The 111829-nt window shown below is 67.9% G+C and carries 120 protein-coding genes and 2 tRNA genes (1 of these 122 cut by a window edge); 77 read left to right on the plus strand and 45 right to left on the minus strand.

Features of this window, described 5'->3' with window-relative positions:
- The first annotated feature begins 254 nt into the window (after window positions 1-254).
- The 5 genes from HPC46_RS12965 (at window position 255) to HPC46_RS12985 (ending at window position 3068) form a co-directional block, all read left to right on the plus strand.
- On the plus strand, window positions 255-719 hold the full coding sequence (locus HPC46_RS12965; RefSeq protein ID WP_179470393.1) for a GatB/YqeY domain-containing protein: 465 nt from the start codon (window positions 255-257) through the stop codon (window positions 717-719).
- 43 nt (window positions 720-762) lie between these two features.
- On the plus strand, window positions 763-1749 hold the full coding sequence (locus HPC46_RS12970) for an LLM class F420-dependent oxidoreductase (RefSeq protein WP_179470395.1): 987 nt from the start codon (window positions 763-765) through the stop codon (window positions 1747-1749).
- Between the two features lie 59 nt (window positions 1750-1808).
- Window positions 1809-1982, plus strand: coding sequence for a hypothetical protein (locus HPC46_RS12975; protein WP_179470391.1), 174 nt, complete (start codon window positions 1809-1811; stop codon window positions 1980-1982).
- Between the two features lie 169 nt (window positions 1983-2151).
- On the plus strand, window positions 2152-2847 hold the full coding sequence (locus tag HPC46_RS12980) for a HemK2/MTQ2 family protein methyltransferase (RefSeq protein ID WP_179470397.1): 696 nt from the start codon (window positions 2152-2154) through the stop codon (window positions 2845-2847).
- A complete protein-coding gene (locus tag HPC46_RS12985; RefSeq protein ID WP_005138585.1) occupies window positions 2844-3068 on the plus strand; it encodes a CDGSH iron-sulfur domain-containing protein in 225 nt (74 codons plus the stop codon). The genes HPC46_RS12980 and HPC46_RS12985 overlap by 4 nt, the downstream gene beginning before the upstream one ends.
- On the opposite strand, the gene HPC46_RS12990 is transcribed toward HPC46_RS12985, so the two are convergent.
- A complete protein-coding gene (locus HPC46_RS12990) occupies window positions 3048-4007 on the minus strand; it encodes an iron-containing redox enzyme family protein (RefSeq protein ID WP_179470399.1) in 960 nt (319 codons plus the stop codon). The genes HPC46_RS12985 and HPC46_RS12990 overlap by 21 nt on opposite strands.
- 108 nt (window positions 4008-4115) lie before the next feature.
- Window positions 4116-4481 (minus strand): hypothetical protein, encoded by a 366-nt coding sequence (locus HPC46_RS12995; protein WP_179470401.1) that lies wholly within the window; start codon window positions 4479-4481, stop codon window positions 4116-4118.
- Window positions 4482-4561: 80 nt separating this feature from the next.
- Between HPC46_RS12995 and HPC46_RS13000 the strand changes: the two genes are divergently transcribed.
- From HPC46_RS13000 to HPC46_RS13015, 4 genes are all read left to right on the plus strand, one after another.
- On the plus strand, window positions 4562-6232 hold the full coding sequence (locus HPC46_RS13000) for an FAD-binding dehydrogenase (RefSeq protein WP_179470403.1): 1671 nt from the start codon (window positions 4562-4564) through the stop codon (window positions 6230-6232).
- 10 nt (window positions 6233-6242) lie between these two features.
- Window positions 6243-7754 (plus strand): multicopper oxidase family protein, encoded by a 1512-nt coding sequence (locus HPC46_RS13005; RefSeq protein ID WP_179470404.1) that lies wholly within the window; start codon window positions 6243-6245, stop codon window positions 7752-7754.
- 103 nt (window positions 7755-7857) lie between these two features.
- Window positions 7858-8439, plus strand: a complete 582-nt coding sequence (locus HPC46_RS13010; protein WP_005138597.1) for a hypothetical protein — start codon at window positions 7858-7860, stop codon at window positions 8437-8439.
- Between the two features lie 102 nt (window positions 8440-8541).
- Window positions 8542-8754: a three-helix bundle dimerization domain-containing protein gene (locus HPC46_RS13015; protein WP_233716410.1), complete on the plus strand. Its 213-nt coding sequence runs from the start codon at window positions 8542-8544 to the stop codon at window positions 8752-8754.
- Here the strand turns inward: HPC46_RS13015 and HPC46_RS13020 are convergent.
- Window positions 8745-9347, minus strand: a complete 603-nt coding sequence (locus HPC46_RS13020; RefSeq protein WP_179470408.1) for a TetR/AcrR family transcriptional regulator — start codon at window positions 9345-9347, stop codon at window positions 8745-8747. The genes HPC46_RS13015 and HPC46_RS13020 overlap by 10 nt on opposite strands.
- Window positions 9348-9425: 78 nt before the next feature.
- Between HPC46_RS13020 and HPC46_RS13025 the strand changes: the two genes are divergently transcribed.
- Window positions 9426-10730, plus strand: a complete 1305-nt coding sequence (locus tag HPC46_RS13025) for an alpha/beta hydrolase fold domain-containing protein (protein ID WP_179470410.1) — start codon at window positions 9426-9428, stop codon at window positions 10728-10730.
- Between the two features lie 65 nt (window positions 10731-10795).
- Here HPC46_RS13025 and HPC46_RS13030 read toward each other — a convergent pair.
- The 4 genes from HPC46_RS13030 to ponA2 form a co-directional block, all read right to left on the minus strand.
- Window positions 10796-10869, minus strand: a tRNA-Pro gene (locus tag HPC46_RS13030).
- Between the two features lie 242 nt (window positions 10870-11111).
- Window positions 11112-12233: an L-cysteine desulfhydrase Cds1 gene (gene cds1 / locus HPC46_RS13035; RefSeq protein ID WP_179470412.1), complete on the minus strand. Its 1122-nt coding sequence runs from the start codon at window positions 12231-12233 to the stop codon at window positions 11112-11114.
- Window positions 12234-12258: 25 nt separating this feature from the next.
- Window positions 12259-13215 carry a metallophosphoesterase gene (locus HPC46_RS13040; protein ID WP_179470414.1) on the minus strand — a complete coding sequence of 319 codons (957 nt, stop codon included), beginning with the start codon at window positions 13213-13215 and terminating at the stop codon, window positions 12259-12261.
- Between the two features lie 65 nt (window positions 13216-13280).
- Window positions 13281-15731, minus strand: coding sequence for a transglycosylase/D,D-transpeptidase PonA2 (ponA2, locus tag HPC46_RS13045; RefSeq protein ID WP_179470416.1), 2451 nt, complete (start codon window positions 15729-15731; stop codon window positions 13281-13283).
- Window positions 15732-16023: 292 nt separating this feature from the next.
- On the opposite strand from ponA2, the gene HPC46_RS13050 reads away from it, so the two are divergent.
- Window positions 16024-16377 carry a WhiB family transcriptional regulator gene (locus HPC46_RS13050; RefSeq protein WP_325096654.1) on the plus strand — a complete coding sequence of 118 codons (354 nt, stop codon included), beginning with the start codon at window positions 16024-16026 and terminating at the stop codon, window positions 16375-16377.
- A gap of 38 nt (window positions 16378-16415) precedes the next feature.
- Here the strand turns inward: HPC46_RS13050 and HPC46_RS13055 are convergent, their stop codons facing one another.
- Both HPC46_RS13055 and HPC46_RS13060 read right to left on the minus strand, forming a co-directional pair.
- A complete protein-coding gene (locus tag HPC46_RS13055) occupies window positions 16416-17549 on the minus strand; it encodes an ATPase BagB (RefSeq protein WP_179470420.1) in 1134 nt (377 codons plus the stop codon).
- Window positions 17549-18568 (minus strand): ATPase BagA, encoded by a 1020-nt coding sequence (locus tag HPC46_RS13060; protein WP_179470652.1) that lies wholly within the window; start codon window positions 18566-18568, stop codon window positions 17549-17551. The genes HPC46_RS13055 and HPC46_RS13060 overlap by 1 nt, the downstream gene beginning before the upstream one ends.
- 62 nt (window positions 18569-18630) lie before the next feature.
- Here HPC46_RS13060 and HPC46_RS13065 point away from each other — a divergent pair, with 62 nt between their 5' ends.
- Genes HPC46_RS13065 through HPC46_RS13075 form a run of 3 tightly spaced genes read left to right on the plus strand, consistent with a single transcriptional unit; the run spans window position 18631 to window position 20011 of the window.
- Window positions 18631-18792 (plus strand): Sp36 family protein, encoded by a 162-nt coding sequence (locus HPC46_RS13065; RefSeq protein ID WP_005138621.1) that lies wholly within the window; start codon window positions 18631-18633, stop codon window positions 18790-18792.
- Complete coding sequence (locus tag HPC46_RS13070; protein WP_179470422.1) at window positions 18789-19244, plus strand: RidA family protein; 456 nt, start codon at window positions 18789-18791, stop codon at window positions 19242-19244. Before HPC46_RS13065 ends, HPC46_RS13070 begins: the two co-directional genes overlap by 4 nt.
- Window positions 19241-20011 (plus strand): MBL fold metallo-hydrolase, encoded by a 771-nt coding sequence (locus tag HPC46_RS13075; protein WP_179470424.1) that lies wholly within the window; start codon window positions 19241-19243, stop codon window positions 20009-20011. The genes HPC46_RS13070 and HPC46_RS13075 overlap by 4 nt, the downstream gene beginning before the upstream one ends.
- 58 nt (window positions 20012-20069) lie before the next feature.
- Here HPC46_RS13075 and crp read toward each other — a convergent pair whose 3' ends face one another.
- Together crp and HPC46_RS13085 are read right to left on the minus strand one after the other, a co-directional pair.
- Window positions 20070-20744 carry a cAMP-activated global transcriptional regulator CRP gene (gene crp, locus HPC46_RS13080; protein WP_005138643.1) on the minus strand — a complete coding sequence of 225 codons (675 nt, stop codon included), beginning with the start codon at window positions 20742-20744 and terminating at the stop codon, window positions 20070-20072.
- Between the two features lie 100 nt (window positions 20745-20844).
- Window positions 20845-21144: a hypothetical protein gene (locus HPC46_RS13085; RefSeq protein WP_179470426.1), complete on the minus strand. Its 300-nt coding sequence runs from the start codon at window positions 21142-21144 to the stop codon at window positions 20845-20847.
- 94 nt (window positions 21145-21238) lie between these two features.
- Here HPC46_RS13085 and nth point away from each other — a divergent pair, with 94 nt between their 5' ends.
- Genes nth through marP form a run of 4 tightly spaced genes read left to right on the plus strand, consistent with a single transcriptional unit; the run spans window position 21239 to window position 24698 of the window.
- On the plus strand, window positions 21239-22051 hold the full coding sequence (nth, locus tag HPC46_RS13090) for an endonuclease III (protein ID WP_179470428.1): 813 nt from the start codon (window positions 21239-21241) through the stop codon (window positions 22049-22051).
- An 18-nt stretch (window positions 22052-22069) separates the two neighbouring features.
- The gene (locus HPC46_RS13095) at window positions 22070-22711 is read left to right on the plus strand and encodes a TlpA family protein disulfide reductase (protein ID WP_179470429.1); all 642 of its coding nucleotides are present in this window, start codon (window positions 22070-22072) and stop codon (window positions 22709-22711) included.
- A 23-nt stretch (window positions 22712-22734) separates the two neighbouring features.
- On the plus strand, window positions 22735-23514 hold the full coding sequence (locus HPC46_RS13100) for an NUDIX hydrolase (RefSeq protein ID WP_179470431.1): 780 nt from the start codon (window positions 22735-22737) through the stop codon (window positions 23512-23514).
- Window positions 23511-24698 (plus strand): acid resistance serine protease MarP, encoded by a 1188-nt coding sequence (gene marP / locus HPC46_RS13105; RefSeq protein WP_179470433.1) that lies wholly within the window; start codon window positions 23511-23513, stop codon window positions 24696-24698. The genes HPC46_RS13100 and marP overlap by 4 nt, the downstream gene beginning before the upstream one ends.
- Here the strand turns inward: marP and HPC46_RS13110 are convergent.
- Window positions 24691-25647: an alpha/beta fold hydrolase gene (locus tag HPC46_RS13110; protein WP_179470435.1), complete on the minus strand. Its 957-nt coding sequence runs from the start codon at window positions 25645-25647 to the stop codon at window positions 24691-24693. The two genes, marP and HPC46_RS13110, sit on opposite strands and share 8 nt — an antisense overlap.
- Entirely contained in the window at window positions 25647-26159 is a 513-nt protein-coding gene (locus HPC46_RS13115) for a phage holin family protein (protein WP_179470437.1), read from the minus strand. The genes HPC46_RS13110 and HPC46_RS13115 overlap by 1 nt, the downstream gene beginning before the upstream one ends.
- Before the next feature lie 188 nt (window positions 26160-26347).
- Between HPC46_RS13115 and HPC46_RS13120 the strand changes: the two genes are divergently transcribed.
- A complete protein-coding gene (locus tag HPC46_RS13120) occupies window positions 26348-27022 on the plus strand; it encodes a S1 family peptidase (RefSeq protein WP_456320162.1) in 675 nt (224 codons plus the stop codon).
- Window positions 27023-27029: 7 nt separating this feature from the next.
- On the opposite strand, the gene acs is transcribed toward HPC46_RS13120, so the two are convergent.
- On the minus strand, window positions 27030-28991 hold the full coding sequence (gene acs / locus HPC46_RS13125; protein WP_179470441.1) for an acetate--CoA ligase: 1962 nt from the start codon (window positions 28989-28991) through the stop codon (window positions 27030-27032).
- Window positions 28992-29104: 113 nt separating this feature from the next.
- Here acs and HPC46_RS13130 point away from each other — a divergent pair, with 113 nt between their 5' ends.
- The 8 genes from HPC46_RS13130 (at window position 29105) to HPC46_RS13165 (ending at window position 34568) form a co-directional block, all read left to right on the plus strand.
- A complete protein-coding gene (locus tag HPC46_RS13130) occupies window positions 29105-29851 on the plus strand; it encodes a Fic family protein (protein ID WP_179470442.1) in 747 nt (248 codons plus the stop codon).
- Between the two features lie 295 nt (window positions 29852-30146).
- Window positions 30147-31190, plus strand: a complete 1044-nt coding sequence (ssd, locus tag HPC46_RS13135; RefSeq protein ID WP_179470444.1) for a septum site-determining protein Ssd — start codon at window positions 30147-30149, stop codon at window positions 31188-31190.
- The gene (locus HPC46_RS13140) at window positions 31187-32350 is read left to right on the plus strand and encodes a TadA family conjugal transfer-associated ATPase (RefSeq protein WP_179470446.1); all 1164 of its coding nucleotides are present in this window, start codon (window positions 31187-31189) and stop codon (window positions 32348-32350) included. The genes ssd and HPC46_RS13140 overlap by 4 nt, the downstream gene beginning before the upstream one ends.
- Window positions 32347-33123 carry a type II secretion system F family protein gene (locus HPC46_RS13145; protein ID WP_179470448.1) on the plus strand — a complete coding sequence of 259 codons (777 nt, stop codon included), beginning with the start codon at window positions 32347-32349 and terminating at the stop codon, window positions 33121-33123. Before HPC46_RS13140 ends, HPC46_RS13145 begins: the two co-directional genes overlap by 4 nt.
- Window positions 33120-33692: a type II secretion system F family protein gene (locus HPC46_RS13150; RefSeq protein WP_179470450.1), complete on the plus strand. Its 573-nt coding sequence runs from the start codon at window positions 33120-33122 to the stop codon at window positions 33690-33692. The genes HPC46_RS13145 and HPC46_RS13150 overlap by 4 nt, the downstream gene beginning before the upstream one ends.
- 39 nt (window positions 33693-33731) lie before the next feature.
- Entirely contained in the window at window positions 33732-33911 is a 180-nt protein-coding gene (locus tag HPC46_RS13155; RefSeq protein ID WP_233716411.1) for a DUF4244 domain-containing protein, read from the plus strand.
- Window positions 33908-34237, plus strand: coding sequence for a TadE family type IV pilus minor pilin (locus HPC46_RS13160; RefSeq protein ID WP_179470653.1), 330 nt, complete (start codon window positions 33908-33910; stop codon window positions 34235-34237). Before HPC46_RS13155 ends, HPC46_RS13160 begins: the two co-directional genes overlap by 4 nt.
- 19 nt (window positions 34238-34256) lie before the next feature.
- Window positions 34257-34568, plus strand: a complete 312-nt coding sequence (locus HPC46_RS13165; RefSeq protein ID WP_179470454.1) for an Rv3654c family TadE-like protein — start codon at window positions 34257-34259, stop codon at window positions 34566-34568.
- Here the strand turns inward: HPC46_RS13165 and HPC46_RS13170 are convergent.
- Together HPC46_RS13170 and HPC46_RS13175 are read right to left on the minus strand one after the other, a co-directional pair.
- Window positions 34565-35572, minus strand: a complete 1008-nt coding sequence (locus HPC46_RS13170) for a PAS domain-containing protein (protein WP_179470456.1) — start codon at window positions 35570-35572, stop codon at window positions 34565-34567. The two genes, HPC46_RS13165 and HPC46_RS13170, sit on opposite strands and share 4 nt — an antisense overlap.
- 233 nt (window positions 35573-35805) lie before the next feature.
- On the minus strand, window positions 35806-38133 hold the full coding sequence (locus HPC46_RS13175; protein ID WP_179470458.1) for a DNA 3'-5' helicase SftH: 2328 nt from the start codon (window positions 38131-38133) through the stop codon (window positions 35806-35808).
- 291 nt (window positions 38134-38424) lie between these two features.
- Here HPC46_RS13175 and HPC46_RS13180 point away from each other — a divergent pair, with 291 nt between their 5' ends.
- The 3 genes from HPC46_RS13180 (at window position 38425) to topA (ending at window position 42247) form a co-directional block, all read left to right on the plus strand.
- A complete protein-coding gene (locus HPC46_RS13180) occupies window positions 38425-38628 on the plus strand; it encodes a cold-shock protein (RefSeq protein WP_005138711.1) in 204 nt (67 codons plus the stop codon).
- 144 nt (window positions 38629-38772) lie between these two features.
- A complete protein-coding gene (locus HPC46_RS13185; protein ID WP_179470460.1) occupies window positions 38773-39351 on the plus strand; it encodes a hypothetical protein in 579 nt (192 codons plus the stop codon).
- A gap of 112 nt (window positions 39352-39463) precedes the next feature.
- The gene (gene topA, locus HPC46_RS13190; protein WP_179470462.1) at window positions 39464-42247 is read left to right on the plus strand and encodes a type I DNA topoisomerase; all 2784 of its coding nucleotides are present in this window, start codon (window positions 39464-39466) and stop codon (window positions 42245-42247) included.
- Between the two features lie 4 nt (window positions 42248-42251).
- On the opposite strand, the gene HPC46_RS13195 is transcribed toward topA, so the two are convergent.
- Window positions 42252-43850, minus strand: coding sequence for an adenylate/guanylate cyclase domain-containing protein (locus HPC46_RS13195; RefSeq protein WP_179470464.1), 1599 nt, complete (start codon window positions 43848-43850; stop codon window positions 42252-42254).
- Between the two features lie 93 nt (window positions 43851-43943).
- On the opposite strand from HPC46_RS13195, the gene HPC46_RS13200 reads away from it, so the two are divergent.
- Together HPC46_RS13200 and HPC46_RS13205 are read left to right on the plus strand one after the other, a co-directional pair.
- Window positions 43944-45158 carry a DNA polymerase III subunit delta' gene (locus HPC46_RS13200; protein ID WP_179470466.1) on the plus strand — a complete coding sequence of 405 codons (1215 nt, stop codon included), beginning with the start codon at window positions 43944-43946 and terminating at the stop codon, window positions 45156-45158.
- Window positions 45159-45186: 28 nt separating this feature from the next.
- Window positions 45187-45259, plus strand: a tRNA-Thr gene (locus HPC46_RS13205).
- 3 nt (window positions 45260-45262) lie between these two features.
- Here the strand turns inward: HPC46_RS13205 and HPC46_RS13210 are convergent.
- Complete coding sequence (locus HPC46_RS13210) at window positions 45263-45628, minus strand: carboxymuconolactone decarboxylase family protein (RefSeq protein WP_179470468.1); 366 nt, start codon at window positions 45626-45628, stop codon at window positions 45263-45265.
- A 76-nt stretch (window positions 45629-45704) separates the two neighbouring features.
- Window positions 45705-47501 (minus strand): hypothetical protein, encoded by a 1797-nt coding sequence (locus tag HPC46_RS13215; RefSeq protein WP_218894103.1) that lies wholly within the window; start codon window positions 47499-47501, stop codon window positions 45705-45707.
- Window positions 47502-47539: 38 nt separating this feature from the next.
- On the opposite strand from HPC46_RS13215, the gene HPC46_RS13220 reads away from it, so the two are divergent.
- Window positions 47540-48472 carry an NAD-dependent epimerase/dehydratase family protein gene (locus HPC46_RS13220; RefSeq protein ID WP_179470470.1) on the plus strand — a complete coding sequence of 311 codons (933 nt, stop codon included), beginning with the start codon at window positions 47540-47542 and terminating at the stop codon, window positions 48470-48472.
- Here HPC46_RS13220 and HPC46_RS13225 read toward each other — a convergent pair.
- From HPC46_RS13225 to HPC46_RS13245, 5 genes are read right to left on the minus strand one after another with little or no spacing between them, the layout of a single operon-like run.
- Complete coding sequence (locus HPC46_RS13225; protein ID WP_005138726.1) at window positions 48469-48807, minus strand: DUF2304 domain-containing protein; 339 nt, start codon at window positions 48805-48807, stop codon at window positions 48469-48471. The genes HPC46_RS13220 and HPC46_RS13225 overlap by 4 nt on opposite strands.
- Window positions 48804-49523, minus strand: a complete 720-nt coding sequence (locus HPC46_RS13230) for a polyprenyl-phospho-N-acetylgalactosaminyl synthase PpgS (protein ID WP_179470472.1) — start codon at window positions 49521-49523, stop codon at window positions 48804-48806. Before HPC46_RS13230 ends, HPC46_RS13225 begins: the two co-directional genes overlap by 4 nt.
- Before the next feature lie 7 nt (window positions 49524-49530).
- The gene (locus tag HPC46_RS13235) at window positions 49531-50817 is read right to left on the minus strand and encodes a polysaccharide biosynthesis protein (RefSeq protein WP_407665499.1); all 1287 of its coding nucleotides are present in this window, start codon (window positions 50815-50817) and stop codon (window positions 49531-49533) included.
- The gene (locus HPC46_RS13240; RefSeq protein ID WP_179470474.1) at window positions 50814-52151 is read right to left on the minus strand and encodes a M1 family metallopeptidase; all 1338 of its coding nucleotides are present in this window, start codon (window positions 52149-52151) and stop codon (window positions 50814-50816) included. Before HPC46_RS13240 ends, HPC46_RS13235 begins: the two co-directional genes overlap by 4 nt.
- Window positions 52148-56047 (minus strand): Pls/PosA family non-ribosomal peptide synthetase, encoded by a 3900-nt coding sequence (locus tag HPC46_RS13245; protein WP_179470659.1) that lies wholly within the window; start codon window positions 56045-56047, stop codon window positions 52148-52150. The genes HPC46_RS13240 and HPC46_RS13245 overlap by 4 nt, the downstream gene beginning before the upstream one ends.
- An 8-nt stretch (window positions 56048-56055) precedes the next feature.
- Here HPC46_RS13245 and HPC46_RS13250 point away from each other — a divergent pair, with 8 nt between their 5' ends.
- The 6 genes from HPC46_RS13250 (at window position 56056) to HPC46_RS13275 (ending at window position 60186) form a co-directional block, all read left to right on the plus strand.
- Window positions 56056-56193 carry a hypothetical protein gene (locus tag HPC46_RS13250; protein WP_179470476.1) on the plus strand — a complete coding sequence of 46 codons (138 nt, stop codon included), beginning with the start codon at window positions 56056-56058 and terminating at the stop codon, window positions 56191-56193.
- 71 nt (window positions 56194-56264) lie between these two features.
- Complete coding sequence (locus HPC46_RS13255; RefSeq protein ID WP_179470478.1) at window positions 56265-56663, plus strand: hypothetical protein; 399 nt, start codon at window positions 56265-56267, stop codon at window positions 56661-56663.
- A gap of 51 nt (window positions 56664-56714) precedes the next feature.
- Entirely contained in the window at window positions 56715-57086 is a 372-nt protein-coding gene (locus HPC46_RS13260; protein ID WP_179470480.1) for a SpoIIAA family protein, read from the plus strand.
- A gap of 48 nt (window positions 57087-57134) precedes the next feature.
- Window positions 57135-57857, plus strand: coding sequence for a GntR family transcriptional regulator (locus HPC46_RS13265; RefSeq protein WP_179470482.1), 723 nt, complete (start codon window positions 57135-57137; stop codon window positions 57855-57857).
- A 53-nt stretch (window positions 57858-57910) separates the two neighbouring features.
- On the plus strand, window positions 57911-59461 hold the full coding sequence (locus HPC46_RS13270; RefSeq protein ID WP_179470484.1) for an NCS1 family nucleobase:cation symporter-1: 1551 nt from the start codon (window positions 57911-57913) through the stop codon (window positions 59459-59461).
- The gene (locus tag HPC46_RS13275; protein WP_325096655.1) at window positions 59458-60186 is read left to right on the plus strand and encodes an aspartate/glutamate racemase family protein; all 729 of its coding nucleotides are present in this window, start codon (window positions 59458-59460) and stop codon (window positions 60184-60186) included. The genes HPC46_RS13270 and HPC46_RS13275 overlap by 4 nt, the downstream gene beginning before the upstream one ends.
- Here HPC46_RS13275 and puuE read toward each other — a convergent pair.
- From puuE to HPC46_RS13290, 3 genes are read right to left on the minus strand one after another with little or no spacing between them, the layout of a single operon-like run.
- Window positions 60156-61073: an allantoinase PuuE gene (gene puuE / locus HPC46_RS13280; protein ID WP_179470487.1), complete on the minus strand. Its 918-nt coding sequence runs from the start codon at window positions 61071-61073 to the stop codon at window positions 60156-60158. The two genes, HPC46_RS13275 and puuE, sit on opposite strands and share 31 nt — an antisense overlap.
- A gap of 6 nt (window positions 61074-61079) precedes the next feature.
- A complete protein-coding gene (gene alc, locus HPC46_RS13285) occupies window positions 61080-62117 on the minus strand; it encodes an allantoicase (RefSeq protein ID WP_179470489.1) in 1038 nt (345 codons plus the stop codon).
- A gap of 43 nt (window positions 62118-62160) precedes the next feature.
- Window positions 62161-62769: a TetR/AcrR family transcriptional regulator gene (locus HPC46_RS13290; protein ID WP_179470491.1), complete on the minus strand. Its 609-nt coding sequence runs from the start codon at window positions 62767-62769 to the stop codon at window positions 62161-62163.
- 78 nt (window positions 62770-62847) lie between these two features.
- On the opposite strand from HPC46_RS13290, the gene HPC46_RS13295 reads away from it, so the two are divergent.
- Complete coding sequence (locus HPC46_RS13295; protein WP_179470492.1) at window positions 62848-63696, plus strand: alpha/beta fold hydrolase; 849 nt, start codon at window positions 62848-62850, stop codon at window positions 63694-63696.
- Here the strand turns inward: HPC46_RS13295 and HPC46_RS13300 are convergent.
- The 3 genes from HPC46_RS13300 to HPC46_RS13310 form a co-directional block, all read right to left on the minus strand.
- On the minus strand, window positions 63693-64655 hold the full coding sequence (locus HPC46_RS13300; RefSeq protein WP_179470494.1) for an alpha/beta hydrolase: 963 nt from the start codon (window positions 64653-64655) through the stop codon (window positions 63693-63695). The genes HPC46_RS13295 and HPC46_RS13300 overlap by 4 nt on opposite strands.
- 43 nt (window positions 64656-64698) lie before the next feature.
- The gene (locus HPC46_RS13305) at window positions 64699-65235 is read right to left on the minus strand and encodes a 2-oxo-4-hydroxy-4-carboxy-5-ureidoimidazoline decarboxylase (RefSeq protein WP_179470496.1); all 537 of its coding nucleotides are present in this window, start codon (window positions 65233-65235) and stop codon (window positions 64699-64701) included.
- Window positions 65236-65318: 83 nt separating this feature from the next.
- Window positions 65319-65807, minus strand: a complete 489-nt coding sequence (locus HPC46_RS13310; protein ID WP_179470498.1) for an inorganic diphosphatase — start codon at window positions 65805-65807, stop codon at window positions 65319-65321.
- 171 nt (window positions 65808-65978) lie between these two features.
- On the opposite strand from HPC46_RS13310, the gene dacB reads away from it, so the two are divergent.
- The 6 genes from dacB (at window position 65979) to HPC46_RS13340 (ending at window position 70963) form a co-directional block, all read left to right on the plus strand.
- Window positions 65979-67361, plus strand: coding sequence for a D-alanyl-D-alanine carboxypeptidase/D-alanyl-D-alanine endopeptidase (gene dacB / locus HPC46_RS13315; protein ID WP_179470661.1), 1383 nt, complete (start codon window positions 65979-65981; stop codon window positions 67359-67361).
- Window positions 67358-68407, plus strand: coding sequence for an Rv3626c family coenzyme F420 biosynthesis-associated protein (locus tag HPC46_RS13320; RefSeq protein ID WP_179470500.1), 1050 nt, complete (start codon window positions 67358-67360; stop codon window positions 68405-68407). The genes dacB and HPC46_RS13320 overlap by 4 nt, the downstream gene beginning before the upstream one ends.
- Window positions 68386-69342, plus strand: coding sequence for a tRNA lysidine(34) synthetase TilS (tilS, locus tag HPC46_RS13325; RefSeq protein ID WP_179470502.1), 957 nt, complete (start codon window positions 68386-68388; stop codon window positions 69340-69342). The genes HPC46_RS13320 and tilS overlap by 22 nt, the downstream gene beginning before the upstream one ends.
- A 32-nt stretch (window positions 69343-69374) precedes the next feature.
- Window positions 69375-69950 carry a hypoxanthine phosphoribosyltransferase gene (hpt, locus tag HPC46_RS13330; protein ID WP_179470504.1) on the plus strand — a complete coding sequence of 192 codons (576 nt, stop codon included), beginning with the start codon at window positions 69375-69377 and terminating at the stop codon, window positions 69948-69950.
- Between the two features lie 91 nt (window positions 69951-70041).
- On the plus strand, window positions 70042-70497 hold the full coding sequence (locus tag HPC46_RS13335; protein ID WP_179470506.1) for a helix-turn-helix domain-containing protein: 456 nt from the start codon (window positions 70042-70044) through the stop codon (window positions 70495-70497).
- Window positions 70498-70507: 10 nt separating this feature from the next.
- Entirely contained in the window at window positions 70508-70963 is a 456-nt protein-coding gene (locus HPC46_RS13340; protein WP_179470508.1) for a VOC family protein, read from the plus strand.
- Here the strand turns inward: HPC46_RS13340 and HPC46_RS13345 are convergent.
- The gene (locus HPC46_RS13345; protein WP_179470510.1) at window positions 70956-71678 is read right to left on the minus strand and encodes an SIMPL domain-containing protein; all 723 of its coding nucleotides are present in this window, start codon (window positions 71676-71678) and stop codon (window positions 70956-70958) included. The two genes, HPC46_RS13340 and HPC46_RS13345, sit on opposite strands and share 8 nt — an antisense overlap.
- 36 nt (window positions 71679-71714) lie before the next feature.
- On the opposite strand from HPC46_RS13345, the gene HPC46_RS13350 reads away from it, so the two are divergent.
- The 3 genes from HPC46_RS13350 (at window position 71715) to HPC46_RS13360 (ending at window position 73766) form a co-directional block, all read left to right on the plus strand.
- Entirely contained in the window at window positions 71715-72485 is a 771-nt protein-coding gene (locus HPC46_RS13350) for an MBL fold metallo-hydrolase (RefSeq protein ID WP_179470512.1), read from the plus strand.
- Between the two features lie 81 nt (window positions 72486-72566).
- Complete coding sequence (locus tag HPC46_RS13355; RefSeq protein WP_179470514.1) at window positions 72567-73169, plus strand: TetR/AcrR family transcriptional regulator; 603 nt, start codon at window positions 72567-72569, stop codon at window positions 73167-73169.
- A 90-nt stretch (window positions 73170-73259) separates the two neighbouring features.
- Complete coding sequence (locus HPC46_RS13360; RefSeq protein WP_179470516.1) at window positions 73260-73766, plus strand: Clp protease N-terminal domain-containing protein; 507 nt, start codon at window positions 73260-73262, stop codon at window positions 73764-73766.
- 26 nt (window positions 73767-73792) lie between these two features.
- On the opposite strand, the gene HPC46_RS13365 is transcribed toward HPC46_RS13360, so the two are convergent.
- Complete coding sequence (locus HPC46_RS13365) at window positions 73793-74716, minus strand: alpha/beta fold hydrolase (protein ID WP_218894105.1); 924 nt, start codon at window positions 74714-74716, stop codon at window positions 73793-73795.
- A gap of 154 nt (window positions 74717-74870) precedes the next feature.
- On the opposite strand from HPC46_RS13365, the gene ftsH reads away from it, so the two are divergent.
- The 11 genes from ftsH to HPC46_RS13420 all read left to right on the plus strand — a co-directional run bounded on the left by ftsH (window position 74871) and on the right by HPC46_RS13420 (window position 84583).
- Window positions 74871-77183 carry an ATP-dependent zinc metalloprotease FtsH gene (gene ftsH / locus HPC46_RS13370; protein WP_179470520.1) on the plus strand — a complete coding sequence of 771 codons (2313 nt, stop codon included), beginning with the start codon at window positions 74871-74873 and terminating at the stop codon, window positions 77181-77183.
- 17 nt (window positions 77184-77200) lie between these two features.
- Window positions 77201-77803, plus strand: a complete 603-nt coding sequence (gene folE, locus HPC46_RS13375; protein ID WP_179470522.1) for a GTP cyclohydrolase I FolE — start codon at window positions 77201-77203, stop codon at window positions 77801-77803.
- Window positions 77800-78627: a dihydropteroate synthase gene (gene folP, locus HPC46_RS13380; RefSeq protein WP_179470524.1), complete on the plus strand. Its 828-nt coding sequence runs from the start codon at window positions 77800-77802 to the stop codon at window positions 78625-78627. Before folE ends, folP begins: the two co-directional genes overlap by 4 nt.
- Window positions 78620-79021: a dihydroneopterin aldolase gene (gene folB, locus HPC46_RS13385; RefSeq protein WP_179470526.1), complete on the plus strand. Its 402-nt coding sequence runs from the start codon at window positions 78620-78622 to the stop codon at window positions 79019-79021. Before folP ends, folB begins: the two co-directional genes overlap by 8 nt.
- Window positions 79018-79539 carry a 2-amino-4-hydroxy-6-hydroxymethyldihydropteridine diphosphokinase gene (gene folK / locus HPC46_RS13390; RefSeq protein ID WP_179470528.1) on the plus strand — a complete coding sequence of 174 codons (522 nt, stop codon included), beginning with the start codon at window positions 79018-79020 and terminating at the stop codon, window positions 79537-79539. Before folB ends, folK begins: the two co-directional genes overlap by 4 nt.
- The gene (locus HPC46_RS13395) at window positions 79539-80015 is read left to right on the plus strand and encodes a DUF3180 domain-containing protein (protein WP_179470530.1); all 477 of its coding nucleotides are present in this window, start codon (window positions 79539-79541) and stop codon (window positions 80013-80015) included. Before folK ends, HPC46_RS13395 begins: the two co-directional genes overlap by 1 nt.
- 66 nt (window positions 80016-80081) lie before the next feature.
- Window positions 80082-81377, plus strand: coding sequence for a DUF6779 domain-containing protein (locus HPC46_RS13400; protein ID WP_179470532.1), 1296 nt, complete (start codon window positions 80082-80084; stop codon window positions 81375-81377).
- A 111-nt stretch (window positions 81378-81488) separates the two neighbouring features.
- Window positions 81489-82424 (plus strand): Rossmann-like and DUF2520 domain-containing protein, encoded by a 936-nt coding sequence (locus HPC46_RS13405; RefSeq protein WP_179470534.1) that lies wholly within the window; start codon window positions 81489-81491, stop codon window positions 82422-82424.
- Window positions 82421-83347: a pantoate--beta-alanine ligase gene (panC, locus tag HPC46_RS13410; RefSeq protein ID WP_179470536.1), complete on the plus strand. Its 927-nt coding sequence runs from the start codon at window positions 82421-82423 to the stop codon at window positions 83345-83347. Before HPC46_RS13405 ends, panC begins: the two co-directional genes overlap by 4 nt.
- Window positions 83347-83763, plus strand: coding sequence for an aspartate 1-decarboxylase (panD, locus tag HPC46_RS13415; protein ID WP_179470538.1), 417 nt, complete (start codon window positions 83347-83349; stop codon window positions 83761-83763). Before panC ends, panD begins: the two co-directional genes overlap by 1 nt.
- Window positions 83764-83767: 4 nt before the next feature.
- Window positions 83768-84583 carry a type III pantothenate kinase gene (locus tag HPC46_RS13420; protein ID WP_179470540.1) on the plus strand — a complete coding sequence of 272 codons (816 nt, stop codon included), beginning with the start codon at window positions 83768-83770 and terminating at the stop codon, window positions 84581-84583.
- On the opposite strand, the gene HPC46_RS13425 is transcribed toward HPC46_RS13420, so the two are convergent.
- A complete protein-coding gene (locus tag HPC46_RS13425; protein WP_179470542.1) occupies window positions 84580-85860 on the minus strand; it encodes an alanine racemase in 1281 nt (426 codons plus the stop codon). The genes HPC46_RS13420 and HPC46_RS13425 overlap by 4 nt on opposite strands.
- A 23-nt stretch (window positions 85861-85883) precedes the next feature.
- Here HPC46_RS13425 and lysS point away from each other — a divergent pair, with 23 nt between their 5' ends.
- The 7 genes from lysS to HPC46_RS13460 all read left to right on the plus strand — a co-directional run bounded on the left by lysS (window position 85884) and on the right by HPC46_RS13460 (window position 92815).
- On the plus strand, window positions 85884-87404 hold the full coding sequence (gene lysS, locus HPC46_RS13430; protein WP_179470544.1) for a lysine--tRNA ligase: 1521 nt from the start codon (window positions 85884-85886) through the stop codon (window positions 87402-87404).
- A 117-nt stretch (window positions 87405-87521) separates the two neighbouring features.
- On the plus strand, window positions 87522-87863 hold the full coding sequence (gene lsr2, locus HPC46_RS13435) for a histone-like nucleoid-structuring protein Lsr2 (RefSeq protein WP_005138822.1): 342 nt from the start codon (window positions 87522-87524) through the stop codon (window positions 87861-87863).
- 234 nt (window positions 87864-88097) lie between these two features.
- The gene (gene clpC1 / locus HPC46_RS13440; RefSeq protein WP_179470546.1) at window positions 88098-90635 is read left to right on the plus strand and encodes an ATP-dependent protease ATP-binding subunit ClpC; all 2538 of its coding nucleotides are present in this window, start codon (window positions 88098-88100) and stop codon (window positions 90633-90635) included.
- A gap of 79 nt (window positions 90636-90714) precedes the next feature.
- Window positions 90715-91083: a YbjQ family protein gene (locus HPC46_RS13445; protein ID WP_179470548.1), complete on the plus strand. Its 369-nt coding sequence runs from the start codon at window positions 90715-90717 to the stop codon at window positions 91081-91083.
- A 145-nt stretch (window positions 91084-91228) separates the two neighbouring features.
- Window positions 91229-91441, plus strand: a complete 213-nt coding sequence (locus HPC46_RS13450; protein ID WP_179470550.1) for a CbtB domain-containing protein — start codon at window positions 91229-91231, stop codon at window positions 91439-91441.
- A 13-nt stretch (window positions 91442-91454) separates the two neighbouring features.
- A complete protein-coding gene (locus tag HPC46_RS13455; RefSeq protein WP_179470551.1) occupies window positions 91455-92261 on the plus strand; it encodes a CbtA family protein in 807 nt (268 codons plus the stop codon).
- Window positions 92258-92815, plus strand: a complete 558-nt coding sequence (locus tag HPC46_RS13460) for a histidine phosphatase family protein (protein WP_179470553.1) — start codon at window positions 92258-92260, stop codon at window positions 92813-92815. The genes HPC46_RS13455 and HPC46_RS13460 overlap by 4 nt, the downstream gene beginning before the upstream one ends.
- On the opposite strand, the gene HPC46_RS13465 is transcribed toward HPC46_RS13460, so the two are convergent.
- Together HPC46_RS13465 and mhuD are read right to left on the minus strand one after the other, a co-directional pair.
- Window positions 92795-94177: a serine hydrolase gene (locus HPC46_RS13465; RefSeq protein WP_179470555.1), complete on the minus strand. Its 1383-nt coding sequence runs from the start codon at window positions 94175-94177 to the stop codon at window positions 92795-92797. The genes HPC46_RS13460 and HPC46_RS13465 overlap by 21 nt on opposite strands.
- A complete protein-coding gene (mhuD, locus tag HPC46_RS13470) occupies window positions 94140-94457 on the minus strand; it encodes a mycobilin-forming heme oxygenase MhuD (protein WP_108052429.1) in 318 nt (105 codons plus the stop codon). Before mhuD ends, HPC46_RS13465 begins: the two co-directional genes overlap by 38 nt.
- Here mhuD and HPC46_RS13475 point away from each other — a divergent pair.
- Window positions 94456-95283, plus strand: coding sequence for an alpha/beta fold hydrolase (locus tag HPC46_RS13475; protein ID WP_179470557.1), 828 nt, complete (start codon window positions 94456-94458; stop codon window positions 95281-95283). The genes mhuD and HPC46_RS13475 overlap by 2 nt on opposite strands.
- Here HPC46_RS13475 and HPC46_RS13480 read toward each other — a convergent pair.
- The gene (locus HPC46_RS13480) at window positions 95257-95454 is read right to left on the minus strand and encodes a hypothetical protein (protein WP_005138849.1); all 198 of its coding nucleotides are present in this window, start codon (window positions 95452-95454) and stop codon (window positions 95257-95259) included. The genes HPC46_RS13475 and HPC46_RS13480 overlap by 27 nt on opposite strands.
- Window positions 95455-95525: 71 nt before the next feature.
- On the opposite strand from HPC46_RS13480, the gene HPC46_RS13485 reads away from it, so the two are divergent.
- Window positions 95526-96485, plus strand: coding sequence for a helix-turn-helix domain-containing protein (locus HPC46_RS13485; RefSeq protein ID WP_179470559.1), 960 nt, complete (start codon window positions 95526-95528; stop codon window positions 96483-96485).
- Here HPC46_RS13485 and HPC46_RS13490 read toward each other — a convergent pair.
- Window positions 96442-97383, minus strand: a complete 942-nt coding sequence (locus tag HPC46_RS13490; RefSeq protein ID WP_179470561.1) for an iron-sulfur binding domain-containing protein — start codon at window positions 97381-97383, stop codon at window positions 96442-96444. The two genes, HPC46_RS13485 and HPC46_RS13490, sit on opposite strands and share 44 nt — an antisense overlap.
- A 37-nt stretch (window positions 97384-97420) precedes the next feature.
- Here HPC46_RS13490 and HPC46_RS13495 point away from each other — a divergent pair, with 37 nt between their 5' ends.
- Window positions 97421-98038 carry a carbonic anhydrase gene (locus HPC46_RS13495; protein ID WP_179470563.1) on the plus strand — a complete coding sequence of 206 codons (618 nt, stop codon included), beginning with the start codon at window positions 97421-97423 and terminating at the stop codon, window positions 98036-98038.
- An 80-nt stretch (window positions 98039-98118) separates the two neighbouring features.
- Entirely contained in the window at window positions 98119-98907 is a 789-nt protein-coding gene (locus tag HPC46_RS13500) for a hypothetical protein (protein WP_063823517.1), read from the plus strand.
- 29 nt (window positions 98908-98936) lie between these two features.
- Here HPC46_RS13500 and disA read toward each other — a convergent pair whose 3' ends face one another.
- Genes disA through HPC46_RS13515 form a run of 3 tightly spaced genes read right to left on the minus strand, consistent with a single transcriptional unit; the run spans window position 98937 to window position 102103 of the window.
- Entirely contained in the window at window positions 98937-100052 is a 1116-nt protein-coding gene (gene disA / locus HPC46_RS13505; protein ID WP_179470565.1) for a DNA integrity scanning diadenylate cyclase DisA, read from the minus strand.
- Window positions 100043-101488, minus strand: a complete 1446-nt coding sequence (gene radA / locus HPC46_RS13510; RefSeq protein WP_179470567.1) for a DNA repair protein RadA — start codon at window positions 101486-101488, stop codon at window positions 100043-100045. Before radA ends, disA begins: the two co-directional genes overlap by 10 nt.
- A 60-nt stretch (window positions 101489-101548) precedes the next feature.
- Window positions 101549-102103: a copper chaperone PCu(A)C domain-containing protein gene (locus tag HPC46_RS13515; RefSeq protein WP_179470569.1), complete on the minus strand. Its 555-nt coding sequence runs from the start codon at window positions 102101-102103 to the stop codon at window positions 101549-101551.
- Window positions 102104-102397: 294 nt separating this feature from the next.
- Between HPC46_RS13515 and carD the strand changes: the two genes are divergently transcribed.
- The 6 genes from carD (at window position 102398) to HPC46_RS13545 (ending at window position 108004) form a co-directional block, all read left to right on the plus strand.
- A complete protein-coding gene (gene carD / locus HPC46_RS13520; RefSeq protein WP_005138865.1) occupies window positions 102398-102886 on the plus strand; it encodes an RNA polymerase-binding transcription factor CarD in 489 nt (162 codons plus the stop codon).
- A complete protein-coding gene (ispD, locus tag HPC46_RS13525) occupies window positions 102883-103566 on the plus strand; it encodes a 2-C-methyl-D-erythritol 4-phosphate cytidylyltransferase (protein ID WP_218894129.1) in 684 nt (227 codons plus the stop codon). Before carD ends, ispD begins: the two co-directional genes overlap by 4 nt.
- Window positions 103563-104063, plus strand: coding sequence for a 2-C-methyl-D-erythritol 2,4-cyclodiphosphate synthase (gene ispF / locus HPC46_RS13530; RefSeq protein ID WP_179470573.1), 501 nt, complete (start codon window positions 103563-103565; stop codon window positions 104061-104063). Before ispD ends, ispF begins: the two co-directional genes overlap by 4 nt.
- Before the next feature lie 19 nt (window positions 104064-104082).
- Window positions 104083-105489, plus strand: a complete 1407-nt coding sequence (gene cysS, locus HPC46_RS13535) for a cysteine--tRNA ligase (RefSeq protein ID WP_179470575.1) — start codon at window positions 104083-104085, stop codon at window positions 105487-105489.
- A complete protein-coding gene (gene rlmB / locus HPC46_RS13540) occupies window positions 105490-106434 on the plus strand; it encodes a 23S rRNA (guanosine(2251)-2'-O)-methyltransferase RlmB (RefSeq protein WP_179470577.1) in 945 nt (314 codons plus the stop codon).
- Window positions 106435-106573: 139 nt separating this feature from the next.
- Window positions 106574-108004, plus strand: a complete 1431-nt coding sequence (locus tag HPC46_RS13545) for a hypothetical protein (protein WP_179470579.1) — start codon at window positions 106574-106576, stop codon at window positions 108002-108004.
- Window positions 108005-108020: 16 nt separating this feature from the next.
- On the opposite strand, the gene HPC46_RS13550 is transcribed toward HPC46_RS13545, so the two are convergent.
- The 5 genes in view from HPC46_RS13550 to HPC46_RS13570 are tightly spaced (at most 10 nt apart) and all read right to left on the minus strand, a layout consistent with a single transcriptional unit that may run on beyond the window.
- Window positions 108021-109253 (minus strand): SLC13 family permease, encoded by a 1233-nt coding sequence (locus HPC46_RS13550; protein WP_407665500.1) that lies wholly within the window; start codon window positions 109251-109253, stop codon window positions 108021-108023.
- Window positions 109254-109260: 7 nt separating this feature from the next.
- On the minus strand, window positions 109261-110181 hold the full coding sequence (locus tag HPC46_RS13555; protein WP_179470581.1) for an MBL fold metallo-hydrolase: 921 nt from the start codon (window positions 110179-110181) through the stop codon (window positions 109261-109263).
- On the minus strand, window positions 110181-110939 hold the full coding sequence (locus tag HPC46_RS13560) for a LamB/YcsF family protein (RefSeq protein WP_179470582.1): 759 nt from the start codon (window positions 110937-110939) through the stop codon (window positions 110181-110183). The genes HPC46_RS13555 and HPC46_RS13560 overlap by 1 nt, the downstream gene beginning before the upstream one ends.
- Window positions 110940-110949: 10 nt before the next feature.
- Entirely contained in the window at window positions 110950-111816 is an 867-nt protein-coding gene (locus tag HPC46_RS13565) for a metal ABC transporter permease (RefSeq protein ID WP_179470584.1), read from the minus strand.
- Window positions 111809-111829 carry the final stretch of a metal ABC transporter ATP-binding protein gene (locus HPC46_RS13570; protein ID WP_179470586.1) on the minus strand. Its footprint extends 792 nt past the window's final position, so only the last 21 of its 813 coding nucleotides appear in the window; its start codon lies off the right edge, out of view; it ends in the stop codon at window positions 111809-111811. Before HPC46_RS13570 ends, HPC46_RS13565 begins: the two co-directional genes overlap by 8 nt.

Below are 111829 nucleotides of genomic sequence, written 5' to 3' on the forward strand. Positions count from 1 at the left end.
CCCGGATACCCACCGCCCGGGTATCCCGGCGGGGGATATCCGGGCGGCGGATAACCGGCGGCGGGTCCGGGCGGTGGGTATCCCGGTGGCGTGAACTGCGGTTGACCAGGCCATCCGGGCGGCGGTCCGGGTGGTCCGGAAGGAGGTACCGTCACCGGACAACGCCCCCGACGTCGTTGCTCATGAGCCCATCCTGTCGAGAGGCGCATCATTTCTCAACGTTGTGTCCATCTCGGGCGCGTAGCGTTTGGGCCATGGCGGAGCTCAAGGAGCGGCTGAGGTCGGACCTCACCGATGCGATGAAGACCCAGGACAAACTGCGCACGGCCACGCTGCGGCTGCTGCTCGCGGCGATCCAGACCGAAGAGGTCTCGGGCAAGCAGGCGCGAGACCTCTCCGACGAGGAGGTGCTCAAGGTGCTCGCCAGGGAATCCAAGAAGCGCAGCGAGTCCGCTGAGATCTACACCCAGAACGGCCGCGGCGAGCTGGCCGCCGAGGAACACGCCGAAGCCCGGATCATCGATGAGTACCTGCCGACTCCGCTGACCGACGCCGAGGTGGCCGACGTGGCAGACACCGCGATCGCGCAGGTGGCCGAGGAACTCGGCGAACGCCCGTCGACGAAGAACATGGGATTGGTGATGAAGGCGGCCACCGCGATCGCCGCGGGTAAGGCCGACGGATCCCGGCTGTCGGCGGCGGTCAAGGCGCGCCTCTAGTGGTAGCCCGTTTCGCTCGGTGACGCGCGGGTACCCGTGGCGCATGACGCGCTTCGGATACACCCTGATGACCGAGCAGAGCGGCCCGAAAGACCTTGTGCAGTACGCAGTTTCAGCTGAACGTGCCGGCTTCGACTTCGAGGTGAGCAGTGACCACTTCTCGCCTTGGCTGACCACCCAGGGGCACGCGCCCAACGCCTGGACGCTGCTGGGAGCGGTGGCCCACGCCACCGACCGGGTCGCGCTGTACACCTACGTGACCTGCCCGACGATGCGCTATCACCCGGCGGTCGTCGCGCAGCAGGCCGCTACCCTGCAGATCCTGGCCGACGGCCGATTCGCCCTGGGCCTTGGCTCCGGAGAAAACCTCAACGAACACATCGTCGGCAAGGGCTGGCCGACCGTCCAGCGCCGCCACGACATGCTCAGCGAGGCGATCGTCATCATCCGTCAACTTCTCAGTGGCGAACTCGTCGACCACAAGGGTGACTACTTCCAGATTGATTCGGCACGAATCTGGGACATCCCCGAAGAACCCGTGACCATCGGCGTGGCGGTCTCCGGCGAACGGTCACTGCACGCCTTCGCCAAGCTGGGCGACCACATGATCGCCGTCGAACCCGACGACAAACTGGTCACCGGCTGGCACGCAGCCCGCCAGGCCACCGGGCTGCCCGGCGGCGGCCGGGTGATCGGGCAGATCCCGATCTGCTGGGATCCCGACCGTGGCGCCGCGGTCGAACGAGCCCACGCCGAATTCCGGTGGTTCGGTGGCGGGTGGGACGTCAACGCGGATCTGCCGACCCCGGCGGGCTTCGCCGGTGCCACCCGATTCGTCAGCCCGGACGCGGTCGCGCAGAGTATTCCGTGCGGACCGGACCTGGACGGGATCGTGGAGGCGGTGCGTCCCTATTGGGAGGCCGGTTTCACCGACATCGCGCTGGTGCAGATCGGTGACGAGAGGCAGGACGAGTTCCTGGCGAAGGCCGCCGAACCGCTCTTGGAGAAACTTCGCGCAGCGGCGAACTGATGCCGTGATGCGGCCCACTGTGCGATTGAAAGCGCCGTCGCGGGGTATTCGCCTCGGCCATGACCGAACGGACCTCGGACGACGACGACCACGCCGACTACACCGACGACCATAAGGAAGTACGCAGGATCGACCGGCCCGGCCCGAAAGACATGGGCGGTAAGGGTGGTCAGGCCACCCGCGAAGTCGCACCGGACGTGGCCGAGCCGCCCGATCACGAGCCGCCGGATTAGGTCTGGGCATCGCGTCCTTGACGGCTGCGGCGGTAGCCCTGCGACGGCGGGATTCGTAGCCACAACTCAGGCCAACGCGCCTATCGGGTTTAACGCTGCGGTAAATGGGCATTAGTTGCCGCAGCGCCTTGACAACAACAGTGCGCGCTCGACTGTCGAAAGGCCAACGTTGACCATTCTGTCCCCCGATGTCCGGGACTCAGTGCATGTGACCCCAGGTGTCTATGTGCCACAACATGATTCACAGCTGCTGATCGAGGCGATGACCCGCAGCGGCGCGGTCACCGGACGCCACGTACTGGATCTGTGCACAGGGAGCGGCGCCGTGGCGGTTGCCGCCGCACAACTCGGTGCGCGCACCGTCACGGCATTCGACATCTGCCCGGACGCGGTGGCTTGCGCAACGTCCAACGCTACGGAAGCCGGCGTCTGCGTGGACGCCCGCGTGGGAATGTGGGTCGATGCGTTCCTGGCCGGCCCGTTCGACGTGGTCGTCTCGAATCCGCCTTATGTGCCAACGGGTCCCGATGCCGATCTGGAGTGCATCCCCGCCGGAGTAGGCCCTGCGACGGCATGGAATGCCGGTCTGGATGGCCGTGAGGTTCTGAACCCGATCTGCGACTGCGCACCCGAACTCCTCACCGCAGGCGGCACGATGCTGATCGTCCAGTCCGAGTTCGCCGACACCGAGCAGTCGCTTCGTCGGCTCCGACGAGGTGGTTTGCGTGCCGAAGTGGTTCTCAGCCAGCTCATTCCGTTTGGTCCGGTCCTCGCCGCGCGGGCGAAGTGGATGGAGAGCATTGGTATGCTGCCCATCGGCAGGCGGGTGGAGGAGATCGTGGTGATTCGCGCGGAGAAGCGGTGAGCGAGGACGAACCCCGGTTGGTCCGGATCGTTTCCGGCGGTCCGATGATGGTGCAGGGTCCGGTGCGGATCGAAATGCCTGACGGCACCGTCGTCGAGTCCGACCGGTTCATGGTCGCCATCTGTATGTGCCGGCGCAGCAAGACTTTCCCGTTGTGTGACACCAGCCATCGGCGACGGCGGCGGTCCGACGACGAGCCGTCAGCTCAGCGGCCGGCGTAACGAGCTACGCCCGTTGGTCCAGTTCTTCATCAACTGATAGGCCAACCGGCTTTCCACCAGTTCGTGTGCGCGGATGCCGAACACCACATCGCGGTCCAGCGCCGGCTCGCGGCCCACCAGGTCACCGACGACGTCGGTGCGCACCACCTGTTCGTGCACCGCGTCGGCTTCGACGTGCTCGCGGTAGAACCGGGTGCAGGTGTCAGGGGCGCCCAGGCGCTCCAGGGCGTCGACCAGACGGCGTGATCCCGGTGGTGAGGTGATCTCGGTGGAGGCGAAGTGGCCGATCGCCGCACCCCGGTGCTCGCGGTGCAGGCCGAACAGGGACATCAGATTCACCACGGCCAACGACTCGGCGGGGACGGCGTCGATGTATCCGAGGTAGGAGGCATCCAGGCCGGCGGCGACCATCAGGTCGGCGAAGAGCTGCTGGTGCACGTGATCGCCTCTGCCACCGCCGAACTCGTCGAATTCAACCGCAACGAAGGCGGCCTTGGAATGTCCGGTCAGCCGGGGGATGGCCCAGGCGTGGGGGTCACCCTCCTTGAGGTGGTACAGCGAGCGGTGCACGAAGTACTCCTGCATCTGCTCCCAGGTGCCGATGTCACGCAGGTGGTAGGACGGCCCCGACCCGTCGACCGGTTCCATGGCCAGCCGTTCCATCTCGGCGTCGGCGGTGTCCTCGGCGCTGATCGGGCCGACATCGCGTTGGACTGTGGACAGGAACGCGTTCTCGAGATGCGATCGCAGATACAGCAGCCCCGGGTTCCATTCCCAGCCCGGATCGACACCGGCAAACCCGCGGTAGTGCAATTCGTAGCAGACGTAGAGCGCGAGCTGTAGGTCGATGCCATAGGGGTCGGAATCGCGAACGGGCGCCTCGACCCGAAGCAGGTAATTGCGCGGCGCGCGCTCGGTCAGGAGTTCGAGTACTGCCATCGACAGCGGCCCTCGAGCTTCCGGGAGGCGGGGTTCGAGGGCTAGGGGGGCGAGCGTCACCTAAGGCTTATCCCCGGCAGGAGGGGGAGCTAAACCCCGTGCGTCACTTTAGTTGCGGGCGCAAGCGGCGATGAGCGCCTCGGGGTCGGTGACGCTGACCAGTAGCGTGCGCAGCGTTGTCGAAACACCAACGATCTTGGCTTGCACCGGCGGGTCGATGGTCAACTCGACGACTCCCCTCGAGGAACCGTTAACCAGCCAGCGCCCCCGGAATCCGTGCACGCCCCAGCCGAGGAAGGGGCCCTTGGCCGGCTTGGCCTCGGTGATGGATGCCAGCGGAATGTCGGCCGAGAAGCCCCAGCCCATCGAGACATGCAGAGTGCCGTTGTCGACGGTGACGTCGCTTCGGCTCGGGCCGAGGCCCAGCGGTGTGGCCAGCGGTTTGTACCAGCTGTCGAAACGGATGTCCGTCATGGTCGCGACGATAGTGCCCCGACCAGCGGCGCGATAGGGAAAAGTACGGTGGGCCTGTCTCGACACCCGAAGGGCTCAGCATGGACGCAGATGTCATCGTGGTCGGCGCCGGCCTGGCCGGTCTGGTCGCCACCTCAGAGTTGGCCAGTCGCGGTAAGAAGGTCGTCCTGATCGACCAGGAGAACGAGGCGAACCTCGGCGGGCAGGCGTTCTGGTCCTTCGGCGGCCTGTTCCTGGTCGACAGCCCCGAACAGCGTCGCCTGGGTGTCAAGGACAGTCTGGAGCTGGCGTGGAGCGATTGGTCGGGTAGCGCCCAGTTCGACCGGATCGACGACGAGGACAGTTGGGCGGTCCGGTGGGCCCGGGCCTATGTCGAGTTCGCCGCCGGGGAGAAACGCTCCTGGCTGCTGGGGCACGGCATCAGGTTTCTGCCCACCGTCGGCTGGGCCGAGCGCGGGGACCTGCGCGCGGACGGACACGGCAATTCGGTGCCCCGCTTCCATGTCGCCTGGGGCACCGGTACCGGGGTGGTCGAGCCGTTCGTCGCCGCGGTGCAAGACGCCGCGCGACGTGGGCTGGTGACCTTCCGGCACCGGCACCGGGTCGACGAACTCGTCGTCACCGACGGCGCCGTCACCGGGGTGCGAGGTGCGGTGTTGGCACCCGACGACTCCCCCCGTGGCGCGCCGTCGAATCGGGATATCCTGGGGGACTTCGAATTCCGTGCTCAGGCCGTCATCGTCACCACCGGGGGTATCGGCGGTGACCACGACATCGTGCGGCGGTACTGGCCGCAGCGGATGGGCACCCCGCCGGTTTCGATGATCACCGGCGTGCCGGCCTACGTCGACGGCCGGATGCTCGACATCGCGGCCGACGCCGGAGTGCGCCTGGTCAACCGGGACCGGATGTGGCACTACACCGAAGGTGTGCAGAACTGGGCGCCGATCTGGCCGTCGCACGCGATCCGAATCCTGCCGGGCCCGTCCTCGATGTGGTTCGACGCGCTGGGCCGTCGGCTGCCCGAGCCGTACCTGCCTGGCTACGACACGCTGGGTACGCTGCGCTACCTGCGCACCACACCCGACATCGCGGGCTACGACCACAGCTGGTTCATCCTCACCCAGAAGATCATCGAGCGGGAGTTCGCCCTGTCGGGCTCCGAGCAGAACCCGGACATCACCGGCAAGGACCGCGCCGGGTTCCTCAAAGAGCGGTTGTTGAGCAAGGGGGCGCCCGCACCGGTGGAGGCCTTCAAACGCCACGGCGCGGACTTCGTCGTCGCGGACGGGCTCGACGATCTGGTGGCGAAGATGAATGCGCTGACCGAGGAACCACTGCTCGACGCCGGGCGGATCCGCGAGCAGATCAAGGCCCGGGATTTGCAAATGGCCAATCCCTACGCCAAAGATGCTCAGGTGCAAGGGATCCGCAACTCGCGGCGGTATATCGGTGACCGGATCGGGCGCACCGCCGCACCGCACCGCATCCTCGATCCGGCGGCCGGGCCGCTGATCGGGGTGAAGCTGCACATCCTGACCCGAAAGACCCTCGGCGGCATCCAGACCGATCTGTCGTCGCGCGCGATTGGTCTCGACGGCAATCCGATCGACGGTCTGTACGCCGCGGGCGAGGTCGCCGGATTCGGCGGCGGCGGCGTGCACGGCTACAACGCGCTGGAGGGAACGTTCCTCGGTGGCTGCCTGTTCTCGGGTCGCGCCGCCGGCAGGGCGGCCGTAACGGCATTATGACGAGGCAGCAATGAATGAATCTGGCTCCGAGCGTTGGCAATTGAGCCGACGGGCATTCCTGGCGTCGGGCATTGCGGCCGGCGCCGGTGCGGCGTTGGCGGCGTGCGGACACAGTGGCGCCCCGGCGGAGGCACCGCTGCAGACGCAACCCACCGCGGTGCCATCGGGTCTGACCGCCGCGATCGACGCCGCGGAGGCGGCGCGTCCGCACAGCGGCAAGACCGTCACCGTCACGCTCAACCCGGGACCGGTCACCGTCGACCTGGGCGGGCGGGTGGTCGACACCAGGGGCTATGCCGACACCATTCCGGGCCCGCTGATTCGGGCCAACGTCGGCGACGAGATCGTCGCCACCGTGACCAATAAGCTCAGCGGTCCGACCTCGGTGCACTGGCACGGAATCGCGTTGCGCAACAACATGGACGGGGTCGAACCCGCCACGCCCAACATTGCGCCCGGCGGTACGTTCACCTACCGGTTCTCGGTTCCGAACGCCGGCACGTACTGGGCGCATCCACATACCGGAGTCAACGCCGACACCGGACTGTACCTGCCGTTGATCATCAACGACCCGAACGCGCCCGCCGACTACGACGCCGAATGGATTGTGGTGCTGGACGATTGGACCGACGGTGTGGGACCCTCGCCCGAGCAGATCTACGCGGACCTGCGTAAGGGCGGTATGTCCGGGATGAGCATGGGCGGGCCGTCCAGCAGGCTGCTCGGCGGCGACGCCGGCGACGTCATGTATCCCTACTATCTGGTCAACGGCAGAATCCCGGAAGCGCCAACCACTTTCACTGCCAAGCCGGGGCAGCGAGTCAGATTGCGGATCATCAACGCCGGCGCGGATACCGCTTTCCGTATCGCGCTGGCGGGGCATCGGATGACCGTCACTCACACCGACGGGTTCCCGGTAGAGCCGGTCGAGGTGGACGCACTGCTGATGGGGATGGGGGAGCGCTACGACGCTGTCATCACCGCGGGTGACGGTGTGTTCCCGCTCGTCGCGCTCGCCGAGGGTAAGAACGCGCTGGCGCGCGCCGTGCTGAATACCGGTGCGGGGTCGGCGCCCGACGCCGGGTTCCGGCCACCGGAGCTCAACGGGCGCATCGGCACCGTCGATATGTTCACCGCAGCCCCGGGCGCTCAGCTGGCGTTCAGCAAGGCTGACGCCGAACTCACGGCCGACCTCAGCGGCAACATGACGGCTTACCAATGGGGCGTCAACGGGCCGTACCCGAACAACAAGCCGTTCGCGATCACGCAGGGCCAGCAGGCCACGATGACGTTCGCGAACAAGACCAGCATGTGGCACCCGATGCACCTGCACGGACACACCTTCGCGGTGATGACCGCCAACGGCGGGATGGGTGCGCGCAAGGACACCGTGATCGTGCTGCCCAACCAGTCCGTCCGGGTCGCCATCCTGGCCGACAACCCCGGGTATTGGCCGCTGCACTGCCACAACACCTACCACGCAGAAGCCGGGATGATGACGACGTTCGACTACCTGAACTGAGCCTTTGGCGGTTGCTGGGCCGATTTGACTTCAGCGTCAATACGGAGGGATGTCTATCTGGGCTGCGGCCCGATACTATGGCTCCATCAGGAAGGGGGCCGAAGTGAGCCTTCGACGCACATCGCTACGAGCGGTGGCTGTCACGTCGTTGTCGTTGGCGGCGGTGTTTGCGGCGGCCGGCACGGCGTCCGCCGCACCGCAGCCGGCCGACCAGGGGTCGGATCTGCAGACCTACCTCGACAGCTTGACGAGCACGTACAACAACACCATCGGCCGTTCGGTGGACGAGGCCCGTCAGACGGCCCAGGACCAGGCGGCGCAGAATGTCGGGCTGGCGATCGGTGTGCCGATCGCCAATGGTGCGATCGGCGGTACGACCGCCGTGGCCGGCAGTGTGGGCTCCGCGCTGGTGTTCGGGGCGTTTCAGAACGGCTGGAATCCGTTCGGGGGTTTGACCGCGGCTTCGGTTCCGGCGGCTGCCGCGTTGCCGGCGGCCCCGGCGCTGCCGCCGCCACCCGCGCTCGGTCCGCTGCCGCCGCCTCCCGCGATCGGCCCGCCGCCGCTGCCCCCGCCACCGGCTCTGCCGCCGCCGCCGTGGATTCCGTTCCTGCCGGGCTCACCGCCACTGCCGGGACCCCCGCCGCTGCCGCCGCCGCCGGCATTGCCGCCGCCGCCAGGCTTCTGACGCGGAACTGATTCACCCTCGGGCCACGCCGGTCCGGGGGTGAGTTTTTCTTAGAGCCGCCAGGGTTGACGGCCGGTGAACGTGGTGCGAAATTGAATGCCCATGACTAGGGCGCTGGACGAAACCACGCAGCTGGGGGAAGTCATCGAACGACTCGCCCTGAGCTATCCCACGTTGTCGTCGTCGACCATCGCCGAAGTGGTCGAAGAGCTGCATGCCCGGTTCAATGGCGCGCGCATTCGCGAGTACGTTCCGCTCTTCGTCGAGCGACGGGCGCAAACGGCGCTGGACGAACTCGACGTATCTTACGAATAGGGTTGCAGCGCAAGCATTCTTCGAATGAGCCGGTCTATTTCGTCGGGGTCGCTGATGCTGAAATCGCCGACCGCGTAGCGACCCAGCACTCCGCTGATGAATGTCTGAGTGATGGCGCTCAAGTCGTCGACGACGGACGGCGGGAGGTCATCTCCGTCCGGCAGCAGGCGCAGCATCATCTCGCGGAACAGTTCGGCGAAGCCGTCGTTCGCGCGGCGGACGAGGTCGCGGATCGCGGGTTCCCGGGTGGCGAGCATATTGAGCTCGTACCGTGCCTTGGCGCGGGTCAGGTGCGGCTCCGCGGCGGCGGCGGCCACCACGTCGGCCAGTCGGGGCATCTCCTCGTCCTCGCCGGCGGCCGCGCTCCTGGCCCTCTCCAGGCCGATGAGGTCGAGTTCGACCACGCGCTGTGTCGTCGCGACGAGCAGGGCCGACCGCGTCCGGAAGTACGCCGACGTTGTCCCGTCCGAAACGCCGGCGGCCCGGTCGACCTTGATGTGGCTCAGCCCTTTGGTGCCCTGTTCTGCCAGCACAGTGATCGCCGCGTCGCAGAGATCGCGGCGCCGCTGGTCTCCGTCGGGCTTACGTCGCATCGGTAGCAAATGTAGCCGAGGCTTCTATAAAAATAGAAAACACCTCGACGGGTTTACTGCCGGTGCTACGTTCGCGCCATGGCTGCATCAGCGTTGGTCGGACGGATCGGGGGGCTTGCCGCCGCCCTCGGGGTGGGTGCGGGCATCGCGATCGCCGCGCAGGGCGTCGCGTCGGCGGACGCCGGATCGTCGCCCTCAGGCGCAGCTTCGTCGTCATCGGCCAAGCCGGCAGCGTCAACCGCGCGACACAAGGTCCGCACTGTGCAAACGGTGGCGGCGAGCTCGAAGGCGGCACCCAACCGAATTCCGAAGGCGCCCAACGCTGTCGCTGTAGCGCTTTCGGTAGCGGGCGTAACCCGCCGCGGCGACGAGACAGCCTCTGGCAGTACAGCCGCGCCGCCGGCAGCCGCAACGTCAGCGAGGGTGCCGGCCAAGGCGGAGGCGGTGTCGGCAGAAGCGGCGCCGCCGGTCGACGAGAGCCTGTATTCCGGGCCGCCGCCGACGATGGTGCAGCGGGCGGTGGTGGGCGTCCTGCGGGCGATCAACTGGGTGACAACGACATTCCATCTGCCATTCAGCCTCAGCGGCAGCAGCGCGCAGATCCCGTTCTTCACCGACGGTGTGCCGGACTCCTTCCTGCTCTCCGGAATCAAGGCGGAGAAGACCGAATACGAAGGCATGGCGGTGTGGACACTGACGCCGCGCAATGCGAGCGGTCAGTACGTCGTGGGAATCCACGGCGGCTCGTTCATCGGCCAGATCAGCATCTTCCATTGGCTCACCTACACCGATATGGCGCGGGACACCGGCGCGACCGTCGTGGTTCCGCTCTATACCCTTGCGCCGGTTGGCAATGCGGCCACGGACATACCGGTGATGGCCGACTTCATCAGCGCACAGGTCGCGGCGCACGGCTCCGACAACGTGAGCGTGGTCGGCGATTCGGCCGGCGGCAACATCGCGCTGGCCGCGTTGCAGGAGATCGTCAAGCGCAACGGCACCCAGCCGCACCGTCTTCTTCTGCTGGCGCCGGCCCTCGACCTCAGTGACACCTTCGAGAACCCGGTGGACGACCCGCTGCTGGGTAATGGCCGTAGCGGCGACAACAACGACCTGCTCACCTGGGCGGGCGATCTCGACCCCGCCGATCCGCTCGTGAGCCCGATCTACGGCTCTCTGGACGGGCTGCCGCCGACGACCGTGTACACCAGCTCGCGGGATCTGCTCACGCAGCAGGCGCTGCGCCTGCGCGACAAGGCGATCGCCGAGGACGCCGACTTCACCTTCGTGCTGCGGGAAGGTCAGTTCCACGACTGGACGATCTTCGCGCTGCCGGACTCCTACCGGGAGCGACCCGGCATCTACAGCGCGCTCGGACTGTAGGCGGCGCGCAAGTAAAAAGGCCTCAACCGAATTTCTCGATCAAGGCCCTACTGCGAAAACACGAGTCGGGGTGGCGGGATTCGAACCCACGACCTCTTCGTCCCGAACGAAGCGCGCTACCAAGCTGCGCCACACCCCGCGTGAAGCCACGACAGCGTATCGCACGGGACCGGTGAGAAGCCAAACGGCTAGTCACCCCCGCTGGCCAAGTTCGTGGCGCGTCGCGGGATGGATCTGGGTTGTCGGTGGCGTTATGGAGACTGTCGGCGCGAACAGTTACGCCGAGCAGCGAAAGGTGGAGCGGATGATGACCGCTTTGGGGGCCGTTGTGTACGGGGGATTCTTCCTACTAGCTGCGTTGTGGCTGGTCGTGACCGGCGATTACGACGCCGTCGACGAGCCGGACCAGGCCCAGCCGCAGGAGCGTTCGAACTCGGCCAAGGCGCCGGCGTACACGCTCGGATCGAGGTCGTGAGCCGCTAGCCAGTCGGCGTGGTAGTAGGTGTCGGCATAGCGATCCCCGCTATCGGCGATCAGGGTGACCACCGAGCCACCCACCCCGGCAGCGACCATCTCGGCCAGCAAGCCGAACGCGCCCCAGACGTTGGTCCCCGTCGACGGGCCGACCCGTCGACCCAACACCCGCGAGACGTGATGGGCCGCCGCGATCGATGCGGCGTCGGGCACACTGACCATCCGGTCGACGATCTCGGGCTGAAACGATGGCTCCACCCGCGGCCGGCCGATGCCCTCGATCCGGGACGACGACCCGGTGACGATGTCACGCCGGCGTTGCGCATAAGAAGGAAAGAACGCCGAGTTCTCCGGGTCGACCACGCAGAGCTTCGTCTCATGGCGCCGATACCGGATGTAGCGTCCGATCGTGGCGCTGGTGCCGCCGGTGCCGGCCCCGACCACAATCCACGCCGGGATCGGATGGCGTTCTGCGCTCATCTGCTCATAGATCGACTCGGCGATGTTGTTGTTGCCTCGCCAGTCGGTGGCCCGTTCGGCGTTGGTGAACTGGTCCAGGTAGTGGCCGCCGGTCTCGTCGGCGATCCGCTGCGCCTCGGTGTAGACATCACCGGGCCGCTCGACGAAGTGACACCGCCCGCCCTGCGCCTCGATCAGCTTGACCTTCGACGCACTCGTTGAGGTCGTCATCACCGCGACGAACGGCAGACCCAGCAGCGCGGCGAAATACGCCTCGGACACCGCCGTCGACCCGGAGGACGCCTCGACCACCGTCGTGTGCTCGTCGATCCAGCCGTTGCACAGCCCATAGAGGAACAGCGACCGCGCGAGCCGATGCTTGAGGCTGCCGGTGATGTGCGTCGACTCGTCTTTGAGGTACAGCGCGATGTCCGCCTCCATGCACCACGCGGTCGGCAGCGGATAGCGCAGCAGATGGGTGTCGGCACTGCGTCGGCTGTCGGCCTCGATCAGCCGGATGGCGTTGTCGACCCAGCCGCGTGGCCGGGTATGAGCGGCAACGGTGGTCATCGCCGGTCGGTACAGCAGGCGGGGCTCACCGCACCGAGGCGGTAGGGCTGGAGCGCACCACGTTTCGCGTCTCGTCGTGCCCGCCGGTCGGCGCGCCGACCAGGGTCAGCAGGGTCGCCTCGGGACGGCAGCAGAACCGGAACGGCGAGAACGGACTGGTGCCGATGCCCGCCGACACGTGCAGCGCGGTCTGCGCGCCCCAGCGCGAGGCGCCTTTGGCGCGGGAGCGGTCCAGATCGCAGTTGGTGACGAGCGCGCCGTAGAACGGCAGGCACAGCTGCCCGCCGTGGGTGTGCCCGGCCATGATCAGCTGATAGCCGTCGGAGGCGAAGCGGTCCAGCACCCGGGTGTAGGGCGCGTGGGTGACGCCGAGGGACAGGTTGGCCGTCGGGTTCGGCGGGCCGGCGATGGTGTCGTAGCGGTCCCGGCCCAGATGGGGGTCGTCGACGCCGGCGGCCGCGATGGTCAGCCCGGCGACCTCGAAGTCACGCCGGTTGTGGGTCAGGTCCAGCCAGCCGCGCTCGGTGAATGCCGCACGCAGGTCCTGCCACGGCAGCGGCTTGCCATGGATTCGGCTGTCCCTGTCGTAGAGATACTTCGCGGGGTTCTTCAGCTTCGGGGCGAAGTAGTCGTTGCTGCCGAACACGAAGACGCCGGGCACCGACAACAGGTCACCGACCGCCTGCACGACCGCGGGCACGGCCTTGGGATGCGACAGGTTGTCGCCGGTGTTGACCACCAGGTCGGGCTCCCAGCGCGCCAGCTCGCGCAGCCAGGCCTGCTTGTGCCGCTGCGTCGGGCGCATGTGGATATCGCTGAGGTGCAGCACCCGCAACGGCGTGGAGCCCGGTGAGAGCACCGGCATGGTCACTTCGCGTACAACGAACGCGTTGCGCTCGATCACCGTGGCGTAGCCGACCGCAAGCGCGGCCGAGCCGGCGGCGACGAGCGCGGACGACTTCACTGCGGACTGCACAGCCATACCGGCAAGAGTACTGCCACCCGTCGCGGTTCATCGGGTCGAGCGGCTGTCTGTAACTATGCGGATTACGGGGGCGGCGGCGGAGCCAGCAGCGGGACGGTGATGGGCGGCAGTCCCGGGATCTCGACAACCGTCTGTCCGAATGGGGCGCCGTCCAGACCCGGTATCGGCAGTCCTCCCGGCGGAGGCGGGGGTGGGGCCGGTGGGATGCCGTTGCTGACCTGGATCGTGACGATCGAGCCGGGCACGGTTTGTCCGCTGGGCGACGTGCCGACCACCTCGCCCGCCGGCGCCACACTGTTGACCGGGGTGGCCTGGTCGGCAACCTGGAATCCGGCGTCCTTCAGGCGGTCCCGCGCGGAGCCCTGGGGCAGGCCCGAGACACTGGGAACCCGCGAGCCGGGGGCGCCGTCGACGTAGCGCGGATCGGTGGGCGGCAGGCCGATGTCGCCGAAGTTCTGGGCGATTGGCTTCATCGCTGTGAACCAGGTCTTGGCGGGTTCGTTGCCGCCGTAGAGGTTGCCGTCACCGCACTGCCGCAGCGGCCACGAGCACAGGTCCGACGGGGTGGGCGAATCGTCGTAGATATAGGCCGCGGCCGCGTAGTGATTGGTGTAGCCGAGGAACGCCGAGGACCGATGCGCCTCGGTGGTGCCGGTCTTGCCCGACATCGGCAGGTTCCAGCCCACCGATCCGGCTGAGCCGGCCGCGGTGCCGCTGGTGTCGTCCTTGCTCAAGGCGTTGGACAAGGTGTTGGCCAGCCCCTCGGGCACCACCTGTTCGCAGGTCTCGGTGGTGACGGACACCTCGTTGCCGTTGCGGTCGTAGAGCTTGTCGATCGGGCTGGGTGGACACCACGCGCCACCGGAGGCCAGGGTGGCGGCCACATTGGACAGCTCGAGGGCGTTCACCTCGATCGGGCCCAGCGTGAAGGACCCGAGGTTCTGGCGCTTGATGAAGTCGGCCAGGCTTTCGTTGGTGTTGGGGTCATAGGGCCGCGCGGTGCCCGGCTCGGCATAGGAGCGCAGACCCAGCTTGACCGCCATGTCGACCGTGCGCTGCACGCCCACTTGGGAGATGAGCTTGGCGAAGGCGGTATTGGGCGATTGTGCCAACGCATCGGTGACACTCATCGAGCCGCGATAGTTGCCCGCGTTCTGCACGCACCAGGTGTTACTCGGGCAGCCCCTGGCCCCGCCGCTGCCGAGGCCCTTGGCCTCGAAACGCACCGGGGAGTCCAGATTGGCGTTGATGCCCAACCCCATGTCGAGGGCGGCGGCCGTGGTGAAGATTTTGAAGACCGATCCCGCCCCGTCGCCGGCGAGCGAAAACGGTTGTGGCTGCATGGTTTCCCCGAGCGCCGAGTCCAACCCATAGGTCCGGTTGCTGACCATCGCGACCACCGGGTGGGCCGTCTTGCCGGGCAGCACGACGCTCATCACGCTGGCGACGCCCTGGATGTCGGGGGCGGCGATCGAGTCGACGGCCGACTTGACCGAATTCTGGACGTCGGGGTCCAGCGTGGTCTTGATCAGGTAGCCGCCGCGGGCGAGCTGGTCCTTGCTGATGCCCGCCCTGGCCAGATATTCCTGCACGTAGTCGCAGAAGAACGCTCGGTCCCCGGCCGCAATGCAGCCGCGGGGCAGCTCGTTGGGCTGCGGCAGGATGCCCAGCGGTTGCTGCTTGGCGGCCTTGAGCTCGTCGACCTTCTGAGCCCAGTCGGGGGCATTCGTGTCCCAGTTGTCGATCAAGGTGTCGAGCACGAGATTGCGGCGGGCCAGCGCACCGTCGGGATTGGTGTAGGGATTCAGTGTGCTGGTCGACTGCACCAACCCGGCCAGCAGCGCGGCCTGCTGCCAGTTCAGCTGGGAGGCGTCGACACCGAAGTAGGTCTGCGCGGCGTCCTGGATGCCGAAGGAGCCGTTGCCGAAGCTGACCAGATTGAGGTAGCGGGTCAGGATCTCGGGCTTGGTGAACGTCTTGTCCAGGGTGAGTGCCATCCGGATCTCGCGCAGCTTGCGCGCCGGCGTGGTTTCCACCGCGGCGCGCTTTTCAGCGTCGGTTTGCGCAATCACCAGCAGCTGGTAGTTCTTCACGTACTGCTGCTCGATGGTCGATCCGCCGCGGGTGTCCAGGTCGCCCGACGCGTAGCCGGCCAGGCCGGTCAGTGTGCCCTTCCAGTCGACACCCGCATGCTCGGCAAACCGCTTGTCCTCGATCGAAACGATTGCCAGCTTCATCGTGTCGGCGATTTTGTCGCTGGGAACCTCGAAGCGACGCTGTGAGTAGAGCCATGCGATCGGGTTGCCTTTGACGTCCACCATGGTCGTCACCGCGGGTACTTCGCCCTCGACCAGTTGGGCCGAGCCGTTGGCCACCACATCGGATGCGCGGTTGGACACCAATCCCACGCCGCCGACCACCGGAAACAGCAACGCCGCCAATAGCACGCTGGCCAACAGGCAGCACCAGGCCAGCTTGATGAGTGTTGCGCCGGCCGGAGGGCGTTCCGACATGAGTAACAGAGTAACTAGGGCTCGCGAGGTCTCGCCGAGCGTCCCCTGCGGGGCAGATCATATCGAAAGGTATTTACGTCGGAGTCAGAAAAAGCCAGTTCATGATCGGTCTGGACGGTCGTCCCAAAAAACCTGTGATCCAACTGTTGCGCAAAAGATACCTGACCACCTAACTTAAACAGACAGTGCGATTCAGGTAACACTCTGAGCCGCAATGTGGCGTAGATCGCATACGCGGCCTACACCTGAAGATTGTCAGCCGCGTAAGCGGCCGGACGAAGGGGATCCGTCGGTGTCAGGTATTCGGACTGCTGCCCGCAAGCCAAGCGCAGCGCTATTGAACGGTTCCGTCCAGGGTGTGGACGGGGAAGCTCGGATCGCGTGGGTATCGAGGGCCTTGTGTCGATCAACTGACCCTGACGAGCTCTTTGTCCGGGGCGCCGCGCAGCGCAAGGCCGCCGTGATCTGCCGCCACTGTCCCGTGATGGCCGAGTGTGGTGCGGACGCGCTGGACAATCGTGTCGAGTTCGGTGTGTGGGGCGGCATGACCGAGCGTCAGCGCCGCGCATTGCTGAAGCAGCACCCCGAGGTGGTGTCTTGGTCGGAGTTCTTCGCCGCGCAGCGCAAGCACCGCAGCGTCAGCTAACTTTCGCCATGAGTCCCGGCCGATCGGCCGGGACTCTTTTATGTGGTCTCCCCGGTGATCTGATCGGCGATCGCCTGTAAGGCGTCGAGGTCGGACACATCGAATGGCAGCGAGGGCACCCCGACCACCGGAACGTGGGGGTTGGCGCCGGTGAATCGCGACAGCAGCCGGATTTCCCGTTTGGCCGTCTGCGCCCGGTCTGCGTGGATCTGAAGTACCGCCACCGCGAGCTGATCCCCGTTGTCGGTGGCGCCAGCCTGCAGCGCCGCGACGCCGTCGATCGCACGCTCCGCGGTCAGCGAGCACAGCGTGGGGTGCGTTCGGTTCAGGATCAGCCCGGCCAGGGGCATGCCCTCCTCGGAGAGCCGATCGACGAAGAACGACGCCTCCCGAAGCGCGTCGGGCTCGGCCGCCGACACCACCACGAACTGGGTGCCGCGCCGCTTGAGCAATTCGTAGGTGCGGTCGGCCTTCTCCCGGAAACCGCCGAACGTCGAATCCAGTGACTGCACGAACGCCGAGGCGTCCGACAACATCTGCGAGCCCAGGATCGTCGACATCGCTTTCATCGCCAGGCCGACAACACCGGTCACCAGGCGGCCGAAGCCCCGACCCGGGGCCAGCAGCAGTCGCCACAATCGGCCGTCCATGAAGCTGCCCAACCGCTTGGGGGCGTCGAGGAAGTCAAGCGCATTGCGCGACGGCGGGGTGTCCACCACCACCAGGTCCCAGCGATCCTGCCCGAGCAGCTGCCCGAGCTTCTCCATGGCCATGTATTCCTGCGTGCCGGCCAGCGACGTGGCGACCGTCTGGTAGAACTGGTTGTCCAGAATCGCTTGTGCGCGTTCGGTTCCGGAATATTCGACCACCATCTCGTCGAACGTGCGACGCATGTCGAGCATCATCGCGTGCAGCTCGCCGGTCACCTCGGGAGCCAGCGGCACCCGCTGCGGCGTGTTGCCCAGTTCCTTGATGCCCAACGCCTGCGCCAGCCGCTTGGCCGGATCGATGGTCAGCACCACGACGGCACGGCCGTACTCGGCGGCCCGCAGCGCCATCGCCGCGGCGGTGGTGGTCTTGCCGACTCCGCCTGCGCCGCAACACACGACGACCCGGTTGGACTTGTCTTCCAGGATCGACTTCATGTCGAGGGCTGGAGGTGTGCCGCTCATCACCTAACTCCTTGCTGCGCAAGCGTTTCGGCCAATTCGTACAAACTTCCCAGATCGACACCGTCGGGAATCGTCGGCAGTTCCAGCCGCGGTACCTTCAACCGGTCGAGCTGTTCCGCGCTCTCGGCGCGGGCCCGGATGCGGCTGGCGTGTTCGATCGTCTCGGTGAGCAGACCGGCGAAGTCGTTGTCCACCAGCGTGATTCCCGCCCGCTCGAGTCCGGCGCGCACCGCGTCGGCGTCGATATCGCCCTCGGCGGCCTTGGCCAGGTCGGCGGCGGGCAGGAACGGCGGGATGTTGCGGTTGACGATCACACTGCCGATCGGCAGACCCAACTCCTGCAGTTCCTCGATCGCCTCGATGGTCTCCTGGATGGGCAGCGCCTCCAGCAGGGTGACCAGATGGATCGCGGTCTGGTCGGAATGCAGCAGCTTGACCACCCCGTCGGCCTGCGAGTGCACCGGCCCGCCCTTGGCAAGGTCCGAGACGGCCTTGGTGACGTCGAGGAACCGGGCGATACGCCCGGTCGGGGGAGAATCGACGACAATGGCGTCGTAGGCCGGTTTTTTACCGTCCTGGCGCACCACCGACTCCTTGATCTTGCCGGTGAGCAGGACGTCGCGCAGACCCGGTGCGATCGTCGTCGCGAACTCGATCGCGCCGATCCGGCGCATCGCCCGGCCGGCCAACCCGAGGTTGTAGAACATGTCGAGGTATTCCATGAACGCCGCCTCGATGTCCACGGCCAGCGCGTTCACGTGTCCGCCGCCCTCGGCGGTGGCGATCTTCAGCTCCTCGTAGGGCAGCGGCGGTACGTCGAACAACTGCGCAATGCCTTGCCGCCCTTCCACTTCCACGAGAAGAACCCTGCGCCCCCCGGCGGCCAAGGTCAGTGCCAACGCGGCGGCAACAGTGGTCTTGCCGGTACCGCCCTTGCCTGTGACAAAGTGCAAGCGGGCCTTCGTCAGGCGCGAAGGCCAGGCTAGAGAGCTGCCATCGCTCGATGTGGTCGCCATCAGAGCATGCTAGCCACACCCCTGTGGCCCACTGTGCTGTTGGTACCGAGCGATAAGCTTCGGCCATGAGCCAACCGACGACATGGGAATACGCCACGGTGCCGCTGCTGACCCACGCGACCAAGCAAATCCTCGACCAGTGGGGAGCCGACGGCTGGGAACTCGTCGCGGTGCTGCCCGGTCCGACCGGCGAACAGCACGTCGCCTACCTGAAGCGGCCCAAGTGAGTCATTCAGGGCGGCTCGCCGAGTTGGGTCTGACGCTGCCGACGGTGGTGAAGCCGCTGGCCGCTTACGTTCCGGCGGTCCGCACCGGCAATCTCGTCTATACCTCCGGTCAGCTGCCGATCGAGTCCGGCAGCCTGCTCCACACCGGCAAGGTCGACACCGAGGTGACCCCGGAACAAGCCAAAGAGGCCGCGCGGCTGTGTGCGTTGAACGCCCTGGCCGCCGTCGACGCTCTGGTCGGCCTCGACTCCGTGACCAGGGTGGTCAAGGTCGTCGGGTTCGTCGCGTCCGCACCCGGTTTCAGTGGTCAGCCCGGCGTCATCAACGGAGCCTCGGAGTTCCTCGGCGAAGTGTTCGGCGAGGCCGGGGCACACGCGCGGTCGGCCGTCGGCGTTTCGGAATTGCCGCTGAACGCTCCGGTGGAAGTCGAGCTCATCGTCGAGGTGCAGTGACCCATCCGGCGTACGGAGTGCTGCGGCCGGTGACCGAATCGGCCTCCGTATTGCTGTGCAACAACCCGAACATCATGACGCTGGACGGCACCAACACCTGGGTGCTGCGCGGACCCGGCAGCGACGAGATGGTCATCGTCGACCCTGGTCCCGACGATGACGAGCACATCGGCCGGCTGGCCGAGCTCGGCACCATCCCGCTCGTGCTGATCAGCCACAAGCACGACGACCACACCGGCGGTATCGACAAGATCGTGGAGTTGACCGGTGCGGTGGTCCGTTCGGTGGGCAGCGGATTCCTGCGCGGCCTGGGCGGCCCGCTCACCGACGGCGAGATCATCGACGCGGCCGGGCTGCTGATCACCGTGATGGCCACCCCCGGCCACACCGCGGACTCGTTGTCGTTCCTGGTGGATGATGCGGTGCTGACCGCCGATACCGTTCTCGGCCGCGGCACCACCGTGATCGACGACGAAGACGGCAGCCTGACCGAATACCTGGAGTCACTGCGCCGGCTACAGGGCCTGGGGCGCCGGACGGTGCTGCCCGGACACGGCCCTGAGCTCGATGACCTGGAGGCCGTCACCGCCATGTACCTGGCGCACCGCGAGGAACGGCTCGACCAGGTGCGCCAAGCCCTACGGGCGCTCGGCGACGATGCCACCGCACGACAGGTCGTCGAACACGTCTATACCGACGTCGACGAGAAACTGTGGGATGCCGCCGAGAAATCGGTGCGCGCCCAATTGGACTACCTGCGGGCTTAGCGGGCGCTACATCGATACTCGCTCGGTTGCGCCCGGGCTCCGCAAGCTCCGCTCGCGCTTACCTCGCTCGCCGCGCCAGCCGCTCGGAGTCGCTGATCAGCACGCTCTTGCCCTCCAGGCGGATCCATCCGCGGTGGGCGAAGTCGGCCAACGCTTTGTTCACCGTCTCGCGCGATGCCCCGACCAGCTGGGCGATCTCCTCCTGGGTGAGGTCATGCGTCACCCGCAGCGCGCCGCCCTCCTGGGTGCCGAACCGCTGAGCCAGCTGCAGCAGCTGCTTGGCGACACGGCCCGGAACGTCGGTGAAGATCAGGTCGGCGAGGTTGTTGTTGGTGCGACGGAGCCGACGTGCCAACACCCGGAGCAACTGCTCGGCGATCTCAGGACGATCGGCGATCCACGCCCGCAGCGCGTCGCGGTCCATCGAGACGGCGCGCACCTCGGTGATGGTGGTGGCGCTGGAGGTCCGCGGTCCCGGGTCGAAGATCGACAGCTCGCCGAACATGTCCGACGGGCCCATGATCGTCAGCAGATTTTCCCGCCCGTCGGGGGAACGGCGGCCGATCTTCACCTTGCCGGAGATGATGATGTACAGCCGATCGCCGGGCTCGCCTTCGGCGAAGACAGTATGTCCCCGCGGGAAGTCCACCGGCTGCAGCTGTTTGGTCAGCGCGGAGACCGCGCTGGGTTCAACTCCCTGGAAGATTCCGGCCCTCGCCAGGATCTCGTCCACGTCGCCCCTCTTAAACTCTTCGATGATGTGAAATGCGCAGGCCAGCTGTATTGCTGGGCAGTGTCAGTCTAGTGGTAGCTGGGCTTGCAACGAGCCAACGCTACACACGATTGGCGTACTGGGTTCGGTGAAACTGCGGATTCGGCCGTGCATGGGCGTATGACCGCGTGGGCAAACCGGGCTCGTCATCACTGCGGCGGGCAGGCACCTCTGCCCGTCGATCCCGGATTTCGGCGCTGGGCGGTGCCGGCGCCGGTGCCGCCTTGGCCGCCCGCTCCAGATATTCGGTGACGTCGTCCGCGGGTGTGCGCTCGGTGTGCAACGCCTCTTCGAGACGCTGTAACCCGAACGTCGAGAGCATCAACAGCCCGGGGACACACACCGCGAGCAACCAGGTCACGGGGGTTAGTAAACACGCGCAAGGTCTCAGCGGGATTACGAATTGTCACCGGTCAGTCCGCAGCTTGACGGACCGGAGTCAGTACCCTTGCAACGTGACCACGGACAGCCCCCCGACCAGGCGCAAAACCGCCCGCGGCGCCGTCAAGGCACCGGCGGAGAGTAAGGCGGAGGCAACGAAGTGGGATTCGGAGACCCACGTAGGTCTCGTCCGGCGCGCCCGTCGGATGAACCGGACGCTGGCCACCGCATTTCCGCATGTGTACTGCGAGCTCGATTTCACCAATCCGCTGGAGCTGGCTGTCGCCACCATCCTGTCCGCGCAGTGCACGGACGTCCGTGTCAACCAGACCACCCCCGCGCTGTTCGCCAAGTACCGCACCGCGCGGGACTACGCGCAGGCCGACCGGACCGAGCTCGAGGAGATGGTCCGCCCGACCGGCTTCTACCGGAACAAGACCAACTCGCTGATCGGCCTCGGCCAGGCCCTCGAGGAGCGCTTCGACGGCGAGGTGCCTCATACGCTCGACGAGCTCGTGACGCTGCCGGGCATCGGCCGCAAGACCGCCAACGTCATCCTCGGCAATGCCTTCGACATCCCCGGCATCACCGTGGACACCCACTTCGGCCGGCTCGTGCGCCGCTGGCGCTGGACCGCTGAAGAAGACCCGGTCAAGGTCGAGCACATCGTCGGTGGCCTCATCGAACGCAGCCAGTGGACGCTGCTGAGCCACCGCGTCATATTCCATGGCCGGCGGGTGTGCCACGCCCGCAAGCCGGCCTGCGGGGTGTGCGTGCTGGCCAAGGACTGCCCGTCGTTCGGGCTGGGGCCCACCGATCCGCTGGTTGCCGCACCGTTGGTGAAGGGGCCGGAGACCGAGCATCTGCTTGCGCTGGCCGGGCTCTGACTTCCGGCTCGGTATTGGATGACGACGTCGACCCGCTGGACGCTGCTGGTGCTTGCCGTGATCGCGGCCCTGATCACGGGGCTGGTCCTCGCCCTCGATGAGACCCCGCCGGGAACCGAGGGTGCACCGGGCGCGCAGGCCGCCCGAGCACACCGCGACGCCGACACGCCCGAGGCGCTTGCCGGGCCGCGGCAGCGTGCCGACCTGCCACGGTGCCCGGCAGCGGCCGACAATCCCGGCCCCGAGAAACTGCGCGGCATCGTCGTCGAATGCGCCGCCGACGGAGCGAATGTGGATGTCGCCCGTGCTCTGGCCGGCCGCCCGGTGGTGCTCAACCTGTGGGCCTACTGGTGCGGGCCGTGCGCCGAGGAACTGCCCGCGATGGCGGACTACCAGCGCCGAGTAGGCCCGGACGTCTCGGTGGTGACCGTGCACCAGGACGAGAACGAGACCGCGGCGTTGCTGCGCCTGGCCGAGCTGGGGGTGCGGCTGCCCACTCTGCAGGACGGTCAGCGCCGGATCGCCGCGGCCCTGGGGGTGCCCAATGTGATGCCCGCGACGGTGGTACTGCGCGCAGACGGTAGCGTTGCCGAAATCCTGCCGCAAGCGTTCACCAGTGCCGACGAGATCGCCGCCGCGGTGAAGAATGCATTGCAGTGACAACAGATGAGAGAGAAGCGCCGGTGACCTCGTGGGGTTCCTCCCGCTCGTCGGGACCGGTTGCGCTCACCCCGGAATTCCGGCCCCCGTGGCTGGCGCCGCTGGTCGACAACGTCGACCGCGTGCCGCAGGCATATCGCCGCAAGGTGCCGCCCGAGTTTCTGGCCGCGGTCACCAAAGCCCGGGCCGCCGGCACCGGTGGGCGCGACGCCGCGGTCCTGGTGCTGTTTTCCGGACCGGGTTCGGATCTCTCGAGCGGGCAGCTGCCCGACGATGCCGATCTGCTGCTGACCGTGCGCGCCGGCACGTTGCGCCATCATGCGGGGCAAGCCGCATTCCCCGGAGGGGCCGCCGACGCGGCAGATCCCGACCCGGTCGCCACGGCGCTGCGAGAAGCACAGGAAGAGACCGGAATCGACCCGGGTCGGCTGTACCCGTTGGCCTTGTTGGAGCGAATGTTCATTCCCCCCTCGGGTTTTCACGTCGTACCGGTACTGGCCTATTCACCGGATCCGGGGCCGGTGGCCGTCGTCGATCAGGCCGAGACCGCGATCGTCGCGCGGGTTCCGGTGCGTGCCTTCGTCAATCCTGTGAACCGGCTGATGGTGTATCGCACGGGAACGGGTCCGGGCTTCGCCGGTCCGGCATTTCTGCTCAACCAGATGTTGGTGTGGGGATTCACCGGCCACGTAATCTCTGCGATGCTCGACGTCGCCGGCTGGTCGCAACCGTGGAACACCGACGACGTCCGGGAGTTGGACGAGGCGATGGCTCTCGTGGGTAGCAGTGAGGAGCCCCTGTGACGAGTTCACAATGGCTGGACATCGCCGTGCTGGCTGTGGCGTTCGTCGCGGCCATCTCGGGTTGGCGGTCCGGCGCGTTGGGCTCACTGATGTCATTCGTGGGTGTGGTCCTCGGCGCGATCGCCGGGGTGATGCTGGCTCCGCATATTGTCAGCCACATCAGTTCGCCGCGCGGCAAGCTGTTTGCTGCACTCTTCTTGATCTTGGCTCTGGTCGTGATCGGCGAGGTGGCCGGGGTGGTGCTGGGCCGCGCGGTGCGCGGCGCCATCCGCAATCGCGCGGTACGCTCCGTCGACTCGGTGATCGGCGTTGCTCTGCAGCTCGTGGTGGTCATGGTCGCGGCGTGGCTGCTGGCCAGCCCGTTGACGTCCTCCGACCAGCCGAACCTGGCCGCGGCGACGCGCGGCTCGAAAGTGCTTGCCGAGGTGGACAAGTACGCGCCCGAGTGGCTCAAGACCGTGCCCAAGCGGATGTCGGCGCTGTTGCGCACCTCTGGGCTGCCCGACGTCCTGCAGCCGTTCGGCCGCACTCCGATCCAAGCCGTCGACGCCCCGGATGCGTCGCTGGCCGACAGCCTGGTCGTGGCCAACGCCAAGCCCAGCGTGGTCAAGATCCGCGGTGTCGCACCGGGCTGCCAAAAGGTATTGGAGGGCACCGGTTTCGTGATCGCCCCGAATCGGGTGATGTCCAATGCGCACGTGGTCGCCGGTTCCGACAGCGTCACCGTGGAAGCCGAGGGGCAGACCTACGACGCGACCGTCGTCTCCTATGACCCCAACGAGGACATCTCGATTCTGGATGTGCCCAACCTCCCGCAGCGCCCACTGGTATTCGCCGACCAACCGGCGAAGTCAGGAACCGACGCGGTCGTGCTGGGCTATCCCGGGGGCGGCGAGTTCGCGGCCACCCCCGCGCGGGTGCGGGAGACCATCGAGCTCAACGGACCGGACATCTATCGCACCACCACGGTCAACCGTGAGGTGTACACCATCAGAGGCACTGTGCGTCAAGGAAATTCCGGTGGACCGATGATAAACCGGGCTGGCCAGGTGCTCGGCGTGGTGTTCGGTGCGGCAGTGGACGACAACGACACCGGGTTCGTGATGACCGCCAACGAGGTGTCGCGTCAGCTGGCCAAGATCGGCAACACCGCGAAAGTGCCCACCGGGGCCTGCGTCACCTGATCGGGCCGTACACCTGACCCAAGAACCGCCGCAGGTGTTCGTTGACCTCGTCGGGAGCTTCCTCGTGGGCGAAGTGTCCGACCCCGGCAACCGAGACGAACCGTCCGCGTGGTGCGTAGTGCTGGGTGCGGTCCACCGGGTCGGCGAGCACGTACGGATCGGCGTCGCCGCGTAGGTGCAGGAGCGGAACGTCGAGCTGGCGGTCCATCGATTTCATGAATCGCCAACCCTCGCTGCGTAATTGGCTGCGCACCGCCCAACGTTGGTATTCCAGCGCGGAGTGCGCCGCCGACGGAATCTGGATGGCCCGTCGCATATGCGAGATCGTTTCTGAAAAGTCCTCGGAAGCAAGCCATTTACCCGATGCGCGGCTGCGTACCAGGTGCTCGAGCGCCTCGGCGTTGTGCCGGGTGAGTGCCCGCTCGGGAAAGGCCGGAATCTGGTAACGCAGCAGCGCGGGGAGTAGCGCCTTGCCCTGGTCGCGCCTGGTCAACGCCGACGCCCGCAGCGCGGCCGGGTGCGGTGAGCTCACCAGCGCGATGGCCCGCACCATCCGTGAGTGCAATACCGAGGTCGCCCAGCAGACCAGTCCGCCGTCGGCGTGGCCCACCAGAGTCGCCGAGCCATGGCCGAGCGCACGGATCAGCCCGGCGGTGTCGCCGGCCAGCGTCCAGCCGTCGTAGCCGCGTGGTGGTTTGTCGCTGCCGCCGTACCCGCGCAGGTCGACCGCCACCACTCGGACTCCGGACAGGCCGCGCAGCTGATGGCGCCAGGACCACCAGAACGAGCCGAAGCCGTGCAGCAGGATCACCAGTGGTCGCGACGCGCCCGCCGTGGATTCCGAGTCGCCCAGGCCCTCCACGCAGTGGAACCGAATTCCGTTGGCGTGGACATCGAAATGACGCCACGGCCCCGCGATGCGGGTGACCGACGGATCCGGTTGGGCCATCACCAGCCCGATGGGTCTTTGGGCGGCGTGGTGTTGGCGGAGATGGCCTTGTCCGCCGCCTTGTCGTGGCCGGGGGTGAGCGCTTCCCGCAGTTCGCCCACGGACTCGATGGTCTGCTGCGGGCCGCGGATCCGGCGCACCTTGAGATAACCCAGCAGGGCGAACACCGCCGTCGTGGCCACCATGAGGAGGAACACGATCAGGAAGGCCACCCAGCGCCACAGCCACGTGTCGAGCAGCTCGGCGAGGAAGAAGAACAGGAAGAACGTCGAGTAGAACAGCACGACCAGCGCGAGGATGAAGAAGACGCTGCCGGTGAGGCCCTTCTTCACGTCGCGGGTGATCTCGGCCTTGGCCAGCTCGACCTCGGCGCGCACCAGGGTGGACACCTGCGCGGTCGCGTCCTTCACCAAGTCACCGATGGAGGGATTGGCGGGTACCGCGTTCGGGTCCACCAGCGGGATCGAGGTGACGGTGGTGGGTACCCCGTTCGTGCGATCGCCATTGCTCACGGCTGTCCTCCAACTTTCTGTCGTCGCGGTTCATGTTGCCATGCCGGGCTCGGGGCCGGATACCCACTGAGCTGTTACGCAAGTTACGGGTGTGACCACGCTAGACTCGCGCTGTCGGGGCGAACTGTCGATGGAGGTTGCTGGTGACGACCGCACAGCGGGTTCGGCTGAGAGCGGGGGCTGTTGCGCTGGCTCTCGGCGCCCTGATCCTGGCCCAGTCGCCGGCCGTCATGGCCGACGGGAAGGTGCCGATCGGCGGCGGAGCGGGCATCGTCGTCAACGGCGACACCTACTGCACGCTGACCTCCATCGGTACGGACAACACCGGCGCGCTGATCGGCTTCACCTCCGCGCACTGCGGTGGCCCGGGCGCCCAGGTCGGTTCCGAAGACCGTCCCGACGACGGTGTCATCGGCACGATGGTCGCCGGTAACGACAATCTCGACTACGCGGTGATCCGGTTCGACCCCGCCAAGGTGCAACCGGTCTCGAACTACAAGGGATTCGTCATCGACGGCATCGGCCCCGACCCGGTGTTCGGCGAGATCGCCTGCAAACTGGGCCGCACCACCGGCTACTCGTGCGGCGTCACCTGGGGCCCCGGGCAGGACCCGGGCACCATCGTCAATCAGGTGTGCGGCCAGCCGGGTGATTCCGGTGCGCCGGTGACGGTGAACAACAAGCTGGTCGGCATGATTCACGGCGCGTTCAGCGAGGACCTGCCGACCTGCGTCGTCAAGTTCATCCCGCTGCACACCCCTGCTGTGACGATGTCGATCAATGCGATCCTCGGCGACGTCGCCGGCAAGAACCGCCCCGGCACCGGTTTCGTCCCGACCCAGGACGTCGTCGGTCCGTCCTAGCTCGGCGCTAGTTGGCCTTACTGGCCCGGATCGCCTCGAACACCGTCGGATCCACCAGCGTCGAGGTGTCGCCGAGCTCGCGTCCCTCCGCGACATCCCGCAACAGCCTGCGCATGATCTTGCCGCTGCGCGTCTTGGGAAGCTCTGGTACGACGTGGATTTCGCGCGGCTTGGCGATCGGGGAGATCTCACGGGCCACCTCGGCGCGCAGCTCATCGACCATGTCCTCGCTGGACATCTCGGCGTGATGGGCCTTCAGAATGACGAAGGCGCAGATCGCCTGTCCGGTGGTGTCGTCGGAGGCGCCGACGACGGCGGCCTCGGCGACACCGGCGTGCCCGACGAGTGCAGACTCCACCTCGGCGGTCGAAATCCGGTGTCCGGAAATGTTCATCACGTCGTCGATGCGGCCGAGCACCCAGATCTCGCCGTCGCTGCCGTATCGCGCGCCGTCACCGGCGAAGTACCACCCCTGTTCGGCGAACCGAGCCCAATACGTCTCCCGGAACCGTTCCGGGTCGCCCCAGATGCCACGCAGCATCGACGGCCACGGCTTGTCCAGCACGAGATAACCGGTGACGTGCTCGCCGTATTCGGCGCTGGGCGCCAACTCATTTCCGTCGTCGTCGACGATCTTGGCCGAGATGCCCGGCAGTGCGCGCATCGCTGAACCCGGCTTGCAGTCCGTCACGCCAGGCAGCGGGGAGATCATGATCGCACCGGTCTCGGTCTGCCACCAGGTGTCCACGATCGGCGTCTTGTCGGCGCCGAACACCAGCCGGTACCAACGCCATGCCTCGGGGTTGATCGGCTCGCCGACCGAGCCGAGCAGCCGCAGGCTGGACAGATCATGGGCGAACGCGATCTCGCGGCCCCACTTCATGAATGTCCGGATCAGCGTCGGGGCAGTGTAATAGATTGTCACACCGTACTTTTCGATGACCTGGAAGTGGCGGTGCTCGTCGGGGGAGGCGGGTGTGCCCTCATAGACCACCTGGGTCGCACCGTTGGACAGCGGCCCGTAGACGATGTAGGTGTGACCGGTGACCCAGCCGATATCAGCTGTGCACCAGTAGATGTCCTTCTCCGGCTTGATGTCGAAGACGTTGTAGTGGGTGTAGGACGCCTGGGTGAGATAGCCGCCGGAGGTGTGGATGATGCCCTTGGGCTTGCCCGTCGTTCCAGATGTGTACAGCAGGAACAGCGGTTGTTCGGCGTCGAACGCCTCGGGCGTGTGCTCGGTGGACGCCGCGTCCACCGTTTCGTGCCACCACACGTCGCGGCCCTCGGTCCAGCTCACGTCGATACCGGTGCGGCGCACCACCAGAACGTGCTGCACGCACTCCTGTTCCTTGACCGCCTCATCGACAGCGTCCTTCAACGACACCGCGTTTCCGCGCCGGTACTGGCCGTCGGTGGTGATCACCATCTTGGCCTCGGCGTCCTCGACGCGGGCCCGAAGTGCGGCCGCCGAGAAGCCGGCGAAGACCACGCTGTGCATCACTCCCAGGCGGGCGCAGGCCAGCATCGCCACAATCGCCTCGGGAACCATCGGCATGTAGATGGCCACCCGGTCACCCGCGGTCAAACCGAGATCGGTCAACGCATTGGCGGCCTTGCACACCTCGTCTTTGAGCTGGGCGTAGGTGAGCACCCGCGAATCGCCGACCGGCTCACCCTCCCAGTGGATTGCGACCCGGTCGCCGTTGCCCGCCTCGACATGGCGGTCGACGCAGTTGTAGGCGACGTTGAGCTTGCCGCCGACAAACCACTTCGCAAAGGGGGCCTGCGACCAGTCGAGCACCTCGGTGAACGGTGTCTCCCACGACAGTCGGTTGGCCTGCTTGGCCCAGAAAGCCAACCGGTCGGCCTCCGCCTCGTCGTACAGCGCGGCGGTGGCGTTGGCAGCGGCGGCGAACTCCGCCGACGGTGCATAGGATGACGGAACTTCGGTGTGCGCCTCGGTCATGTCTGTGAGCGTAGTCACCGAACGTTGCATCGGCGTTGGCACGTCACATTCGTCGGCGGGCGGTTCCTATCGCGCGCCGAACGGCCTCCGCAGGCCCGGTAGCGTGACCCGACGTGAGTGATCTCCTGGCCCCGCTCCTCGACCTGCCCGGGGTAGCCGACGCCGCCGAAACGGCGCGGGATGCGTTGGCCAAGGCCCATCGGCATCGCACCAATCTGCGGAACTGGCCCGTCACCGCGGCCGAGTCGGCCATCCGTGGCGCGAGGTCGTCGTCGGCCATTGACGGCGGCGCGGTGCAACTGGACGGCTCCGGCGTCGAGCCGAACGATCCGGTGCTGGCGGGCGCGCTGCGAGTCGGGCAGGCGCTGGAAGGTGGGACCACCAACCTCGTCGGGGTGTGGCAGCGGGCGCCCCTGCAAGCCTTGGCTCGACTGCACGCGCTGGCGGCCGCCGACCTGATGGACCAGGACATGCTGGGCCGGCCGAGACAGGATCCGGAGGTGGCCGCGCGACTGGATCTGGTCACCCGGCTGGTCACCGGCGCCAGCTCCGCCCCCGCCCCGGTGCTGGCGGCCGTCGCTCATGGTGAGCTGCTGACCCTGGCGCCGTTCGGCGCCGGCGACGGCGTCGTCGCCCGCGCGGTGTCGCGCCTCGTCACGATGGCAACCGGTCTGGACCCGCACGGGCTCGGCGTCCCGGAGGTGTTCTGGATGCGCAGGGCGCAGGACTATCAAACGAGTGCGCGCGCGTTCGCGACCGGCGCTCCGGAGGCCGTCGGCGCCTGGGTGCTGATGTGCTGTCAGGCATTGGAAGACGGTGCGCGCGAGGCGATGTCGATCGCCGAGGCGGCGTCGAAATGAGCTGTAGACGGCGAAGCGGGCGACGATCCGAAGGTCTTCGGCTCGCCGCCCGCTAGCACGGTTTCCTGGTTACCAAGCGTGCCAGGTGGGCTGCGTGGGTTGGCCTCGGCGCTTTTGCGGTGCGCGTCGTTGACATCCCCACCCAAAGGGACGTTATGTCCGATCGCTATCGCAATTACGCAGGCCCGCAACACTTCTGCCATTATCGCGGCGTGCTCCGCGTGGGTGCCGGGAACCGTGCTGGGCCGCCCGAGTCGGGAGATAGTGCCTTCTCTTCACCAACCCCGGCGTCGTCTTGGTCCTCGTGGCCGATCCCGAATTGCGTGAACAGGCTGACCGGGTGGCCGCGGCCGCCGGGCTGCGACCACTGGCGGCCTGTACTCCACCGACCCGTAAGGCTTGGTCGGCCGCCGTCGCGATCCTGCTCGACGAAGAAACGGCCCGGCGCTGCGAACCCGATGGGCTGCCCCGCCGCAGTGGGGTGATGCTGGTCTCCTCGACCGAACCGGAGGGGCCGACGTGGGCGGTCGCGATGGCCGTCGGTGTGCAGCACGTTTGTGCACTTCCAGCCCAAGAAGGCGAACTGGTCCGGCACCTCGCCGACGCCGCCGACACCGCGCGGGAAGGTCCCCGCGCCGGCCGGGTGATCGCCGTGACCGGCGGCCGCGGCGGTGCGGGTGCCTCGACATTCGCGACCGCACTGGCGCAGCTCGCGTCCGCGGCCCTGCTCGTCGACCTCGATCCCTGGGGCGGCGGCATCGACCTCCTCCTGGGAAGTGAGTCGGAGCCCGGGCTGCGCTGGCCCGACCTGAGTCTGGGCGGCGGCCGGCTGCCGTGGGCTGCGGTCCGCGATGCGCTACCCAACCACCGCGGGGTGAGCGTTCTGTCGTGCGCACGCCTCGGCCACGAGATCGACCCCGGGGCGGCCGAAGCGGTCGTCGACGCGGGCCGCCGGGGCGGCGCGCTTGTGATCTGCGACGTACCGCGGCGAATGACTTCCGCCGTCACAGGCACCCTCGACTGCGCGGATCTGGTCGTCGTGATCACCACGTGCGACGTCCGAGGAATCGCCGCCGCCTCGGCGGTGGCGCCAGTGCTGCGCGGGGTCAACCCGAACGTCGGCCTGGTGGTGCGCGGGCCGGCCCCGGGAGGGTTACGGGCCGCCGAGGCGGCCGACGTCGCGGAACTACCGCTGCTGGCCGCGATGCGCCCGGAACCGCTGCTCGCCGAACGCCTGGAGCGCGGTGGTTTGCGCTTGCGCCGCCGGTCACCGCTGGGTGCGGCGGCCCGCTCGGTACTCGGGATGTTGCCGTCCGGTGCCCAGGTGCGCGCGGCATGAGCGCCTCGCTGGTCGAGCGGGTTCGCGAACGGCTGGCCGCTGAGTCGTCCTCGTTGCGGCCCGCGGCCGTTGCCGCCGCGATCCGGGCGGAGTCCGGGGGAGTGCTCGGGGACACCGAGGTGCTGACCAATCTGCGGGTGCTGCAGACCGAGCTGACCGGAGCAGGCCTGCTGGAGCCGTTGCTGCGGGCGCCAGGAACCACCGACGTCCTCGTCACGGCTCCCGACGCGGTATGGGTCGACGACGGCAGCGGGCTGCGGCCCGCCCGGGTCCGATTCGCCGACGAAGCCGCGGTCCGCCGACTGGCTCAACGCCTCGCAGTGGCTGCCGGCCGGCGCCTCGATGACGCCCAGCCGTGGGTCGACGGACAGCTCAGCGGGCTGGGCACCGGAGAGTTCTCGGTTCGGCTGCACGCGGTGCTGCCACCGGTGGCCGCCGCCGGCACCTGTTTGTCGCTGCGCGTGCTTCGGCCGGCCACCCAGGATCTGGCGGCGTTGATCGCGGCCGGCGCGATCGCCCCGGAGGCAGCCCAACTTCTCGGCGGCATCATCGATGCCCGCTTGGCCTTCCTCATTTCCGGCGGCACCGGCGCCGGAAAGACAACTTTGTTGGCGGCGGCCCTCGGCGCGGTCTCGTGCGACGAGCGGATCGTCTGTGTGGAAGACGCGCCCGAATTGGCGCCGCCGCATCCGCATCTGGTGCGGTTGGTGGCCCGTGCCGCCAACGTCGAAGGCGCCGGCGAGGTCACGATGCGCCAGCTGGTCCGCCAGGCGCTGCGGATGCGGCCGGACCGGATCGTCGTCGGTGAGGTGCGGGGAGTCGAGGTCGTCGATCTGCTGACAGCGCTGAACACCGGCCACGATGGCGGCGCCGGAACCGTGCACGCCAACAGCCCGGCCGAAGTGCCGGCACGGCTGGAGGCGCTGGCTGCGCTCGGCGGACTTGACCGTGCCGCACTGCACAGCCAACTGGCCGCCGCCGTTCAGGTCGTCGTGCACGTGGGCCGGGGCCGCGACGGCACGCGGCGGCTCAGTGAGGTTGCGGTGTTGTACCGCGCCGAAACCGGCATCGTGCATGCGGAGACTGCGTGGCACGCCGACCGCGGCTGGCAGAGCGGTCAGCAGCGGTTGCAGAGGCTGATCGAATCGCGCCAGCCATGACCGGAATACCTTTGGCCGCTGCGCTTTTGGCCATCGCCGCACTGGTCGCGCCCCCGCCGCCACGCGCACGACTGGGTTTGGCGGCGCCGCGGTTCGGTGTGCGCGGGCCGGTGGTAGTCGTCCTCGGGATCGTCCTCGCGGTTGCGCTGCCGCCTGCGGTGCTGCTCGCCTCGGCTGTGCTGGGTGCCACGCTGATGGCCCGCAGGCGCCGTCGTCGCCGCGACCATGATCGCGTTCGGGCCGGCCAGACGCTGGCCGGTGCACTCGAGACTCTGGTCGGCGAGCTGCGAGTGGGCGCACATCCGGTGCGCGCGTTCGCCATTGCCGCCGATGAGTCTGACGGTGCGATCGGTGCCGCCTTACAGGCGGTCGCGGCGCGCGCCGGACTGGGTGCCGACGTCGGCGCCGGGCTGCGGGCCGTCCGCGGTTCGACATCGGTTCCCGCGCAGTGGGATCGACTCGCGGTGTGCTGGCAGCTGGCGGCCGATCACGGTCTGGCCATGGCGGCGCTGATGCGCGCCGCACACCGCGACATCGTTGAGCGGCAACGATTCACGGCCCGGGTTCAGGCGGGGCTGGCGGGGGCGCGGGCCACCGCCGTGATCCTCGCGGGTCTGCCGCTGCTCGGGGTGTTGCTGGGGGAGTTGATCGGCGCGCATCCGGTCCGGTTCCTACTCGGTGGCGTCGGCGGCTGGCTACTCGTTGCGGGCACAGTGCTGATCTGTGCGGGCCTGACGTGGGCCGACCGCATCACCGATCGGCTGCTGACATGAGCGGTGCCGCCCTGCTGTTGGCCGCCGCGGTCCTGTTCGCGCCGGGTCCGGTCGCGGTGCGCCGCCGGATCGGGTCGGGGCCGGTTCGGGTTGCGCCGGTTCGGCATCGGCCCCGCGGCGATCCGCTGGCCACCGCGTCGGCGCTCGACGTGTTCGCGGTCTGCCTGTCCGCCGGGATGTCGGTGGCCGCGGCCGCGGCGGCGACAGCACCATCGGCCCCGGATGGTGTCGGCGCGGTGCTACGCCGAGCGGCCGACCTGCTCGCGCTGGGCGCCGACCCGGACACCGCCTGGTCTGCGCCGGACGAGGCAGGCGACGGAAGTGAAGCGCTTTCGCGGCTGGCGCGCAGGTCGGCGTCGTCGGGCAGTGCTCTTGCCAAGGGGGTGGCCGAACTCGCCGAACAGTGTCGTCAGGACGCCGGCCATGCCGCGGCGGCGGCCGCTGAGCGGGCGGCGGTGCTGATCGCCGGACCGCTCGGGCTGTGCTTCCTGCCGGCATTCATCTGCCTGGGTATCGCCCCCGTCGTGGCCGGGTTGGCCGGTGACGTGTTCACGTCGGGAATCCTGTGAAAGAGAGGAAAGAGGTTGTTCATCAACATGATTCGAAAGATGAGGGAGCGGATGGTGCTGGCGGCGGTCGACGACGCCGGGATGTCGACGGTCGAGTACGCGATCGGCACGATTGCCGCCGCCGCATTCGGTGCGATTCTCTACAGCGTAGTGACCGGCGATTCGATCGTCGGCGCCCTGACCAACATCATCAACCGCGCGCTCAACACGAAAGTCTGAACGGTGACTGCGGGTTCGCCACCGTCGAGGCGGCTCTCGCTATCGCCGCGCTGGTGGTGGTGCTCGTGCTCTGTGCCGCCGGCCTCACTGCGGTGGCTATGCAGGTCCGCTGTATCGACGCCGCGCGGGAGGCGGCGCGGCTGGCGGCCCGCGGCGACGAGACGAGCGCGGTGGCAGCAGCCCACGGGATCGGGCCTGCCGGCGCGACGCTGCAACTCCGCCGCGACGGCGGTTTCGTCGTCGCGACGGTCAGCGGCCGCTCGCGGTTGCTGCCGGGCGTCACCATCCGAGCCGACGCCGTCGCGGCCGCCGAGCCGGGCCCGTGACGACGCCGGTGCTGCGACGGTGTTGGCCGCGATCCTGATCGCCGCACTGGTGATGATCACGATGGCCGGCGTCCAAGTCGGCAGTGCCGTGGTGGCCCGGCACCGGGCGCAGGCCGGTGCCGACCTGGCCGCGCTGGCGGCCGCCGCCTGGTTGCCGCGGGGTGCCGACAGCGCGTGCCGGCAAGCAATCGCGGTGAGCCGCGCCATGGGTGCGGTGATGAGCGCGTGCGATGTCGACGAGCTCGACGTCGTGGTCGCCGTCGACGTGGTGACGGGCCGGCTGCTCGGCGGCATGGCGCATGCGGCGGCGCGGGCCGGACCCGCCGGCTAGCCTCCGTTCAGTCCGGCCTCGGCCAACTCGGCGTCGGTGGGCAGACGCAGGGTGATCAGACCGGCGAAGGTGTCGTTGTCGACTTCCATGCGGTTGACGGTGACGTGCATCGGCACCCAGCCGCTGCCGACGGCGGGCAGCCGCAACACCCGGCTGGTGCTTCCCGTCTCGAACTCCTCGGCCATCGGGGTCAGCTGTTGGCGGTCGTCCGGATGGAACTGGACGCTGTGCCGCCAGTCGTAATACGGGCAGGGGTCATCCAGCCACTTCAGCAGCTGCCAGTTGCTCAGGTCGATCAATGCCCGGTGCACACCGGTCTGGGAGAGGCTGTCGAGGACCCGTTGCGCCACCTGGTCGGTCGCCATGGCGTTCTCGTCGACATCGCATTGCAGGTTCAGCGCGCGGGCGATCAGGTGTTGGGTGCCGTCCTCGGCCTCCTCGACAGCCGTGCGGGCGACGAACCCCGTTCGAATCACCTGGTCGCCATGGTTGAAAGTCCAAGTGGTGCAGTATGTCCGGCCGGGATCCTCGTCTTTGGCCATGGCCAGCACCTTGGACTCGTCACTGTTGAAGGTCCGGGCGGGAAGATCCTCGGCGAAGGCGATGTCGTGCGTCGGTGGCTGCGTCGGATCCCTGCCCGCGTTGACCAGTGATTCGACGGTGTCGGTCGCGATCCCGGAGGTGATGTCCCATTTCAACGGGCCCGGTATCGGACGCTCGGGTGGGTCGGCTCCGGCCGGCCCGATCCAGAGGTGCACGGCGTGCATCCGGCCGTCGGACATCTGAACCGGCTCGGTGCGGATCACCCGATCGCTCTTCGGGGTGATGCTCGCCAGACTGTTGCCGCTCGTCACGGTTTCGGCGATGGCGGTTTGAATCGCCGCCAGGTAGGGACTGCGGCGCAAGTAGATCGACAGCGGCACCAGGTTCTTCATCTCCCGGCCCTTTGCCACCACCACGGGTTCGGTGCCGAGTGTCTCCACGAGCAGCCAATCGTGGGTCATGGTCGCAGTTTAACGGCGCCCCACGCGCTGACCTCGGGTGCACACCGGGGGATTTTCCAGGTGAAAACCGACAATTTGGTCCGGCAAACCGCCGCGTCGCCGATTTCCTTGCGCGTGCAGTTACCGTTCGGTATTTTCGCTACGCCTCCAGCAGTGCGGGGCGCTTCGCCAGTACTGGTGGCGTGTTCACATCGTGGGAGTCGACCGTTCGAGGGGTCCGGTCGGCACGACGATCAGGCATCGCCGCGGGCCAGTTCCGTCAGAACGAGCTGCAGGACTCGAACCGCGCCGGCCTTGTCCAGCGGGTCATTGCCGCTGCCACACTTGGGTGACTGCACGCATGACGGGCAGCCTTGCGGGCACTCGCACGCTTCGATCGCCGCCGCGGTGGCACCCAGCCATGTGCTCGCCAGCCGGTAGCCGCGCTCGGCGAATCCCGCCCCACCGGGGTGCCCGTCGTAGACGAACACGGTGGGCAATCCATCGGCACCGATGGCGGTGGACAGCCCGCCGATGTCACCGCGGTCGCAACTGGCCACCAGCGGCAGCAGGCCGATCGCGGCGTGCTCGGCCGCGTGCAGCGAGCCGGGTACTCGTAGAAGTTCGATTCCGCTGTCGGACAACGCTTCCGGGGTGATCGTGTACATCACCGCGGTGGTTGGCAGGTTGTGCTCGGGCATGTCCAGTTCGATGAAGTCGATGACCTCCCCTGACAATCCGCGGCGCAGGTAGCCGATCACCTGGTGTCTCACCGACACCGGGACCAGGCCCAGCGTCACCGCGTCGTAGTGCAGGCGCTCACCCGTTCCGGTGATCTCGATGTCGGTGATCTCTCGCGCGAACGTGGTGTAGCCGGGATCCTCGGCGTGTACGAACGCCACCCCGTCTTCGAAGCTCAGCGAATCGACGACGTAACTCTCGCCCTGATGCAGATACACCGCACCGGGGTGAACGGTGGCCGGGGCTTGTGCCGCGCCGGCGCTGCCCAGCATCCGGCCGGTGTCGGCCTCGACGATCGCGATCTGGCCGCCCGCCGAACCCCGGATGTCCACGGCCGGATGCGGATCCAGCCCGGCAGCAGGGAAATATTTGCCCCCGCGCCGGCGCAGCAACCCGTCGTCGACCAATTCGGTGGCCACTGCCTCGGCCTCCCAGCGACGCACCTCCGCCTCGTCCAGCGGCAGTTCGGTCGCCGCGCACAGTAGCTGCGGGCCGAGCACGTAGGGGTTCGCCGGATCGATGACGACCCGCTCGACCGGCTTGTCCAGCAGTGCCTCAGGGTGGTGCACCAGGTAGGTGTCCAGCGGATCGTCGCGGGCGATCAGGACCACCAGCGCACCCTGCCCGCGCCGGCCCGAGCGGCCGGCCTGCTGCCAGAACGACGCCACCGTTCCCGGGAAGCCGGCCAGCAGCACCGCGTCGAGCCCCGCGATGTCGATGCCCAATTCCAGCGCGTTCGTCGTCGCAAGTCCCCGCAATTCACCATCGGAGAGCGCCCGTTCGAGCTCCCGCCGGTCCTCGGCGAGGTACCCGGCCCGATAGGACGCGACGGTGTCGAGTAGCGCAGGCGCAATGTGCTCCAGGCGCGCTCGCGCGCCCAGTGCGGTCAGTTCCGCACCGCGCCGCGACCGCACGAACGTCAATGTCCGCGCCCCTTCAGCAACCAAATCGGCCATCATCCTGGCGGCCTCGGAACCCGCCGAATGCCGTACCGGCGCACCGTTCTCGCCGAGCAGGTCGGTACGCAATTCCGGCTCCCACAGCGCGACCGTTCGCGCCCCGTGCGGTGAACCGTCCTCGGCCACCGCAGCCACCGTGTGCCCGATCAATTCCGCGGCCGTTTCCCCCGGTGCAGCGGTGGTCGCGCTGGCGAAGATGACCGTGGGCCCCGGTGCCGAAGCCGGTGCGTAGCGCTCGCACAGTCGCAGCAGCCGGCGCAGCACCATCGCCACGTTGGACCCGAAAATCCCACGGTAGTAATGGCATTCGTCGACGACGATGTAGCGGAGACCGCGCAGGAACACCGCCCAGCGGGCGTGGTTGCGCAGCAGCGACAGATGAATCATGTCGGGGTTGGAGAACAACCAGCGGGAGCGTTCGCGCGCGAATCTGCGTACCTCGACCGGCGTGTCACCGTCATAGGAAACCGGTGCGACATCGGCCAGCGCGGTCACCGCCGTGGTCAATGAATGGGCGGTGCGTAATTGGTCATGCCCGAGCGCTTTCGTCGGGGACAAATAAAGCGCCCGTGCGCGCGGATCACGAGCCAGCACATCCATGATCGGCAATTGGAACGCCAGCGACTTACCCGATGCCGTACCGGTGCTTATCACGACATGGCGGCAAGCATGGGCGAGGTCTGCCGCGCGGACCTGATGCGACCACGGACGCTCGATTCCATGATCATGGAACGCGCGGAGTACATCTGGATCGGCCCAGGCAGGCCAGTCCGCGGACTGGGCTTGACGGGCCGGGAGCTCGGCCACGTGACGCAGTGCGTCGGGCGATGATTCGGCACCCGCGACGGCCGCGTTAAGCAGCTCGCTGCCGAAACTCACCATTTGAAATCAGCCCTTTCGAAAAAATATCAACAGCCCCGTATCGAATTGTTCATCAGTTAGTAGCACCGAGACTGTCGCAGGAGCCTCGGACATGATTGGATAAGGGCGGTCGCAGCTTCTGTGTTCGTGTTCCAAACACTCGCAGGATCGACGTTGCGATCGCGGTTCCTGCGAGGGTCTGTAGGTCGGGTGAGTTCCGACGACTCCACGAAGGATGGCGGTCGGAACGGGCCCGGTTTGCCGAAAACTCGGTCGACCGCTCCCGGTTGGAAGAGAAGGAAAGTACGAAAGATGCCACAGGGAACTGTGAAGTGGTTCAACGCCGAGAAGGGTTTCGGGTTCATTGCACCCGAGGACGGCTCTGCCGACGTGTTCGTCCACTACACGGAAATTCAGGGGTCGGGCTTCCGCACCCTTGAGGAGAACCAACGGGTCGAGTTCGAGGTCGGTCAGAGCCCCAAGGGACCGCAGGCCACAGGCGTGCGCGCAGTCTGATCAACAACGACATCAGGAAACACCCCCGAGCGTCCCGGTGACGGGCATCGGGGGTGCTTTCGTTTGCGGCCGTTCCGCGCGGGACTCGCCACGCCCGCCGGTAGCCGCACGGCTGCTGGTCGCCGACTGCCTTACTGTCGAATCGTGAGCCAGCTGTCCTTCTTCTCGGCTGAGTCGGTGCCGCCTGCGGTCTCCGACCTCACCGGGTTGCTTGCGGCCGCTGGACAGGTGGTGATGGTCGGTGGCGGGGCAAGGCTGTCGGTGGTGGTCGACGAGCCGTGGCGCGCGCAGGCGCTGGCCGAGATGATCACCGAGGCGGGGCTGGACGCCGAGGTCACCCGCACCGACGAGGAAAATCCGCTGGTGCGCACCGCGGTCGACGTACGACTGGTGGGGATCGCCACCGAATGGACCCGGGGTGCGGTCAAGACGGTTCCGCCCCAATGGCTGCCCGGCGCCCGTCAGCTGCGGGCGTGGACCCTGGCCGCCGGCGTCCCGGAAGCCGACCGTTATCTGTTGGGTTTGGACCCGCACGCCCCCGATACACATTCGCCGCTGGCGTCGGCGTTGATGCGGGTGGGGATTGCACCGACCCTGATCGGCACTCGGGGCGCCCGCCCGGCCCTGAGAATAAGTGGTCGCCGACGGCTATCGCGCCTGGTAGAAACCGTTGGGGAACCGCCGAATCTGATAGAGGCGTTGTCAGCGTGGCCCAGAGTCTGACACATTCCCCTGCGAGGGTCGGTTTGCGTTGACCGGTTCGGAGTGCGAAATTGTCAGGTGCCCGCGGGTCGGGGGTACCTGTGGGCAAGACAGAAGTGGAGCGTAAGCGCAGTTGGCTGACGACGGAACCCGCCGAAGTGGCGGCAATGGGAACGTCCGGCGGCTCGTCATCGTCGAGTCGCCCACCAAAGCGCGCAAGATCGCCGGTTACCTGGGCTCCAACTACATCGTCGAGTCGTCCCGCGGCCACATCCGTGACCTGCCCCGCAACGCCGCCGACGTGCCCGCCAAGTACAAATCCGAGCCCTGGGCCCGCCTCGGCGTCAACGTCGAGGACAACTTCGAGCCGCTCTACATCATCAGCCCCGATAAGAAGAGCACCGTCACCGAGCTCAAGGGCTTGCTGAAGGACGTCGACGAGCTCTATCTGGCCACGGACGGTGACCGGGAGGGTGAAGCCATCGCCTGGCACCTCCTGGAGACGCTCAAGCCGCGCATCCCGGTCAAACGGATGGTCTTCCACGAGATCACCGAGCCCGCGATCCGCGCTGCCGCCGACAATCCCCGCGACCTGGACAACGACCTGGTCGACGCGCAGGAGACCCGACGCATCCTCGACCGGCTCTACGGCTACGAGGTCAGCCCCGTGCTGTGGAAGAAGGTCGCCCCCAAACTGTCGGCCGGCCGGGTGCAGTCCGTGGCCACCCGGATCATCGTGCAGCGCGAACGCGACCGGATGGCGTTCCGCAGCGCCGCCTACTGGGACGTGATCGCCGAACTCGACGCGAGCGTCTCGGACCCGAACGCCGCCCCGCCGCGGTTCACCGCCCGGCTGGTCAACGTCGATGGCAAGCGAGTGGCCACCGGCCGGGACTTCGACTCCCTCGGCGTGGTCCGCAAGCCCGACGAGGTCGTGGTGCTCGACGAGGCCGCAGCGGGCTCGCTGGCCACCGGTTTGCAGGCGTCCAGCCTCACCGTCGGCTCGGTCGAGGAGAAGCCTTACACCCGTCGACCGTATCCGCCGTTCATGACGTCCACGCTGCAGCAGGAGGCGGGGCGCAAGCTGCGGTTCTCCTCCGAGCGCACGATGAGCATCGCCCAGCGGCTCTACGAGAACGGCTACATCACTTATATGCGGACCGACTCCACGACGCTGTCGGAGTCGGCCATCAACGCCGCGCGCAATCAGGCGCGTCAGCTCTACGGCGACGAGTACGTGCACCCGTCGCCGCGGCAGTACACCCGCAAGGTCAAGAACGCTCAGGAGGCGCACGAGGCCATCCGGCCCGCCGGTGACACCTTCGCCACCCCGGGCGCCTTGCACCGCGAGCTCGACAACGACGAGTTCCGGCTCTACGAGCTGATCTGGCAGCGCACCGTCGCCTCGCAGATGGCCGATGCCCGCGGCACGACGCTGAGCCTGCGCATCAACGGAACCTCCGCCGAGGGACGCGAGGTCACCTTCGCCGCCAGCGGGCGCACGATCACCTTCGCCGGTTTCCTCAAGGCCTACGTCGAGACCGTCGACGAGCTGGCCGGCGGTGAGGCCGACGACGCCGAGAGCCGGCTACCCAACCTTCGGCAGGGCCAGCGCGTGGACGCCACCCGGCTGACCGCCGACGGGCACACCACCAACCCGCCCGCCCGCTACACCGAGGCGTCCCTGATCAAGGCGCTCGAAGAGCTCGGAATCGGGCGTCCCTCAACGTATTCCTCGATCATCAAGACCATCCAGGACCGGGGCTACGTCCACAAAAAGGGCAGCGCGCTGGTGCCGTCATGGGTGGCGTTCGCGGTCACCGGGCTACTCGAGCAGCACTTCGGGCGACTGGTGGACTATGACTTCACCGCCGCCATGGAGGACGAGCTCGACGAGATCGCCACCGGCCAGGAGGCTCGCACCAACTGGCTGACCAACTTCTATTTCGGTGGCGAGCACGGCGTGGCGGATTCGATCGCCCGCGCCGGCGGGCTCAAGAAGCTGGTTGGCGTCAATCTCGAGGGTATCGACGCTCGAGAAGTCAACTCCATCAAGCTTTTTGACGACGAAGAAGGCCGCGCGATCGTGGTGCGAGTCGGCAAGAACGGCCCGTATCTGGAGCGGATGATCACCGGCGAAGACGGTGAGCCCAAACCGCAACGGGCCAACCTCAACGACGACATCACCCCCGACGAGCTGACCCTGGAGTTGGCCGAAACCCTCTTTGCCACACCGCAAGAGGGCCGCACGCTCGGCGTGGATCCGGAGACCGGTCACGAAATCGTCGCCAAGGACGGCAGATACGGGCCGTACGTCACCGAGGTGCTGCCCCCGCCGCCGGACGATGACCCGGGCGTCACTGCCAAGAAGGGTAAGAAGCCGACCGGCCCCAAGCCGCGCACCGGCTCGCTGCTGCGTTCGATGGATCTGCAGACCGTGACGCTCGAGGATGCACTCAAGCTGATCTCGCTGCCGCGGGTGGTCGGCGTGGATCCGGCCAGCGGCGAGGAGATCACCGCGCAGAACGGCCGCTACGGGCCATACCTCAAGCGCGGCACCGACTCTCGTTCACTCGCCACCGAGGACCAGATCTTCGACATCACCCTCGAAGAGGCCCTGAAGATCTACGCCGAGCCCAAACGCCGTGGGCGGCAGGGCGCAGCGGCGCCACCACTGCGGGAACTCGGTGTCGATGCGGCCTCGGGCCAGCCGATGGTGATCAAGGACGGGCGATTCGGCCCGTACGTCACCGACGGTGAGACCAATGCCAGCCTGCGCAAGGGTGACGACGTTCTGAGCATCACCGATGAGCGGGCTTCCGAGCTGCTCGCCGACCGTCGTGCCCGCGGCCCGGTCAAGAAGAAGGCTCCCGCGAAGAAGGCGGCGCGCAAGAAGGCCCCCGCCAAGAAGGCCTGACGGACTAGACGCTTTCGCTCTCGCTGGCCTGGCTGGTTTCGCTCGGCAGCACCAGATTCACCGGGCGGGCCAGCTGGGTGGGTGCCCGTCGGCCGCGCAGCTCGACGATCTCACCGACGTTCCAGCACAAGGCTTCTGCGTCGAGCGCGCCGCTGACGGCGATCGCCGAGGCGAGCACGTGACCACCCTCGATCTTGGCCAGCTCGGTCAGCCGGGCGGCCTCGTTGACCGGGTCACCGATCACGGTGTACTCGAAGCGGGCCTGTGCGCCGATGTGCCCGGCGATCGCCCGGCCTGCCGAGACCCCGATCCCGAAGTCCGTCTGGCCCAGCACGCCGACGAGTTCGTCGTGAAGTTCCCGGGAGGCGGCCAGCGCCGCACCGGAGGCGTCGGGGTGCTCGATCGGCGCACCGAAGATGCACAGCGCCGCGTCGCCCTGGAATTTGTTGACGAAGCCGCCGTGCTTCTTGACGGTCTCGACCACCACCCGGAAGAACTCGTTGAGCATGCTCACGACCTCGCTCGGCGGTCGCGACGCGGCCAGCTGCGTCGAGCCGACCAGGTCGACGAACAGCACCGCCACGTCGCGTTCCTGGCCACCGAGCTCGGTGCCGCGCTCCAGGGCGCGGCGGGCGACGTCTTCGCCGACATAGCGGCCGAACAGGTCGCGCAGCCGCTGCCGTTCGCTCAGGTCCCGAACCATGTCGTTGAACCCGGCCTGCAGTAGGCCCAGCTCGCTGGCGTCGTAGATCTGCATGTGGGCGTTGTAGTTGCCGCGCTGCACCTCGCCGAGTGCCCAGCGCAGCTGGCGCAGCGGGTCGGCGATCGACATGGCGGCCAGCACATTGCCGGCCATTCCGATGACCAGGGCGGCGACGGCCATCAGCAGGATCGGGGTGGACAGGGCGTCGGCTGAGGCCGCCAGGAGCGAGAACTTGCTGGCGACGATCGAGAGGATGATGGCCAGCAGCGGAACCCCGGTGGACAGGATCCAGGTCAGCACCAGCCGCTGGATCACACCGGGACGGTGGAACTTCTCCGGCACCCCGCCGCGCAGCGCGGCGACGGCGACGGGCCGCAGCACGCGCTCGGACTGCAGGTAGCCGATGATCGAGGTGGCGGCCGCGCCGAGCAGTGTGGACACCGCCAGGACGGGCGCGGCGTGGCTGGCCACCGGCCAGCTGGCGGCGATGAACACCACCGCCCCCACGAGCCAGTTGGTCATGCTGATCACCGAGCGGTAGATCGGCATCCGCAACGCCCGCAACCGGGCCGCTTCGGTGACGGCCGGGTCGTCCTCGGCCAACAGTGCGTCGCGACGTTGCCAGCGGAAGACCGGAACGAGCAGCTTGAGGCTGACGAACGCGCCCAGGGTGAACGAGACGAACAGATAGCTCAAGAAGATGACCAGGTTCAGGGTCGGCAGGTCCTGCAGCATGACCCGATCCGACGGCGGCAGCCCGAACCGGAGGAAACCGAGGACCAGCAGTGCGCCGATGATGTCGGCTTGCAGCATGCCCAGGGAAAACACCGGCCACGGGGTGCGCGCAACCCACCGGACGAATCCACTGATTCGCCCCGGGCTGAGCTGCGCGGTGGTCACCAGCCCACCGTATCGGTACAGAGTGACCGATCAGTGCCTTCAGAACCCGGTGGGCAGCGGTTGTGTCGTTGCTGAGCACTAGTGTTTGAGGCGATGTCCGGAGTTTTCGCGCGGCTGGTGGGCCAAAGCGCCGTGGAATCAGAGCTCGTCGGCGCCGCACGGGCGGCGCGGGGTGATTCCGCTCACGATGGCCTCGCCACCGGGACCATGACGCATGCCTGGCTGATCACCGGTCCGCCCGGATCGGGGCGCTCGGTGGCCGCGCAGTGCTTCGCGGCGGCCCTGCAGTGCACCGCTGACGGCACGCCGGGGTGCGGGGAGTGCCGGTCCTGCACGACGACGATGGCGGGCACCCACGGCGACGTCCGGCGCATCATCCCCGAGGGTCTGTCGATCGGTGTCGACGAGATGCGCAACATCGTGCAGATCGCTTCGCGACGGCCGAGTACCGGCCGCTGGCAGATCGTCGTGATCGAGGACGCCGACCGGCTCACCGAGGGTGCGGCCAACGCCCTGCTCAAGGTCGTGGAGGAGCCGCCGCCGTCGACGGTGTTCCTGCTGTGCGCACCGTCGGTCGATCCCGAGGACATCGCGATCACCCTGCGGTCCCGGTGCCGGCATGTGGCGCTGGTGACGCCGCCGACTGATGCGATCGCGCAGGTGCTGATCGACAACGACGGCCTGTCCCCCGAGGACGCGCAGTGGGCGGCCTCGGTCAGCGGCGGTCACGTCGGGCGGGCGCGGCGGCTGGCCACCGATTCCGCTGCCCGCGACCGCCGCACTCGCGCGCTCGGGCTGGCCCGGGATGCCGCCACGCCGTCGCGGGCATACGCGGCGGCAGAAGAGCTCGTGGCCACCGCGGAAGCCGAGGCCAAGGCGCTCAATGCCGGTCGCGACGAGGTCGAGGCCGAGGAGCTGAAGACCGCTCTGGGTGCCGGCGGCACCGGCAAGGGCACCGCGGGCACGCTGCGCGGAGCCACCGGGGCGATCCGAGACCTCGAGAAGCGGCAGAAATCGCGCCAGACCCGGGCCTCGCGTGATGCCCTGGATCGGGCGCTGATCGACTTGGCGATGTACTTCCGGGACGCGCTGATGGTGGCCAACGGCGCCGCGACGGTGGTTCCCAATCATCCCGACATGGCCGAACGGGTGGCGGCCATGGCGGCGCACGCGTCGCCGGAGCGGCTGCTGCGCTGTATCGAGGCGGTCCTGGCGTGCCGGGAGGCGCTGGCGACAAACGTCAAACCCAAGTTCGCGGTCGATGCACTGGTGGCGACCGTGGGTCAAGCACTCCGTTCAGACCTGTAGACTCACTGCTCGGTCCTCACGGGGCCGCGCCACCTTAGCTCAGTCGGTAGAGCGATTCACTCGTAATGAATAGGTCAGGAGTTCGATTCTCCTAGGTGGCTCCGCTATGCCTTGCCGAGTTCCTCGGCGGCGATATTGCGCGCCGTGGCGGCCGCCGGGAAACCGGCGTAGCCGCTGGAGTGGTAGATGACCTCGGCGATCTCGTCCTCGGTCAATCCGTTCTGCTTGGCGATGCGGAAGTGGGCCTTCATCTCGTCGCCCGCCCGCAGCGCGATCAGGATGCCCAGCGTCACCAGGCTGCGGTCCCGGCGGCTGAGCCCGTCGCGGGTCCACAGCTTGCCGAACACGCTCTCGACTCCGATCTCCATCAGTTCCGGGGCGAAGCCGCCGAATTCGACGTCGCCGTCGGGCAGTGTGCCGGGCAGCATCTCCCGGAAAACACGTAGACCATCCTCACGCAAGTTAGACATGCAAACTACTTTGGCACATCGCGGGTCGGCGAGAGTAACGCCAGGGCGAAAAATGAGCCCTGGCGGCGCCGTGGCGTCACTGTCGCGGCGCCAGGTACCCCACCGGCCCTGAGGCCAGGCACAACGACAGCGCCGCGGTCGTGGCCCGCACCGTGATCGCGTCGCCGGCTCCGGGCAGCCTGACGAAGACGCGGTTCAGGCCGGGGTGCACCGGCACCTTGATCTCGGGCCCCTCGGTCAGCGACATCTGCATCGAGCCCTCGCTATTGGCCAGGTAGTTGATCTCGGCCGTCCAGTCCGCGGGCAGCAGTGGCCCGTCCAGCGGCATCCGCACGGCTGCCTCGGGTTGCACGAAATACCCGCACCCGGGCACCGGGCCCACGACGATCGTGCGCGTCCAGGTGACATTGGCGTCCACGAGTCGTCCGCCCGAGTCGAGCATGCGCAATTGTGTTGTGTACTTGGTGAATTCGGGCCGGTCGTGAATCAGCGCGAACATGTGGCTGGCCAGGTTCTCCGGGTAGGCGACCCGTTGCAACACCAGTGGGTCCACTTCCTGGTCGAGCATCGGTGCCGACGACGACGCCCGCGCCTGCGCCAGCCCGCGAATCGCGTTCTGCAGGTACGGCTGTGCCGGGTTGTCTCGCCAACTGGTCAAGAACGTCGACGTCGAGTACAGGCTGCTGGCCGCGAACGCCACCACCGCTGCCGCCACGACCGCGGTGCGGGCGCGCGACACATTCAGCCAGCCCGACGTCGCCCGGTTCGGCGCGCAGAAGCCCACCGCGGCGAGCACGGTCAGCACGATCACCAAATCCGGGAAGTAGCGCAGCGTCTGGGCCAGCTCCAAGGCGGTGAACTTCGATGAGCGCAGCAGATAGATCGGGATCTGGCAGGCCATCGCATACCCGGCGGCCACCGCCCAGACCAGGCCGATGCGCCGCTTGCGGACCAGCGACACCGCGAGGACCGCGGCCAATACCAGCCAGCCCAGCACCATCACCGAAACCGGCGGGACGGCCCACGGCGACGCGGGCGCCCACCGCTGCCAGTCCCACGGCCCGCCGACCAGTCCTGGGACGATCCCGTGAGTGACCGAGCGGCGCAACAGGTCCCACGTCATCGCCAGATCCGAGCTCCATCGCCGGTGATCGACGACGAACAGGTACACCGCAACCCACGCCACCGTCACCGCCAGCGCGGGACCCCACAGCCCCACGCCGCGGCGCCACACCGTCCGCAATGCGGCTCCGTCGCCCTGCACGTGGTGCAGCAGTGCAACCACCGCGAACGCGACGAACGGGATGACCGCGGCCTTCTCGAAGAACAGCAGACCGCCGCCGAACACCAGCAAACCGGTGCTCGCATAACGCCGATTCCCGGTGCGCACCAACAGGATTGCATCGGCACACACCCAGGCCATCGCGGCCAGCATCGGCAGCGAGTTCAGAGCCGCTGCCCACCAAGCGAATCCGGGCACCCCCAGTGGGGTGAACAGGGCAAAGCACAACGGAATCAACAGCACCGGACGCCAGCCGAGGATGACGTGCAGGGCGCGTAGCACCGACAACGACACCAGTAGCTGCAGGACCACCAGGCTGACCGCAGGCCATGTCCACACCAGCGGCGCGAGCCGGGTGATGATGCCTGCCACCAGAAACGCACCCGGCATGACGTGCCCGTCGTGGTCGTCGAACAGATACGAGGGGGACAGCAGATTCTGGGTGCCGGCCCGGCCGACCAGGATCAGGTCGTCCCAGTAGAAGTAGCCACCGAAGGCCAGGACCGCGCGGACGACCAACTGCACCGCGATGAGGACGACGGCCGCGGCAGCGACCGGTGGCATGCGCGCCACACGGATCGGAACTGCCATCGGCTCGACTGTACTCACCTGACGGTAGGGTGACCGCTATGCAGGTACTGGTCACGGGGGCGGCCGGCTTCATCGGCTCGACACTGGTCGATCGACTACTCACAGATGGTCACACCGTCGTCGGGCTCGACGATCTGAGCCGGGGGCGCATCGAGAATCTCGCGGGGGCCGGCGCCACCGGCAGGTTCGAGTTGGTCGAGGCCGATATCGCCAGCGCCGACCTGATCGGGCTGTTCGACAAGCACAAGCCGGAGGTCGTGCACCACCTGGCCGCGCAGATCGACGTGCGGCGCTCGGTGGAGGATCCCGAGTTCGACGCGGCGGTCAACGTCGTCGGAACGGTGCGGTTGGCCGAGGCGGCCCGCCGGGCCGGGGTGCGCAAGGTCGTCCACACCTCCTCGGGCGGGTCGATCTACGGTGTGCCGACGAACTACCCGACCAACGAGACCACCCCGGTCGACCCTGCCTCGCCCTACGCGGCCAGCAAGGTCGCCGGCGAGATCTACCTCAACACCTACCGGCACCTCTACGGCTTGGACTGCTCGTTCATCGCACCCTCCAACGTCTATGGCCCGCGCCAGGATCCGCACGGCGAGGCCGGGGTGGTCGCGATCTTCGCGAACGCGATGCTGGCGGGCCGTCCCACCAAGGTGTACGGCGACGGGTCGAATACTCGCGACTACGTCTTCGTCGACGACGTCGTCGACGCCTTTGTCCGGGCCTCGGGGACCGGCGGGTGCGGGCAGCGGTTCAACATCGGAACCGGTGTGGAGACCAGCGACCGCAAGCTGCATGCGGTGGTCGCCAAGGTCGTCGGCGCGCCCGACGATCCCGAGTTCGCACCGGCGCGGCTGGGTGACCTCAAGCGGTCGTGCCTGGATGTCCGCAAGGCGGAGATGGTGCTGGGCTGGCATCCACAGGTGCACCTCGAAGAGGGCATCGCCCGGACCGTCGAGTACTTCCGCAACTAACGTTCCGGGGTGCGCGCGCCGTCGAGCGCGACCGCGCGGGCCAGCCGGGCGTACTTCAGCTCGAGCTCCTTGAACCGCAGATAGGTGCTCATCGTGGTGAACACGAACGCGATGATCAGCGCGTAGGTGAGCAGGTCGGCGCCCCGTCGCACACCCAGCCAGTTGGCCAGCACCGTGGTGTCGTCGGGCCGCAGGATCGCGTAGACGGCCAGGACCACGAACACCACGTAGCCGACCTTGACCCACGCCTTGGCCTTGGCGTTGGTGCGCGCGCGCAGCAGGTACACCAACAGTGCGATCACCGCCGCGATCAGCAGCACCTGGATCCAGTTCATCGGCGCATCCTTCCGCGCAGGAACCCGTCGAAGACGATGTTCACCCCGTTCAGCAGCGGCTGGCCCTTGGACATCGAGTACTCGGTGTAGAGGATCTCGACGGGCTCTTCGGTTACCCGCCAATGGTTTTCGGCGATCAGGGTGATGAACTCGGTAGCGTGGCTCATGCCGTTCATCGTCAAGCTGAGGTTGTCGGCCACCGTCTTGTTGAACACCCGCAGCCCGTTGTGCGCGTCGGTCAGGTGCAGCCGGTGACTACTCGGGCTCAGGACGGCGGCGGTGCGCAGGATCAACCGCTTCAGCGGCGGGGTCTGGCTGACGGTGCCGCCGGCGAAGCGGGTGCCGATGACGATGTCGACGTCACCCTTGGCCAGCCGGTCGATCATCACGACGACGTCCTTGACGCGGTGCTGTCCGTCGGCGTCGAACGTGACGAACACCGCGGCGCCGGGTTGGCTGCGGGCGTACTCCACACCGGTCTGGATGGCGGCGCCCTGCCCGAGATTCACCGGATGGCGCACCACATGGGCGCCCGCGCGCAGCGCGATATCGGAGGTGTCGTCCCGGCTGCCGTCGTCGACGCACACCACATGGTCGAAGACTCCGCGCAGGTCGGCTATGACGTCGCCGATGACCTTCGCTTCGTTGAACGCCGGCACGATGATCCAGGCGTCGGGGTAGGGCGTGTCGATGTCCACAAGGTACACGCCAAGCATTGTCGGTTCAGCGTGCGGCGCGGGCCAGCGCCGCCAGGTGTACGACGATGCCGACCAGCGGCCCGCACAGCAGGGCCACCACGGTGCGGTCGGTCAGGGCCATCGGCAGCGTCAACAGCACCGTGGAGGCGACGGTGGCTCCCACCCAGCCGATCGAGTAGGCCCGGTGCAGCGCCGCTGCCACGGTCGCGGCCCCGGTCACGGTCAGCAGTGCGATCGCCACCGCACCCGCGGTCAGCCAGGCCAGCAGCGGCCCGCCCGGACTGTATTCGTCGCCGAACGCGACCCGGATCAGCCATGGTCCGAGCAGCCCGGCGGCCAGCACGCCGACGGCGCCCAGCCCGACGACGACGGCCGCGGGGGCGAGCAGTGCCTTGAGGCGATGCCCGCGGTGGTCGACGAAGTGTGCGATCAGATTGCCCTGCATCGCGGTGAGCGGCACCAGCAGCGGCGCCCGCGTCAGCGTCACCGCCAGGATCACCACGCCGCCTGCCGCGCCGAGGTCGCCGCCGGAGGTCGCCTTGAGGAGCACCGGGAAACCCATGACGAGGATGGCGCTGGCGCCGGCGGCGGCTATCGAGTGCCCGGCCCCGCGCAAGAAGGTCGCGGTGCCGCCCGGTGTGCGCAGACCTGCCGCAGTGCGCGCACTCGGGGAGACCACCAGCAGCAGCAGCCAGCCCACCGCACCGGCCACCGTGGCCCACAGGAAACCGTCGAGGCCCCACCCGAGGGCGAATGCCACCGCGGCGACCGCCACCCGCATGACGGCGTCGATCACCATCAGCACGCCGTATCCACCCCAGCGTCCGGTTCCGGCGAGTAGACCCAAAAGTGTTGCGTGGAGGCAGAATCCAGCCAGTCCCACGCAGAGAAGCGCTACCGACAGCGGTCGGGAGTCGCTGAACACGTGCGGCGCCCACAGCGGAGATGTACCGGCCATGGCGACGGCGGCCACCAGGCCGACACCGGTCGCCACCCGCATCGGGTGCGTGCGTGGCCCCTCGGCGATCTCGACATAGTTCGCCGACCGAACCTCCCGGGTGGCCTCTTGCAGCAGCCCGTAGGCCGCGCCGTTGACCAACCCGAACGCTCCCCAGAACACGCCGAATACCGAGAAGCCGGCCGGATTCAGGGCACGTGCAGCCAGATAGAGCACCGCGTATCCGCACACCGCCGAAATCGCGGTTGCCGCCCCGACGCGCGCCACGCTGCTACGGGTGATCGCCCCGGTCCCCCCGATCTGGTCGGCACCGGTGGCGCTCAGCGCCTCGAAGGAGGCGCCCGCATCGGTCACAGCCGCGGCACCTCGGTCGAGTCCAGCCAGGCATCCCACAGCGGACGCAACGAGACGTCGGCGTAGTTGGCGGCAAGACCTTTGAAATCGTCGGTCACCACCGTGCTGTGCTTGTAGCGTTTCGTCCAATCCCGGAGCAGCGCAAAGAATTTCTCGTCACCGATGGTGCCGCGCAGCACGTGCAGGGTGAGTGCGCCGCGCTTGTAGACTCGGTCGTCGAACATGTCCCGCGGGCCCGGGTCGGACAGCAACAGATTCTGCGGCGAGTTCGCCAGCTTGGCGTGATAATGGCGGGCCCAGTGTTCGGCGGTCTGGCCGCCGGAGTTCTCCGACCACAACCATTCGGCGTAACAGGCGAATCCCTCGTGCAGCCAGATATCGCGCCAGCGGCGCACCGTCACACTGTTGCCGAACCATTGGTGTGCCAGTTCGTGGGCGATCAACCGTTCGGATCCGCGCTTGCCGTCGCAGTGGTTGGCGCCGAAGATCGAGATGCCCTGTGCCTCCAGCGGTATCTCGAGATCGTCGTCGGTCACCACCACGGTGTAGCCAGTGCTCAGCGGGTACGGCCCGAACAGTTTGACGAACAGCTTCATCATCTGTGGCTGGCGCTCGAAGTCGTGAGCGAAGTTGGCGCGCAACCGATCTGGTAGCACAGCCTGCATCGGCACCTGAGCCTTGGGCAACTTGTTGGCGCCGTACATGCCGATCTGCAACGTCACCAGATAGGTCGACGTCGGCTCTGGCTGTTCGTAGGTCCACACCGTGTGCGCGGCGCGAACGCGGCGCGACACCAGCTCACCGTTGGCCACCGCACGGTACGGGCTGTCGGTGCTGATCTGGATGCGGTAGCTGGCCTTGGCGCTCGGGTGGTCGTCGCAGGGGAACCACGAGGCTGCTCCGTTCGGCTGCCCGGCGACCAACGCTCCGTTTGACAGCTCCTCGAAACCGACTTCGCCCCAATAGCTTCGGATGGGCCGGGGCGAGCCGCCGTAGCGGACCTGGATCGCCATCGCCGCACCGGCAGGCAGCGGCGAAGCCAGTGTGATGTGCAGCTTGCCATGTGATGTTCCGAAATGGGATGGCCGGCGGCCGTTGACCGTCACCTTCGTCACCGCAAGCGCATCGGACAGGTCGAGCGTGAACGTCTGCAGTGAGGCCAGCGTCGCGGCGGTGATCGTGGCCGTTCCGCTCAGCCGATTGATCGCGACCTTGTATTCCAGCTCCAGCTCGTAGCGTGAGACCCGATAGCCGAAGTTGCCGTTGTGCGGCAGGTACGGGTCGATGACGGGCGGGCCGCCCTTCTTGGCGGCCTTCTTGACGGGACGTTTCACGCGGCGCTGCCCTCGGGTTCGCGGGCAGGCTTGTCGTCGCGTGGCTTCTTTCGTGAAAGCACCCATGGTGCAATGGGATTGCCCTGCCAGCGGGTCGACGGCGGTACCTCGTCGCCGCGCATCACCAGCGAGGCCGGGCCGACGGTGGCGCCGGCGCCGAGCTTGGCGGCTGGGAGCGCGACGCAATGCGGGCCCAGGGTGGCGCCCTCGTCGAGCACGACGGTGTCCATCCGCATGATCCGATCATGGAACAGATGCGTCTGCACCACGCAGCCGCGGTTGACGGTACTGGCGCGCTGCAACGTCACGAGGTCGGCCTCGGGCAACCAGTACGTCTCGCACCACACCCCGCGGCCGATCTTGGCCCCGAGCGCGCGTAACCACAGGTTCATCACCGGGGTGCCGCTGGCCGCGCGGGCGAACCACGGTGCGGCGACCGTTTCGACGAACGTGTCCGACACCTCGTTGCGCCACACGAAGGATGACCACAGCGGGTGTTCTTCGGTCCGAATCCGGCCCACCACAAGCCATTTGGCGGCAACCGCGATACCACCGGCGATCGCACCCGCCGCGAGCAGCACGAGCCCGCCGCCGAGTGCGGCCCAGCCGTAACCGAAGCGGACCGCCAGCGTCTGCAGCGATATCAGCACCGCCACCCCGATCGCGAAGGTGACGATCACCGGGATCAGCCGGCACGTCTCGACGACGGAGCGCATGATCTTCAACCGCATCGGGGGGCTGTAGGTCAGTGCCGCGTCGGCCTCGTCGGCGTGGCGGCGCAACCGGATCGGCGGACTGCCCAGCCACGACGAACCGGCCTTCGCCTTGTACGGGGTGGCCGAGAGCACCGCGACCAGACCGTCGTCGGGCACCCGCCGGCCCGGCTGGGTGATCCCGGAGTTGCCCAGGAATGCCCGCTTGCCGACGGTGGCCTTGGCCACGTGGATCCAGCCGCCGCCGAGCTCGTAGGAGGCGACCATGGTGTCGTCGGCCAGGAACGCACCGTCCTCGACGACGGTGAACTTCGGTGTCAGCAATGCGGTCGAGATTTCGGTGTTGCGGCCCACTTTCGCGCCGAGGAGGCGTAACCACCACGGGGTGAGCAGGCTGGCGTAGACCGGGAAGAGGTAATTGCGGGCGGCGTCCATCAGCCGTTCGGTGGCCCACAGCTGCCAGCCGACCCGGCTGCGCACCGGGTGGTAGCCCTCGCCCAGGCCGATCGCCAGGATCCGCACACCGACGACCGTGATGGCGGCGTACACGACCAGGGAGACCAGAGCGGCCACCGGAATCCACGGCGCGGCGGCGCCGATCGCCGACAGCAGTGTCGCGCTGTGCCGCGCGGGCCACACCAGCACGGCGAGCCCGGCCGCCAACGCCACCAATGGAACCGCACCCAGCAGCACCGACGTAACGCCGTACATCGCCACCCAGTGGGCTCGTCGCTCCGGCCGGTGCTCGGGCCACGGGTGGCGGGCCTTGCCGGATTTCACTGCCGGCGAACCTTTCCAGTACTGCCCGTTCTTGACCTTGCCGACGACGCCCGAACCGGGTGCCACGTCGGCGTTCTTACCGATCACGGCACCGGGGAACAGCGTCGTGCGGGCGCCGATGGTGGAGTCGTTGCCGACGGTGATCGGGCCGACCTGGAAAAGGTCGCCGTCGATCCAATGCCCGGTCAGGTCGACCTCCGGTTCGATGGATACCCGGTGACCGAGCGTAAGCATCCCGGTCACCGGTGGCGCCGAGTGCAGATCCACGCCTTTGCCCACCTTGTTACCCAGCGCCCGTGCGTAATACACCAGCCATGGCGCGCCCGCGAGGTTCTCCGCACCGCTGGCATCGGCCAGCCGTTCGGCCAGCCACACCCGAAGGTGCTCCGATCCGCCGCGTCGGTAGGTGCCCTGTTCCAGACCGGACAACAACATCCGCGCGCCCAGCACAGCGATGCCCATCCGGCCGAATGGGCTGATGAACAACACGAAGGCCACCGCCACCAGCCACCAGTTGACGGTCACCAGCCACGGCAGCGGATGCAGCGCGGCGGCCACATTGTTGACCAGTGCCAGCCAGGTCACCCACTGCAGGCCGGTCAGCGTGGCCAGCGGCACCGACAGCAGCACCTGCGCGGCCTGCGTCGACACCGGTGTCGGCTTGACGTCGCGCGGGGTGACCACCGGTGGCGGAGCGAGTTCTTCGAGGAACTCGGCCAGCGACCCGAGCCGCGGGTGGTCGTAGAGCTGGGCCACGGTCAGCTGCGGGTAGCGCTCACGCAGTGCGGCCACCAGCTGCGCGGCCGACAGGGAACCGCCGCCGAGGGCGAAGAAGTCTGCCTCCGGGCCGTCGACCACCGCACCCAGCACATCGCGCCAGAGCCCGGCCAGCCAGCCCATGGTGCCGCCGAGATCCGGCTCTTGATCCTGGTAGCCCGGCGGCGGCCAGGGCAGGGCGTTGCGGTCGACCTTGCCCGACGTCCTGGTCGGCAGCTCCTCGAGCAGCACCAGTCGCGGTACCAGGGCTGCCGGCAGGCTGTCGGTGAGGTGCGCCCGGGCGGCGGCGAGGTCAAAGTTCGGGTCGGCGCTCGCGATGTACCCGACCAGCATCGGGGTGCCGCTGGCGGTGCGCCGGACCGCCGCCGCGCCGCCCCTGACCCCGGGCAGATGGACCAGCGCCGTGTCGACCTCGCCGAGTTCGATGCGACGCCCACCGACCTTGACCTGGTCGTCGGCGCGGCCCTGGAAATACAGTCCGTCGGCCTCCAGCCGAACCAGATCACCGCTGCGGTAGGCGCGGGCCCATCCCAGCGTCGGCATCGGCGCGTACTTCTCGGCGTCCTTCTCCGGATCCAGGTAGCGGGCCAGCCCGACACCGCCGATCACGAGCTCGCCGACCTCGCCCACCGCGACCGGGGCGCCCTCTTTGTCGACGACGGCCAGGTCCCAGCCCGGCAGGGGTCGGCCGATGCTGACCGGGCTGCGCCCGTCGAGGCGCGCCGCGCTGGCCACCACTGTGGCTTCCGTCGGTCCGTAGGTGTTCCACACCTCGCGGCCCTCCACCGCCAGCCGCTCGGCAAGCTCGGGCGGGCAGGCTTCGCCGCCAAAGATCAACAGCCGCACCGCTTCCAGTGCCTCGGCCGGCCACAGCGACGCCAGGGTCGGCACCGTGGACACCACGGTGATGTCCCGCGACACCAACCACGGCCCGAGGTCCATGCCGCTGCGCACGAGCGCGCGCGGTGCGGGCACCAGGCAGGCGCCGTAGCGCCAGGCCAGCCACATCTCCTCGCAGGAGGCATCGAACGCCACCGACAAGCCGGCCAGTACCCGATCGCCGGGTCCGATCGGATTGTCCTGCAGAAACATTCGTGCTTCGGCGTCGACGAACGCCGCCGCGTTGCGGTGCGTCACCGCAACACCCTTGGGGGTGCCGGTGGATCCGGAGGTGAAAATGATCCAGGCGTCGTCGCGGCCCAGGGGAGCGGTGGCGCGCCATCCGCGGGAGGACCCCGGCCCGCGGGTCAGACCCGCTTCGGTGATGATCGCGACCACCCCGGCCTCGCCGAACACCAACTGGGCCCGCTCGTCGGGGTCGTCGGCGTCCACCGGGACGTAGGCCGCGCCGGCGGCCAGCGTCGACAGGATCGCCACGTACAGGGCGTAGCTGCCCGACGGCATCCGGATGCCGATTCGGTCGCCGCGGCCGATACCGCGCGCCGCCAGCCACTCGACGCTCTCCTCGATGTCGGCGATCAGCTCGGCATAGGTGAGCTGCACCGCTCCGTCGTCGATCGCCGCTGCCTCCGGGAAGCGGTTGGCGGTGTCGTAGAGGATGTCGATGAGGGTGCGCGGGGGCGGCGCCTGCTCCGACAAGAGGTACTGCGGGGGAATCTCCGGCATCGCCACGAATGAGGATCCTAGGCCGCGCGGTTTACATCGGGGTGTGGGACGCGGCCGGTGCTCCGCCGCGGTTGCCCGCGTGCGCTGACCTGTTCCTGACGATGGTCGCCGGCCCGATCAACACCCGGCCGGCCGGCAGACGCTGAGGTCCATCGCGTTCGCGTCCGCGTGAGTGGAACCATTGCCGGCCCTTCACCGTGTCCTTAGCGTGGCCGACATGCCGGAGTTGCGGGTGTTCATCGCCGAGACCGACGGCGCGTGGGAGGAGTTGACCGCAGGTGAGCGCCAGGTGGTGCGGATCAGCGCCCCGGACCTGCAGGAAGCCGCCCGCCGGCGCCGCAGGCTGCCCGCCGACGTCGCCGTCATCCTCGACCTGACGGTGTCGGTTGCCGACGATCCGCGCACCGCACTGGCGGCGATTTCCGGCCACGACGGTGAGGTGGGAGTGCGCTACGCCGGTACGGTCGACGGGCTTGCCGGCCTGGTCGCCGACCTGTACGTGGCCGGGGTGGCCGACGGGGTGACCCTGATTCCGGTCGGTCCCGACGAACTGCGTCCGCGGGCGCGCATTGCCCTCAGCCGGATCCAGGACCGATTGCGGATCCGGGCCGCCTGAGCGGCGGGCCTCCTACCCTGGAGCGGGGTGCTCGACAAAGGAGGCGATTCGATGATCGAAGTACTTGCCGACATGCCGGAAGGTGTCGCCGGGATCCGGGTATCGGGACGGGTGAGCGGTGACGACCTGAAGGCGTTCAAGCCCACGATGGACGATCTGCTGAAGTCGGGCCAGGACATCAGGATCGTCGAGGTCATCACGTCCGATTACGAAGGATTCGGCCCCGGTGGTCTGGTCGAGGATCTCAAACTCGGTCTGGGCACGCTGTTCACCCGCCACGCCGCCTTCAAGCGCGTTGCGGTGGTCAGTGACAAGGAGTGGGTGGTCCACACCATGCATCTGGTGGGGTGGCTGATGCCCGGCGACGTCGCGGTGTTCGGGCTCGATGAGCTCGACAAAGCCAAACAGTGGGCGGCCGGCTGAGTCGTCGACAGCAATACCGCCGAAACAAACTGCGCATACCGTGATCGGATGCTGCGACGACGTTCGGCGCTGGTCGACAGGCTGGTGGTCGACCAGCCGGGCCTGCCGCAGCAGGCCATCCTCGACGAGCTTCGCCGGGTGATCCTCGACGGCGCGTCCCTGCCGGGCACACCGATCCCGCTGGCCGAGGTGGCGGATCTGTTCGGCGTCAGCCAGATTCCGGTTCGCGAATCTTTGAAGACGCTGATCGGAGAGGGGCTGGTCACACACCGGTCGAACTCGGGTTACACCGTCTCCCAACTCACCGTCCAGGAACTGCGCGAAATGTACATCGTGCGTGAGACTTTGGAGGCGGCATCACTGGCCTCCGCGGTGGCCAAGGCCACCGACGAAGACCGGGCGGCCATCGTGACGGCGAACGGCCTTCTGCAACAGGCGATCGACGATGACGACCCGGTCACGTATCACCGCCAGAGTCGGCACTTCCATCTCGCATTGACTCGCCCGTCACGGATGTTCCGTCTACTGCACATGCTCGAATCTGCCTGGAATATCACCGAACCCGTGCAATCGATGGTGCATGTCTCGCCGTCGGACCGAGCGGCGCTGCACGCCGATCATCGCCAGATGGTCGACGCGTTTCTCGCCGGCGATGTTGAACAACTGCTCACGGTCGCCGAACTGCATGCCCAGCGCCTCAACGCGGTGATCGCCACGCTGCCCACCGACACCGGGCTGCTGGCATGGCCGGATATATCTTCGCCGCAATAGCCGGGTAGTCCGGCGGAAATACGGGAGAAATGCGCCGTCGATAGCGTCCCGCCATGACCGACATCGACACCTCCCAGAGTGCGAAAGACCTGCCTGCCGGCGCCGTGGTCGGCGCGAACGACCTCGTCGAAGCCGCCGGCCATCCGGTCGGCGGCGGATTGATCAAGCCCGGCTACGACCCGCGCCTGACCAATGAAGACCTGGCTCCGCTGCGCAAGCAGACCTGGAGTTCCTACAACATCTTTGCGTTCTGGATGTCAGACGTGCACAGCGTCGGTGGCTACGTCACGGCGGGTAGCCTTTTCGCGCTGGGCCTCGCGAGCTGGCAGGTGCTGGTCGCGCTGCTGATCGGCATCGTGATCGTCAATGTCTTCTGCAATCTGGTGGCCAAACCCAGCCAGGCGACCGGTGTGCCGTATCCGGTGATCTGTCGCAGTGTCTTCGGTGTGCTCGGTGCCAACATTCCCGCCATCATCCGAGGCCTGATCGCCGTGGCGTGGTACGGCATCCAGACCTACCTGGCCTCGGCTGCGTTGGATGTGGTGCTGCTCAAGCTGTTTCCGGGCCTCGCACCGTACGCCGACGTGAATCAGTACGGACTGTTCGGGCTGCCGCTGCTCGGCTGGGGCAGTTTCCTGCTGTTGTGGGTGTTGCAGGCGTGCGTCTTCTGGCGCGGCATGGAGTCGATCCGCAAGTTCATCGACTTCTGCGGCCCCGCGGTCTACGTGGTGATGTTCCTGCTGTGCGGCTACCTCATCTACAAGGCCGGCTGGGGCGCGATCGATCTCAACCTCGGCGACGTGAAATACACCGGCTTCGATTCGGTGCCGGTGATGCTCGGCGCGATCGCCCTGGTGGTGTCCTACTTCTCCGGCCCGATGCTGAACTTCGGCGACTTCGCCCGCTACGGCAAGTCGTTCCACGCGGTCAAGCGCGGGAACTTCCTCGGCTTGCCGGTGAACTTCCTGGTGTTCTCGATTCTCGTGGTCGTCACCGCGTCACTGACTGTCCCGGTGTTCGGCGAACTGATCACCGACCCGGTGGCCACTGTGGCGAAGATCGACTCGACGTTCGCGATTGTCTTGGGCGCGTTGACATTCACCATCGCCACGATCGGCATCAACATCGTCGCCAACTTCATCTCACCGGCGTTCGACTTCTCCAACGTCAGCCCACAGCGGATCAGCTGGCGCGCCGGCGGCATGATCGCCGCGGTCGGCTCGGTGCTGATCACGCCGTGGAACCTGTACAACAACCCGGAGGTCATCCACTACACGCTCGAGGTCCTCGGTGCCTTCATCGGCCCGCTGTTCGGCGTGCTGATCGGCCACTACTACCTGATCCACAAGCAGAAGGTGGTGGTCGATGACCTGTTCACCCTGGCCGAGGACGGAACCTACTGGTACAAGAAGGGTTACAACCCCGCGGCCGTCATCGCCACCGCGGTCGCGGCGGTCGTCGCGGTGGTCCCCGTGCTGGCCGGTGGTGTTCCGGGTATGCACACCGCCGCGCAGTACAGCTGGTTCATCGGCTGCGGGCTGGGGTTGGCCATCTACTACGTGCTCGCGACGCGGAGCAAGCTGGCCGTCGCTCCGCTGCCGTGATGCGGATCTGGGTGATCAATCCCAACACCACCCGAACCATGACCGACACGATCACGAAATGCGCTGTGGCGGTTGCCGCGTCCGACGTGACGGTCACCGGCATCACCTCGGAGATCGGGCCGGAGTCGATCGAGAGCCACTACGACGAGGCGCTGTCGGTGCCGGGTGTGTTGCAGGCGGTCCAGCGAGGTGAGCGAGAAGGTGTCGACGGCTATGTGATCGCCTGCTTCGGTGATCCCGGCCTCGATGCCGCTCGGGAGGTCGCGGCTGGACCGGTCATCGGCATCGCCGAGGCGGCCATGCAGGCCGCCAGTCACCTCGGCACCGGCTTCAGCATCGTCACCACGCTGGCGCGGACCATCGGGCAATCGGCGCACCTCGCGGAACGCTATGGCATGCAACGGTTCTGCCGGGGTATCCACGCCTGTGAGATACCGGTGCTCGACCTGGACACCGACCCGAACGCCCGCAAGATCATCACCGAGGCGTGCCGCGAGGCGGTCGAGGTCGACGGGTCCGATGCGGTGGTGCTGGGCTGCGCCGGGATGGCCGATATGTGCAAGGAGATCTCGGCCGAACTGGGTGTGCCCGTGGTGGACGGGGTGACTGCCGCGACGTTGACGGTCCAGTCACTGGTCACCATGGGTTTGCGGACGTCGAAACGAGGCGAGTACGCACTGCCGCCGGCCAAGGTCTACGCGACGGGATCTCCCGCCGCGGGGTGAACCCTGCGCCAGTGCTCGGCGATCTCGATACGCCGGGCGAACCAGACCTCGTCGTGGGACTGGATGTGGTCACAGAACCGTTCCAGCGCCGCCGTGCGCGCCGGACGGCCGACGATCCGGCAGTGAAGGCCGATCGAGAGCATCTTCGGGGCGCCGGCGCGACCCTCCGCGTAGAGCACGTCGAACGCGTCGCGAAGGTGGGCGAAGAACTCCTCGCCGTTGGAAAACCCTGCGGGAGAACTGAACCGCATATCGTTGGTGTCCAAGGTGTACGGCACCACGAGATGCTCCTGGTCGTGCACCCGCACCCAGTACGGCAGGTCATCGGCGTAGGAGTCGGAGTCATAGACGAAGCCGCCGTGTTCGACGACGAGTTCCCGGGTGTGTGGTGAGTCGCGGCCGGTGTACCAGCCGAGCGGCGCGGCCCCGCTGAGGTCCTGCAGGATTTGCACCGCCTCGGCCATGTGTGCGCGCTCGGTGTCCCGGTCGATGTTCTGGTAGGACTTCCACCGCAGGCCATGGCAGGCGATTTCGTGGCCGAGTTCGCCGAATGCGGCCACCGCCTCGGGGTTTCGCCGCATGGCCAGTGCCACGGCGAAGATGGTCAGCGGAATACCCCGCCGTTCGAACACCCGAAGCACGCGCCACAGTCCGGCACGCGAGCCGTACTCGTACAGCGACTCCATGCTCATGTGCCGGTCGGGGAAGGCCTCCGCAGGCGTCATCTCGGACAGAAACGTCTCCGACGCCGGGTCTCCGTCGAGGACGGAATTCTCGGCGCCCTCTTCGTAATTCAGCACGAACTGCACCGCGATGGCCGCATCGCCCGGCCAGTGCGGGTGCGGCGGCGTGCGGCCGTAGCCGACCATGTCTCTCGGATAGTTCATCTCATGTCAGGCGCTGGCCGCCCACCTCTCCTGAATTCTGCGCAGACCCTCGGCGGTCAGCCGGCCGAACAGCCGAAGCCGTGCCATGCCGCCGTCGGGATAGATGTCGAGGCGCGCGTCGGTGACAGGTCGTTCGGCCGATAGCAAGAATCGGTGCCGGGTGTCGGGTTGCAGTGGGGTGGTCGCCAGCAGCTCGAACCAGTCCCCGGCGTCGTCGCGGCCCATCAATCTGGCGGCGCCGGGCGCATTGCCGACGAAGTACGAGGTGTCCAGCTCGACCGCGGTCAGCACACCCTGACTGGCCAGCCGCACCTGGACCCAGTCGTTGCCCTCGTCGCGGCGGCGTGAGGTCTCCCACCCGTCGCCCATCGTGCGGGCCGTGCCCGGCAGCAGGAGATTGTTGGGGGAGGAGTAGAACATGTTGGAGCAGGCCGCAACTCGGGCACCGTTCTCCAGGGCGCCCAGATCCAGCGGCATCCCGTCGGCCAGCCGCGGGTCGAGCATTCCCTCGCCGTGCACCCGCAGCCGGGCCACCCCACCATCGGGGTATATCGACAGCCGCACATGAGTCCAGCGTTGGGAGGACTCGACTTTGAACGGGTTGCGGGTGTCCCCGTTTACGCCGCTGCGTTCGACGATCGTGGTCCAGTCGGTCTGGTGCGCAAGGTCTTCGGCCGACGGGTAGCCGTCGACGCAGGCCGCCTCGATCGAGATCTGCGGTGGGTAGTTACCGGTGAACCACGCGGTGTCGACGACGACGCCGCGCACGATGGCCGGTGCGCCCAGCCGCACGATCGCGCGGTCGCAGTCGCCGGGGCCGGTACCGCGCCGCCGCCGGGTCTCCCAGCCGTCGTAGATCTGACCCTTGTGCCCGAAGGTGGCCGGGCGGAACTCCGCCGATTTCGGATTGATCAGGTTTTCCCGCTCGGCGAACAGGTCGTCGTTCGCCCACACGACCGCGCCACCGGCCGGCCGGGCGGCCAGATCGGGCAGAGCCAGAAAGTGCGGCGACGGCTGAGTGGGGTCCTGCGGTGCGCCGATCACCTCACGAGCCTAAATGCGGACCTCCGTGGTCACCACCTGGCGCTCACGGCCGGCCGGCCAGCATCCCGTTGACGATGCCGTGCAGTGCGCTGCGCACCTCGGCGCCCATGACCTCGGGATCTGCGGCATTGGCGATCGTCATCGCCGCGGCGTCGAGTGCCCCGATCAGGATGTGCGCCAGCGGACGTACCGGCTGAGTTTCGAGTTCGCCGGAATCCATCGCGGCCTGGAGTAGCTGTTCGGTCATGCCAAGGCTGTAGCGCTCGGCGATATCGCGAAAACCATCCCAGCCCAACACATTCGGTGCGTCTAGCAGAATCAGCTGACGGATCTCCCGCTCGGCGCTGATGTCCAGCCAGGCGTCCACCGCCGCGTGGAGCGCCGCCGCAGGCGTCGCCGGCTGGCGGGCGAGGGTGGCCGCGGCGAGCCGGTTCATCACATCGGACTCGACCGTCTCGACGACGTCGAGGAACAGGGCCGCCTTGTCGGCGTACTGGTGATACATCGCGCCGCGGGTGACACCGGCGCGTTGGGCGATCTCCGGCGTCCCCACCTCGGCGTAGCCGCGTTCCCCCCAGAGTTCGCGCGCGGCCGTGCGCAGCGCGTCCTGAGTGGTGGCCGATCGCTGCGCCTGGGTACGTCTGGTCGTCATGTCTTGTATTTCCGTACATCCTGTCGGTATCTTACATGCAGACTGTCTGTTTGTTTGTCACTATCGAGGGAGATTGTCATGGACACCGTAGATCTCAGCGGCGGAACCATCCATTACGAAACGGCCGGACCGTCGACCGGCAGGCCCGTCGTCTTCGTCCACGGCTACGCGATGGGCGGATCGCTGTGGCGGCCGCTGAGCACCCGGCTGGCCCGACACGGCCTGCGGTGCATCATCCCGACCTGGCCGCTCGGTGCGCACCAGGAGGCGATGCGCGACAGCGCCGACATGACCATGAGAGGCGTCGCGGCCATGGTCGCCGAGTTCCTCGGGAAGGCCGGCCTCACCGATGTCGTGCTCGTCGGCAACGACACCGGCGGGGCCGTCTGCCAGGTGGTCGCCACCGAGTTCCCGGATCGCCTCGGGGCTTTGGTTCTCACCAGTTGTGATGCGTTCGAGCACTTTCCACCGCCGATCCTGGCGCCGTTCATCGCCGCGGCCAAGGTGCCGGTGCTGTGGCGGATCGCGGTGCAGGGCATGCGTTCTCGGGCGGTGCGCCGTCGCGCGTATGGCGCGTTGGCGCACACCAACCTCGACGCGCTGACGGCCGAATGGACGCACAGAGCAGTCCGCGACCGCGCCATTGCCGAGAACCTGCGCCGCTTCACCGGATCGCTGAGCAGGCAGACCACTCTCGATGCCGCCGCGCGGCTGCCCGAGTTCACCAAACCGGCGCTCATCGCGTGGTCGGCCGACGACGCGTTCTTCCCGCAGTCCGACGCTCAGCGGCTTGCCGATGCCCTGCCGCACTCGCGGCTGGAGTACATCGCAGGAGCGCGCACCTTCTCGATGCTCGATCAACCCGACGCACTGGCCACACTGATCGCCGAGTTCGCCACCGCCACAAACACTGCCGATCGCTGCTAGATCGAGCGCAGTCGGCGGATCCGGTCGGCGACCACCCGCGCCGACACCGCCGCAGTCGGCGCCAGTGCCTCAAAGGCGTGCGGACAGCCGGGGTGTACATGCAGCTCGGTCGGGACGCCTGCGGCCGAAAGCCTTGCCGCATAGGCGATGTCTTCGTCGCGGAAGATATCCAGATCGCCGACGTCGATGTAGGTCGGCGGCAGTCCGGCCAGGTCCTGCGCGCGGGCCGGAGCGGCGTAGATCGACACGCCGTCAACCCCGGCGCGATCGCCGAGCAGCGCGCCCCAGCCGGTGATGTTGTCCTCGTAGTTCCACGTCAACAACTCCGGCGCCAGGTGTGGATCTTCGACGGTGGTGCGGTCGTCGAGCATCGGGTAGATCAGCAGTTGAGCGGCCAGCGCCGGTCCGCCGCGATCGCGGGCCAGCAGGCTCACGCCCGCGGCCAGCCCACCGCCGGCACTGTCACCGGCCACCGCCAGCCGGGCCGGGTCGACGTCCAGAGTGGCCACGTTCTCGGCCAGCCAGCACAGCGCGGCATAGCAGTCCTCGACCGGGGTGGGGTCCGGATGTTCCGGCGCCACACGGTAATCCACCATCAGCATGGGCGTGCCGGTGGCGGCGACGTAGGTGCGCAGCACCGCGTCATAGCCCGGCCGGGTCTCGGCCAGGCTGTAGATCATTCCGCCGCCGTGTAGGTAGAGCACGGCACCCCCGGAGGGTTCCGACGTCGGGACGTACCAGGCGAGGTCGACTTCGGTGCCGTCGGAGGCGGTGAGGCAATGGCGGGTCATGTCGACACCGCTGATCGGCCCCCGCAGCTGGCCCAGGGCTTGGAAAAACGGGATCGCGCGTTCTCGGCGGGTGGTGACGTCTCCGATCGCGGGCGGCTCGAGTTCGGCGGCCGCGGACATCAGCGGTTCCATCAGGGTGAGGAGTTCGGGATCCATCGGCAGGGTCACGCCTGCCAACCCTAGGGGCTGGGGTCTGCCCCGACGTGGCGAATCAGCCCCAGTTGTCGTAGCCGCCCTCGGGTCCGAGCATTCGCTCGAGCCGACTGCGGTTGATCCGGGCCAGCTCGTTGCAGACGACCTTGCGCTCGGTCTCCGGGTCGTGATGCATCCGGTCACGCACCGCGGCGATCACCGACGCGGCGCAGACTTCTGGAGCCAGACCGCCGATGTGCATGACGAAGCCGAAACCGAAGTGATCGGCGTAGTCATTGACCGCGGTCGTGAGTTCGGCCATCACCTCGGGCGACTCGTCCCAGACCGAGCACTGCTCGGCCTGCGACTTGGTGCTGCGCGGGCGCCGCCCAACGTGCGGGTAGGCCTGCAGGATGTCGTCGATCGAGGACTCCGACAGCGAGAACAGCAGGGAGTCGGCACGGCGGAACAAGGCGGTGTGGTCGGCGTACGGGCGCCCGCGCGCCAGATCACGCGCCAGCGTCACGCTGTTGCAGCATTCGTAGAGCGCGTGCACAGCCTTGCGGTCCGGCATCTCGTTGAAGGCCTCGAGACCGATGCCCTGGTGCATCAACACCCAGTCATCATCGAAAAACCAAAGCACAACCGGGTTACCGATTGTTACGGCCAGGCAAATTCTCCCGGGGAGGCGGTCTGGGCTCAGTGCTTGCCGGCCGCGAACCGCGCCCGCGAGCGCTCCACCTCGGCCTCGGCCTCGGTCCGTCCGACCCAGTCGGATCCCTTGACGAACTTGCCCGGCTCGAGGTCCTTGTAGTGGGTGAAGAAGTGCTGGATGGAGTCGAGTTCGTCCTTCGGGACATCGCCGATGTCCTGGATGTGGTCCCAGCGCTTGTCCCCGGCGGGCACACACAGCACCTTGTCGTCGCCGCCGGCCTCGTCGACCATCTTGAACATGCCGACCGGGCGCACCTCGATCAACACCCCGGGAAACACCGACAGCGGCAGCAGTACCAGGGCATCCAGCGGGTCGCCGTCCTCGCCGAGGGTGTCCTCGATGAAGCCGTAGTCCGCGGGGTAGGCCATCGGGGTGTACAGGTAGCGGTCAAGACGGACCCGTCCGGTTTCGTGGTCGACCTCGTACTTGTTGCGCTGGCCCTTGGGGATCTCGATGGTCACATCGAACTGCACCGTTGGACTCCTTATTTCCGCTGATCGTGATCGGGGGGCTGATCCCCGGGTCGCTTCGCTCCTGCCCGCCGAACCGGCGACGCGGCCTACCCTAACGCCCGCGCTGGCCTGCACGGCAGGGTGGTTCGGCACAATGAGACGAAGCAAGCCAGAAAGAGCCTCAGGAGAATGATGAGCCCGACTCGCGGGTGGCGGTGGGCCCACGTGGTGCTCGCCGTGGCGGTGATCGCGCTGGTCGCCGCGGTCGTGGCGGTGGCTGCTGTGCTGACCCACGGGGACACCAGCAGCGCGCAGGCAGCGCCCGAACATGCTTTGGTCACGGTGAACCCCGGTGTCAAGCCCGTTTCGGACTCGGCCGGGCTGCCGACCACGGCCGGCATGACCGCGGCACTGGCCCTCCCCGTCGCCGACCCGAACCTGGGCAACGTCAGCGGGCGGGTCACCGACGCGAAGACCGGCAAGCAGATCTGGGAGTTCCGCTCCAACGTGCCGCTGCTACCGGCGTCCACCAACAAGACGCTCACCACCGGGGCGGCGCTGCTGGCGCTGAACCGTGACGAGCGGGTCACCACGACCGTCGTCGCGGCCGACCAGACCACCCAGTCGGGCGTCGTGGTGCTCGTCGGCGGCGGCGACCCGGTCCTCTCGGCCGCCCCGGCCGGCCAGGAGACCTGGTACCGCGGCGCGGCCCGCATCAGCGACCTCGCCGACCAGATCCGCAAGAGCGGCATCACGCCGACGGCGGTGCAGGTCGACGATTCCCTGTACAGCGGACCGGATTTCGCGCCGGGCTGGGATCCCGCCGACATCGACGGCGGCGACATCGCGCCGATGCAGTCGGTGATGATCGACGCCGGCCGCATCCAGCCGACGACCGTCGATTCGGCACGGTCGCGGACGCCCGCCCTGGATGCCGGACGTGCCCTGGCCAGTGCCCTGCGGCTGGACCCGGCCAAGGTCACCATGGCCTCGTCCGCACCGACGGGCCGGCAGCTGGCCTCGGTGCAATCGGCGCCGCTGATCGAGCGACTGCGCCAGATGATGAACGCCTCCGACAACGTGATGGCCGAGGCGATCGGCCGGGAGGTGGCCAAGGCGACCGGTCGTCCGCAGAGCTTCGCGGGTGCGGCCGAGGCGGTGACGAGCAGACTGTCGGGCGCCGGTGTCGACATGACCGGCGCCGCCCTGTTCGACTCGAGCGGGTTGTCGGTGCTGGACCGGCTGACCGCCAAAACCCTCGACGAGGTGGTCCAGGCCGCGGCCGGGCCCGACCAGCCGGCCATGCGTCCGCTGCTCGACGTGCTTCCGGTCGCCGGCGGCAGCGGGACGCTCTCGGATCGTTTTCTCGACGGCGATCCCAAGGTGTCGTCGGCGGGCTGGCTGCGCGCCAAGACCGGGTCGCTGACCGCCATCAACTCGCTGGCCGGGATCGTCACCGACGACAGCGGGCGCGTGCTGACGTTCGCGTTCATCTCCAACGACGCGGGCCCGATGGGCCGGGTCGCCCTCGACACCCTGGCCGGCACACTGCGGACCTGCGGGTGCGGCTCATGAGTGGTCCCTCGCAGCTGACCGTCGGGCGTGCCGTCGACTGGTCGTTCGCCGGAAATGTGGGCGCCTGGTTGGCCCGGCCCGGGCCGGCGTCGACCGACTACACCCGCAACCAGGCCATCGATGAACTGGCTGCCGCCGCGGTCAAGGCCGAAGGGCCCGTTCGTGAGGTCACCCGGATGGGTGGTGACGCGCCCGTGCCCGACGCGCGCATCGTCGACCGTCAGGGTTGGATCCGGGCGGCCTCGGACTCGATGCGGGTGATGACGGGCGGCACGTCGACGCCTGCCAACGCCGTCACCGGGCGGGTCACCGGGGCCCAGACCGGAGCGGTGCTGGCGTTCATCTCCTCGGGCATCCTCGGCCAGTACGACCCGTTCGCCGAAGGCGAGGACAGTGGCCTGCTGCTGCTCGTCTATCCGAACGTCATCGCCGTCGAGCGTCAGCTCCGGGTCTCCCCGGCCGACTTCCGGCTGTGGGTGTGTCTGCACGAGGTGACCCACCGGGTGCAGTTCACCGCGAATCCCTGGCTGGCACAACACATGTCGCAGGCGTTGGGAGTGTTGACCGCCGATGCCGCCGACGATGTGACGCAGATGGTGGGGCGGTTGGCGGACTTCGTCAAGAAGCGACGCAACGGGGTGGAGGGGCCCAACGACGCCGGGATTCTGGGGTTCATGCGGGCGGTGCAGTCCGAGCCGCAGCAGCAGGCTCTCGACCAGTTGCTGGTGCTCGGGACTCTGCTCGAAGGCCATGCCGACCACGTCATGGACGCGGTCGGCCCGGCCGTCGTGCCGTCCGTGCAGTCCATCCGCACCCGGTTCGACCAGCGCCGACAGCGCAAGCAGCCGCCGCTTGCGCGGCTGCTGCGGGCGCTGCTCGGCGTCGACGCCAAGATCAGCCAGTACACCCGCGGCAAGAAGTTCGTCGACCACGTGGTGGACCGCGTCGGGATGGACCGGTTCAACACGGTGTGGACCAGCGCGGAGACCCTGCCGCTGACCCACGAGATCGAAGATCCGCAGCGGTGGATCGACCGGGTGCTGTAACCGCATTGCGGGCCCGCGTGGCCGGCTTCGCGACCGAGCATCTGCCCGGCGCCACGTCGTGGTGCGTGGCGCTGTCCGGCGGCCCGGATTCGCTGGCGCTGACGGCCGCGGCTGCCGCGGCCCTGCCGACCACCGCCCTGATCGTCGACCACGGCCTGCAACCGGGCTCCGCGGATGTGGCCGAACAAGCCCGTCGGCAGGCGCATGACCTCGGCTGTGTGGACGCGCAGGTGCTGCGGGTGCGGGTCGGCATCGACGGCGGCCCGGAGGCCGCCGCCCGCACCGCCCGCTACGCCGCCCTGGACGCTGCCCGCGGCGGGGTGCCGGTGCTCTTGGCGCACACCCTCGACGACCAGGCCGAGACCGTGCTGTTGGGGCTGGGCCGCGGCTCGGGAGCCCGTTCGATCGCCGGGATGCGCGCATGTGACCCGCCCTGGTATCGCCCGCTACTGGGGGTTCGCCGCAGCGTCAACCACGACGCCTGCGCCGAGCTGGGCCTCACCCCGTGGGACGACCCGCACAACCACGACCCCCGCTTCACCCGGGTGCGGCTGCGCACCGAGGTGTTGCCGCTGCTCGAGGACGTGCTCGGCGGTGGAGTCGCCGAAGCGCTGGCTCGCACCGCCGCCGCGCTGCGCGAGGACACCGATGCACTCGACGGCCTGGCCGAGGAGGCTGTCGATCTCCTGGGCGAGACCGTCGCCGTCGCTGCCCTGACGGAACTGCCCACCGCGGTGCGGCGCCGGGTGATCCGCCGCTGGCTGCTTTGCGGTGGGGCGGTGAACCTGACCGACAGGCAGATCCGCGCGGTGGACGCGCTGGTCACCGCCTGGCACGGCCAGGGCGGAGTGGCGGTCGGGTCGGATCTGCGGCAGCAAAGACTCTTCGCGGCCCGCCGCGACGGCAGGCTGACGATGTACACCGAGCCGGTGTGAGATTGGTTGTTGGGCCCAGGTCATGGCACAGTGTGGGCGTGTCGGCGCACGAGCTGTACCCAGGGGACATCAAATCGGTCCTGTTGTCCGAAGAGCAGATTCACGCCCGCACCGCGGAGCTGGCGGCAAACGTCGCCATCGACTACGCCGACACTCTGGGTGGTCAGGATCTGCTGCTGGTGACCGTGCTCAAGGGTGCGGTGATGTTCGTCACCGATCTGGCGCGAGCAATCCCGCTGCCCACGCAGCTGGAGTTCATGGCGGTCAGCTCCTACGGGTCGTCGACGTCGTCGTCGGGTGTGGTCCGCATCCTCAAGGACCTCGACCGCGACATCCACGACCGCGATGTGCTGATCGTCGAGGACATCGTGGACTCCGGGCTGACGCTGTCGTGGCTGCTGCGCAACCTGGCCACCCGCCATCCCAAGTCGCTGCGCGTGTGCACCCTGCTGCGCAAGCCCGAGGCCGTGCGCGCCGACGTCGAGATCTCCTACGTCGGCTTCGACATCCCCAACGAGTTCGTGGTCGGCTACGGACTGGACTACGCCGAGCGCTACCGCGACCTGCCCTACATCGGCACGCTGGACCCGAAGGTCTACCAGATCTAGTCCGCTGCACCCCCAAACCCACATTTCGCAGCGGAATCGCGAGTAGTTCACCGCAGTTCGTCGATCTCGGCGCGGGTGCATACTGACGCTCATGCGCGCTTCTGATGACCTGCTGCGCCATCTGCGCCGGGCCCGCGATCACGCGGACCGGCATTATCGCGAGCCGCTCGATCTGGAGCAGCTCGCCGCGGTCGCGGGAATCAGCAAGTACCACTTTCAGCGGCTGTTCACCGCGACCTACGGAATGTCGCCGGCCGAGCATCTGTCCCGCCGCCGGGTGGAGCGGGCGCAGGATCTGCTGCGCGCCACCAACCTCACCGTCACCGAGGTCTGCATGACGGTCGGGTTCACCAGCCTCGGCTCGTTCTCCACACGGTTTCGCGAGCTGGTCGGGGTGAGCCCCAGCGAGTTCCGCCGCCGGCATTCCGACGGCGCGCCGCGGATTCCGGGCTGCTACCTGTTCATGGCGGGCCTCGCCGAGCGGTATCCGTCGCCAGGATCCGGAAGCGCAATCGAGGAGAAGCCCGGCGGCCGCGGCGCCGCATAGCGTCGGGTGCATGATCACGAACATTTCCCTGGTATCCGTCTTCGTCCGCGACATCGACGAATCGCTGGCCTTCTACACCGACATCCTCGGCTTCGAAGCGAAGGACGATCTACAGCTTGGGCCCGACTTCCGTTGGTGCACAGTGGTTCACCCGAACCAGCCCGAGCTGCAGGTGCATCTGACGACGCCGAGCAAGCCGCTGTCCGACGATCTGATCGCGGCATTCCAGCGTGCACAGGCCGCCGGCGGCCTGCCCGGTCTCGGGCTGGCCGTCGACGACTGCCGCGCGACCTACGAGCAGCTCAAGGCCAAGGGCGTCGAGTTCTTGCAGGCGCCCGAGGAACGGCCCTACGGTGTCGAGGCGCTGATGCGGGACAACTCCGGCAACTGGATGGTGCTCGTCGAGGCCCGCGAGTACACGCAGGAGGACTTCGACGGCTTCGCCGAGGCCAAGGCGACTAGCTGAGCTCCCAGACCGCCGTCACCGAAAAACTCACGGTCTGCTGACCGGGCGCCAGCGGAACCGAGCTCGCCATCGCGCCGCGCGGCATCGGCATCGGCGGGGGCGGCGGCGGGGTGCCGCCCGGGGCCTCCGAGATCGAGATGACCTTGCCCAGCGACAGTCCCGACAGCTGCGCATACTGCTCGGCGCGTTGCTTGGCGTCGCCGAACGCACGCGCCCGGGCGTCGGTGACCAGCTTGGAGTCGTCCTCGATGGAGTAGCTCACCGAGTTGATCCTGGTGGCATCACCGCCGGCGCTGACGACGTTGGCCAGCACCTGCGAGGCGGTGTCGAGCTTGCGGATCTTGATCTGAAGCGAGTTGCTGGCCCGGTACCCGGTGATCACCGAGGAATCGCTGTACTGCGGCTGCAGGCTGACCTGGGTGGTGGCGATGTCGTTGGGGTCGATCCCGCTGGCGTTGAGCGCGTTGAGCACCGAGTTCTGGCGGTCGTTGGCCTGATTCATCGCGGTGGTGACGTCGGTGGCGGCGGCCTCGACGCTGACGTCGGCGGTGAGGGTGTCGGGCACGCCCTTCACGTCGCCGGTCCCGACGACGGTGACCTGCCGCGGGTTGGCTCCGGCAGGGCTGGCGGGTGCGGAATCGCAGCCCGTGAGCACAGCCGCGGCCGTCCCCATCGCAGCCAGCGCAACAACGACACGACGTCCGGCGATCGGCATGCCTGACACCGTAGCGTGCAGCATTAGATTTCTGACATGTCGAACATCGTGCTCACCCACCTCGGCGGGCCAACCACCCTGATCGAAGTCGACGGCTGGCGGATCCTGACCGACCCGACGTTCGATGCGCCTGGCCGGCGCTACACGTTCGGCTGGGGCACCTCGTCGATCAAGGTCGCCGGACCGGCTCAGCTACCCGAGCGGGTGGCGCCGGTCGACGTGGTGCTGCTCAGCCACGACCAGCACGCCGACAATCTCGACGACGCGGGGCGCGCCCTGCTCGGCCAGGCCGGCACGATCATCACCACGGTGCCCGCCGCGCGCCGGCTGGCCGCGCTGAACGCCCGCGGTCTGGCGGACTGGGACTCGACGACGCTGGAGGCGCCGGGTCGCACGCCGCTGCGGGTGACCGCAACACCGGGCCGGCACGGGCCGAAGTTCAGCAGGCCAATCGCGGGTAAGGTCAACGGTTTTGCGTTGCACCGTGACGGCGAGAAGACCGCCGCGCTGTGGATGTCCGGGGACAGCGTGCTCTACGACGGCCTGCGCGAGGTCGCCCGTCGGATACCGGTCGACGTCGCCCTGCTGCACCTGGGCGGGGTGCGATTCGGTTTCACCGGCCCGATCCGCTTCACGATGACCGCGCAAGAGGGCGCCGAATTCATCCGCCTGATGGGCCCGAGAGTTGCGGTGCCGGTGCATTACGAGGGCTGGACCCACTTCCGGGATCCGGAAATCGTTACGCGCCAGGTGCTTTCAGGATCAAACATCCGCTGGCTCACGCCGGGTGAGCCCACCGAGGTCTAGGACTGCGGTTCGGTGCGATGTGCACCCCCTATGGTCGTTATCGAGGCAGCTGCCGGGCGCCGGCACTGTGGAAGGAGATTCGTGAACGCGAGGAGTCGCTCAGACCAGACGCGGCATGACCGGATCATCGGAGCCGCGATGGAGGTGTTCTCTGCGCAGAGCGCCGCCGAGGCGACACTGCAGATGATCGCGGACTCGGCTGGTGTGTCGGTCGGACTGGTGCAACACCATTTCGGGTCCAAGGACGGGTTGATCGCGGCCGTGGATGAGCGTGCGATGGCAGTCATCGGCGCCGCCATGACTCAGCCGCTGCCGGAATCACCCACTGACGCTGTGCTGGAAATGGGCCGGCGAGTGGGTTCTCTGCTGTCCGATCACCGGGTCGTCGTTGACTATCTCGCTCGTTTGCTGGTGGATGGAACTGCCTCCGGTGTCGCGTTCTTCGACGCGACGGTGGCGATTGTGGTGGGCCACTGGCAGCACTTGTCCGAAATCGGAGTCACGCGCGACGATCTCGACTTGGTCTGGGCGGCTCTGAACCCGACGATCCTGGTGTTCGGAGCCATCATCTTGCGCCGTCATATCGATCGCCACCTGCCGGAACCATTGGCGACCACTGCGCAGTTACGGCGTTGGGAGGAGTCGGTGAATACGTTGCTGCGCTACGGCCAATTCAAGACCTAGCGCGCCGTCCGGTCCCGTCGACGCGGTCGGCCCAGCGCTGAGAGCATCCCGCGGCCGTTACCATATCGCCATATTGTACAATACGTAATTATGGTTGCTGGGAAGGCGTTCCCTGGCGAAGATCTCGGCCCTGCGCGCGTCGCCGGCGCCCTCGCCGGCCTGAGCCCTCGGGCCCGGGTTGTGGTTGCCGAGGCATACACCGAGGCCTATCGCTATGCCAGTGACTTCGTCGGCTCCGGCCACCTTCTGCCAGGGCTGGCGGCCGACGCCTCGGACGCAATCACCTCAGCACTGAACGCCCGCGCGGTGACCACCGGCACGATCCGGCGACAGTTCCAGCAGTCCACCGGTGCCCGGCCGCGGGAATCGCCTCGCCACATTCATCTGACATTCAGCCACCATGCCAAGGCGGTGCTCATCCACGCCGCCGACCAGGCCAGGGATACGGGTTCGGCGGCGACGGAGGTCGATCATCTGTGGTGGGCACTGAGCCGGATCGAAGGGTCGGTCGCGCACCACATCCTGTCCGCTCTCGGCCACCTGCCTCACCTCGAGTGGCTGTGCGCGGAGATTCTGCCGCCGCCTGAGCCCACGTAGCGGCCCGCGCGCCGATGGCCCGTCCGTCATCGTGACTCCACGTCGCGCAGGAATTCCAGCAGGATCCGGTTCACCTCGTCGGGCCGCTCCTGCTGCACCCAGTGCCCGGCTCCCTCGATCCACGTCTCGGTGTACGGACCGGCAACCACCTCGCGGGCGCGGGCCGGGTTCATCGTCGGCCCGATCGGGTCGGTCGTACCGCCGACGAACAGTGCCGGCACCGTGATGCGGGTTTCGGCGAGCTGCGGGGTGGACTCCCAATTGCGGTCGTAGTTCCGGTACCAGTTCAGCGCGCCGGTGAATCCCGTTCTGCCGAACTCGGTTACGTAGTGGTCGAACTCGTCGGCGCTGAGCCAGCCGGGCGGGGCGTCGGGTCCGGTCAGCTCGTTGAACATCCCGCGCATGGTGGTGGCCACATCGGCAGCCATCTCGGCATCGGCCTTGCCGGGCTCCTGGAAGCGCAGCATGTAGAAGTCGTCACCGAACTTCTCCCGCCACCGCTGGGTGGGGCGGGTCCGCGCCCGGGGGATCGGCGGCACGGACAGTCCGGCGACGGCGCGGACCCGGGCGGGATGCAGCAGCGCGGTGTGCCAGACCACCATGGCGCCCCAGTCGTGGCCGATGAACACGGCCCGGTCGGCGCCTCCGCCAACGTCCGAGTCCAGCAGGCCGACCAGGTCACCGGTCAGGGCGTGGATGTCGTAGGCCTCGACCGCATCGGGTGCCGACGATCCGCCGTAGCCGCGCTGATCGGGAGCGAGCACGTGGTAGCCGGCCTGCGCCAGAACCGGGATTTGATGACGCCACGAGTAGGCCAGCTCGGGGAAACCGTGCGCCAGGATCACCACAGGCGCACCGCGATCACCGGCTTCGATGACCCGCAGCCGAACTCCGTCGCCGTCAACGAAATGTTCGGTTGGAGCCTGCACCGTGCCAGCCAAGCACAGCATCACCGCGCCGGAAAGAGCCCGATTCGGCGGACAGCGAACACCGATTAACGATGGCCGGAAACCCTGGGGGCACTTGCCGACGTTGGTCTAGCGGTAGCCTGAACTATCCCAGCTGCGCATATCGGAAGGACCGGGCCGTAACGGCCGATGCTTGATGAACCGCAAAAACGTGATCCGGACACTCACGGTGATCGCCGTCGTGCTGCTGCTCGGCTGGTCGTTCTTCTATTTCAGTGACGACACCCGGGGCTACAAGCCCATCGACACTTCGGTGGCGATGGCGCAGATCAACAGCGACAACGTCACCAGCGCGCAGATCGATGACCGGGAACAACAGCTGCGCCTGGAGCTCAAGAACGGCAACGGCGACACCGAGAACTCGAACAAGGTCATCACCAAGTACCCGACCGGGTACGCGGTCGATCTGTTCAACGCGCTGAGCGCCAAGAACATCAAGACCAACACCACCGTGAACCAGGGCAGCATCCTGGGCTCGCTGTTGGTCTACATGCTGCCGCTGCTGTTGCTGGTCGGTCTGTTCGTGCTGTTCTCCCGGATGCAGACCGGCGGGCGGATGGGCTTCGGCTTCGGTAAGTCCAAGGCCAAACAGCTCGGCAAGGACATGCCCAAGACCACGTTCGCCGATGTCGCGGGCGTCGACGAGGCGGTCGAAGAGCTGTACGAGATCAAGGACTTCCTGCAGAATCCGTCGCGGTATCAGGCGCTGGGCGCCAAGATTCCGAAGGGCGTTCTGCTCTACGGTCCGCCCGGTACCGGCAAGACGCTGCTGGCCCGCGCGGTGGCCGGCGAGGCCGGAGTTCCGTTCTTCACGATCTCGGGTTCGGACTTCGTCGAGATGTTCGTCGGCGTCGGCGCCTCCCGGGTGCGCGACATGTTCGAGCAGGCCAAGCAGAACAGCCCCTGCATCATCTTCGTCGACGAGATCGACGCCGTCGGCCGCCAGCGCGGCGCCGGCATGGGCGGCGGCCACGACGAGCGTGAGCAGACGCTGAATCAGTTGCTCGTCGAGATGGACGGCTTCGGCGACCGGCAGGGTGTCATCCTGATCGCGGCCACCAACCGCCCCGACATCCTCGACCCGGCGCTGCTGCGCCCCGGCCGCTTCGACCGGCAGATCCCGGTCACCAGTCCCGACCTCGCCGGCCGCAAGGCCGTGCTGCGGGTGCATTCCGCGGGCAAGCCGATGGCCCCCGACGCCGACCTCGACGGCCTGGCCAAGCGGACCGTCGGCATGTCCGGCGCCGACCTGGCCAACGTCATCAACGAGGCCGCGCTGCTGACCGCCCGCGAGAACGGCACCGTCATCACCGGTGCCGCGCTGGAAGAGGCCGTCGACCGCGTGATCGGCGGTCCGCGCCGCAAAGGCCGCGTCATCAGCGAGCTGGAGAAGAAGATCACCGCCTACCACGAGGGTGGCCACACCCTGGCGGCCTGGGCGATGCCGGATATCGAACCGATCTACAAGGTGACGATCCTGGCTCGCGGCCGCACCGGCGGCCATGCCGTCTCGGTGCCCGAGGACGACAAGGGCCTGATGACCCGCTCGGAGATGATCGCGCGGCTGGTGTTCGCGATGGGCGGGCGCGCCGCCGAGGAACTCGTGTTCCGCGAGCCCACCACCGGCGCGGTGTCCGATATCGACCAGGCCACCAAGATTGCCCGCGCGATGGTCACCGAGTACGGCATGAGCGCCAAGCTGGGTGCGGTCAAGTACGGCACCGAACACGGTGATCCGTTCCTGGGCCGCACGATGGGGACCCAGTCGGACTACAGCCACGAGGTCGCGCGCGACATCGACGACGAGGTGCGCAAGCTGATCGAGGCCGCCCACACCGAGGCATGGGCAATCCTCACCGAGTACCGCGACGTGCTGGACATTCTTGCCGGTGAGCTCCTGGAGAAGGAGACCCTGCACCGCAAGGAGCTGGAAGCGATCTTCGGCAACGTGAAGAAGCGGCCCCGCCTGACCGTGTTCGACGACTTCGGCGGACGTATCCCGTCCGACAAGCCGCCGATCAAGACTCCGGGTGAGCTGGCCATCGAACGCGGCGAGCCGTGGCCCAAGCCGATGCCGGAGCCGGCCTTCAAGAAGGCCATCGCCCAGGCCAGCGCCGCGGCACAAGCCGAGCAGGGCCATGCCCCCAACGGCGGCAACGGCAACGGCGCGCACACCAGCGGCCAGCCCGCCGCCCAGCCCGGTTCGACCCAGCCCGACTACGGCGCACCGGCCGGCTGGCACGCTCCCGGCTGGCCGCCGCAGGGACCGCCGCCGCCGGGCGGATACTGGTACCCGCCGCCGCAGGGGTGGGCACCGCCGGGCCCCCCGCAGGGCCAGCATTATCCGCCCTATCAGCCGCAGCCCGCGCCCCGGCACGCGAGCCCCAATGGGCCGCAACATGATCCGGGTGACGACGGTGGCCGGTCGAAAGCGCCGGACAACGGCTGATGACGAACGGAGCTTCGATGCCGCAGCCCAATTCGGTCACGTTGGACGCCCGTGTGTTCGATCAGCCGCGGGCCGAGGCGGCCGTGCGCGAATTGCTGCTTGCGGTCGGGGAGGATCCTGACCGGCACGGGCTGGTGGACACCCCGGCGCGCGTGGCTCGTGCGTTCCAGGAGATGTTCGCCGGTCTGTACACCGATCCGGATGCGGTGCTGGAGACCACGTTTGACGAGCAGCACGATGAGCTGGTGCTGGTCAAGCAGATCCCGATGTACTCGACTTGCGAGCACCATTTGGTGGCGTTCCACGGTGTCGCGCATGTCGGCTACATCCCCGGTGAGGACGGCCGGGTGACCGGGCTGTCGAAGCTCGCCCGAGTGGTCGACCTGTACGCCAAGCGTCCGCAGGTCCAGGAGCGGCTGACCGGGCAGATCGCCGATGCGATCATGCGCAAGCTCAAGCCGCGCGGCGTCATCGTCGTCGTCGAAGCCGAGCACCTGTGCATGGCGATGCGCGGGGTGCGCAAGCCGGGGGCCGTCACCACGACGTCGGCGGTGCGCGGACAGTTCAAGACCGACACCGCATCCCGGGCTGAAGCGCTGGAACTCATCCTGCGCAGGTGAACGCCACCGGTGTGCAGGTGATGGGGGTCGTCAACGTCACCGATGACTCCTTTTCCGATGGCGGCCGCTATCTCGATCCGGTCCGCGCCGTCGAGCAGGGACTGGCTCTGGCCGCCCAGGGTGCGGTCATCGTCGATGTCGGCGGTGAGTCGACCCGCCCCGGCGCGGTACGTATCGACGCCGCAGTGGAAGCCGCTCGTGTTGTCCCGGTCATCAAAGAGCTTGCCGCCCAAGGCATCACCGTGAGCATCGACACCATGCACGCGGCGGTGGCGGCCGCCGCCCTGGACAACGGCGCGAGCATCGTCAACGACGTCTCCGGCGGGAAGGCCGATCCGGACATGGCCCCGCTGATGGCCGAGGCCAAGGTCCCGTGGGTGCTGATGCACTGGCGTTCGGTACGCGCCGAGCATCCTCATGAGGTGCCGAACTACGGCGACGTGGTCGCCGAGGTCCGCGATGAACTGCTGGCCGGTGTCGACGCCGCGGTTGCCGCCGGGGTGGACCACAAGAACCTGATCATCGATCCCGGATTGGGCTTCGCCAAGACCGCGCAACACAATTGGGCCCTGCTGCATGCCCTGCCCGAGTTCGTCGCCACCGGCATCCCGGTGCTGGTCGGGGCGAGCCGCAAACGGTTCCTTGGCACGCTGCTCGCCGACGCCGACGGCACCGTTCGCCCGCCGGACGGTCGGGAGACCGCCACCGCGGTCATCTCGGCGCTGGCCGCACAGGGTGGCGCGTGGGGCGTGCGGGTCCACGACGTCCAGGCCAGTGTGGATGCGCTGAAGGTCGTCCAGGCGTGGGGGAGTGCCGGTGGCTGATCGCATCGAATTACGCGGCCTCACGGTCCGCGGCAACCACGGGGTGTTCGATCACGAGCGCCGCGACGGGCAGGACTTCGTCGTCGATATCACGGTGTGGATCGACCTGGCCGCTGCCGCCGCCAGCGACGACCTCGCCGACACCTACGACTACGGGACGCTGGCCCAGCGTGCGGCCGCCGTCGTCGGCGGGCCCGCACGCAATCTGATCGAGACCGTCGCCGCCGAGATCGCCGAGGACGTGATGACCGATGAGCGGGTGCACGCCGTCGAGGTGGTGGTGCACAAACCTGATGCGCCAATCCCGTTGGCGTTCAAAGACGTCGCAGTTGTCGCGCGCCGCTCCCGGCGCGGCGGACGGGGCCAGATCGTTCCGCTTGGCGGCGGCACATGACGCGGGTGGTGCTGTCCATCGGCTCCAATCTCGGTGACCGGATGGGGCGGCTGCAGGCCGCCGTCGACGGGCTCGGGGATTCGGTGCGCGCGCTGTCGCCGGTCTACGAGACCGACGCCTGGGGCGGTGTGGATCAGGGCCCGTTCCTCAACGCCATCGTGGTCGCCGACGACGACAGCGCCGACGGCCACGAGTGGTTGCGGCGCGCACAGGCGCTGGAGAACGCGAACGGCCGCGTCCGCGAGCAGAAGTGGGGGCCGCGCACCCTCGACGTCGATCTCGTCTCCTGTTACGACGGCGACGTCGAGGTCTTCTCCTCCGACGATGGGCTGACGCTGCCGCATCCGCTGGCGCACCTGCGCGCGTTCGTGATGGTGCCCTGGCTGGCCGTCGACCCCGATGCCGAACTCACCGTGGCCGGCGAGCCCCAGCGGGTCGACCGCCTACTGACCGAACTGGAGGCGGTCGACCGGGACGGCGTCCGGCTGACCGGTTTGGTGCTGGGGCTGGGTGCCTGATGGGTCCGACACGCAAACGCGACCTCACCGCCGCGGTCGTCGGCGTCGCCGTCCTGGCCTACCTGCTGGTGCACCTGCTGTACCACTACTTTCCGCCGATCACGGCCTGGACCGGGCTGTCCCTGCTGGCTGTCGCCGCACTCGAGGCCGCCTGGGGGGTGTCGGTGCGGACCAAGATCAGTGCCGGGCAGATCGGCGCCGGCGGCGGCCGGCTGCACCCACTGACCGTCGCGCGCAGCGTGGTGGTCGCCAAGGCGTCGGCCTGGGTCGGGGCGCTGATGCTGGGCTGGTGGATCGGCGTGCTGGTCTACCTGCTGCCCCGCCGTGCCGAGCTGCGGGTGGCAGGGGCCGACACCCCGGGTGCCGTCATCGCCGCCTTCAGCGCCCTGGCATTGGTGGTCGCGGCGATGTGGTTGCAACATTGCTGTAAGTCTCCCGGTGACCCGACCGACGACCCGGACGCGGCCCTCGACTAGTCCCGGACGGCGAATCGCCGCAGCTCGACGACACGCGGACGGACATCGCGCGGGTACAGTCAGCCCATGACCGTTCTGTCCCGCGGCGCCAAGAATCGGCGCGGCGGCCGCAGGCCGGGTTGGCTGCTCTTGACGGTGTTGCTGGTCCTAGCCATTGCGGCCAGTTCCGCGTTGGTCTTCACCACCCGCGTCGAGCTGCTCAAATTGGCGGTCATCCTGTCGTTGTGGGCGGCGGTGATCGGCGCGTTCGTCTCGGTGATGTATCGCAGGCAGAGCGATATCGACGCCGCCCGCGCGCGCGACCTCAAACTCGTCTACGACCTGCAGCTCGACCGTGAGATCTCGGCCCGCCGCGAGTACGAGCTCAGCGTCGAATCTCATCTGCGCCGCGAGCTGGCCAACGAGATTCGCGCTCAGGCCGCCGACGAGGTGGCCGCCCTGCGTTCGGAGTTGGCTGCGCTGCGGGCCAATCTGGAGATCCTCTTCGACGCCGACCTCGGCGACCGGCCGGCCCTCGAGGGCGATCGCACGCCCGACTGGACCCGCGACACGACGACGATGCCACCGGTACCCGGGCGTGTCGAGAGCAGCCGGATCACGCCGGTGCGGCCGGACGACACCGGCAGCCGACCGGTCACCGCCGAGAACCCGATCATCGACGTCCCCGAGGAACCGCTGGTTCCGCCGCAACCGGAACAGTCGGATGCCCCGCCGTCGCCGCGCCGTCGGCGTCGAGCCGAGCCCGAGCCTGCGCCGGCGGCGGGCTCGCATCGAAGGCCTTCGGAAAATGGTGGGCACGACAGCGAGCAGGTCGTACCGCCGGCCGACCGGCCGTTCGCGCCGCCGCCCCCGCCGGAACCGCAGTCCGATGTCGCGGCCGCCGCTGCGGCACTGTCCGCAGAGCCTGCGACGGCGCCGCACGCTCCCGGGGCGCCGCAGTGGCGCCCGGTGGAGGCCGATGGCCGATGGCTGCCGCCGGGAGCACCGGGCAGCAACTGGGTGGCGAACTCCGACAGCGGCATCGTCGTCCCGTCCGCCGCCGCGCCCGCTGCCGCCGACGACGCTCCGCGCGGCAGGCACTGGACTCCGCCGCAAGAAGCCGCATCTGCACCAGAACCGCACCGCGAGCCTGAGCCCGTCACCCCGCGCGCTCGACATTCCGTCGAGAGCCCCGGCGACGGACAGCCGGCTGCACAGACACCGCCGCCCGCACGGCATCGCGGGGAAACCGAGGAGGCGCCGCGATCGAGGTCGCGCGACGGCTCGCAGACCGGCGGCCAGTCGGTCGCCGACCTGCTGGCCCGGCTGCAAGCCAACGGAAACGCAGGCGGTGGCGGGCGTCGCCGCCGGCGTGAAGACTGACACACCTGGTCAGAGCCCGGCCGTGGCCGGGTTAGGCTTGTCGGGACCGTCCGGTACCTGAAATCAGGACTGGAACGAACACACTCATTGACGTCAGCGAGGTCGTCTACGGTGGGGACCCCCAGCGGCTTGCGTCCGGCCCGGCTCAAGGTCGGCATCGTCTCGGCCGGCCGCGTCGGCACCGCGCTCGGTGTTGCTCTGGAACGCGCCGAGCACGTCGTGGTGGCCTGCAGCGCGATCTCGACGACGTCGCGCCGGTTGGCCGAGCGGCGGCTGCCCGACACCGAGATCCTGCCGGTGCCCGATGTGGCCGACCGATCCGAGCTGCTGCTGCTGACCGTGCCGGATTCAGAATTGCGGGGGTTGGTCAACGGTCTGGCTGCGACCGGCGCGGTGCGCCGCGGGACGATCGTCGTGCACACCTCCGGCGCCAACGGCGTGGCGATCCTGGCGCCGTTGACCGAGCAGGGCTGCGTCCCATTGGCCATCCACCCGGCGATGACGTTCACCGGCGCCGACGAGGACATCGTCCGGCTGGCGGACAGCTGTTTCGGCGTGACCGCCGCCGACGAGGTCGGCTCCGCGATCGCCCAATCGCTGGTGTTGGAGATCGGCGGCGAGCCATTCGGGGTCCGCGAGGACGCGCGCACGCTGTACCACGCGGCCCTGGCCCACGCGAGCAACCACATCGTCACGGTGCTGGCCGACGCGCTGGACGCGCTGCGGGCTTCGCTGTCCGGGCAGGAGTTACTCGGCCAGGAACTCGTGGTCGACGCCCCCGGAGGTCTGGCCGAACGGATCGTCGGTCCGTTGGCCCGTGCCGCGCTGGAGAACACCCTTCAGCGCGGCCAGGCCGCGTTGACCGGACCGGTGGCGCGCGGTGACGCCACTGCCGTCGCCGGCCATCTTGCTGCCCTGGATCAAGTGGATTCCGAACTGGCGCAGGCTTATTGCGCGAACTCGCTGCGTACCGCACAGCGTGCGCATGCCCCCAAGGAGGTTGTTGAGGTGTTGGCCGACTGGTCAGGGCAAGGACGGCGACGATGAAAGCGGGTCCGCAGTTCACCGCCGGAACGCTCAACGTGTACTCGGCGCCGAAGGCGATGTCCGACGTCACCCGTGCACTGCGGCACACCGGGCGTCGGGTGATGTTGGTGCCGACCATGGGCGCGTTGCACGACGGTCACCTGGCGCTGGTGCGCTCCGCCAAGCGGGTGCCCGGTTCGGTGGTCGTGGTGTCGATCTTCGTGAACCCCCTGCAGTTCGGGCCCAGCGAGGACCTCGACGCCTACCCGCGCACCCTGGACGCCGACCTCGAACTGCTGCGTGCCGAAGGCGTCGAGGCGGTGTTCACGCCGAACGTGTCGGCGATGTACCCCGACGGCCCCCGCACCACGGTGCATCCGGGACCGTTGGGTGCCCAGCTCGAAGGTGCTTCGCGGCCAGGGCACTTCGCCGGAATGCTGACGGTCGTGTTGAAGCTGCTGCAGATCGTGCGGCCGGACCGCGCATTCTTCGGCGAGAAGGATTATCAACAGCTGGCCTTGATCCGTCAGATGGTTGACGATCTCAACGTCGACGTGCGCGTCGTCGGTGTGCCGATCGTGCGTGAGTCCGACGGCCTGGCGATGTCATCACGCAACCGCTACCTGAACGCCGAGGAGCGCGAGCAGGCCGGCGCGTTGTCGGCCGCGCTGCTGGCCGGCATGTACGGCGCGGCAGGCGGGCCCGAAGCGGCGCTTGACGCGGCACGTGCGGTCCTCGACGAGGTCCCCGCCATCTCCGTCGACTACCTGGAAGTGCGTGGCCCGCAGCTGGAACCGGCCCCACCCTATGGTCCGGCCCGTCTGCTGGTCGCCGCCCGCCTCGGCACCACCCGGCTGCTCGACAACATCGCCGTCGATCTGTCGACCGATACCGCGCCGCCCGGAGTCAACGGTGAGCACAACGAAATCACTTGGAGAAATTGATGTTCCGGACGATGTTGAAGTCCAAGATCCACCGCGCCACGGTGACGCATGCCGACCTGCACTACGTGGGTTCGGTCACCGTGGACGCCGATCTGATGGATGCCGCCGACCTGCTCGAGGGTGAACAGGTGACGATCGTCGACATCGACAACGGCGCGCGACTGGAGACCTATGTGATCACCGGACAGCGTGGCACCGGGGTGATCGGAATCAACGGTGCGGCAGCTCATCTGGTGCACCCCGGTGATCTGGTCATCTTGATCGCCTACGGCGTGATGGACGACGCCGAGGCGCGGGCCTACCGGCCCAGGGTGGTGTTCGTCGACGCCGAGAACCGCCCCATCGACCTCGGCGACGATCCGGCGCATGTGCCCGACGACGTGACCGGTCTGCTGTCGCCGCGGACGGTTGGCTAGAGCTGTGCTGCTGGCCATCGACGTCCGCAACACCCACACCGTCGTGGGGTTGATCTCCGGTTCTGGTGATCATGCAAAAGTGACGCAGCAGTGGCGGATTCGCACCGAACCTGAGGTGACCGCCGACGAGCTGGCGCTCACCATCGAGGGCCTGATCGGCGACGACTCCGAGCGGCTCACCGGCGCCACCGGGTTGTCCACCGTCCCCTCGGTCATGCACGAGGTCCGGCTGATGCTCGGCCAGTACTGGGCTGGCGTGCCGCATGTGCTCATCGAACCCGGTGTGCGCACCGGCATCCCACTGCTCGTCGACAATCCCAAAGAGGTCGGGGCCGACCGGATCGTCAACTGTCTGGCCGCCTACGCCAAGTTCTCATCGGCTGCCATCGTGGTGGACTTCGGCTCGTCGATCTGCGTCGACGTCGTTTCGGCCAAGGGCGAATTCCTCGGCGGGGCAATCGCTCCCGGCGTCCAGGTGTCCTCGGATGCGGCGGCTGCGCGATCGGCGGCGCTGCGTCGAGTCGAGCTCACCCGGCCGCGGTCGGTGGTCGGAAAGAACACCGTGGAATGCATGCAGTCGGGTGCGTTGTTCGGGTTCGCGGGCCTGGTCGACGGATTGGTGAACCGGATCCGGGAGGACGTCGACGGGTTCGCCGGCTCCGATGTCGCGGTCGTCGCCACCGGTCACTCCGCGCCGCTGATGCTGCCCGACCTTCACACCGTTGCGCACTACGACCAGCATCTGACCCTCGACGGTCTGCGAATGGTGTTCGAACGCAACCGCGACAACCAGCGCGGCCGCGCCAAGACTGTTCGCTAGAAGAACGTACGCACCAGCTCGGTCACCCGGCCGTGCTCCTCGACGACAGGTATCAGCTGCCACTTGTCGAACACCGTGCACGGGTGGGACACCCCGAACGCTATCCAGCTGCCGACCTCGACCACCGGGTCGGCGGCAGGCGAGAGTCGCAGGAATGCGTGCTGGTCGTTGAGCTTGACGACTTCGCAGCCGGCCAGCGCGTCGTCGACCCAGCGTGCTCCCAGTCGAAGCCGTTGCGGCACAGGAAGATCCTGATCGAATGACACGTCGCGGCGGCCCATGGTCAGCAACGCCAGCCCCGGCTCGGGCCGCGAGCACACCTGCGCCCACACAGCCATCGCCGCCACGAACCCACCGGATCGCGCGCCGGGTCTGGTCAGCGGCGAGGTCCGTAGGTAAAGCCCGTCGTCGTTGGTCAGATACGCACCGCTACGCAGAACCGTGCGCCACGGTCCGGCCAAAACCTGTGCGGCCACATCGAAATGCTTACTGCCACCGGCAGTCACGATGACATCGGGTGACTCGCACAACGGCGCCAGCCGGATAGCAACCATGCGCACCCACGTCAGGAAGTCCCGGACCGGCGCCACACCGGCGGCCGACACATCGTGGCCCAACGCGGCCTCGTAGCCGGCCACCCCGACCAGCCGAAGCCGCGGACTGGCCAGTGCCGCCGCGGCCACCGCGTCGGCGGTGGCGTCATCGCGACAGCCGGTACGAGTGCCGGCCGCGCCCAGTTCGACGCAGACGTCGACCGGCCGGCCGGCGCCGGCGGCCAGCAGCGCCTCGGTCATCAGATCGACCCCGCGAACCGAGTCCACCCAACAGATCAGCCGGAAATCGGCGTCCCCGTCGAGTTCGGCGGCCAGCCAGGCCAGCCCCGCCGCGTCGACCAGTTCGTTCGCCAGCACCACCTCGCGCACCCCGAACGCCCGGTAGGTCCGGACCTGGCTGATCGTCGCGGCCGTCACCGCACACGCCCCGGCCTCGAACTGCCGGGCCAGCAGCTGCGGGGACATGTGGGTTTTCCCGTGCGGCGCCAGCTCGACACCGTGCCGGGCACACCAGCCGGCCATCGTGGCCAGGTTGTGGCGCAGCGCCTCGTCGGACAAGACGCATACCGGTCCCAGCGGGCCAGCGTCGAACAGATCGGGCGCGGCAGCACAGATCTCAGTGGCAGTAAGGCCCGCCCACGCGACGGGCAACCCCTTGAATCGCGAGTCCACCCGCTCGTCGGCCAGGGCTGCCACCGCGGCCGCGTTTATGAGGGACCTCATCACCTCATTTAAGCTGGCACGTCGTGAGCTCTGCAGACACTCCGGATACCGACCACGCGGGCGTCGACGTCCCCGAACAGTTCCGGATCCGGCAGGGCAAGCGCGAGGCCCTGCTGGCCCAGGGCAAAGACCCCTACCCGGTTTCGGTTCCGCGCACCCATTCGCTGGCCGAGATCCGGGCGGCCTACCCCGACTTGGCCGCCGACACTGCCACCGGTGACGTCGTCGGCGTCGCCGGCCGTGTGGTGTTCGCCAGGAACTCCGGCAAGTTGTGTTTCGCGACGCTGCAGGAAGGCGACGGCACTCAGCTGCAGGCCATGATCAGCCTGGCCGGCGTCGGTGAGCAGGCGCTGGAAGAGTGGAAGACCGAGGTCGACCTCGGCGACATCGTGTTCGTGCACGGCGAGGTGATCAGTTCGCGGCGCGGTGAGCTGTCGGTTCTCGCCGACTCGTGGCAAATGGCCAGCAAGGCATTGCGCCCGCTGCCCGTCGCGCACAAGGAGATGAGCGAGGAGTCCCGGGTCCGGCAACGCTATGTCGACCTGATCGTCCGCCCTCAGGCCCGTGACGTCGCCCGCCAACGCATTGCCGTCGTGCGCGCCGTGCGTCACGCACTGGAACGTCGCGGGTTCCTCGAGGTCGAGACCCCGATGCTGCAGACGCTGGCCGGCGGTGCGGCGGCCCGGCCGTTCGTCACCCACTCCAATGCCCTCGACGCAGACCTGTACCTGCGGATCGCTCCGGAGTTGTTCCTCAAGCGGTGCGTCGTGGGCGGGCTGGAGAAGGTTTTCGAGCTGAATCGGAACTTCCGAAACGAAGGTGCGGATTCCACACATTCGCCGGAATTCTCGATGCTCGAGACTTATCAGGCCTGGGGAACGTACGACGATTCGGCGATCGTCACCCGCGAAGTTATTCAGGAAGTGGCGGATGAGGCCATCGGGACTCGGCAAGTGCCATTGCCGGATGGAACTATCTATGACATCGACGGTGAATGGCCGTCGATTCAAATGTATCCGTCGTTGTCCGAAGCTCTCGGTGAAGAGATCACACCTGACACATCAGGCGAATACTTACTCGCAATTGCCGACCGGCTTGGCGTCGAGATCCCGAAGGATCGCGGCTACGGGCACGGCAAGCTCGTCGAGGAACTCTGGGAGCACACGGTCGGTGACACGTTGTGGGCTCCGACATTCGTCAGGGATTTCCCGGTCGAGACCACACCGCTGACCCGGCAGCACCGGAGTATCGCTGGCGTGACCGAGAAGTGGGATCTGTACGCACGCGGAATGGAGTTGGCGACGGGCTACTCCGAACTCGTCGATCCGATCATTCAGCGCGAACGGTTCGAGGCCCAGGCCAGGGCGGCGGCCGCCGGCGACGACGAGGCGATGGCGCTCGACGAGGATTTCCTCGCCGCGATGGAGTATGCGATGCCGCCGACCACCGGAACGGGAATGGGCATCGATCGGCTGTTGATGGTTCTCACCGGCTTGTCAATTCGGGAAACGGTTTTGTTCCCGATTGTTCGCCGACACGGCTGAAGTGCACCGATCCAATCCTTGTTGAATGCCGTGTGCCAATGTGGCAGATTGGTGGCACAGTGAGTGAAGACGCCCAACTATCGGTTGATGGCGCAGGCTTAAGGATTCAGTGAGGCAATGGCCAAGAAAGTTACCGTCACTCTCGTCGACGATTTTGACGGCGCGGGCGCTGCGGATGAAACAGTCGAATTCGCGCTCGACGGTGTGAGCTATGAGATCGATCTTTCTTCAAAGAATGCCCAGAAACTCCGCAACGATCTCAAGCAGTGGGTCGAGGCCAGTCGTCGCGTCGGTGGCCGCCGCCGTGGCCGCTCGGGCCCGGCCGGCCGCGGGCGTGCCGCCATCGACCGGGAGCAGAGCGCCGCGATTCGCGACTGGGCTCGCCGCAACGGCCACAAGGTGTCCACCCGGGGGCGCATCCCGGCCGACATCATCGACGCCTTCCACGCCGCGACCTAGACCCACGCCGCGAAGGCCTCCTATCGGCCGGAGTTCGCTTCCGGCGAAGCGGCCACCGGCAATTACCGGAAACGTTTCGCTGTCCTGCTGCGTTGGTGTGCTAGGTCCGCACCGTTAGGGACGCGGTATGGGTGGGCAAGGGAGGACGCCTCCCGGGGCCTCCCATTAGAGTGGACCACAGGTACGTGGTGACTACCGCTGTACCTAATCGTGATGGAGAGCAGGTAACCGACGATGTTCGAGAGATTTACCGACCGTGCCCGCAGGGTCGTCGTCCTGGCTCAAGAAGAAGCCCGGATGCTCAACCACAACTACATCGGGACCGAGCACATCCTGTTGGGCCTTATTCATGAGGGTGAAGGCGTAGCCGCCAAGTCGCTGGAGTCGCTGGGCATCTCGCTCGAGGGTGTTCGCAGCCAGGTCGAGGAGATCATCGGACAGGGCCAGCAGGCACCGTCCGGGCACATCCCGTTCACCCCCCGCGCCAAGAAGGTGCTTGAGCTGAGCCTGCGCGAGGCGCTGCAACTCGGCCACAACTACATCGGCACCGAGCACATTCTGCTCGGCCTGATCCGTGAAGGCGAGGGCGTGGCCGCCCAGGTGCTGGTGAAGCTCGGCGCCGAACTGACGCGGGTGCGCCAGCAGGTCATCCAGTTGCTGTCCGGCTATCAGGGCAAGGAGACCGCGGAGGCCGGTACCGGAGGCCGCGGCGGCGAGTCCGGCAACCCGTCGACCTCGCTGGTCCTCGACCAGTTCGGCCGCAACCTGACCGCGGCCGCCATGGAGGGCAAGCTCGACCCGGTCATCGGCCGTGAGAAGGAAATCGAGCGGGTGATGCAGGTGCTGAGCCGGCGCACCAAGAACAACCCCGTGCTGATCGGTGAGCCCGGCGTCGGAAAGACCGCCGTTGTCGAGGGCCTGGCCCAGGCGATCGTGCACGGCGAGGTTCCCGAGACGCTCAAGGACAAGCAGCTCTACACCCTCGACCTCGGGTCGCTGGTGGCCGGCAGCCGTTACCGCGGTGATTTCGAGGAACGCCTCAAGAAGGTGCTCAAGGAGATCAACACCCGCGGCGACATCATCCTGTTCATCGACGAGCTGCACACGCTCGTCGGGGCGGGTGCCGCCGAGGGCGCGATCGACGCCGCTTCCATCCTGAAGCCGAAACTGGCCCGTGGCGAGCTGCAGACGATCGGTGCCACCACGCTCGACGAGTACCGCAAGTACATCGAGAAGGACGCCGCTCTGGAGCGCCGGTTCCAGCCGGTCCAGGTCGGCGAGCCCACGGTGGCGCACACCATTGAGATCCTCAAGGGGCTGCGGGACCGCTACGAGGCGCACCACCGCGTTTCGATCACCGATGCCGCGATGGTCGCGGCGGCCACCCTGGCCGACCGCTACATCAACGACCGATTCCTGCCGGACAAGGCGATCGACCTGATCGACGAGGCCGGGGCGCGGATGCGGATCCGCCGGATGACGGCTCCGCCAGACCTGCGCGAGTTCGACGAGAAGATCGCCGACGCGCGCCGGGAGAAGGAGTCCGCGATCGATGCGCAGGACTTCGAGAAGGCCGCGAATCTGCGTGACCGCGAGAAGCAACTCGTGGCCCAGCGGGCGGAGCGCGAGAAGCAGTGGCGCTCAGGTGATCTCGACGTCGTGGCGGAGGTCGACGACGAGCAGATCGCCGAGGTCCTGGGCAACTGGACCGGTATCCCGGTGTTCAAGCTGACCGAGGAGGAGACCACTCGGCTGCTGCGCATGGAAGACGAGCTGCACAAGCGGATCATCGGGCAAGAGGATGCCGTGCGTGCTGTTTCCAAGGCCATCCGTCGTACCCGTGCCGGCCTGAAGGATCCCAAGCGGCCGTCCGGCTCGTTCATCTTCGCCGGCCCGTCCGGCGTCGGTAAGACCGAGCTGTCCAAGGCGCTGGCGGAATTCCTGTTCGGCGACGACGATGCCCTGATCCAGATCGACATGGGCGAGTTCCACGACCGCTTCACCGCGTCGCGGCTGTTCGGTGCCCCACCGGGATATGTCGGCTACGAAGAGGGTGGCCAGCTCACCGAGAAGGTGCGGCGCAAGCCGTTCTCGGTCGTGTTGTTCGACGAGATCGAGAAGGCCCACCAGGAGATCTACAACACCCTGTTGCAGGTCCTCGAGGACGGCCGTCTCACCGACGGTCAGGGCCGCACGGTCGACTTCAAGAACACCGTGCTGATCTTCACCAGCAACCTCGGCACGTCCGACATCTCCAAGGCGGTCGGGCTCGGCTTCACCCAGGGTGGCGGTGAGAACAACTACGAGCGGATGAAGCAGAAGGTCAACGACGAGCTGAAGAAGCACTTCCGCCCGGAGTTCCTGAACCGTATCGACGACATCATCGTCTTCCACCAGCTCACCAGGGACGAGATCATCCAGATGGTCGATCTCATGGTGAGCCGGGTGTCCAAGCAGCTCAAGACCAAGGACATGGAGATGGAGCTGACGGACAAGGCGAAGGCGCTGCTGGCCAAGCGCGGCTTCGACCCGGTGTTGGGTGCCCGGCCGCTGCGCCGGACCATCCAGCGCGAGATCGAGGACGCCCTGAGCGAGAAGATCCTCTTCGAGGAGGTCGGCCCCGGTCAGCTGGTCACAGTCGACGTGGACAACTGGGACGGCGAAGGCGCCGGCGAGGACGCGAAGTTCACCTTCACAGGTGGGCCCAAGCCGGCCGAGCCCGTCGAGCTGGCCAAGGCGGGTACCGCGAGCGCGGGCACTGCGGCCGAGTAAACGAGCGACGAAGAAGCCCCCGACGATGTCGGGGGCTTTTTCGTATGGCAGCGCGCCCCAGGACAGCTACGCTGCGCTCATGCTTGTGGTCACCACCAACGACATTCCGGGCTGGGAGATCCAGCGGGTGTGCGGCGAGGTGTTCGGTCTCACCGTGCGATCGCGCAATGCCTTCTCCCAGATGGGTGCCGGCTTCAAGAGTATGTTCGGCGGCGAGCTGCAGGGTATGACCAAGAATCTCGCCGAGAGCCGCAACGAGGCGATGAACCGGCTGATGAACGAGGCCCGCAACCGCGGCGGGAACGCGATCATCGGGATGCGCTTCGACACCACCGAACTCGGCGATGTCTGGACTGAGATCTGCGCCTACGGCACCGCAGTGCAGGCGGTACCGGTCAGCGACGCCGCCAAGTACACCGCACAGCAACTGGGTTACGGCGTCAGCTGATACCGGGCGGGTATAACATCCTCGATGTAAGAGACGAGTCGAGGAATCTGGTGAAATTCCAGAACGGTCGCGCCACTGTCGAGAGTCAGACCCGAGGCCCGTCATGGTTCATCTGTGGGACGCGCAGCTCCCTGAAAGGACTCCAATGACTACTCCGCAGACACAGGGCCGGTCTCGTGCCGTCGACCTCTCGGCCGCCAAGGCCATCGTCTGGCTCTCGCTGACCGCGTTCTTCGCGCTGCTGGTCCTCTACTTCGTCGGCGTCGATCAAGGCGCCACTTCGGTGTTCGGCGACAACATGTACATCCACGAATTCGTGCATGACGCCCGCCATCTGCTCGGCTTCCCCTGCCACTGAGCGACTCAATTACATGGAAAAGTCAATAATCTGGCGCGGCATTCTGGCCGGCGCCCTTGCCGGCCTGCTCGGATTCATCTGGTCGAAAATCTTCATTGAACCGATCGTCGGGCGGGCCATCGATTTCGAGGACGGCACCGCGGCCGCCCATGAGGCCATGGAGGCGGCGTCCGCTCACGGTCACAGCCACGGCCATGAAGAGGGCGGGGAGCTGTTCACCCGGGCCGTGCAGTCCAACATCGGTATGGGACTGGGCGTACTGCTCTTCAGCGTGGCGCTCGGTGCACTGTTCGCGGTCGTGTTCTGCGTGGCCTACAGCCGGATCACCACTGTGTCGGCCCGCACGCTGGCGGTGCTGACCGCAGGGGCGATGCTCATCTCGCTGTGGGTGGTCCCCGCGCTCAAGTACCCGCCCAGCCCGCCGGCGACAAGCCTGGACGAAACCATCAAGCAGCGCGCCCTGCTGTATGTGCTGATGGTGGCGCTGTCCGCGCTGTTCATGGTCGCTTCGGTGTATCTGGCGTTCCAGCTCACGCCGAAACTGGGCGCCTGGAACGCGACGTTGGCGGCGGGCGCCGCCTACATCGTCGCGGTCGCGATCGTCATGCTCATCCTGCCGACGATCAACGAGACGCCGGGCCCGATGGTCAACGACGCCGGAACGATCGTGTTCGGCGGCTTCCCGGCGGCCGACCTGTACGAGTTCCGGTTGTATGCGCTGGGCACCCAGGTGATCGTCTGGACGACGATCGGCCTGTTCGGTGGGGCCATGCTGTCCCGGCTGCTCGACAGCAAGGCGCCGGAGTCCATCTCTGCGTGAGTGAGGTCGTCCGGCTGATTCTGGTGTCACATGCCATGACCGACGCCATGTCAGCCGGGCGATTTCCGGTGGACGAAGCGCTGAATACGCTTGGCCGCCGCCAGCTTTCCGAGCTCGATGCACCTACCGCCGACACGGTGCTGTGCGGGCCCGAGACCCGGACGCGCGAGACCGCCGAACTGCTCGGTCTGACGGCCATGGTGGATGGCCGGCTGGCCGATCTGGATTGTGGTCAGTGGCGAGGTATGGCCCTCGACGAGGTGCCGCCCGACCAGCTCACCCGCTGGCTCACCGAACCAGACAGTTGCCCGCATGGCGGGGAGTCGATCGTCGCATTGCTGGCGCGGTTGCGTGGCTGGCTCGCGGACATCAGCCGGACGCCGGGCAGCGCGTTGGCGATCACCCACCCCGCGGTGATCCGTGCGGCGATCCTAGTTGCGCTGGATGCTCCCCCGAAGTCGTTCTGGCGCATCGACATTGCGCCGGCCGGCCGCACCGCCATGAACTTCCGGGGAATGGTGTGGACGCTGCGATCAGCGGTAACGGGGCAGTAGCCCGAAGACCTGCTTGATGATCGTCATCACCCAGCCGCCGGCATTCGCGCTGTGGAACCGGGGCCAGTTGAGCTGGAAGCTGACCACCCATGCCTGCCCGGTGCGGTCGACGGCATACCAGCTGAATGTCATGTCGCCGGGCAGGTTGCCGGCCTTGGCGCCGATGTAGGGCCATTCGGCTTTGTCGAGGTCGATGCCCGCGGTCTCCGACATCACGTCCTTGACCTGGGCTGCCGGCCCGACGGCGTTGTGCTGCAAACCGGCATGCACGCGACAGATGTCCTCGGCGGTGCCGTACCACTCGGCGCCGTAGGCCGAACCGGGCGAGTGGGAGCGATACGGGTCCGGGTCGTACGGCCGGGAATCGGCGTCGTGCAACAGCTTTGCGCGGTCCTGTGCAACGGTGGCGGTCTTCCAGTTCTCCCGCACATCTGGATTGCCCCAGCCGATGGCGAACAGTTCCCGCATGGTGGGGAACGGTGTCATGCTCGCCGGGTCGTGGTGGCCGGCGGCGGCCAGAGCCTCTTCGACGGCGTGGGTGCCCAGGCGCCCGATCAGCAGATCGGTGGCCATATTGTCGCTCGTGGCGATCATCTTGCCGGCTGCTTCGCGAACCGTGATCTGCGAACCGGGCGGCAGCTTGTCGAAGCCCGATGTGCCGAGCTTCTTGCCCTCGGCGGTGATCGTCAGCTTGTCGTCCCACTTCAAAGTCCCTGCCGTTATCGCAGTTTCGACCGCATAGAGCACATAGGTCTTGAAAATCGAAGCGAGCGGCAGGGATTCGGAAGTATTGGTACCGGCGACCTTCTGGCAGCGGCCATCGTCGACCTTGGACACCTGCCATGAATAGCGCGCGCCGGTGCGGCTCAGCGCGGTGTCGACGTCCTGCCACGAGTCGATTTTGGGTGTCTCGGTATTGACGACGAACCGGCTGACGAAGGTGTCGTCGCCGATTCGCAGGTCGATGTCCTGGCGTGCGCCATAGGACGTCAGCAGGTGCAGGGTGGCGACATTGGCGCCGATGTCGACTCCGGCCAGGGTGTAGGGCCGGTCCCACCACAGTGAGTCCATGCTGTGGGCGACCGGGTCCACGAGTTCGGGGGTGGCCAGCGTCTTGACGCTTTCGTTCCCGATCGGCCAGTCCGAGTTCAGCATGTCCATGACCTGCTTGGCCCGTACCCCGGTGGGGGTGTTGAGGTCGATGCGGACACCCGCGCCGGCGTTGGCCGGCGGGGTGGGTGCCGGTGAGCAGCTGGTGGCCAGGGCAGCGGCGGACGCGATGACGGTGGCCAGTGCCACCGCGCTGCGGCGCGCCCGGCGCGCGCTACGCCTTGGCGCCGGTCCCGGCAACGTCCAACACAACCTCGAACTCCAGCAGATGGGCACCCTTGGCCACCGGATTGGCGCGTTCACCGGCGTGCGCGTGGATCGCGGGTCCGGTCGCCCAGGCCTGGAAGGCTTCTTCGGACTCCCACGTGGTCACCACGAAGTAGCGGTCCTCGCCCTTGACCGGCCGCAGCAACTGGAACCCGAGGAACCCCGGCTGGTTGTCGACGGCGTGGGCACGGTTGGCGAACCGCTTCTCCAGTTCGGGGCCGGCACCCGGTGGAATCTCGATTGCGTTGATCTTCACCACGGACATGGCGCAAGGCTACCGCGCCCGCCGCGGGTGGTGGCCGACCGCGCAAGATGAAGCGGTGAGCACCGATTCGCTGGCGCATCGGGGTGGCAGTGGCCGCCCGCTGGTGTTGGTGCACGGCCTGATGGGACGTGGCACCACGTGGTCGCGGCAGGTGCCGTGGCTGACGAGATTCGGCGCGGTCTACACCTACGACGCGCCGTGGCATCGCGGCCGTGAGGTCGACGATCCCGAACCCGTCAGCACCGAGCGGTTCGTCGCCGACCTGGGTGCCGCCGTCGAAGCACTCGGCCGCCCGGCGATTCTCGTCGGTCACTCGATGGGCGGTCTGCACTCGTGGTGCCTGGCCGCGCAGCGACCCGATCTGGTGAGTGCGCTGGTGGTCGAGGACATGGCGCCCGACTTCGTCGGCCGGACGACCGGTCCGTGGGAGCCCTGGGTGCATGCGCTGCCGGTCGAATACCCCACTGCCGAACAGGTTTACGACGAGTACGGGCCGATCGCCGGCCGGTACTTCCTGGAGGCGTTCGACCGGACGGCGACCGGCTGGCGGCTGCACGGCCGGCCCGCCCGCTGGATGGAGATCGCCGGGCAATGGGGCACCCGCGACTATTGGCAGCAGTGGCAGGCGGTCCGTGTGCCGGTGTTGCTCATCGAGGCCGGTGACTCGGTGGCCCCGCCGGGGCAGATGCGCCGGATGGCGGAACTGGCCGCCGACGCCCGCTATGTCCATGTGCCGGGCGCAGGCCATCTCGTCCACGACGACGCCCCGGAGCAGTACCGGGAAGCCGTCGAGACGTTCCTAGCGACGCTCCCCGAGGACGCCTGACGACGGCCACGCCGGGTGGTGTTCGAATCGGGTCCGCATGGCGTCGAGGTCGTGGCTGATCCGGCGGGCGTCGGCGTCGTCACCGAAGAGTGGGCCGACCATCGGTGCGCTCACCCGGAATTGATCGGCACGCAGCCGCAGTTTGTTCAGGAATGCGAGTAATGCGGTCATGGCAGTAATGCTTCGGCAGAAAAGATCCCGCCAACAGTGGCAGTACTGACCGGGTGGGATAAAATTCTGCCATGGCATTGAACAGCGTCTCCGCGCTGGTCCTCGAGGGCCTCGCGGTGTTCGAGTTCGGGGTGATCTGCGAGGTCTTCGGTATCGACAGGTCCGCCGACGGGGTGCCCAACTTCGATTTCAAAGTGTGCGGCCCGGAGCCGGGGAGACCGCTGCGCACCAGCGTCGGCGCGCAGTTGGTGCCCGATCACGGCCTCGACGCCCTGATCGGTGCCGATGTGGTGGCGGTGTCGGCGGTGACGGGACCGGTCGAGGCGTACCCGCCCGAGGCGCTGGAGGCACTGCGGGCCGCGCACGCCGCGGGGTCGACGATCCTGACCGTGTGTTCCGGCGCATTCGTGGCGGGGGAGGCGGGGTTGCTCGACGGGCGGCGTTGCACCACGCACTGGATGCACGCCGACGACCTCGCGCGCCGGTATCCGACGGCGATCATCGACCGCAATGTGCTGTTCGTCGACGACGGTGATCTGGTGACCAGCGCGGGCACCGCGGCCGGTATCGACGCCAGTCTGCACCTGGTGCGCCGCGAACTCGGCAGCACCGTCACTAACAAGATCGCGCGACGGATGGTTGTGCCGCCGCAGCGTGATGGTGGCCAGCGCCAGTACATCGAACAACCCATACCCGCGCGATGTTCGGAAGGGTTTGCCCCGCAATTGGATTGGATACTGTCCAATCTCGACAAGCCGCACACTGTGGCGAGCATGGCCCGGCGGGCCAACATGTCCGCGCGTACGTTCGCCCGACGCTTCGTCGAAGAGGCCGGCACCACACCCATGCAGTGGGTCACCGACCAGCGAGTGCTCTACGCCCGCCGGATGCTCGAGGAAACCGACCTGGACGTCGACCGCATCGCCGAGCGGGCCGGCTTCGGCAACGCCACGCTGCTGCGGCACCACTTCCGCAGGATCGTCGGCGTCACGCCGTCGGACTACCGCCGCCGCTTCGCCCGCTCGGCTTAGTCGCCGGCGTCGGGGGCCCCGTATCGTCGCCTTCGCCGGCAAGGGCGAACCGGCCGTCGGCCGTCTGCTCCACCAGCCCATCCACCAACAGCGAGTCCAGCGCCCGATCCCGCTGAGCGGTGTCGGTCAGCCACACCACGTCCAGCCGTTCACGGACCACGGGCGCGGAACTTGCCCGCAGCACATCCAACAGCCGTCCGCGCACCTGGCGGTCGGTGCCCGCGTACTTTTGCGAGGGCCTGGGTGCGGTGGTCGCCGCCGGGTGCCCGGCCGCCCGCCACGCACACGCACTCAGCGGGCAGATGCCGCATTTGGGCGAACGGGCCGTGCACACCGTGGCACCGAGTTCCATCAGTGCCGCCGAAAACACCGGAGCCGTCTCATCATCGGGCAGCAGAGCCGTCACGTCGGCAAGGTCGCGCGTCGCCGACGGATTACCGGCATCGGCGAGCCCGTGCACCGCGCGCGCCACCACCCGGCGCACATTGGTGTCCACCACCGGCACGCTCTGCCGATACGCGAAGCAGGCGACGGCCCGGGCGGTGTAGGCGCCGATGCCGGGCAGCGTGAGCAGCACCTCGACGTCGTCGGGCACCTGGTCGCCGTGCTCGGTGGCGATCGCGATAGCGCACTCGTGCAACCGTTTGGCCCGCCGCGGATAACCCAGCTTGCCCCAGGCCCGAAGCACGTCGGCGGCACTGGCGGCCGCCGTGGCCGACGGCGTCGGCCAGCGGGCCACCCAGTCGAGCCAAATCGGCGCCACCCGGGCGACCGGGGTCTGCTGCAGCATGAACTCGCTGACCAGGATCTGCCATGCCGTCACGTCGGGGTCGCGCCATGGAAGGTCGCGGCGGGCATGGGAGTACCAGTCGACGAGTTCAGCGGATTTGATGCTCATCGCATCCTGCAGCGGGCGACAGGGCAGAATGTGGGCCATGCCGAACACCAGCCCCATAACCGCTTGGAAGGCACTCAAAGAGGGTAACGAGCGATTCGTCGCCGGCCGGCCCCAGCATCCCAGCCAGGGCATCGAGGACCGGGCGCGGTTGGCCGCAGGGCAGACGCCGACCGCGGTCATCTTCGGCTGTGCGGACAGCCGCGTCGCCGCCGAGATCATCTTCGACCAGGGCCTGGGCGACATGTTCGTGGTGCGCACCGCCGGTCACGTCATCGACTCCGCAGTGCTCGGCTCCATCGAATACGCCGTCAGCGTGCTCAACGTGCCGCTGATCGCGGTGCTCGGCCACGACAGCTGCGGAGCGGTCAAGGCGACGTTGTCCGCCCTCGACGAGGGGGCGGTGCCGGGTGGGTACGTCCGCGATGTCGTCGAGCGCGTGACGCCGTCGATCCTGATCGGCCGCCGCGAGGGCCTGACCAGGGTGGACGAGTTCGAGGCCCGCCATGTGATCGAGACCGGTTCGCAGCTGCTGGCCCGGTCCACCGCGATCGCCGAGCGGATCACGGCCGGGAACCTGGCCATCGTCGGGCTGACGTATCAGCTCGCCGACGGCAAGGTTGTGCTTCGCGAACACCTCGGCGACATCGGCGAATAACCACTTTTTCAGCTAGCGAACAAGGCGACACGCCGAGCGGGGTCGGACAACTCGCGGTGACCTGGGCTTACCGTGAGAACGTGCTGGATCTCGAACCGCGTGGACCTCTTCCCTCGCAAATCTATTGGCGACGCCGTGGCCTTGCGATCGGCATCGTCGCAGTGGTCGTTGCGATCGTTGTCGGCGTGGCCTTCGTGATCTTCAGCGGTGGCTCCGACACGAAGAGCACCGTCAAGACCACTACTGCGGCGGGGCCGCAGAACCCGCAGCCGGACAACAAGACTCCCGTCGTCGCGCCGCCACCACCGGCGGAGACGCCGTCGGGACCCGTCGCGGTCGCACCGACGCCCACCGAGGCCGTCATGCCGCCGCCGGTGCTGAAGGAAGGCGACGACTGCCCGGATTCGAACCTGGCGGTCAAGGGCATCACCAACCAGCCGCAGTACGTGATCGGTGATCAGCCGAAGTTCACCATGGTCGTCACCAACATCGGCCTGGTCGCCTGCAAGCGCGATGTGGGCGCGGCCGTGTTGGCCGCCTATGTCTACTCCCTCGACGGCCACCGGCTGTGGTCGAACCTGGACTGCGCACCGTCCAACGAGACTCTGGTCAAGACGTTCAACCCGGGTGAGCAGGTGACCACCGAGGTGACCTGGACGGGCATGGGGTCTGCGCCGCAGTGCCCGCTGCCGCGCCAGCCGATCGGTCCGGGCACCTACAACCTGGTTGTCCAGCTCGGCAATCTGCGCTCGGCGTCGGTGCCGTTCATCCTCGCCGACGCGCCACCGCCGGGTGCGGTGCCGCCTGCCGGTGAGCAGCTGCCCGCCGGTGCACCCGGCGAAGCACCGCCGCCCGCGCCTGCCGGCTAAGGCTCGACGACTTCTTATCTGAAACGGTGTCAGACCAGCCGGTCGGCGATCGTGGACTCCGCCAGCTGCGACAAACCCTCGCGGACGTGGCGCGCCCACATCGCGCCGATGCCCTCGACGGACTGCAGGTCGGTGGCACTGGCGGCCAGCAGCCCCTGCAGTGAACCGAAGCGCCGCACCAGAATATCGACGTGGGCGAACTGCAGACGTGGGATGCCGGCCATCGCCCGGTAGCCCCGCGCGCTGAGCGCCGAATCCTGCGCCTCGGTCGTCGAGGGATAACCGAACACCCGCGACAGCGCGGTGAAGTCCAGCAGCTCGGTGTCCGACAGCGCGTCCAGCTCGGCCAGCGTCGAGGCCACCTGAGCTTTGGACGGCGCGTCGGGATTGGCGTGATAGTCGCGCACGATCAGCTCGCGGGCGGTGTCGTTGCCGCCGAGCAACTCCTCGAGCTGTAGCCGCAGCTGTCGGCCGTCAGTGCCGAGTTCGACTGCATCAGAATCGATTTCGAGCCCAATGCGGCGAACCATCTCCAGCCGCTGGACTACTGTCATGACATCGCGCAGGGTGACGAAGTCTTCGATCTCGGCAGTCGACAGCTGCCGGGACACCTCGTCGAGGCGGGCCTTGTAGCGTTCCAGCGTCGCGATCGCCTGGTTGGCCCGCGACAGGATGGTGGCCGAGTCGGCGACGACGTGACGTTCCCCGGACACGTAGACGGTCACGATGCTCATCGAGTGGCTCACCGAGATCACCGGATAGCCGGTCTGGATGGCGGCGCGCTCGGCCGAGCGGTGCCGCGTTCCCGATTCGTCGGTGGGGATCGTCGGGTCGGGCACCAATTGCACGTTGGCGCGCACGATGCGGCTGCCGTCGGTGGACAACACGACGGCGCCGTCCATCTTGGACAGCTCGCGAAGTCGGGTCGGTGCGAAGCGCACGTCCAGGGAGAACCCGCCGTCACAGATCGTCTCGACCCGCTCGTCGTAACCCAGCAGGATCAGCGCGCCCGTGCGGCCGCGCAGGATGCGCTCCAGGCCGTCGCGCAGGGCAGTGCCCGGTGCCAGCCGCCCGATGGTGTCGCGCAGCGTGGCGGGCGCCGGCTGCGTCGAGCCGTTCGTGCGGTTGACGGTGCTCACAGCCACTTATTGTCCACGTCGTCGACGTCGTTACTCGACCCGTCCCGCCTGAGCTGCGTCACGACGTTGTCGTAGGGCCGTTTGGCGATCGTCAGCATGGAGCGCAGCGCGTCCCCGATGGTGGCCGATTCGATGGCTTTGAAGCCCTTGGGCACCGTTCCGCAGCCGACCGGCACCAGGGCCTCGGTGAAGCCCAGGCGGGCCGCTTCGGCCAGCCTGCGGTCCATACCGGTGACCCGCCGCAGATCTCCTGCCAGACCGACCTCGCCGATCACCACGGTCGAGGCGGGCAGCGGCAGGTCGGCGTAGGCCGACGCTATCGCCATCGCCACCGCCAGATCCGACGAGGGATCCATCAGCCGCATCCCACCGACGGTGGACAGGTAGATGTCGGTGGTGCTCACCTTGAGATTGGCGCGGCGCTCGAGCACCGCGGCGATCATCGCCGCGCGGGAACTGTCCACGCCGCTGACCGCGCGCCGCTGCGGCGCGTTCTCCGGGCGGTAGGCCAGCAGGGCCTGGACCTCGCCGATCAGCGGCCGCTTACCGTCCAGAGCCACCGTGACCGCGGTGCCGGGAACCGGGTTCGGCCGGTCGTCGAGGAACAATCCCGACGGATCGGAGACGCCTTGAATCCCGTTGTCTTGCAACAGGAAACACCCGACTTCATCAGAGGCGCCGAAGCGGTTCTTGACGCCGCGCACCATCCGGAGAGTCGAGTTGCGGTCGCCCTCGAAGTGCAGGACCACGTCCACCAGGTGTTCCAGCGAACGGGGGCCGGCGATCGCGCCGTCTTTGGTGACGTGCCCGACGAGCACCAGGGCCACGCCGCTGGACTTGGCCGTGGCGGTCAGCGCCGTCGTCACCGCGCGCACCTGAGTCACCCCGCCCACCACGCCGTCGGTGTCACCGGCCGTCATCGTCTGCACCGAATCGACCACCACCAGGCTGGGCTGCACGGCCTCGATGTGGCCGAGCACGGTGTTGACGTCCGTCTCGGCGGCCAGGAACACCTCGTCGTGGGTACACCCGGTGCGCCCGGCGCGCATCCGGATCTGACCCGCTGACTCCTCGCCGGAGACATACAGCGCTCGCCGCCCGGATTGTGCCCACCGGTGCACCACCTCGAGCAGCAGGGTGGACTTGCCGACGCCGGGATCACCGGCCAGCAGGCTGACCGATCCGGGCACCACGCCACCGCCCAGCACGCGGTCGAGCTCGTCAACGCCGGTGGGGAAGTGGCGGGTGCGGTCGGGGTTGATGGAACTGATCGGCACGGCGGGCGAGGACGGCACCACCGCCCGGTGGGCTGAGCCGCCCGCGGCCGGGCCGGCGACCTCGTCGACGGTGCCCCAGGTGCCGCATTCCGGGCAGCGGCCGACCCATTTGGCCATCACATGGCGGCACTCTGAACAGCGATATTGCGAACGTGCCTTGGCCACGCCGTGACCGTATCGGGTGGGTGTGACAGATCGGCGGATTAACCGCCCGTGTCAGTCGAGCTAGTGGTGTCCGCCGACCGGGTCGCCGTCCTGGCGCGCCGCGCCGCCGGCCGAGATCGGCACCGCGATGGTGGCCTGGCCGGACTTGTCGAATTCGAACGTGAAGGGGTAGGTCAGGCCGTTGGTGATCGGCTGGCTGAGCGTGACCTCGGCCTTGGTCGGCTGCGCGCTGCCCAGTGCGGCGGCCTCGGGCTGGCCGTCGGCGGTGCCGACGATCAGCGAAGTGCCCGCCGGGATGGCGGTGGTGCCGGTGAGGGCAACCGTACCCACGTCGGTGCTGACGCTGACCAGCTTGTCGTTGGTGTCCGGAGACGTGTTTGCCGCCACGAAGATCAGCTCGACGGTCTGACCGGGTTTGAGGGCATCACCAGACTGCACTGCCTGAATGTGGACGTTCCGCAGGGCCATGTTCCCGGCATTGCCGGTGGCGCCGTTGACGGCCGATTCCTGATCCGCCGTCTGTGAGATCTGTCCCGCTCCGCAGCCCGTCAGAATCAAGCCGCAGGCGGCCAGGCCAGCGGATGCGGCCACGAGGCGATTCGTCAAGCGGTTCACAACAGTCTCCTGCTCGGCCTGTGTGGACGGCACCGACGCGCCGCCGCGGTTCGACTATGCACAGTAGTAGGTAGCGCGGCGCGGCGGTAGCTGAGGGTTCATGGCGGTGTCACGGAAGTTCGCAACCCGGGTCAGGGCGGGGTGTGCTGGGAGCCGTTGAAGGCCTGCGTGTTGCACGCTTTCGACACCCTGTCAACCCCCACTCTTCACCTATGATGCCCCTGACCTGCACCGTTGTTCCACACGCTGTCGGCCCCCGTGCTAACATTGCTTTGTGAAAGGGGCTCGAAACTGATGATTTTCAAGGTCGGAGACACCGTTGTCTATCCACACCACGGTGCTGCATTGATCGAAGCGATCGAAACCCGGACCATCAAAGGCGAACAGAAGGAATATCTCGTCTTGAAGGTCGCCCAGGGAGACCTGACCGTTCGAGTTCCAGCGGAAAACGCCGAATACGTCGGCGTCCGGGACGTTGTCGGGCAGGAGGGCCTGGACAAGGTGTTCCAGGTTCTGCGTGCCCCGCACACCGAAGAGCCGACCAACTGGTCGCGCCGCTACAAGGCCAACCTCGAGAAGCTGGCGTCCGGCGACGTCAACAAGGTCGCCGAGGTCGTTCGTGACCTGTGGCGCCGGGACCAGGAACGCGGTCTTTCCGCTGGCGAGAAGCGCATGCTGGCCAAGGCTCGGCAGATCCTCGTCGGCGAGCTGGCCCTCGCTGAGAACACCGACGACGAGAAGGCCACGATCATTCTCGACGAGGCGCTTGCCGCCGCGTCCTGACTGCCCCGAGGGGTTCAGTGACGGACACGGTAGCGGTCGTCACGGCCGCCGGTTCCGGTGAACGGCTGGGTGCGGGCATCCCGAAGGCTTTTGTAGATCTCGCTGGTCGCACCATGCTCGAACGCGCCGTCGACGGGTTACTCGCGTCCGGCGTCGTCGATCGGGTGGTGGTCGCCGCGCCCGCCGACCGGGTCGTAGAAGCGAAACTGTTGCTCGACGACCGCGCCACGGTCGTCGAGGGCGGTTTGGAGCGTCCCGAAACCGTCCGCCGCGCGCTGGGGGCGATCGGGGAGCCGGAATTCGTGCTCGTGCACGACGCCGCCCGGCCCCTGACGCCGATCGAGCAGATCCAACGGGTGGTCGCCGCCCTGCGCGACGGACTGCGTGCGGTCATCCCGGTGCTGCCGGTCACCGACACCATCAAGGCCGTCGACTCGAACGGGGTGGTGCTGGGTACCCCTGAACGATCCGGCTTGCGCGCCGTCCAAACGCCGCAGGGCTTCGAGACCGCGCTACTGCGCCGGGCCTACGAACGTGGCGGCGGCGTCGCCGTCACCGATGACGCGTCGCTCGTGGAGTACCTGGGCACCCCGGTGCACACCGTCGACGGCGACTCCATGGCCTTCAAGATCACCACGCCGCTGGATCTGCGGCTGGCGCTGGCGGTGTTGGACGCATGATGATCCCCCGCGTCGGGCTGGGCACCGATGTCCACCCGATCGAGGCAGGCCGGCCGTGCTGGCTGCTGGGCCTGCTGTTCGACGGCGCCGACGGATGCTCCGGGCACTCCGACGGCGACGTCGCCGTGCACGCCCTGTGCGACGCCCTGCTATCCGCTGCCGGGCTCGGCGATCTGGGGACCGTGTTCGGGGTGGACCAGCCGCAGTGGCGCGGTGTGACCGGCGCCCAGATGCTCGCCCACGTCCGCGGTCTGCTGGCCGAGGCGGACTACACCGTGGGCAATGCGACCGTCCAGGTCATCGCCAACCGCCCGAAGGTGGGGCCGCGCAGGCAGGAGGCCCAAAGGGTGCTCTCCGAGCTGCTGGGCGCGCCGGTATCGGTCTCCGCGACCACCACTGACGGTCTCGGGCTGACCGGTCGTGGCGAGGGAATGGCAGCCATCGCGACCGCTCTGGTGGTCGCCGGATCAGCCTCGGTGCCGAATAACCCCGAATAGGCCGGTAAGCTGGCGCGTCGTGACCTCAACCGGCCTGCGGCTGCACGACACCTACACCGGTGCCGTACGCGAATTCGTGCCGCTGCGTCCCGGCCACGCCTCGATCTACCTGTGCGGCGCGACCGTGCAGGGCTTGCCCCATATCGGCCATGTCCGCAGCGGTGTCGCCTTCGACGTGCTGCGCCGGTGGCTGATGGCCAAGGGGTTCGACGTCGCGTTCATCCGCAACGTCACCGACATCGACGACAAGATCCTCACGAAGGCCGCTGATGCCGGCCGCCCGTGGTGGGAATGGGCGGCGACCCACGAGCGGGAGTTCAGCGCGGCCTATGACGCGCTCGGCGTGCTGCCGCCGTCGGCCGAGCCTCGCGCGACCGGGCACATCACCCAGATCGTCGATCTCATCGAGCGCTTGGTGGACAACGGTCATGCCTACACCGGCGACGGCGACGTCTATTTCAATGTGCTGAGCTTCCCGGAGTACGGCAAGCTCTCCGGGCACAAGATCGACGACGTGCACCAGGGTGAAGGTGCGGGTACCGGTAAGCGCGACCAGCGGGACTTCACCCTGTGGAAGGGCGCCAAGCCCGGTGAGCCGTCGTGGCCCACCCCGTGGGGGCGCGGCCGGCCGGGCTGGCACTCCGAATGTGTGGCAATGGCCCACGAGTATCTCGGTGCTTCTTTCGATATCCATTGCGGTGGAATGGATCTGGTGTTCCCACATCATGAGAACGAGATCGCTCAGGCGCGCGCGGCCGGCGACGGCTTCGCCCAGTACTGGCTGCACAACGGCTGGGTCACCATGGGCGGGGAGAAGATGAGCAAGTCGCTGGGCAACGTTCTGGCGATTCCCGCTGTGTTGCAAAGGGTTCGGCCCGCGGAGCTGCGCTACTACCTGGGTAGCGCGCACTACCGGTCGATGCTGGAGTTCTCCGAGACCGCCCTGCAGGACGCGGTGAAGGCCTACACGGGTATCGAGGAATTCCTGCACCGGGTGCGCACCCGGGTCGGCGCCGTGGTGCCGGGTACCTGGACCGAGAAGTTCGCCGCCGCGCTCGACGACGATCTGGCGGTGCCCGCCGCGCTGGCCGAGGTCCACGCCACTCGGGCCGACGGCAACCGGGCGCTGGACTCCGGTGACCACGAGACCGCCTTGGCCAAAGCCGGCGACATCCGGTCCATGATGGGCATTCTCGGCTGCGACCCGCTCGACGAGCGCTGGGAGATGCGCGACGAGACGTCGGCGGCGCTCGGCGCGGTGGATGTGCTGGTTCGCGCCGAGCTCAACCGCCGCGACGAGGCTCGCCAGAGTCGAGACTGGGCGCTGGCAGACGAGATCCGCGACCGGCTCAAGGAGGCGGGCATCGAGGTCACCGATACCTCCGACGGCCCGCAGTGGGCGCTACGCGACGAAGGCGGCAAGTAGATGGCCGGAAACTCCAAGCGCCGCGGTGCAATTCGCAAGGAAGGCACCAAGAAGGGCCCGACCGTCGGCTCCGGCGGCCAGCGCAGGCGAGGGCTCGAGGGACGCGGCGCCACTCCACCGGCGCACCAGCGCACCGGCCATCCCGCGGCCAGGCGGGCCGCCGCAGCCGCAAAGCAGACGCAACGGCGAACCTCCAAGCCCACCGACGAGACCGAAATGGTCTTGGGCCGTAACCCCGTGCTGGAATGCCTGCGGGCGAACGCGCCGGCGACGGCGTTGTACGTGGCGCTGGGTGCCGAAGCCGACGAGCGGATGACCGAGTCGGTGACGCTGGCCGCCGATCGCGGTATCGCGATCCTCGAAGTGCCGCGCACCGATCTGGACCGGTTGAGCTCCAACGGTTTACATCAGGGCATCGCCCTGCAGGTGCCGCCGTACGACTACGCGCACCCCGACGATCTGCTGGCCTCGGCCACGTCTGACGTCGAGCCGGCTCTGCTGGTCGCGCTGGACAACATCTCCGACCCGCGCAATCTGGGTGCGATCATCCGGTCGGTGGCGGCCTTCGCCGGTCACGGTGTGCTGATCCCGCAGCGGCGCTCGGCGTCGGTGACGGCCGTCGCGTGGCGCACCAGTGCCGGTGCGGCGGCACGTGTTCGAGTCGCAAGGGCCACGAACCTCAACCGCACGCTCAAGGAATGGGCCGACGCCGGTCTGCAGGTGGTCGGACTCGATGCCGAGGGCGACACGACGATCGACGAGTTCGACGCATCCGGACCCTTGGTGGTCGTCGTCGGCTCGGAAGGCAAGGGGCTCTCGCGCCTCGTGCGACAGAACTGCGATGCGGTGCTGTCGATTCCGATGGCCGGACCGACCGAGTCACTGAACGCGTCGGTGGCCGCCGGCGTCGTGCTCGCCGAAATCGCCCGTCAGCGCCGCCGCTAGCTCACACAACTCGCAGCGCGGCGCCGCGCCGGATGAATTCAAGTAGTCCCGAGATGCATTCAAGTGTTCCATTACTCACTGGATGCGCCCTCGTGGCGTGGACGCTGCTTGTGGTTGGAGCCGACGACAGGGGGCAGCGATGAAAATGTCCGTCATGATGGGTGTGGTGACGGTAGCCGGGGTGGTGGCGGCGCCGTCGGCGGCACACGCCACACCCCCAGCGCAGACACCGGTCGACCTGGCTGGTGTTCGGCTGGCGTCGGTCAGCTTCGCGCTGCCCGCGTCGCCGGCATGTGTCCTCGACCTGACGTGCGGCGGTGACAACCGCAGCCTCAGCGCGAGCACGCCCACCCCGACCGCGTTGGCGGCCGCAGCAGTCTCGCCGGCCGACACCCTCAACACGCTGGTGTTGGTCGTCACGCTCGGGGCCGTGGGTAACGGCCAGGACGCCACCACTCCCGGACGGAACGGCGGCAACGGCGGCTGGCTGATCGGCAACGGCGGTGACGGCGCCGTGGGCGCCACCGGCCAGAAAGGCGGAAACGGCGGCCGCGGCGGTCTGTTGATCGGCAATGGCGGCAAAGGCGGCGACGGCGGTGTCGGGGTCGACCGCATCGTCGCAGTCGATGGTGTCGGAGCCGTGGGAGGTACCGGCGGTGCGGGTGGCAACGGTGGCAGTGGCGGTCTGTTGATCGGCAACGGCGGGAGAGGTGGCGCTGGCGGCATGGGCGGCAAAGGTGCCGACGGTGTGGTCGGTGCCACAAGTGAACCGTACGGTGGCACCGGTGGCACCGGTGGTTATGGGGGCGTCGGCGGCCAAGGTGGCACTGGCGGTAAGGCCGGATCGCTCATCGGTGCCGGCGGGGCCGGCGGTATTGGCGGTGCAGGCGGTACCGGGGGCCGGGGCGGCACCGGCGGTTACGGCTCGTCGGTCGGCAACGGCGGCGACGGCGGAGGCGGCGGTAAGGCCGGGAAGGGTGGCACCGGCGGAACGGGTTCCGCGCTCGGCGGCGACGGTAAAGACGGCACCGACGGCGACGGTGGCACTGGTGGCGCCGGCGGCGACGCCGCCACCGGCGGCAATGGTTACGGCGGCGACGGCGGTTACGGCGGCGACGGGGGTAGCAGCGGAAACGGCAATGGCGGTCATGGTGGCCGGGGCGGCAATGGCTCCACCGGCGGCACCACCGGCGGACGTGGCGGCCACGGTGGCGACGGCGGCCAGAGCGACACCGGCACCGGCGGTATCGGTGGTGACGGCGGCAACGGCGGCAACAGCGCCCGCGGCGATAACATCACGATCGGCGGATGGAGCCAAGGTGGGTACGGTGGCCGCGGCGGCCGAAGCAACACCGGCGACGGCGGCGTCGGTGGCCGTGGCGGTAGCGGCGGCTATGCAACCGACGGATCCGGTGTCACCGCGCCCGGTGGCCCCGGTGGCCAGGGTGGATACTCGGGTGCCATCGCGGGTCAGGACGGTGGCGCACCGAATGGTTCGGTCGGCGGCTACGGCGGCGCAGGCGCCTCCGGAACTCCCTCCGCGCAGGCAAATTCCGCTCGTCGCCCGTAGCTGGGTATCCCTGGGGTTAAACGATCTGAAAGCCGGCCCACAACGCGACTGTGGCGGCCACAACGCACGCCGGTACGGTCAGCATGCCCAGCCAGGTGAACTCGCGCACACTGGTCGATTCACCCTGCCCGTGAAGAATTCGGCGCCACAACAGATTTGAGAGCGACCCGGCATAGGTCAGGTTGGGCCCGATGTTCACCCCGATCAACACCGCCAGCACTGCGGCCGGGCCGCCGCCGGCTACCAGCGGAAGCAGCACCAGTACGGCGGGCAGATTGTTGACGACGTTGGACAGCAGCGCCGCCAGCGCCGCGATCCCGAGCAATGCGGGCAACCCGCCGTCCCTGGGCAGCAGATCGGCGGCGAAATGGTCGAGCCCGTTGACCATGACCGCCTTGACGACGACCGCCAGCGCCAGTACGAACACCAGGAACGGGATGTGCAGCGAGCGCGTGATACCGCCAATCGTGCTGCGCCGCTGGGCCAATGACCGCACTCCGAGTACCACCGCGCCGGCCAGCGCCGCCCATGCCGGCGACAGGCCGGCGAACGAGGTCACCGCGAACCCGACCAGGGTCAGGCCGAGTACCACGAGAACGAACACCGGCTTCTCGGCAGCGGGCGGTGGGGTATCGGCCGGTACGTCGGCGAGGTCGCGGCGGAACACCAATCGCAGCAACAGGTACTCGACGGCCACCGTCGCCAGCCACGGCGCGGCCATCAACCCGCTGAACCGGGTGAACGTCAGCCCGGCGGCGCTGAACGCCAGCAGGTTGGTCAGGTTGGACACCGGTAGCAGCAATGACGCCGAATTGGCCAGGTGCGCAGTGGCATACAGGTGCGGGCGGGCCGGCACCCGCATCGCCCGCACCGTGGCCAGCACCACCGGGGTCAGCAGCACGACGGTGGCGTCCAGGCTCAGGATCGCCGTCGTGGCCGCCGCGATCAGGAACACCTGGCCGAGCAGCCGTCGCGGCTGCCCGCCGCTGCCCCGCGCCATCCACGTGCCCGCGGCGTGGAACAGTCCCTCGTCGTCGCACAGGCTCGCCAGCACCAGCACCGCGGCCAGGAACCCGACCACCGGGAGCATCCGGGTCACTTCGGCACTCGCGTCGGCAGTGGACACCGCCCCGACCCCGATGACGACCGCAGCGGCGGGCACCGCGACCCACGCTTCTGACCAGCCCGCGGGCCGGGCGATGGCAAAGACCAGTACGACCGCCAGCGCGACCAGGGAAACGATCAGCACGAGACGATCAGGTCCACGGGTCGGCGCGTTGCCACACCGTCGGCAGGTGGAGGCCGACGCCGTCACGTTCGGCCAGCATCGACAGCGTCTGCATCGACACGTCGAGGTCGTCGCCCGCGTACGGCAGCGCGACCATCGGCTCGGTGAGCGGACGGAAGAAGTCGTCCCAGTGAATCAGCACCACCTGCTGTGCACCGACGGCACCGACCGTCTGCTCCCAATACCGCTCGATGTAGTCCCGCGGCTGGACGCCGAGCTGACCGATACCGAGATAGGCGACCTCGGCGCGTTGGCCGTCGAGAGCGCCGGGCAGAAAGCCTGCGCTGCCCTGGATCAGCAGCCGCCGATCGCTGGGGGTGTGGTGGATCAGCGTGGACCACGCCTCACCGCAGCGGAACGCCGACGCCTTCGCCGGCGGCGCGACCGGCGCGGTGATCGGGCCCGGGAAGCGGTCCGGGGGACAGTGGTGCGATTCGATCAGCGTGACCTTGAACGGCCCAAGGGTCAGCTCTTCCCCCGAGGCGGCGACGACGATCTGATCCGACGCAAGGCCATGTCCGCGAGCGATATTGGCGGCTGACTCGCCACCGATCAACCGCGCGCCGGTGCGGGCGGCGACGATCGGCGAATCCATGGCGTGGTCGTAGTGGGTGTGCACGGGCAGCACCGCGGCCAACCGATTGATCTTGGCCCGGTTCAGGCAGTAGTCGATGCGGGAGTCCGACGGCGTCAGCCGGCGCAACCCGACGTCGAGCAGTGTCGGGCGGGAGAAGAAGCCGTCGGTCAGGAGCGCTGAGCTGCCGTCGTCCACCAGAATCGTCGAGACGCCGAGGAAGGTGATCGACAGTGGACCGTCCGGGTCGGCATCGGGCAGGTCGAAACGGTTGCGGTAGTTGGCGATATCGGGCCGGCCGAGTTTGAGTCGCATCAGACGAACGCCGCCAGTTCGACGCCGTCGCGCAGCAGTCGTTCGCGGACCGCGGTGGCGATGTTCGTCGCGCCCGGTGAATCACCGTGTACGCAAACCGATTCCACACGCACCTCGATCACGGATCCGTCGACGGCCACCACCTGCCCGTCCCGCACCATCCGGGTCACCCGCTCGGCGATCTGCTCGGGGTCATGCAGCACCGCCCCTTCTTCGCGGCGGGAGACCAACGTTCCGTCCGGCCGGTAGGCGCGGTCGGCGAATACCTCGGAAACCGTGCGGAGTCCGAGTCGCTGCGCCTCATCGAAGAACACCGAACCGGCCAGGTTGAGCACCGGCAGAGAAGGGTCGACGGCGTGCACCGCTTCGGCAACCGCGCGGGCCTGCTCGCGGTGGCTGACGATCGTGTTGTACAGCGCACCATGGGGTTTGACATAGCTGACGTCGGATCCGGCGGCGCGGGCCAGGGCCTGCAGCGCGCCGATCTGATAGATCACCTCGGCGGTCAGCTCGGCCGGCGCGACGTCGATGAAGCGGCGGCCGAACCCGGCGAGGTCGCGGTAGCTCACCTGTGCACCGATACGCACAGCGCGCTCGGCAGCGGCTCGGGTCGTGTGCGCCAGCCCGGCCGGGTCCCCGGCGTGGAAGCCGCAGGCCACGTTGGCGCTGGTGACGATGTCGAGCATGGCGGCGTCGTCACCGAGCTCCCAGACTCCGAAACCTTCGCCCAGGTCTGCGTTCAAATCCACCGACGCCACGAGCTCTAGCCTAGGCTGCGGCGGGGTCCACCTGGCGTCGACTGATCGCCCAGCACACCAGATAGATCACGAACGAGATCGTCGTGACGAACACCGACACCGGGACACCGGGTGCCAGTGAGAGCACGATGCCGAGCACCGCCGTCACCTCAGCGAAGACCACCGACGCCGCGATGACGGCGGCCGGTGAGCTGAACACCCGCGCTGCCGCGGCGGCCGGGGTGATGAGCAGCGACATCACCAGTAGCGCGCCCACGATCTGCACACCCTGCGCGGCCACCACACCGACCAGGGCCGCGAACACGATGCCCAGTGCCCGCACCGGAACACCGCGTGCGGCAGCCACTTCCGGGTCGGCGGTGGCGAACAGCAGTGGTCGATAGCTGACGGCCAGCACACCGACCACCAACACCGTCACCGCCACCAACAGCGCAAGCCCCGAATAGCCGACGCCGACGATCTGACCCGTCAGCAGCGCGAAGCTGGTGCCGGCCCGGCCCGGATACAGGTGGATGAACAGCACCGCCAGGCCCAGCCCGAAGGCCAGCACGACACCGATCGCCGAATCACGCTCGCGGGCCCGCTGACCGAGGATGCCGAACAGGACGGCGGCCATCGCGCTGCCGACCAGTGCGCCGAGCCCGACGTTGAAACCGGCCAGCAGCGCGAACGCCGCACCGGTGAGCGACAGCTCGCTGGAACCGTGGACGGCGAACGACATCTGGCGCATGACGATGAAGGGCCCGATCAGCCCGGCCACCAGCGCCAGCAGCGCGGCCGCGACCAAAGCCTGCTGCACGAACCCCCGGCCCAGCAGATCGGCGGTGATGTCGAAGGAGAACAGGTGGTCCAGCAGGTGCGAGAAGCGGTCATTCATGGGTGTGCCCGTG

Source organism: Mycolicibacterium vinylchloridicum (assembly GCF_013404075.1).
Lineage (GTDB): Bacteria > Actinomycetota > Actinomycetes > Mycobacteriales > Mycobacteriaceae > Mycobacterium > Mycobacterium vinylchloridicum.

What these genes read in the sequence shown, in the direction of transcription:
- panD (WP_179470538.1), top strand. Translation starts at nt 83,347, where the DNA reads ATGTTCCGGACGATGTTGAAGTCCAAGATCCACCGCGCCACGGTGACG.
- folE (WP_179470522.1), top strand. Translation starts at nt 77,201, where the DNA reads ATGCCGCAGCCCAATTCGGTCACGTTGGACGCCCGTGTGTTCGATCAG.
- HPC46_RS13200 (WP_179470466.1), top strand. Translation starts at nt 43,944, where the DNA reads ATGTCCGGAGTTTTCGCGCGGCTGGTGGGCCAAAGCGCCGTGGAATCA.
- cds1 (WP_179470412.1), bottom strand. Translation starts at nt 12,233, where the DNA reads ATGACCACCGTTGCCGCTCATACCCGGCCACGCGGCTGGGTCGACAAC.
- HPC46_RS13255 (WP_179470478.1), top strand. Translation starts at nt 56,265, where the DNA reads ATGCCGGAGTTGCGGGTGTTCATCGCCGAGACCGACGGCGCGTGGGAG.
- HPC46_RS13365 (WP_218894105.1), bottom strand. Translation starts at nt 74,716, where the DNA reads ATGCTGTGCTTGGCTGGCACGGTGCAGGCTCCAACCGAACATTTCGTT.
- HPC46_RS13265 (WP_179470482.1), top strand. Translation starts at nt 57,135, where the DNA reads ATGCTGCGACGACGTTCGGCGCTGGTCGACAGGCTGGTGGTCGACCAG.
- dacB (WP_179470661.1), top strand. Translation starts at nt 65,979, where the DNA reads ATGAGCCCGACTCGCGGGTGGCGGTGGGCCCACGTGGTGCTCGCCGTG.
- HPC46_RS13065 (WP_005138621.1), top strand. Translation starts at nt 18,631, where the DNA reads ATGAGCCAACCGACGACATGGGAATACGCCACGGTGCCGCTGCTGACC.
- HPC46_RS13025 (WP_179470410.1), top strand. Translation starts at nt 9,426, where the DNA reads ATGGCTGCATCAGCGTTGGTCGGACGGATCGGGGGGCTTGCCGCCGCC.
- HPC46_RS13495 (WP_179470563.1), top strand. Translation starts at nt 97,421, where the DNA reads ATGCCGAACACCAGCCCCATAACCGCTTGGAAGGCACTCAAAGAGGGT.
- HPC46_RS12970 (WP_179470395.1), top strand. Translation starts at nt 763, where the DNA reads ATGACGCGCTTCGGATACACCCTGATGACCGAGCAGAGCGGCCCGAAA.
- HPC46_RS13230 (WP_179470472.1), bottom strand. Translation starts at nt 49,523, where the DNA reads ATGCTTGGCGTGTACCTTGTGGACATCGACACGCCCTACCCCGACGCC.
- HPC46_RS13295 (WP_179470492.1), top strand. Translation starts at nt 62,848, where the DNA reads ATGGACACCGTAGATCTCAGCGGCGGAACCATCCATTACGAAACGGCC.
- HPC46_RS13020 (WP_179470408.1), bottom strand. Translation starts at nt 9,347, where the DNA reads ATGCGACGTAAGCCCGACGGAGACCAGCGGCGCCGCGATCTCTGCGAC.
- HPC46_RS13215 (WP_218894103.1), bottom strand. Translation starts at nt 47,501, where the DNA reads ATGGCAGTTCCGATCCGTGTGGCGCGCATGCCACCGGTCGCTGCCGCG.
- folK (WP_179470528.1), top strand. Translation starts at nt 79,018, where the DNA reads ATGACGCGGGTGGTGCTGTCCATCGGCTCCAATCTCGGTGACCGGATG.
- HPC46_RS13290 (WP_179470491.1), bottom strand. Translation starts at nt 62,769, where the DNA reads ATGACGACCAGACGTACCCAGGCGCAGCGATCGGCCACCACTCAGGAC.
- HPC46_RS12990 (WP_179470399.1), bottom strand. Translation starts at nt 4,007, where the DNA reads ATGGCAGTACTCGAACTCCTGACCGAGCGCGCGCCGCGCAATTACCTG.
- HPC46_RS12965 (WP_179470393.1), top strand. Translation starts at nt 255, where the DNA reads ATGGCGGAGCTCAAGGAGCGGCTGAGGTCGGACCTCACCGATGCGATG.
- HPC46_RS13260 (WP_179470480.1), top strand. Translation starts at nt 56,715, where the DNA reads ATGATCGAAGTACTTGCCGACATGCCGGAAGGTGTCGCCGGGATCCGG.
- rlmB (WP_179470577.1), top strand. Translation starts at nt 105,490, where the DNA reads ATGGCCGGAAACTCCAAGCGCCGCGGTGCAATTCGCAAGGAAGGCACC.
- HPC46_RS13245 (WP_179470659.1), bottom strand. Translation starts at nt 56,047, where the DNA reads ATGCCGGAGATTCCCCCGCAGTACCTCTTGTCGGAGCAGGCGCCGCCC.
- HPC46_RS13335 (WP_179470506.1), top strand. Translation starts at nt 70,042, where the DNA reads ATGCGCGCTTCTGATGACCTGCTGCGCCATCTGCGCCGGGCCCGCGAT.
- HPC46_RS12995 (WP_179470401.1), bottom strand. Translation starts at nt 4,481, where the DNA reads ATGACGGACATCCGTTTCGACAGCTGGTACAAACCGCTGGCCACACCG.
- HPC46_RS13220 (WP_179470470.1), top strand. Translation starts at nt 47,540, where the DNA reads ATGCAGGTACTGGTCACGGGGGCGGCCGGCTTCATCGGCTCGACACTG.
- HPC46_RS13170 (WP_179470456.1), bottom strand. Translation starts at nt 35,572, where the DNA reads ATGACCCACGATTGGCTGCTCGTGGAGACACTCGGCACCGAACCCGTG.
- HPC46_RS13055 (WP_179470420.1), bottom strand. Translation starts at nt 17,549, where the DNA reads ATGAGCGGCACACCTCCAGCCCTCGACATGAAGTCGATCCTGGAAGAC.
- HPC46_RS13400 (WP_179470532.1), top strand. Translation starts at nt 80,082, where the DNA reads ATGACCGTTCTGTCCCGCGGCGCCAAGAATCGGCGCGGCGGCCGCAGG.
- HPC46_RS13015 (WP_233716410.1), top strand. Translation starts at nt 8,542, where the DNA reads ATGACTAGGGCGCTGGACGAAACCACGCAGCTGGGGGAAGTCATCGAA.
- HPC46_RS13445 (WP_179470548.1), top strand. Translation starts at nt 90,715, where the DNA reads ATGCTTGTGGTCACCACCAACGACATTCCGGGCTGGGAGATCCAGCGG.
- HPC46_RS13180 (WP_005138711.1), top strand. Translation starts at nt 38,425, where the DNA reads ATGCCACAGGGAACTGTGAAGTGGTTCAACGCCGAGAAGGGTTTCGGG.
- clpC1 (WP_179470546.1), top strand. Translation starts at nt 88,098, where the DNA reads ATGTTCGAGAGATTTACCGACCGTGCCCGCAGGGTCGTCGTCCTGGCT.
- panC (WP_179470536.1), top strand. Translation starts at nt 82,421, where the DNA reads ATGAAAGCGGGTCCGCAGTTCACCGCCGGAACGCTCAACGTGTACTCG.
- HPC46_RS13565 (WP_179470584.1), bottom strand. Translation starts at nt 111,816, where the DNA reads ATGAATGACCGCTTCTCGCACCTGCTGGACCACCTGTTCTCCTTCGAC.
- HPC46_RS13425 (WP_179470542.1), bottom strand. Translation starts at nt 85,860, where the DNA reads ATGAGGTCCCTCATAAACGCGGCCGCGGTGGCAGCCCTGGCCGACGAG.
- HPC46_RS13155 (WP_233716411.1), top strand. Translation starts at nt 33,732, where the DNA reads ATGAGGGAGCGGATGGTGCTGGCGGCGGTCGACGACGCCGGGATGTCG.
- HPC46_RS13095 (WP_179470429.1), top strand. Translation starts at nt 22,070, where the DNA reads ATGACGACGTCGACCCGCTGGACGCTGCTGGTGCTTGCCGTGATCGCG.
- HPC46_RS13210 (WP_179470468.1), bottom strand. Translation starts at nt 45,628, where the DNA reads ATGTCTAACTTGCGTGAGGATGGTCTACGTGTTTTCCGGGAGATGCTG.
- HPC46_RS13145 (WP_179470448.1), top strand. Translation starts at nt 32,347, where the DNA reads ATGACCGGAATACCTTTGGCCGCTGCGCTTTTGGCCATCGCCGCACTG.
- puuE (WP_179470487.1), bottom strand. Translation starts at nt 61,073, where the DNA reads ATGAACTATCCGAGAGACATGGTCGGCTACGGCCGCACGCCGCCGCAC.
- mhuD (WP_108052429.1), bottom strand. Translation starts at nt 94,457, where the DNA reads ATGTCCGTGGTGAAGATCAACGCAATCGAGATTCCACCGGGTGCCGGC.
- HPC46_RS13225 (WP_005138726.1), bottom strand. Translation starts at nt 48,807, where the DNA reads ATGAACTGGATCCAGGTGCTGCTGATCGCGGCGGTGATCGCACTGTTG.
- HPC46_RS13175 (WP_179470458.1), bottom strand. Translation starts at nt 38,133, where the DNA reads ATGGTGAGTTTCGGCAGCGAGCTGCTTAACGCGGCCGTCGCGGGTGCC.
- HPC46_RS13110 (WP_179470435.1), bottom strand. Translation starts at nt 25,647, where the DNA reads ATGGCCCAACCGGATCCGTCGGTCACCCGCATCGCGGGGCCGTGGCGT.
- HPC46_RS13140 (WP_179470446.1), top strand. Translation starts at nt 31,187, where the DNA reads ATGAGCGCCTCGCTGGTCGAGCGGGTTCGCGAACGGCTGGCCGCTGAG.
- HPC46_RS13545 (WP_179470579.1), top strand. Translation starts at nt 106,574, where the DNA reads ATGAAAATGTCCGTCATGATGGGTGTGGTGACGGTAGCCGGGGTGGTG.
- HPC46_RS13555 (WP_179470581.1), bottom strand. Translation starts at nt 110,181, where the DNA reads ATGCGACTCAAACTCGGCCGGCCCGATATCGCCAACTACCGCAACCGT.
- HPC46_RS13000 (WP_179470403.1), top strand. Translation starts at nt 4,562, where the DNA reads ATGGACGCAGATGTCATCGTGGTCGGCGCCGGCCTGGCCGGTCTGGTC.
- HPC46_RS13395 (WP_179470530.1), top strand. Translation starts at nt 79,539, where the DNA reads ATGGGTCCGACACGCAAACGCGACCTCACCGCCGCGGTCGTCGGCGTC.
- carD (WP_005138865.1), top strand. Translation starts at nt 102,398, where the DNA reads ATGATTTTCAAGGTCGGAGACACCGTTGTCTATCCACACCACGGTGCT.
- HPC46_RS13485 (WP_179470559.1), top strand. Translation starts at nt 95,526, where the DNA reads ATGGCATTGAACAGCGTCTCCGCGCTGGTCCTCGAGGGCCTCGCGGTG.
- ispF (WP_179470573.1), top strand. Translation starts at nt 103,563, where the DNA reads ATGATGATCCCCCGCGTCGGGCTGGGCACCGATGTCCACCCGATCGAG.
- lsr2 (WP_005138822.1), top strand. Translation starts at nt 87,522, where the DNA reads ATGGCCAAGAAAGTTACCGTCACTCTCGTCGACGATTTTGACGGCGCG.
- HPC46_RS13005 (WP_179470404.1), top strand. Translation starts at nt 6,243, where the DNA reads ATGAATGAATCTGGCTCCGAGCGTTGGCAATTGAGCCGACGGGCATTC.
- HPC46_RS13270 (WP_179470484.1), top strand. Translation starts at nt 57,911, where the DNA reads ATGACCGACATCGACACCTCCCAGAGTGCGAAAGACCTGCCTGCCGGC.
- HPC46_RS13345 (WP_179470510.1), bottom strand. Translation starts at nt 71,678, where the DNA reads ATGCCGATCGCCGGACGTCGTGTCGTTGTTGCGCTGGCTGCGATGGGG.
- HPC46_RS13360 (WP_179470516.1), top strand. Translation starts at nt 73,260, where the DNA reads ATGGTTGCTGGGAAGGCGTTCCCTGGCGAAGATCTCGGCCCTGCGCGC.
- HPC46_RS13475 (WP_179470557.1), top strand. Translation starts at nt 94,456, where the DNA reads ATGGCGCAAGGCTACCGCGCCCGCCGCGGGTGGTGGCCGACCGCGCAA.
- HPC46_RS13320 (WP_179470500.1), top strand. Translation starts at nt 67,358, where the DNA reads ATGAGTGGTCCCTCGCAGCTGACCGTCGGGCGTGCCGTCGACTGGTCG.
- HPC46_RS13455 (WP_179470551.1), top strand. Translation starts at nt 91,455, where the DNA reads ATGGAAAAGTCAATAATCTGGCGCGGCATTCTGGCCGGCGCCCTTGCC.
- acs (WP_179470441.1), bottom strand. Translation starts at nt 28,991, where the DNA reads ATGACCGAGGCGCACACCGAAGTTCCGTCATCCTATGCACCGTCGGCG.
- HPC46_RS13480 (WP_005138849.1), bottom strand. Translation starts at nt 95,454, where the DNA reads ATGACCGCATTACTCGCATTCCTGAACAAACTGCGGCTGCGTGCCGAT.
- ponA2 (WP_179470416.1), bottom strand. Translation starts at nt 15,731, where the DNA reads ATGTCGGAACGCCCTCCGGCCGGCGCAACACTCATCAAGCTGGCCTGG.
- HPC46_RS13450 (WP_179470550.1), top strand. Translation starts at nt 91,229, where the DNA reads ATGACTACTCCGCAGACACAGGGCCGGTCTCGTGCCGTCGACCTCTCG.
- HPC46_RS13040 (WP_179470414.1), bottom strand. Translation starts at nt 13,215, where the DNA reads ATGGCTGTGCAGTCCGCAGTGAAGTCGTCCGCGCTCGTCGCCGCCGGC.
- ftsH (WP_179470520.1), top strand. Translation starts at nt 74,871, where the DNA reads ATGAACCGCAAAAACGTGATCCGGACACTCACGGTGATCGCCGTCGTG.
- HPC46_RS13350 (WP_179470512.1), top strand. Translation starts at nt 71,715, where the DNA reads ATGTCGAACATCGTGCTCACCCACCTCGGCGGGCCAACCACCCTGATC.
- HPC46_RS13340 (WP_179470508.1), top strand. Translation starts at nt 70,508, where the DNA reads ATGATCACGAACATTTCCCTGGTATCCGTCTTCGTCCGCGACATCGAC.
- HPC46_RS12975 (WP_179470391.1), top strand. Translation starts at nt 1,809, where the DNA reads ATGACCGAACGGACCTCGGACGACGACGACCACGCCGACTACACCGAC.
- HPC46_RS13490 (WP_179470561.1), bottom strand. Translation starts at nt 97,383, where the DNA reads ATGAGCATCAAATCCGCTGAACTCGTCGACTGGTACTCCCATGCCCGC.
- HPC46_RS13150 (WP_179470450.1), top strand. Translation starts at nt 33,120, where the DNA reads ATGAGCGGTGCCGCCCTGCTGTTGGCCGCCGCGGTCCTGTTCGCGCCG.
- HPC46_RS13250 (WP_179470476.1), top strand. Translation starts at nt 56,056, where the DNA reads ATGAGGATCCTAGGCCGCGCGGTTTACATCGGGGTGTGGGACGCGGCC.